This is a genomic window from Kribbella rubisoli (assembly GCF_004217145.1).
In the GTDB taxonomy this organism is placed as follows: domain Bacteria; phylum Actinomycetota; class Actinomycetes; order Propionibacteriales; family Kribbellaceae; genus Kribbella; species Kribbella rubisoli.
Window position 1 is genome coordinate 1468388 of sequence record NZ_SHKR01000011.1, and the last position, 112233, is coordinate 1580620.

Genomic DNA, 112233 nt, shown 5'->3' on the forward strand with positions numbered 1-112233 from the left:
CGCGCGGCGTCAGGACCGCGAGCGGGTCGTCGCCGCGCCGGCGCTTCAGCAGCGTGGAGACGATCTTCGGATCGACCGCCGAGCCGCCGCCGGCCACCCGCCGTACCGCCGCGACGAAGTCGTCGACGTCGCTGATCCGGTCCTTCAGCAGGTAGCCGACTCCTTCGGCCGACTCCGACAGCAGTTGCATCGCCAGACCCAGCTCGAGGTACTGCGAAAGCACGAGTACGCCGACCCCCGGATGCTGCTCGCGGATCCGCAACGCGGCGCGCATCCCCTCGTCGTTGTGGGTCGGCGGCAACCGGATGTCGAGGATCGCGACCTCCGGCGGGAAGCTCCGGACGTACCGCAGCAGGTCGTCGGCATTGTCGTACGCCGCGACCACGTCCAGCCCGGCGTCGCTGAGGATCCGGGTGACTCCCTCGCGCAGCAACACACTGTCCTCGGCGATCGCTACTCGCATGGCAGCTCCGCTTCGAGCCGGGTACCGCGTCCGGCCGGACTCCAGATCCGCAGCCGGCCACCCACGGCCTCGACCCGATCGGCCAGACCGCGGAGGCCGGTGCCACGCTCGGTGTCCGCACCGCCGATGCCGTCGTCGACGACCTCCACGACGACGGCATCCTCCGATCGCGTGACGCGTACGGAGGCCGCGGTCGCCTTCGCGTGCTTGCCGATGTTCGTGAGGCTCTCGCTGACCACGTAGTACGCCGCGACCTCGATCCGCTCGGGCAGCCGCCCGTCGACCGCGACATCCAGCTCGACCGGTACTGCGGCCTGGACGGCCAACGTTTCCAGCGCGACCGACAGGCCGTGGCCCGTGAGCACCGCTGGGTGGATGCCGCGCGCGACGTCTCGTAGCTCGTCGAGCGAGGCCGTCACCTCGTGCTTGGCCTTCAGCAGTCGTGCGGTCGTCTCGGGATCCTTCGAGGAGCTCCGTGCGATCAGTTGCAGCTCGAGTGCCAGGGCGACCAGGCGTTGCTGGGCGCCGTCGTGCAGGTTGCGTTCGAGGCGTTGCCGTTCCTTCTGGCCCGCGTCGACGACGCGGGCGCGTGAGCCTTGCAGCTCGAGCAGGCGGGCACGGAGCTCCACCTGAAGCCGGTTGTTCTCGAGGGCGATCCCGGCCGCCGCGACGACGGCGTCCAGTAACTCCCGCTCGTCCTGGAGCGATCGGTCGAACTCCAGGGCGATCACCGGCTCGTTGTCGCGACGGATGAGGCGGGTCGCCCGGCCGTCCTCGGGACCCCGCAGGGAGACGGCGTGACCGTCCGGATCGGCCCAGGTCCCGTAGTCGGGCAGCCAGTAGGCAAGGATCAGGGACGGATCGTGCAGAGCCCGGGCCAATGGTTCGCGCAGATCGCTGGTCGGGTGGGCGCGCAGTTCCATCAGCAGCGCGCCGACATCGGTGCGCGCCAGCCGGGAATCCAGCAGGCCGAGCAGGAACGCGACCGGGGCGAGTCCGACGGCAGCGAAGGTGACGTGCCGGACGACCTCGATCTGCGGCCAGCCGCGCAGGCCCGCGATGTACAGGATCGCGAGCATGACCAGGGCCAGACCGAACGTGTCTACCAGCAGGGTCACCGGTCGTCTCCGGCCGGCCGGTCGCCGTACCAGTAGCAGTACGACGCCCGCCAGGAGCAGAACGCTCATGGCGATCAGTTGCATCTGCTCGATCCGGGCCGCCAGCGCCGGCTGGGAGGTGATCGCGAGCAGGCTGTCCGGATTTCCGCCGAGCAGGATCTTCGCCAATTGCAGGATCACGACGTTCGTATAGGCGGCGGCGACCAGAATCCGACGCGGCCGGGTCTCCAGCTGCCCGGTCGGATAGGCGAGGAACACGTGCAGGAACATCGCGGACGGCACCATGTCGAGCAGGTGGCCGAGCGTGTGCAGCGCGGGCACCGACGACCATTGCAGCGCGGTCAGCGCCATCACGAAGGCGGTGGCGATCATCAGCGGACCGAGGCGGCTGTCCGGCCGGCGCCACCAGGCGAGGGTGCCGCTGATCAGGTACGGGATCGTGATCCAGTTGAACAGGAACGCCTGCAGGCCGGGCCGAACCAGCTCGTCACCCGCCAGTGCGAGACCGATCGAGCCGAGGAGCGTTCCGAAGCCCAGGGCGACCGTCCCCCACAACGCCCAGGCGCCCGGCCCCCGGGCAACTGCGGGCACCGCCGCCGATCCCCCCACCACAGCCACCGCCTCACGCCTTGGAAACGGTCGTCGAGTTGGCGATCGCCGAGTCGGTCCCCCTAGTCAGCGTGCCCCCGCAGGCGGCACCAGGCAATGCCGAACCACCGGCCCGGCGCCGTACACAACCGCTTAGGCAGCGCTAGCGCGGATCCCCAGGACATCACAATCGCGTCTTCCCAGCCTCGCCCCGAGGGCGCTGACGCCGAGGGACCGATTGTGATGGCCTGGGGATCCGGTGCTCAGCTCGTCCGGCCCTTGCCTTGCGGGGCGAGGATCGTGCCGTTGGTGAAGGCACGTCGTCCGCGCCAGAACAACCCGCCGTACCCGGCGTTCGGCCAGCCGGCCGTGGTCGGGCTGCCGATCTGGATGTTCGCGCCGGACACGTTGGTCATCGCGGTCTCGTACACCAGCATCCAGCCATCGTCGGCGAGCCGCGTGGTGATCGTGCGCGTCTCGTCGACGACATGCTTGCCGCCCTCGGTATGCCAGGACAGATGGTGCGCGAACCGGACCTCGTCGTCGGACACGTCCAGCGCGTCGACCCGGTCGTGGTCCTGCGACCCGTTGTTGCCGAGCGGCTTGTACCCGTTCTCCTTCGTATACGTCGGTCCGCCCCAGAAGTTGTCGTGCCCGAAGTGCGGCAACGACCACGACTCCCCTTGTGCCACAGGTGATCCCACGGCCGGTACACGCTGACCAGGTCGCCGGTCAGCGTCCGTATCGGGTGGATGTACGGTCGCGGCGACTCGTACTGCGGATCGTCCGCGTTTTAGACATACGTGAACAGCTCGCCGCCGCCTGCCGTCACCTGGATCGATTCGTTGACAGCGTGATTGCAGCCGAGAATCATCAGCTCTCCCGTGGTGATTGCGCGGTCCATGGGGCCCCGAGTTCGCTGAACAGCGCGAACTCGTTCGAGGCGCGGTCGATCCAGTTCTCGACGTCGAGAACTATCGGCCGGCGTTCCAGGGCTTCGCCTTCCCAGCGGATGAACTCGGCCGGGATCTCGCGTGGTGGGTCCGCGACCCGAACGGCCTCGACGACCGTCGTGAAGCCGCCGGTCGCCGAGAGCGGGACGTACAGCGGTACGGAAGGATCCGCGCGATGGTCGAGCAGGTTCTCCAGGAGGTCGGCCCGCTCGCGCTTCTTGACGGTCATGCAGCCGTCCTGGTGGATCTCCAGCGTGTCCGAGGCGTAGCGCAGTACGGCGCGACCCGTCGAGCCGTGCACGATGACCGAGGGCTCGAGGTGCTCGTCCGCGCACAACGTGACGGCGACGAGGATCGTCGTACCGCGGGCTGTGACGATCCGAACCGTCGACGTGTCGTCGGACTCGATCGGATTCGCGCGGTACAGCTCCGTCTCGACCGACCGTACGTCGTCCACGCCGGTCGACCGGTCCAGCAGCAACGCCGCCGCGGTCGCGTGGGCGAGCGGATTCGTCACCGCGCCGTCGACGACATCGACGCCGTCGAGCCGCCGCTTGCCGGCCCAGCGCGCCCGCTGGAAGTACTTCGCCGTCCGCACCCATTTGCCGACCGCACTGATCCCACGGATCTCACCGAGCTCCCCCGCGGCCATCATCTCCGCGAGCTTGAGCGTCGCCTCGGACGCCTGTGCCTGGAAACCGACCTGACAGGCGCGCCCGGTCTCCGCGACCACAGCAGACAGTTCCTCGAACTCCGCAAGCGATGCAGTCGGCGGCTTCTCAAGCAGTACGTCGGCGCCCGCCCGCATCGCCAGCGCCGCCAGCGGGACGTGCGTCTGGATCGGCGTACTGATGATCACGACATCGACTTCGGTTGCCGCGAGCAACGCCTCGAGGCTGTCGAAGGCGCGCACACCGTCGGTGGGACGGGGATCCGCGACCCCCACCAGTTCGGCCCGGCCGGCCTCGGCCAGCCGGGCGACGTTACGAACATGGGAGGCGCCGTGGCCGTGGACTCCCGCCACGGCCACGCGCGGCCCCGTCATCGACAATCAGTTGCTGTCAGCAACACTATTTGAGCTCCCCGTTGACCTCGTCCAGGAACGCCTTCGCAGCCGCATCGGGCGCCTGCCGGCCGAACAGTACCTCGGTCGTGTACCGCTGGATGATCTTCTCCACCTGGCCGCCACCGACCGGCGGCGCCGGTGACGGGTCACCGAGGTCCTTGCCGATGTCCTGGATGAACTTCGCGGACGCGGCGTCGGCCGGCTGCAGCTTCGGCGTCACCTCGGTGCGGATGTCGGTGTTCGGCGGCACGCCCCGCTCGGCGAGCAGGACGTTCCCGGCCGCGGCGCTGTTGGCCAGGTAGTTGACGAACTCCGCGGCCGCCTTCTGCTGCTTCGACCGCGACGAGATCGACCAGAACATCGAGCCCTTGTAGTACGAGCCGTTGTCGGCGGCCTTGCCGTCGGCGCTCGGGATCCGCAGCAGCTTCAACTGCTGGCCGCTCGCCTTGCTGAACGCGACCAACTGGTTGCTCCAGATGAAGCTCATCGCGAGTTTCCCGGTCGCGAACGCGGACTGGTCGAGGGCCGCGTTCATGTCCTGCGACACGGCCTCGGCCGACGGGATCGCCTTCTGGTCCCGGAGCTTCAGGATGTACTTGAAGAAGTCGGTGGTCTTCTCCGGCGAGACACCGAGCTTGCCGTCCTTGGTCCAGAGCGACTCACCGTTCTGCCGGGCCCAGAGGTTCAGGCCGGCCTCGTTGGCACCGAGCGTGCCTGTCCCGGTGATCTTGCCGCCGGTCTTCGTGGTGACCTCCGCGGCGATCCGGGCGAAGTCGTCCCAGGTCCAGGTGGTGTCGTCCGGAATCGCCACGCCGGCGGTCTTGAAGGCGGCCGGGTTCACCACGACGGCGAACGAGTTGATGCCGGCGTTCAGCCCGTAGAGGCCGCCGTCGAACTCGCCGGCGCCCAACGTGTCCGGCTCGAACTTGCCGGTGTCCAGGCCCTGCGCCTTCTTCAGGTCGAGCAGTGCGCCGCGGTCGGCGTACTCCCGCAGGTACTTCTCGTCCATCTGGATGATGTCCGGGGCGTCGTTCGCGGCAACGGTCGTGGCGAGCTTGTCCCAGTAGCCGGACCACTCGCCGAACTCACCCTTGATCGTGACGTTCGGGTGGTCCTTCTGGTACGCGTCGATCACCTGCTGGGTGAGCTTGGTCCGGGTGTCCGAGCCCCACCAGGTGAATCGGAGCGTGACCTTGCCGCCGGCATCGTCCGACGACCCGCCCGGACCGCCGGAGTCGCCGCCGCAGGCGCTTGCCGCGAGCAACGTCGTGGCCAGCGCCAGCGCCGTCAAAGCGCGTGGGATGTGCCTCATGATGTGCACCTTTCAGGGGTTACTTGATGCCGGTGGTCGCGATGCCCTTGATCAGGTATCGCTGGCCGAACAGGAAGGCGAGGAAGACCGGGACGAGAGAGACGACCGACATCGCGAACATCGATCCCCAGGAGCTGCTGGAGGTCGAGTCGACGAAGCCCCGCAACGCGACCGGGACGGTGTACATGTGCGGGTCGGTCAGGTAGATCAGCTGGCTGAAGAAGTCGTTCCAGGTCCAGATGAACGTGAAGATCGTCGTGGTGGCGAGCGCCGGCACCATCAGCGGCAGGATCACCCGCAGGAAGATGCCGCCCCGGCCGCAGCCGTCGATCCGGGCGGCCTCGTCCAGCTCGCGCGGGATGCCGCGGATGAACTGCACCATCAGGAACACGAAGAACGCATCCGTGGCGAGCAGCTTCGGCACGATCAGCGGGAGGAACGTGTTGATCCAGCCCGCGTGCGAGAACAGGATGTACTGCGGCACGATCACCACGTGGATCGGCAGCATGATGCTCAGCAGCATGATCGCGAACCAGAACTTCTTGCCCGCGAACTCCAGCCGGGCGAAGGCGTACGCCGCCATCGAGCACGAGACCAGGTTGCCGAGGATCGAGCCGAGCACCACCACCGCCGAGTTCAGCAGGTAGCGGGTGAACGGCTCGCTCAGCGCGTTCCAGCCGACCCGGTAGTTGTCGATCCGCAGGTCCTTCACCAGGATCCCGGGGTCGCGGAAGATCTCGTTGCCCGGCCGCAGCGAGCTGACCACCATCCAGATCACCGGGTAGAGCATCACCAGCGCGGATGCCGCGAGTACGACGTGGATCACCAGCGGCCGGGCCCGCGCCCAGGTAACGACGCCGGTCCGCCGGGCGGCGACCGTGGTGCGGAGCGTTTCAGTCGTCATAGAACACCCAGTACTTCGAGAGGAGGAAGTTCGCCGCGGTGAAGATCCCGATGATCACGAGCAGGAACCAGGCCATCGCCGACGCGTAGCCCATGTCGAAGTTCCCGAAGCCCCGGTCGTAGAGGTACAGCGTGAAGAACATCGTCGAGTCCGACGGACCGCCGCTGCCCCCGGAGACGACGAACGCCTGCGTGAACGCCTGGAACGCGTGGATGATCTGCAGCACCAGGTTGAAGAAGATGATCGGCGTCAGCAGCGGCAGCGTGATGCTGAAGAACCGGCGCAGCGTCCCGGCGCCGTCGACCGACGCGGCCTCGTAGTACATCGACGGGATCTGTCTCAGCCCGGCCAGGAAGATCACCATCGGCGAGCCGAACGTCCACACGTTCAGTACGACGAGCGTGCCCAGCGCCGTACTCGGGTCGGAGATCCAGCCCTTGCCGTCGATGCCGACGACGTCGAGCAGCTGGTTCAGCAGACCCGTCGTGCCGAAGACCTGCCGCCAGAGGATCGCGATCGCGACACTCGAGCCGAGCAGCGACGGCAGGTAGAAGACCGATCGGTAGAAGGCCATCCCGCGGACGCCACGATCGAGTACAACGGCCAGCAGCAGGGCGATCGCCAGCTGCAGCGGGACCGACACGAACACGTAGGTGAACGTCACTCGGAGTGAGTTGTGCAGCCGCTCGTCGGACAGCATCCGGGTGAAATTGTCGAGGCCGATCCACTTCGGGGCCTGGATCAGGTTGTAGTCCGTGAAGGACAGGTACAGCGAGGCCAGCATCGGGCCGATCGTGATGAGAAACAGCCCTAGCAGCCAGGGGGCCAGAAACAGGTACCCGGCCAGGTTGTCCTTCTTCTGACCTGCGGTTTTCTTTCCCCGGAGGCTGCCGAGCTCACCCAGCGCACTCATCGTTTTGATACCTCCGGACACTGATGGAAAGCGCTTGCCTTGGCCGGTCAAACTAGTACAAGAAACCGGTTCCCGCAAGGGTTCATCGGTGCAGGAAACGGTCCGGATCCGGCCGCTGTGCGAGGTATTGACAGGACAAAGTTCCGGGGCGACAGTTCTGAGCCTTTGGCAACCGCTTACCGCCCAGGAGATGCCGATGCTGCGACGTACCTTCCTCACCGGTTCGCTGACCACAGTCGCGGTCGGCGCACTGCAAACGACCACGGCACGTGCTGAGGTAGCTGCTGTGGACGAGGACTTCCTGACCCTGCTGACCAACGCCAATCAGGCGCAGATCCCGCTGGTGCTGGCGAACTACCAGAACGCCGGCGACAGCATCCGCACGGTCGCGCGAAAAGCCAGGCGACTGATCTCCGGGTACGTCTGGGGCAGGTCGTCCTACCACCATGACCCCGCCCTGCTCGGCCGGCTGGGCTGGCTGGTCGATCAGCTCGCGGCGCGGCAGCACGACGACGGTCTGTACGACGTCGGCAACTTGCACTCGCCGCCGGACAGCTCGTTCGCGATCCAGGACGTGTGCGTGCTGTACGCGCTGCTCGACGCGGATGACTCGGCGGAGACAGCGTCGCTGCGTACGACGCTTGCCGCCGTGATTCGCAAGGCGGCGCCTGCGCTGGCCGTCGGCGGCGTACACACGCCGAACCACCGCTGGGAGGTGTCGGCTGCGCTGGCCCGCGCGCACCACCTGTTCCCGGACCGGCGGTACGCGGCGCGGATCGACGACTGGCTCGACGAGGGCATCGACGCGACCCCGGACGGGATCTACAGCGAACGCAGCTCGACGTACGCCGCCGAGGTGACGAATCCGTGCCTGCTGACGATCGCCTGGCTGCGCGACAAGCCGGCCCTGGTGGACTACGTACGACGGAACCTCGAGGCGACGCTGTACTTCTTGGAGCCGAACGGCGAGGTCGACACGACGGCCTCCCGGCGCCAGGACCAGAAGGGTCTGCGCGAGGTCTGGTGGTATCTGACGCAGTTCCGCGAGCTCGCGCTGCACACGAACGACGGCCGGTTCACGACTGTTGCCAAGAGCATCGAAACGCGCGGCACGGGCGAGCTCGGCGACTTCCTGGCCGAGGTGCTCGAGCGGCCCGAACTGGCAGCCGCTCTGCCGGCCGCGGCGGCGGTGCCGACCGATTTCGTCCAGCACTTTCCGTCGCAGGCGTCGGCACGCGTACGCCGCGGTGCGCGGACTGCGACCGTGTTCGGTGGGACCGACTTCCATGACATTGCGGTGATCTCGTCGGGGCTGTCCACCAATCCGACGTTCTTCAAGCTCCGCAACGGCGCGGCGATCCTGGACTCGGTCCGGCTGTCCCCGCAGTTCTTCAGTACCGGTCACTTTCGCAGCGACGGTCTGCAGGTATCGGGGAAGACGTTCAAGCTGTCGTCTGAGGTGAAGGTCCCGTATCACCTGCCGCTTCCGAAGCGATACCGCCGGGCGGATGGGCGCTATGCGTTGACGCCGGACGGTCGCTTCTACGCGTCGATGGACTTCGGCCACCGGCCTAAGCAGTATCGGACGTTGCGGACCGAGATCGCTGTGACGGAGGTTGCGAACGGGTTCGACCTGGTCTTCGATTTTGACGGCGACGAGACGGCGTACGCGATCGAACTCTGCTTCCGGCCTGGTGGGACGCTGGCCGGCGTTGAGGTTTTGGATGCCTCGGGCAACTATCAACTGGCCGCCGGCACTGGAAGCTACACCGTCGGTTCGGATCGGATCGAGTTCGGTCCGGGGAACGGCGCTGCGCGGGTGGCGATGGATCCGGGCGAGCGGTACACGTACCTCGGTGGCAGCCTGACCCCGGACGGTCTGCGCGTCTACCTCACCGGCCGGATTCCCGGGCGTCAGGTGCTCAGGTTGCAGATGTCTTAGTAATTCGAATTATCACTGTCTTTTTCTTGACGACGGACCGTCGTCGGGCTACTGTCGGGCGATGCCACAGAAGGCGACCCGGCTGACCCAGCGCGATATCGCGCGACTGGCGAACGTCAGCCAGACGACGGTCTCACTGGTGCTGAACAATCGCAGTGACGCGACCGCCCGGATCCCGGCCGAAACCCGGGACCGGGTGCTCAAGGTGATCCGGGACACCGGGTACCAGGCGGATCCGTTGGCCCGGCGGATGCTCAAGCAACGCAACCAGATCCTCGGCGTGTTCACCTACGAGTCGGTGTTCCCGAGCACGAGCGGTGACTTCTACTACCCGTTCCTGGCCGGCATCGAGGACCGCGCCGAGCGCCTCGGGTGGGACCTGCTGCTGTTCACCAGCGCCCCGGTCGCGGACGGCCACCGCCGGATCTTCCACGAGAACAACCGCCTCCGCATCGCCGACGGCTGCCTACTCCTCGGCCGAGACGTCCCCTCCGACGAGCTCGCCCGCCTGATCGCCGAGGACTACCCCTTCGTCTCGGTCGGCCGCCGCAACGACGCCGGCGCCCCCGTCCCCTCCGTGGGCGCCGACTACACCACCGCGACCCGTCTCCTGGCCGACCGAGCCCTCAAACTCGGCCACCGCCACCTCGCCTACCTCGGCCCCGCCACAGGCCCCGCCCCCATCCCCGAATCCTCCGCAGACCGCCTCCAAGGCTTCCACCAAACCGCCGGCCCCAAAGCCCTGGTCCTCCAAACCTCGCCGCAGATGCAGTGGGTTGGGGAGGCGGTCGATGTGTTGGTGGAGCGGCGGATCACCGCGGTGTTTGTGGAGGAGCGGGCTGATGCGATTGCGCTGCTTGCCGCGGCTTCCGCGCGCGGGATCGACGTACCTGGGGATCTGTCTGTCGTTGCGCTTGGTGATTCGACTCGGCCTGTGGCGAGTGACGTGGACTTCAGCGGGTTTCATGTGCCGCGGCGGGCGATTGGGGTGCGGGCGGTCGAGCTGCTCGAGGCGATCCTGGCCGGCGCCGCGACCTCGCAGCAGATCCTGCTCCCGTGCGAGCTGACCGAAGGAACCACTCTCACTCCACCCAAAGGTGTCTGAATGCATACAGAGGTACTTGTGGTCGGCGGCGGACTCGGCGGCGTGGCGGCGGCCTTGGCTGCGCTGCGTGCCGGTCGATCGGTCGTGCTGACCGAGGAGTTCGACTGGCTCGGCGGACAGCTGACCAGCCAGGCCGTCCCGCCGGACGAGCACAGCTGGGTCGAGCAGTTCGGCGTCACAGCGTCGTACCGCGCTCTCCGCGACGGCATCCGCGAGTACTACCGTCGGCACTACCCACTGACCGCAGCCTCCCGCGCAATGCCTCAGCTGAACCCTGGCGCTGGATACGTATCCAAGCTCTGCCATGAGCCGCGAGTCGCACTCGCAGTGCTGGAAGCCATGCTCGCGCCGTACAGAGCGAGTCATCGTCTGCAGGTGCTCCAGCCGTACCGTCCTGTCGCCGCGGAGACCGACGGCGATCGCGTGACCGCGGTGACTGTGCAGCATCGTGATTCCGACGAGCAGGTGACTGTCACCGCGCCGTACATCCTCGATGCGACCGAGACCGGGGAACTGCTGCCGCTGACCGGGACGGAGTACGTGACCGGGTTCGAGGCGCAGAGCGAGACCGGCGAGCCGAGCGCGCCCGCGGAAGCGCAGCCGATGAACATGCAGGCGGTCTCGTACTGCTTCGCGGTCGATCACGTCGACGGCGACCAGGTCGGTGACAAGCCGCCGAACTACGCCTTCTGGCGGAACTACCAGCCGTCGTTCTGGGGCGACCGCCTGCTGTCCTGGACCGCTCCGAACCCCCGGACGCTGGAGACGTCACACCGCTCCTTCACGCCGAACCCCGACGACGATCCGCTTGCGGTGGTTGCCGATCAGCGCCTGACCGGCGGCGACACGAACCTGTGGACGTTCCGCCGGATCGCGGCGCGCCGGCACTTCGTCCCGGGCGCGTACGAGAGCGACATCTGCCTGGTGAACTGGCCGATGATCGACTACTTCGAGGGCGCCGTCATCGACGTACCGGACGCTTCGAAGCATCTCGCCGCGGCGCGTGAGCTGTCGCAGTCCGTCTTCTACTGGCTGCAGACCGAGGCACCTCGGCCCGACGGCGGGAGCGGCTTCCCCGGGCTCCGGCTGCGTGGGGATCTGCTTGGTTCGGCGGACGGGCTGGCGCAGGCGCCGTACATCCGGGAATCGCGGCGGATCAGGGCGGAGTACACGATCGTCGAGCAGGACCTCTCGGTCGCGGTCCGCGGCGACCGAGGCGCGGTCGAGTACGACGACACCGTCGGCGTCGGGATGTACCGCATCGACCTGCATCCGTCGACCGGCGGCGACAATTACATCGATGTCGCGAGCAGCCCGTTCCGGATCCCGCTCGGTGCGCTCATCCCGCAGCGGGTCGAGAATCTCCTTCCTGCCAACAAGAATCTCGGCACGACGCATATCACCAACGGCTGCTACCGGCTCCACCCGGTCGAATGGAACATCGGCGAATCCGCTGGTGCGCTGGCCGCCTTCTGCCTGGACCGCGGTGCGACGCCGCGAGCGGTCCGCAGTACGCCGGCCCTCCTCGCGGAGTACCAGTCCCGTCTGGCCGCCGACGGGGTGGAGCTGAGCTGGCCGGAGGTGTCGGGCTACTAAAATGTCGGCGTGAGCTTCCACGCCGCTGCCTTCATCGCCACCAGCCTCGACGGCTACATCGCCCGCCCCGACGGCTCCATCGACTGGCTCACCACCCGAGCCGAACACGCCGGCGAGACCGGGTACGACGAGTTCATGTCCTCGATCGACACCGTCGTACTCGGCCGGAACACCTATGAGCTGGCGCTGACGTACGACCTCTGGCCGTACGAAGGCAAGCAGGTGGAGGTCCTCAGCTCGACCCTCGACCCGAACACCGACGACCGCATCCTCGTCCACCGCACCCTGGACGCCCTGGTCGAAACCCTCACCGACCGAGGCGCCCAACGCATCTACACCGACGGCGCCCGAACCATCCAGACCTTCCTGACCGCCGGCCTCCTCAACGAGCTGACCATCACCACCGCCCCGGTCCTCCTAGGCACCGGCATCCCCCTCTTCGGCCCCCTGACCTCCGACATCCCCCTGACCCACAACGCCACCCGCACCCTCAACGCCGGCTTCACCCAATCCGACTACACAATCCAGCACGTCGGCGCATGATGGAGACATGGACACGTTGCCCGGACTAACAGTTCAGCGAGACGATCCGCCGGTCGCGATGCAAGCGCAACTGATGGGAACGCTGGACCTCGACCCCTCGACGAACTGCCTGGTACTCCGCCCCTCCAACATCGACAACGTGCAGTTCGTCGACATCGCCTGGCCCCGAGGCTGGAGCGTCACAATCCCCGACGGCAACCCCACCCTGACCGACCGCGCAGGAATACCAGTCGCCCAGGTCGGCGACGAGGTCTCCGTCGGAGGAGGTTTCGTAGACACAACCCGAGCCAAAGTCACCGCCTGCACAGGCCAACAGGCCGTCTTCATAGCCTCGGCCCTAACCCGCCTTTGACGACCACCCGCGCCAGAAGGCGGCCTCCGCGGTGACCTTGGCATACTTGCCGTGCGGCCCTTGAAGCTGTGGACAAGTAGCGCATCTGTCGACAACTCGATTGCTCAGAATCCCTCGAAAATAAGGGGTTCTGAAGTTGGAAAACTGTCGGTGGCCGTGTCTAGGGTTGTCGGTATGGAGGTCCTCGGCGAACGGCCCGTCTGGTCGATGAGCGAGAGCGAGAAGGTGTCGGCTCTCGACGCAGTCGTCGCGGAGAAGGCCCGCCTGGAGACCCTCGAGCTCCACCTCATCGCAGCCATCGACCAGTCCGGCGCCCGACGCCAGGTCCGTATCGCCACCCACCTGACCAAGTAGGCCGCTACCGCCGCCCTCCCCGACCCAGCCACGCCCTTCGCCAATCCCGCCACCGCCCAGCCGGCTCCGATCGACACCGTCGAGACGGTGGCCGGAGTGGACGATGCAGGTACGCCGGAATCGGGGGCGTGGCGCGTCTCCGGCTGGATCGCACACGAGACAGGCTAGGTCAGCCTCGTGCTCGCCAACCACATCTAGGTGACGTCACGCGTATGGGGGTCGCCATCTCCAGCATTCGTTGATTTGGTCGAGTTGAGACTGGAGGCGGCGGGAGTCCCGGCGAGGGAGGTTGTGTACGACGATGTGCAGGATCGCCTGGACCTCGAGCATCGGCGGGCAGCACTCCCAGATGCCGCATCCCGTGTAGCGCGGGTCGTATAGGCGATGAGCGGGATCACGGACGAACCGCTCCCAGTACCGGGTCGCCTCCAGCACCTGCCCGGGCTCCAGGAGGGTGTTCTCCAGGCGAGCGATCACACGCCGGCCGTGCGGAGACAGGCCGGGAAGGTTGGAGATTCGGGTGATTGTGGAGAGACCATTGGTCTTCGTCATCCGCAGTCGTGCAGCAGAGTCCGCACGAAGTTGAGCCGGGCGCTTACGCGGCATCGGCCTTTCTGTTGATCTGCATGCCTTCATGGTGCCACGACACGGACGAGGAGTTCGATCGCGTTTTAGTCGTTTCTTGTGAGCACGCGGACCGAGGTGTCGACAGCGCGCGACAAGCCCACACGACGCAGGCTCGTGGGCACGCAATCAGCTTTCTCCCAGGCACCAGCCAGGCCGTCGATCGCGCAGCAGCGCGCAGTACGCCGGCGGCAGCCGGCAAGTCCGGCAGTAGCCGGAGGGTGGGTGGGCGACGGGCGTAGCAGCCGCTGCCGAGGAGCGCAGCGACGAGAGAGCGGGTGCGTAGCGCGCGGGGGCAGTTTTCCCGCTCTGGCTCACCTGGGGTTCAGGAGGTGGACTGCTTCGGCGGCCCAGTAGGTGAGGATGGTGTCGGCGCCGGCTCGGCGGATTGAGGTTAGGGTTTCGAGGATGGCGGCGTCGCGGTTGATCCAGCCGTTGGCGGCGGCGGCTTCTACCATGGCGTATTCGCCGGAGATGTTGTACGCGGCAACGGGGACGTTCACGTGGTCGCGGACCTGGCGGATGATGTCGAGGTAGGCGAGGGCCGGCTTGACCATGACGATGTCGGCGCCTTCGGCGATGTCGAGGTCGACCTCGCGGATGGCGTCGCGGGCGTTGGCGTTGTCCTGCTGGTACGTCTTCCGGTCGCCGGTGAGCGACGAGTCGACCGCCTCGCGGAACGGGCCGAAGAATGCCGACGCGTACTTCACGGCGTACGCGAGGATGACGGTGTCGATGAAGCCGGCCGCGTCGAGCGCGCTGCGTACGACGCCGACCTGGCCGTCCATCATCCCGGACGGACCGACGACATGGGCGCCCGCCGAAGCCTGCGCGACACCCATCTCGGCGTAGATCGACAGCGTGGCGTCGTTGTCCACCCGGCCAGAAGCATCGAGTACGCCGCAATGTCCGTGCGACGTGAACTCGTCCAGGCAAAGGTCCGACATCACCAGCAGCGAGTCACCGGCCTCGGAAACAGCATCGGCGATCGCGACATTCAGGATCCCTGCCGGATCCAGGGCGCCAGAGCCAACGGGGTCCTTCACCGAAGGTACGCCGAACAACATCACCCCGCCGAGACCGAGCGACGCAGCCTCCGCGACAGCCTTCCGCGCCGTGTCCCGGGTGTGCTGGACGACGCCGGGCATCGACCGGATCGGGATCGGCTCCCGGGCGTCTTCCCGGATGAACATCGGCAGGATCAACTGCCGCGGCTCGATGACGGTCTCCGCGACCAGTCGACGTACCGCCGCCGACGACCGAAGCCGCCGCGGCCTGACCTCCGGGAAACCACCAGGCATGGAACTCAGCTCTTCCGACGAGATCCCGAGCGACGCTCGGACGGACGGGTGACCGGTTCACCGGCCTCCACCATGGTGTCACGCCGGTCGGCTCCGAAGCGGGCGAGGGCGTCGGCCAGCTCCTCGACCGACGGCGACTCGGCCATCGCGTCGACGCGCAGGCCGTGCTCCTCGGCGGTCTTCAGCGTGGCCGGGCCGATCACCGCGATCACAGTCGACGCGTGCGGCTTGCCGGCGATGCCGACCAGGTTCCGCACGGTCGAGGACGACGTGAACACGACCGCGTCGAACTTGCCCGACTTGATCGCCTCGCGGGTCGGCGCCGGCGGCGGAGCGGCGCGCACGGTCCGGTACGCCGTGACGTCGTCGACCTCCCAGCCGAGATCGGTGAGTCCGGCAACGAGTGTCTCGGTGGCGATGTCCGCGCGCGGCAGGAAGACCCGGTTGATCGGGTCGAGCACCTCGTCGAACGGCGGCCAGTCCTCGACCAGCCCGGCGGCCGACTGCTCACCGGACGGGACCAGGTCCGGACGGATGCCCCAGGCACCGATCGCCTCGGCGGTCTTGTCGCCGACCGCCGCGATCTTCAGCCCGGAGAACGCGCGCGCGTCCAGCCCGTACTCGTCGAACTTCTCCCGGACCGCCTTCACCGCGTTGACCGAGGTGAACGCGACCCACTCGTAGCGTCCCTCGACCAGACCGCGGATCGCCTTGTCCATCTGCTGCGGATTGCGCGGCGGTTCGACCGAGATGGTCGGGACCTCTTCCGGCATCGCGCCGTACCGACGGAGCCGGTCCATCAGCGGGCCGGCCTGGTCCTTGGTCCGCGGGACCAGGATCCGCCAGCCGAACAGCGGCTTGGTCTCGAACCAGGACAGCGCCTCGCGTTGCTCGACCACGCTGCCGACGACGATGACGGGCTCGCCGGTCACCTTCGCGGCGCGCAGGTCGGTGACGATCGTCTCCAGCGTGCCGACGACGCTCGTCTGCGCGGTCGTCGTACCACCGACCGTCGCCGCGACCGGGGTCGAAGCGTCGAAGCCGGCCTCGACGAGCGCGGCAGCGGTCTCCTTCAGCGTCTCCGACGCGTTCAGCAGGACCAGCGTCTGCTTCGGCTGCAGCCGGGTCAGGTCGAGCTTGTTCTCGGCCAGGTCGACGACGGTGACCTCGCGGTCGCCCTTCATCGTCAGCGGGATCCCGGCGTACGTCGGGACCGCGCTCACCTCGCTCACACCCGGGACGACGTTGAACCCGATCCCCGCCTTCTTGCAGGCAGCTGCCTCCTCGGCGCCACTGGAGAAGGTGAACGGGTCGCCGGTCAGCAGGCGTACGACGTTCGCCGCGGTCTTGGCCGTCTTCACGACGAGCCGCGCCCGGGCTGCGATCCGCAGCGCCCGGCTGCCCTCGGCGCCGGAGCCGTCGATAACCTCGACGCCTGGCCTGCAATAGGTCAGGAACGCGTCGTGTTCGGGGCCCTCGACAACGACTGCGTCGGCGTTGGCGAGCACATCACGGCCGGCCAGCGTCAGCAGTGCGGGGTCGCCGGGGCCGACGCCGACGAATGTCACGTGGCCGAGTGGTCTGGTCTGCTTGACGGTACTGGTCGCAGCCTTCTGAGGTGCTGCGGTGGCCGCTGTCTTCGCGCTCACGTCTGCCTTCGCCCTCGTCGTTTTCCTGCTGGTCTTGTGGGCCGTCTTGTGGGCCGCGGTCGTAGTGCCCTGTGCCGGTGTCATGTTTGCTCCAGCAGTTCGTGCGCCAGTGCCTTGCCGACCGACTCCGGGTCGTCGACCGACCCGTTCGCGGACAGGCGTCGTACGCCGTCCTCCTGGCCGAGCGCGCCGCGCAGCCAGAGCTCCGGGCCGTCCTCGCCCTCGACCACCTCGGCCAGCGCGCCGACCGGAGCCGTGCACCCCGCCTCGAGCGTGGCCAGCAACTGCCGCTCTGCTGTCACTGCCGCGCGGGTGGCAGGATCCTCGAGGTGCGCCAGCGCGGCCAGCACCTCGGTGTTGTCCGACCGGCACTCGATCGCCAGCGCACCCTGCCCAGGCGCGGGCAGCATCTGGATCGGATCCAGCGTCTCGGTGACCTCGGACAACCGTCCCAGCCGCGACACCCCGGCACGCGCGACGATCACCGCGTCGACCTTGCCGTCGGTGACGAGTGAGATCCGGGTGTCGACGTTGCCGCGGACTCCGGTGCACTCGACGCCCAGGCCGAGCGCGTCGATCTGCGCGACGCGACGCGCGGCCCCGGTGCCGATGACAGAGCCGCGCGGCAGCTCGCCGAGCGTCAGGCCGTCACGGGCAATGAGCACGTCGCGCGGGTCCTCGCGGAGCGGGATGGCGCCGATCACCAGACCGTCGACCGGCGCGGTCGGCAGGTCCTTGAGCGAGTGCACCGCGATGTCGATCTCGTCGGCCAGCAAGGCGTCGCGCAGTGCGCTGACGAAGATGCCGGTGCCGCCGATCTGCTCGACCGGGGCGCGGTTCACGTCGCCGGTGGTCGTGATCAGCACGAGCTCGACCTCGTGGCCGAGCGCGCGCAACTCGTCCGCGACGAGGGTCGACTGCGCGGTCGCGAGCGCGGAGCGACGGGTACCGAGCCGGATCATGCCTGCTCACCTCCACCGTGGCGGGCATCCGCGGGTGTCTTGCTGGTGTCCTCGGGAGACTTGACCGCTGTCACCGCGTCCACCGTTGCCTGGTCGAGCGCGAACAGCTCGCGCAGCGCATCGGCGTACGTCGGTCCGCCCGGGTCTCCGCCGAGCTCCTTCACGCGGACCGTCGGGTTGTGCAGCAACTTGTCGACGACGCGGCGGATGGTCCGCGCGACCTCGTGCCGCTGCTGCTCGTCGAGGCCGGGCAGCCGGCGGTCCAGCCGGGCCAGCTCGGAGTCGACCAGCTCGGTCGCCATCGTCCGCAGCGCGACCACGGTCGGCGCGACCGACGCGGCCCGCCGGGTCGCCTCGAACGCACCGGTCTCCTCGCCGACGATCCGCCGTACCTCGTCGATGTCGGCTTCGCTGCCTCCCGCCGTACCAGCGAGGTCGGCGAGCGTGACCAGCGTGACGCCGGGGATCCGTGCGGCCTCCGGCGCGACGTCGCGCGGCAGGGCGACGTCGAGCACGCCGAGCGGCCGTCCGTCCGACGCGTTCCGGATCATCTCTTCGGTCAGTACGACGCCGCGGGCGCCGGTGCACGACACGATCAGGTCGGCGTCGCGCAGCGCATCCGGCACGTCGGCGAGCGGGACCGGCGTACCGCCGATGCGATCGGTCAGCGCGACCGCGCGGTCATAGTTGCGGTTGGCAATGGTCACGCTCTTGGCGCCACCGTTGATCAAGGTCTGTGCCGCCAGCGAGGCCATCGAGCCGGCTCCGACGATCAGCGCGCGGCGGCCTTCGAAGCCGCCGACAGCTTCCAGGCCGGCCGACACGACCGAGCGGCCTGCGGAGTCGATGCCGGTCTCGGTCCGGGCCCGCTTGCCGACCCGCAACGCGTGCTGGAACAGGGCATTCAGGTCGGAGCCGATCGTCTCCAGGTCCTGGCCGACGCGCAGCGTCTCCTTCACCTGGCCGAGGATCTGGCTCTCGCCGACGACCATCGAGTCGAGCCCGACAGCGACTTGGAACAGGTGCGCGACCGAACCCTCTTCGAAGTGCACGTAGAGGTGTTCGGCCAGATCCAGCAGCGGCACGCCGGTGACGTCGGACAGGATCGCGGTGACCTCGTCCATCCCCGCGTGGAACCGGTCGACGGTCGCGTAGACCTCGGTTCGGTTGCAGGTGGCAATGACTGCGGACTCGGCAACGGCCGGGGTGTGCTTGACGGCCAGAGCCAGCTTGGTCGCCGCATCCGCGTCGAGCGCCACACGCTCGAGGACGTTGATGTCCGCGGAACGGTGACTGATGCCGACGACCAGGTAGCTCACGCGCCGACACCTCCCCCAACACTCGGAAGATCGCTCAGACCGTTCATCGCTGGTAGCTCGGGCACCTGGGGGAGCGCCGCCTCTCCGGACTTTCGTTGTTCGTGGTACGCCAGGATCTGCAACTCGATCGAGAGGTCCACCTTGCGGATGTCGACGCCGTCGGGCACGGACAGCACCACGGGCGCGAAGTTCAGGATGCTGGTCACGCCGGCGGCGACCAGCCGGTCGCAGACCTCCTGGGCCGGACCGGCGGGCGTGGTGATCACGCCGATCGAGACCCGGTCGCGCTCGACGATGTCCTCGAGCTCGGCGAAGTCGCGGACCTCCATGTCGCCGATCCGCTCGCCGACCAGCTTCGGGTCGGCGTCGAGCAGGGCGACGATCCGGAAGCCGCGGGTGCCGAAGCCGGAGTAGTTCGCCAGCGCGTGGCCCAGGTTTCCGATCCCGACGATGACCACGGCCCAGTCCTGGGTGACGCCGATCTCGCGGGCGATCTGGTAGCGCAGGTACTCGACGTCGTACCCGACGCCGCGGGTGCCGTAGGAGCCCAGGTAGGACAGGTCCTTGCGGAGCTTGGCGGAGTTGACCCCGGCCGCCGTCGCCAGATCCTCGCTCGACGCGGTCGCGATGCCGTTGTCCGAGAGCGCGGTCAGGGCCCGCAGGTAGACCGGCAAGCGCGCGACAGTCGCCTCGGGGATGCCGCGTTCGGTTCTCGTCGGCGGGCCGGGGCGACGGCTGCTGGCACGCGTCACAATTCTCCTGGGAGCGGTTGGTTCACCGCGGTCTGACGGCCGGCGGCAGCTCTTACTCTAGGAGCTTGTGAACGTGAGAACAAAATCGGCGAGGGTGACCTGCAAGACACGCCCTAGCTTGTCAAGGCCTTCCTGAGCCTCGCGGGGTCCACCCGCCAGAAGTCGTGCTGCTTCCCGTCGACGAACGTGACCGGGATCTGTTCGCCGTACTGCGTGAACAGCTGGTCATCCTGGGTGATGTCGACCTCGGTCCACTCCACGCCGAGCTCGCCGCAGACCGCGCGGATGATCTCCCGGGCGTCGTCACAGAGGTGGCAGCCGGGTTTCCCGTACATCGTGACCCGGCTCATCGACCGCTCTCCCGCAGCCGTCCCTTGGCAACCTTGCCTGTGACCGAGTGCGGGAGTTGGTCCACGACCTCGATCTCGACCGGGGACTTGAACCGCGCGAGCCGGCCCTCGGCGTACTCACGGACCGCCGCAACATCCACCGTGGTGTCTGCCTGCGGTACGACGAACGCCTTGACCGCCTCGCCCGTCTCCTCGGACGGCATACCGATGACAGCCGCCTCGCGTACGCCGGGAGCAGCGACCAGCACTTCCTCGACCTCGCTCGGGAACACGTTGAAGCCGGACACGATGATCAGCTCGCGGAGCCGATCGACCAGGAACAGGTCGCCGTCGGAGTCCAGGAACCCGACGTCACCGGTCCGGTACCAGCCCTTCGCGTCCGGACCGTCCACGCCGTCCGGCCAGTACCCGGAGAAGAGGTTGCCGCCGCGGATCAGGATCTCGCCGGGATCGTCGCCCTCGACGTCCTCGCCCTGCTCGTCGGCGATCCTGAGCTCGACGTTCGGCAGCGGGCGGCCGACGGAGCCGAGCTTCGGCTCGGACTCGCCCAGTGTTGTCGTGACGCCCGGGGAAGCCTCGGTCAGGCCGTACCCCTGGTGCACGAAGTGGCCGCTCACCTGCTCGAAGCGATCCGCGAGCGTGCGGTCGAGCGTGGACGCGCCGGTCAGCACCACCTTGACCGGCTGCAGCGCAGCACGCAGATCGGCTCGACCCAGGAGGGTGTGCAGCGCCGGCGGGGCCAGCGGCAGGCGGGTCACGCCGTGCTTGCCGACCAGCTCGAGAGTCTCCTCGGGGTCGAATCGCTGCTCGACGATCAGCGCCGCGCCGGTGGCGACGGCCCAGCCCAGGACGGCGTTCAAGCCGAACGCGTGGAACATCGGCAGCACGCCGAGAACCACGTCCTCGGGCCCCATCCGGTCTTCTCCGAGCTCGGTGAGGTTCTGCACATTCGCGGAAAGTGCCCGATGGGTGAGCATCGCGGCACGCGGATCTCCACTGGTCCCGGACGTGTACAGCAGGACCGCGAGCGCCTCGGGATCGATCGGCAACGGTAACGGAGCGTCACCTTCGAGCTGCCCCGGCGCCACCGTCCGGATGCCCTCGAGCCGGTCCGCGAGGCCCGGTCCAGCGATCGCCAGCCGGGCTCCGGAGTGCGCCGTGACGGTCGCGATCTCGGGCTTGGTGAGCCCGGTGTTCAGCGGCACTGCGACCAGTCCGGCCCGGAGAATGCCCAGGTAGGACGCGACGAAGTCGATGCTGTTGGCAACCAGGAGAAGGACCCGGGCCCCGGGCACCAAACCGGCCGCGGCAAGCCCCTTCGCGGTCTGGTCGACGGCGGCGTCGACCTCGCTCCAGGTCAGTCGGCGGTCCCCGTCGACCAGCGCCGGACGCTCGCCGTGCCGTCGCGCTGTGTCACGAAGAATGTCCGCGAAATTCACGTTCACCAGGTGAGTCTGTCACGGCCACGGGGGCCACGGACTTTCAACCGGCTTGCCCAGAACGGTTGCAGCAGAGCGTGACCACCGATATACAGGTGACTTCGCGGGCGCGCTTCTGTCGAACCTCACACTGCAGAAACCCGGCCGCGCGGGGAACCTCATGCGCGATGCTCCACCCTCCCCACAGCAGGCTGCTCCGACTGACGGACGCAGTCCGCTGGCGCATTCGTGACGACCAGACCGGACGGAAGGCGGCACGCCTCAGGCTGTTGACAGTATGTGTCCGAGCGACGACGCTCGGTGCTGCCTCAGCCACTGTGGCCATTCGCGGATGTGTCAGAAGACGTGTCAGTTGAACGGGGAGAAAACTTGACCACGCCGGAGCCAAGCCCGGACGGGATGAGACGTGCAGAGCTCGTCGATCGCGCCCAGGCCGGGGACGTCGGTGCCTTCGGTGAGCTGTACGACGAGTACTCGCTCACCGTCTATCGCTACATCTATGCGCGGGTGTCCTCGTCGGCACTCGCAGAGGATCTCACCAGTGAGACCTTCGTCCGGGCGCTCCGCGCGCTGGACTCGTTCCGCTGGCAGGGCCGGGACTTCGGCGCCTGGCTGGTGACGATCGCCCGGAACCTGATCACCGACCACTACAAGTCCGGGCGGGTCCGGCTGGAAGTGGTCACCGACGAGATCGAGACCCACGACCGGCAGACCGAGGGTCCCGAGATCGATGTGCTCGCCGCCGCGACCGCCGAAGTACTGCGGGACGCGGTCGCGGGTCTGCCGGACGAGCAGCGCGACTGCCTGACGATGCGGTTCTTCGCCGGCCTGTCGATCGCGGAAACGGCCAAGGCGCTCGAGAAGTCAGAGGGCGCCGTCAAGCAACTGCAACTGAGGGCCGTGAGGCACTTGGCGAAGGTTATCCCCAAGGACTTGAGGTGAGGCGGATGACAACGAATGTCTTTCGTAACCCGTCAGCGAGTTTCCTCGTTCCTCTTCATGAGGACCTGTCGGTGACCCCGACTGGCCATTGAGGAGAACGAACATCATGAGTGACCTACACAGGGCTCGAGCGCGCGCGGAGTCATTCGCGCACGCCGTCGATCACGGGCCCCGTCACTCCGCGCGACTGAGCGAAGACCCCGAGTTGCTGGAAGCTGTGGAGCTGGTCGGACGGCTGAGGACCGCCGGCGCAGTTGCACCGCGACCGGAGTTCAGCGCCGAGTTGCGGCACCGTCTGCTGGAGCAGGCGGCGGCGCGCGCGGCAACCACTGCGACTCCGACGATGGTGCGCAGCGCACCGGACAGCTCGGACGACCCGCCGGGTCGCGAGGACGTTGGCGCGTCCGTGACAGATATCCGCCGCCGACAGGGCCGGAGGATCCGGCTCGTGGCCAGTACCGCCGCGCTCGTCCTGCTCGGAGGTGGCATCGGTTCTGCCGCCGCCGCTCAGCAGGCCATGCCCGGCGACACGTTGTACGGGATGAAGCGCAGCATCGAGAACGTGTCGACCAATGTGAGCGTCGGAGACGACTCACGCGGCCGGCGCGACCTCGAGCACGCGATGACCCGACTGTCCGAAGTCCGCCAGCTCGCCGCCAACGGCGGTTCGGTGGGCACGATCAATGCGACCCTGGACGACTTCTCGGTGCAGTCCCGCAAGGGCGTGTCCCGACTGGTCGCGTCGTACCAGCAGAACGGCGACGAGAGTTCGATCAGCGCGATCACGGCCTTCATCACCAGCGCCCGCCAGGCTCTTGTGGGGCTCGCGCCCAAACTCCCGCCGGAGTCGCTGAAGTCCGGAGTGGAGGCGCTGGCGACGATCGAGCAGCTGGCGCAGCACACGTCGGCGGCCTGCCCGAAATGCGCGGCGCCGAAGTCGGCCACCACCGGCGGCACCACCACCAGCAAGCCGAACCGGACGACGCCCGGTAACGGCGAGCCGAGTGACCCGGCCAAGCCGGGGACGAGCACCAAGGCGTCCTCGACCATCCCGACACCCGGTGCGTCGACCACGCTCCAACCGAGCACGTCACCGACCAACATTCCGAACACCACGATCGTCGAGGAGTCCACGGACCCGCCTGCGACGGTCCTGAAGACGCCACCGAAGCCGTCGCCGTCGAACTCGCCGATTGCGACGCCCACCGTGCTGCCTTCGCTGACCCCGACCACGCCGTCCTGGCCGTGGCCGTTCCCGACCACACCGCTGATCGATCTCCCAGGGATCATCAACACCCTGCTCCCACCCTGGAAGTAAGCCACACCAAACTGAGGCCCCCGGCACAAGCACCACGCGCCGGGGGCCTCAGTGTGCAGCCGGTCCGGCACACGCATCATGTGCCGGGGGCCTCAGTGTGCTGCCGGTCCGGCACACGCATCATGTGCCGGGGCCTCGCAGTACTGCCGGTCCGGCATCGCCCAGGCCCGACACTTTCTCCCGGCACCCCTGCCGAACGCTGCTGCTCTTCGGCGGCGAGATGCTCCGCGCCGGTCTGCAGGGTGGCGATCGCGGAACATTTCTGCCACCACCAGCAAACTTGTTACCGCAAACCCCCGGCCCGCGGTTCACCCCACCCCACCCCGCTGGACGTCTCAGGGGTCAACCCCTCAGTTGGTCGGTTCACCCACCCCGGCCCCCGACTGGACGTCTCAGGGGTCAACCCTTCAGTTGGTCGGTTCGCGCCACCAAATCTGCGGGGTCAAGCGGCCGTCTCATGGGTTGACCCCTGAGACGTCCACGCCGGGCGGGTGCCGGGCGGGCGGGTGCCGGGCGGGCGGGTGCCGGGCGGGTGCCGGGCGGGTGCTCGGCAAGCGCTCGGGGGGCGGGCGGTGCGGTGTTAGAAGAAGACGCTGCGGCGTTGCATCAGCAGGGTGTAGAGGGTCTGCTGGATGGTCTCGCGGACCTGGTCGGTGACGTTGAAGACCAGCATCGGGTCGTCGGCGGCGCCGTCGGGGAACTCGTCGGTGCGGATCGGCTCGCCGAACTCGATCAGCCACTTCGACGGCAGCGGGATCAACCCGAGCGGTCCGAGCAGCGGGAAGAACGGCGTGATCGGGATGTACGGGACGCCGAGCAGCCGAGCCAGCGAGGCGATGTTGCCGACCAGCGGATAGATCTCCTCGGCGCCCACGATCGAGCAGGGGACGATCGGTACGCCGGTCCGCATCGCGGCGCTGACGAATCCGCCGCGCCCGAAGCGCTGCAGCTTGTACCGCTCGGCGAACGGCTTGCCGAGGCCCTTGAATCCTTCGGGCCAGACGCCGACCAGGTTGCCCTGGCGGAGCAGCCGCTCGGCATCGTCGTTGTTCGCCAGGGTCGCGCCGCCCTTGCGCGACAGCTCGCCGACGAACGGCGTCTGGAACACGAGGTCCGCTGCCAGCGTGCGGAGCGGCCGGCCGGTGTGGTCCGCGACGACGACCTGGGTCACCAGTCCGTCGATCGGCATCGTGCCGGAGTGGTTCGCGACGATCAGCGCGCTGCCGTCGGCGGGGATGTTCTCGATACCGCGCACCTCGACGCGGAACCACTTCTCCACCATCGGGCGCAGCATCGGCAGCAGCACCTGGTCGGTCAGGTCGGAGTCGTACCCGAACTCGTCGAGCTCGTAGTCACCGCTCAGTCGCCGGCGCAGGAACGCCAGCCACTCGGCGACCCGGCGCTCGCCGTCGTCACCGAACAGCTCCCGCACCACCCGCTCCAACCGCCCGAAGTCCAGCCCGCCGAGGTCCAGCCCGGACAGGTCAGGCCCGTCGACGTCCGGCACGGCACCGACCGGCTCGACCGTCGGGTCTGCCCCACCGAGGTCTTCACCGCTTGTTTTGGTCCGGCTGTTCTTCTTGGTGCGGTTGCCTGGTCCGACGAGCGCGCGGGCGGCGGCGGATGGCGTCGTACGGCGTCCGCTCCCGCGCCCGGGCCGGCCGCCGGAACCGATCGGGATCACGTCCGCGTCAGCCACGCAACGCTCCCAGCCCCGCGCCGAGCAGGCCGGTGACCCGCGTCATCGCGCCGGCCCCGAGTGAGGAGCGGAAGTCGTCGAACGCCTCCGCGGTCGTGTACTTCGGCTCGAACCCGAACTCTGTCCGCATCCGGGTCGTGTCCACGCCCCGCCCGTACGTGAGGAAGGTGATCTGGTCCGGCGAGAAGTCCGCGAGCCGGGCCCGCCGTACTGCGGCGGCCGTGCTGGACGCGGTGAACGAAGGCAGCCGCAGGGTGGGCCGGCCGAGCCGGCGGATCGCCTGGGACAGCGAGATCATGCCGTCGCCGGCCAGGTTGAAGGTCCCGGGAAGGTCGTTGACGGTCGCGCGCTGGATCGCTTCGACGCCGTCGTCCTCGTGCAGGAACTGCAGGCGCGCGTCGTACCCGAAGACGGTCGGGACGACGGGGAGAGCGAAGTACCGCGTCATCGGGGAATTGGTTTTGGGGCCGATCCAGTTCGCCATCCGGAGTGTGGTGACGCAGACGTCGGGGCGGCGCCGCGCGAAGCCGCGCACGTACCCCTCGACCTCGACCGCGTCCTTGCTCAGCCCGTGGTGATGGATCGCCCGCGGCGCCATCTCCTCGGTGAACATGGCCGGATCGCGCGGACCCGCGCCGTACACCGTGGTCGAGGACTTGACCACCAGCTTGGCCACGCCGGACGCCTTCTGGCAGGCGGCGAGCAGCTGCATGGTGCCGATGACGTTGATCTCCTTCATCGACGAACGACCACCGGCGCTGCCGGGGGTCGCCACGACGCCCGTGTGGACGACCGTATCCACGCCTTCGGCCGCGATCACCTTGGCGATCACGGGGTTACGGATATCGGCCCGGACGAACCGGACCCGCCCGAGCTCGGCCCGTGGCGGGACCACATCGACACCGAGCACGGTGCCGATCGCCGGGTCATCGGCCAGCCTGCGGGCACAGCGAGCACCGGCGTCTCGCGAGACGCCGGTCACCATCACTACCTGTGCCACGAGCTACCCCCAGCCGGACCGGGCGCGGCGGAACAGTACCTGCCGGCTACTTGCCGAGCTTGCGGCGCTGCACCCGCGTCTTCTTCAGCAGCTTGCGGTGCTTCTTCTTCGCCATACGCTTACGGCGCTTCTTGATTACGGAACCCACGTCGGACCATCCAAACTCAAAGAGAACGTCGGCAAAGCTTACCTGTAGGTCACTCCCCCGACCTAAAGCAGCCTCCTCCACTAAACTTGAGGACGACCTGGGGAGGTTCTTTGAGGGCTCGATACGACGGTTTGGCGGAGTGGTACGACGAGCGGTTCGTGGTCGGCGCGGAGACCCATCAGCCCGGGATACTCGAGCTACTAGGGACCGGTTCAGGCCCCTGTCTGGACATCGGCTGTGGCACCGGCCGGAACTTCGAGACCATCCGTGCGAGCGGCCGCCTACCGGTCGGTATCGACTACTCGACGGATCAGCTGCAGCGCGCCCGGACCCGCACCGACGGTCCGCTGGTGCACGGCGACGCCGCCGCGCTTCCGTTCGCCGACGCGTCCTTCGACACCGCGATCTCCCTGTGGATCTCGACGGACGTCGACGACTTCGGCGCGGTCCTGCTCGAGGCGGCGCGGGTGCTGCGCCCGGGCGGCGTGCTGGTCGCGTACGGCGTGCACCCCTGCTTCAACGGACCGCATGTCCTCTACGAGGAGGATGGCCGGCGGACCGCCTACCCGACGTACCGCCAGTCCGGCTGGCACCACGAGTCCCCGTGGTGGAGCGCGGAAGGCATCCGGCGCCGGATCGGGATGCGCCATGTCCCGCTGGCCGAGTATCTGAACGCGATCATCAGCTCCGGCCTGACGGTCGAGCGGTTCGAGGAGCCCACCGGGCCAGACATCCCGCACGCGCTGGCGTTCCGCGCGCGGCGCACCAGCTAAGCGGCTTTGCGGACGGCGACCTCGGTGACCGGATTGGTGAGGACGGCCAGGTGTGGGGTGGCGGTGGTCTTGGTGGTGCTCGCGTAGGCGGCGGGAGTGAAAGCGACGGCGGCCAGGCCCAGGGTGGCGATGGTGCCTACGGCAACGGTTTTGACGATTCGGATCGGCATCGGGAGCCTCCTTCTGGTTGGTGGTTCCATCCTGGTGCCGCGGGCTGCGACGATCCTGGAAGGAACCTGGGAGCCCGCTGGGAATGGCGCAGTACGGTGGTCGCATGGCGTACGTCGTCTTCATCGGTGGCCTCGTGGTGGTGCTCGCGGGGCTGACCTGGTTCGCCTCGTGGGCGAAGCGGCGCGGGCACGGGTCCGGGGTGGCCGGCGCGCTCGCGGCGTACGACGAGGCGTATCGGACGACCGCGCATCAGTCGCACCACGAGCTGCGGCAGCAGGCTGACCGGAAGTCCGAGAGCGGTTCGCCGGACGATCTCTAGCGCAGGAAGTTCGCTACCGGGCCGAGCGTGAGTAGACCGCTGCCGGCCGCGTGCTCGTCTGCTGCTGGCACCAAGGCTGCCCGCGCCTTCTCCAGCAGCTGGCCGTCGCCTGACTGCCGGGCCGCGTGTGCGGTCAGCGCCCAGTAGGTCTCGAGGAGGAGCCCGGGCGGCGGGTTCGGCGATCCCTTCACCCACGGGGTGTGCGGTCCGTAGTCCGCCTCGGGGATCGGCTGGTCGTGACGGATTGCGTGCGCCGCCAAGGCGAGCGGGAGCAGGCCGTCGCTCAGCCCGGGCATGCCGGCGCTGTCCAACAGGGCAGCGGCTTCGCGGTAGGACTCGGGAGTGTCGTCGCGGAGGGCGGCGTACCAGCGGGTAAAGACGCCGACTAGCGGAAGTTCGTGACGAGCGGCCAACGCGTCGGCGGCCTCGGCGTGTTGGTCGGCGGTTGCGTTGTCGGCCCGCGCGCAGGCGGACTGGAGCCGGATCAGGTGGCCGAGAACCTCATAGGTAAAGAGGTTGTGGCGTTGCGAGACGGTGACGAGTTCGGCGCCGATGGCGTCGCGTTCTGGAGCGAGACCGGCTCGGTAGCAGGTCTGCATGAAGACGCCGTTCAGCGTGAACGCCAGCAGTGCGGGATCGTCCAGCCCGCGCGCGAGCTGCTCGGCCTCGAGCGCTGCCTCGCGAGCACGCGTTGACCGCGAACCGCGCGACTCGAGGGCGATGGTCGCAAGCAGCCGAGCGCGGATGCTGGGGTGGTCCTGTGTCGGCAGGACCCGTTCGGCCGCAGCGACGATCGCCGCGGCCTGGGCCTCGTCGTCCGAGCGCGTCCAGATCGCCGGTACGTCGTACGCGCCGATCACTCGCGCCGTCAGATCCGGGTCGCCCAGCTCCTCGGCGGCCGTGATCGCAGCGAGGCGATGCCCACGAGCGGCCTCCAAGCCGCCGCCTCCTGTGACCGCGAGATTGCGCAGTAGGCCGACCGTCGACTCGATCCGGGCGCGTGTCCCGCCGACGACGCGGTCGTACGCCGCGGCCGTCTCCGCCCACACGCTTCCGGCCGGCGTGAGATGCGCGGCCCGGTTGAGGATGTCGGTCTCCAGCCGACCGAGCGCCGGACCGGGATCGACGCCGAGCTGACCGACCAGAGTCTGCCGGGCGCGACGCAGTACGGCGAGAGCGTCGCCTTGCCGCTCGCTCCGATACAACGCCAACGCCAGCAACCGCCAGGCGTCCTCGCGCCACGGGTGCTCGGTCACATGCGCATCCAGGTCCGGCACCGCCTCCGCGGCACGCCCCAACGCCAGGCGCGCCTCCCCGACCCGCTCCACTGCCCGCAACCGCAGCTCGTTCAACCGCGAACGCTCGGCCAGCGCCCACCCTTCCTCCGCAAACTCCGCGTATGCCGGACCGCGCCACAACGCCAACCCTGCAAGCAGTTCCGTCAACAACTCCCCCGGCGGCAACGACGCCTGCACAGCCGCCTCGAACCGCCACGCATCCACTGCCTCGGTCCGCAACGCATAACCAGGACCTTCCGTCACCAGCAACCTCGCAGGTGCCCGCGGTTCCCGATCCGGCTCGATCGCCCGCCGAAGCGCAGCCACAAACGTCCGCAACGCACTCAAGGCTCCCGCCGGCGGATCCACCCACAGGTCATCCACCAGCACCCCCGCCGGCACAACCCGCCCCCGCGCCACAACCAACCGCCCCAACACCGCCCGATGCCGAGGCCCCTTCAAATCAACCGGCTCCCCGTCCCAGGCCGCCACCGACCCAAGCACCCCGAACTCCACTCAGCCACCGTAGCGTGCTCATCGAACGCTCATCGGCTTCCATCAGGCTGATCGGCGTGAACGTATTCGACTATCAACAGGTCCACGCGAACGGCGTGACCTTGAACGTTGCCGTCGCCGGGTCCGGTACGCCGGTTGTCCTGCTCCACGGCTTCCCGCAGACGCACCTGATGTGGCGGCACGTGGCGGCGCAGTTGGCTGGCGACCACACCGTGATCTGTCCGGATCTGCGGGGGTACGGCGAGAGTGACAAGCCGTTGGGGGACTATTCGAAGCGGGTGATGGCGGCTGATGTTGTCGCGATGGCCCGGGAACTCGGGTATTCGCGGTTCGGGTTGGTGGGGCATGACCGGGGCGCGTTGGTGGCGTTTCGGGCTGGGCTTGATCATCCGGAGGCGGTCTCGCACCTGATGTGTCTGGACGTGTTGCCGACGCTCGACATGTGGGAGGTGATGCACGGGACGAGTGCGGCGGTGGGGTTTCATCTGTATCTGATGGCTCAGCCGGTCGGGTTGCCGGAGAAGATGATCGCGGCGGCGTCCGACGAGTTCTTCGGGTACTTCCTGGATCTCTGGGCGAAGGATCCCGCGGCGATCCCGCCCGAGGTGCGATCCGTCTATCTGGAGGCGTCGCGGCGGGCGGTGCCGTCGATCGTCGCGGACTATCGGGCCTCGGCGACGATCGACGTCACGCACGATGCGGAAGACTTTGCTCAGGGCAACAAGCTGGGGATGCCGGTGACGGTGATCCAGCAGGACTGGGGCGCCGCGCTCGGCTTCGACGCGGCCGCCCGCTGGAAGGCCTGGGCGACCGACCTCCACCACCAGACCACGACCGCCGGCCACTTCATGGCGGAGGAAGCGCCGGACGAGATCAGTACTGCGATCCGCGCACTCCTCAACCGGTGAGGTACGCCGTCGAGCCAAGGCGCTCCGACCGCTCTTCAGACCCAGCCATGACGAAGGGGCCGGCCCGCAGTGGGATCCGGCCCCTTCGACTCTCGTTGTTATCCGGCCTGGAAGAAGGCGCCTTTGAGGTAGTCGTGCACGGCGTCCTCCGAGACCCGGAACGAACGACCTACCCGCACCGCGGGGAGCTCTCCGGAGTGCACCAAGCGGTACACAGTCATCTTGGACACGCGCATGGCCGTGGCGACCTCCGCCACGGTCAGGAACTTCACCTCGGCGAGCGGCTGCTCACCACCGGACTTCTTTGATGCCATTGCGCACCGCACTTCCAGCACGGATCGTGCGCCGGCTTCCCCTCCGGCACCTCCGTCCGTGCATACAAAGAGCGTAGTGGCTGTTGGTACGAATGGGAAAGAGGGGGACTCCTGTGACTCAATAGGTTGAATCAAGACCTAACAAAGGGAAGCTGGCGTCGCGTGTCGCCTTGATTGAGCGGTCCAGCCAGGTGTTGGGGTTGTAGCCGGTCGACCAGTCGACGTACTTCGCGTCCTGGCCGTCGGTCATCCGCATCGGGGCGACCCGGCCGAAGCGGATCTGGACCTCCTCGCGCCACCCCTCCGGCACCGGCGTCAGCGGGTCGATCGGGTCGCCCGCGACGATCGCCAGCAGGTGCGTCCAGGCCCGCGGTACGACGTCGATGATCGCGTAACCACCGCCGCCGGTGGCGACCCACTTCCCGTCCGTCACCTCATGCGCGAGGTCGTGCAAGGCCGCGTACGCCGCCCGCTGCCCGTCGATCGTCTTCGTCAGGTGCGCCAGCGGATCCTCGACGTGCGAGTCGCACCCGTGCTGTGTGACGAGCACCTGAGGCCGGAAGGCCCTCACCACATCCGGGACGACCGCATGGAACGCCCGCAACCAACCCGCATCGCCAGTGCCCGGTGGCAGCGCGACGTTGACCGCCGTACCCTCGGCACCCGGTCCACCCGTCTCGCCGGCGCTCCCAGTCCCCGGAAAGAGCGTCGTCGGCGACTCGTGCAGGCTGACGGTCAGCACGCGCGGATCGTTGTAGAACACGGTCTGTACGCCGTCCCCGTGATGCACGTCCACGTCGACGTACGCGACCCGCTCGGCGCCGTGGTCGAGCAGCCACTGGATCGCGATCGCCGGATCGTTGTACACGCAGAAACCGCTGGCCTGGTTGGGCATCGCGTGGTGCAGACCGCCGGCGATGTTCGCGGCGTGCAGTACGTCGCCCTCCCAGACCGCGCGCGCCGCCTCGACCGAAGCGCCGACGATCTGCGCCGAGACCTCGTGCATCCGCGGGAAGCAGTACGTGTCGGAGGTGCCGAGGCCGTGCACGGGATCGGCCTCGTCAGGGTGCTCCCCCGCGCTCTTCACCGCGGCGACGTACTCGGGGGTGTGCACGGTCTCGAGCAGCGCATCGTCCGCCGTCGGCGCGGGCACGACCTTCAACTGATCGAGTACGCCGAGCGCCCGCGCGAGCTTGATCGTCAACTCCACGCGGATCGGACTCATCGGGTGCCCACGACCGAAGTCGTACGCCGTCAATCCGTCGTCGAAGACCAGCAAAGCCTCACCGCTCATGCGCACCCTCCGCTTCGCTCCGGGCCCGCATGAGCAAAGCTGCTCTGCTTGTTGATGAACTCGCTCCGCTCGTTCATGACCCGACCTTAACCTTCAAGCGCCAGGAAGTGGTTTCCCGAACCTGGCGCTCATCCAGTAAGCGCCTCGCCGGGCATGGAACACGGTCATCACCACAGCACCGACAGCCCCGGCAATGAGCGAAGCCCACACGTGGTCAGCGACGTGAGCCAACGTGAGCAAAGCGCCGGCGATCGCAAAGGCAGCCAAGCCGCCGACCGCGTTGTTGATGGCCGAGTTGCCGGTCAGGTTCGGGAACTCGTGGCCGGTGATGCCCTGCACGAAGTGCGGTACGCCGTTGAAGCCCATCAGTCCGGCCAGGAAGGCCAGCACGATCGCCTGGATCATCGCAACATCCTCGATTCAGTCTACGAGTGTTGACTGAACGGTAGACCCGGCAACGCCATTGAGTCAACATGCGTAGACTGAAGCCCATGGCGACGAGGGTGGAACAGCGGCAGCGGACCGAGGCGCGAATCCTGACCGCCGCACGCCGGCTGTTCGGCGAGCACGGCTTCGACCGGACGACGATCCGCGCGATCGCCACCGAAGCCGGCAGCGATCCGGGCCTGGTGATGCGGTACTTCGGATCCAAGGAGAAGCTGTTCGCGCAGGCAGCCGCGATCCCCGCGGACCGGCCGATCGAAGGTTCGCCGGAGCAGATCGCCCGGCTGCTCACCGCCGCACTCACCGACAAGCTCGCAGACGAGCCCACGGCCGCCCTCGCCGCTCTACGCGCGATGTTCAGCCATCCCGAGGCCGCCGAGGAGGTCCGCGCAGCCATGACCTCCCAGCAGCGGCAGGTCGCGGCGCAGCTGCCAGGGGACGACGCCGTACTGCGGTCCGGGGTGATCGGAGCGTTGACGCTCGGGCTGGTGGTAAGTCGCCACCTGGTCCGGCTGGACGGACTGGACGCGTCGCCGGAGGAATTGATCGCGGTCGTCGGCCCGATCATCGAAGAGCTGGCCACGGGTGCGTGACGAAGAGCGACGGGGCGGCGCGACACCCCTCCCTGGTCGCGCCGTCCCGTCGGTGGTCCAACAGTCGATTCATCGCTGACGCGCTGCAAAGCGTTACAGAATTTTGCAACTTCCTGCAGGACTGACTGCAGACAGTGAGATTCAGACTTGCGGGAGTGACCGTCGAACCCGCACAGTACTTTCCGTGAGGCAACTGAAACCCAACCGGCGGCAGATCTTCACAGTCGGAGCGGCAGCCGCCGTGACTGTGGCCGTCTCGACCGAAACCGCATCCGCCACCCCGGCGCCCATCTTTGCAACCACTTCTACGACCACCGGTCCGTACGGCTCGGGCGTGCTCGGCTCCTGGGCGAACGGCACCCGGGCCATCTCGACCACCGAGCAGATCCACCGCGTCCTCGATACCGACGGCGTGTACATGTTCGGCGACAGCATCTCGGTCCAGGACGGCAAGTCGCTCGCGACCCGGCTGCTCGGTCGCGACGGCAGCCAGATGGCCGTGAACAACTGGTCCAGCCGACCCACCTCCGGCGCGGTCGACGCGCTGCAGCAGTGGGCGACGGCGTACGGGCTGCCGCGCCGGATCCTGATGGCGAGCGGATCGAACGACATCTTCGATCCGCCGAAGTTCGCCGCCCAGCTGGATCGCGCGATGAGCATCGCCGGCCGCAACCGGATCGTGTACTGGGTCAACATCCAGGCCGTCCGCAAGAGCGTCGGCGCGACCATGCAGCTCGCGGACCAGCGCAACAGCTCGTGGCTCAACATGCAGATGTACGACGCGCAGGAGAAGTACTCGAACCTGCGGATCATCCGCTGGGCCGAGTGGCTCTGGGTCAAGCCGTACCGGCTGCTCAACTACCTACGCGACGGCGTACACCCGTCGGTGCCGTTGGGTCAGGACGCCCGCAACGAGTTGATCGTCCAGTCGCTCACGGCTCGATGAGGTACGCTCGTCCCGTGAACACAAACTTGCAGCTGTGGTGGGCCGCCTAGGGCGGTCCACCCGGCGTGTTCGCACGCAGCCACCAAGGCCGCCTCACCGAGGCGGCCTTTTTCTATGCCCGGCTCGGTGAGGCCCACACACCGAAAGGGCACGATCATGACTTCGCTTTCCGGCATCACCCCGTCCGGCCGACTGACGCTCGGCAACCACCTCGGCGCGCTGCGCCGGTTCACCGACCCGGACGGTTTCTACTTCGTCGCGAACCTGCACGCGATGACGACCAAGCACGATCCCCGAAGACTCGCCGCGCTGACCCGCGAGTTCGCCACGCTGATGCTCGCGGCCGGCGTACCCGAAGGCACGGTCTTCATCCAGTCCGACGTGCCCACGCATGCCCAGCTCGCGTATCTGCTCGAGTGCACGTCGTACGTCGGGGAGCTGTCGCGGATGATCCAGTACAAGGAGAAAGGCAATCGCCCGATGACGCGGGCGTCGCTGTTCACGTATCCGTGCCTGATGGCCGCGGACATCCTGCTGTACGGCGCTGAGCGGGTCCCGGTCGGCGGGGACCAGGACCAGCATGTCGAGCTCGCCCGGGATATCGCGATCCGCTTCAACCGCGAGTACGGCGAGACGTTCGTCGTACCGCAGCTGAACAAGGCGGCGCTGGCGACGCGGGTGAAGGACCTGGCCAACCCGACCGCGAAGATGAGCAAGTCGGCCGCCGACGACGCGATCGGCACGATCCGGCTGCTGGACCCGCCGGACGTGATCCGCCGGCAGATCATGCGCGCGGTGACGGACTCCGAGAACGAGGTCCGCCACGACGAGGCGAACAAGCCGGGCGTCACCAACCTGCTGGACATCCTGGCCGCGTGCACCGACGGCGATCCGGTCGAGCTGGCCAAGTCCTACGCGTCGTACGGCGCTCTCAAGCAGGATGTGGCGGACGCCGTGCTCGCGGTGATCGACCCGCTGCAGAAGGAGTATGCGCGGCTGACGACCGACCCGGGAGCGATCGACCACCTGCTCGCGCAGGGGCGGGACCGGGCGCTCGACGCGAGCACTCCCTGCCTCCAGGCTGCGACCCGAGCTATGGGTTTGGCAGGATCGACTCCATGAAGCTCCGTGCCGCCACCTTCAACATCCGCAACTCCTCCGCACCCGACGGCGACAACGCCTGGCCGGTACGGCGGAAAGCGACCGTGGCGGCGATCGAGCACCTGGACGCGGACGTAGTCGGGCTGCAGGAAGTGCTGCCCGACCAGCTCGAGTACCTGGCCTGGCGGTTCCCGAAGTACGAGATCGTCGGCGCCGGCCGGGACGACGGAATGAGCGCGGGTGAGCACTCCGTCGTCCTGGTCCGGCCCGGTGACTGGCGGATCGAGAAGCACGAGACCCGCTGGCTGTCCGACGACCCGGGCACGCCGGGATCGGTCGGCTGGGACGCGGACCTGACCCGGATCGCGACCCTGGTCTGGCTGCGGCATCGCAACGGTACGACGGTCGGCGTTGTGAACACGCACTACGACCATGCCGGCGAGGTCGCGCAACTGCAGTCGTCGCGGCTGATCGCCCGCTGGATCAGCGGTTCGCTGCCGTGGATCGTGATGGGTGACCTCAACGCGACGCCCGACTCTCCCCCGCTGAAGTCGCTCGTCGAGTCCGGCCTGTCCCTCGCCGTACCGCCGGAAGCCGGCGGCAGCTGGCACAACTTCACCGGCGCATTGGACGACGACCGCATCGACCATATCCTCGTCACGTCGACGTGGACGGTGACCGACGCGGCCGTCTCGCACTACCGCCCGGACGGACGCGTACCCAGCGACCACTGGCCCGTGGTCGCGACGCTAGAGCTTCTGTAGTACTTCCTCGCGCAGGCGCTCAAGCGCGTCGAAGCGCCGGTTGCCGTCGCCGAGGAACGAATCCGGCACGAGCAGCTCGTCGATCCCGGCCGCCGGGTACTGCGCGACCACGTCGAGCACCTCCTGCGCGGAGCCCATGATCACGTGCGCGCCGTTACCCTCCAGCCGCGCCTTCCGCTCGATCGCCTCGGTGTCGCCCGGCTGGATCACCTCGAGGAACGTCTGCGCCGACCGCCGTACCGTCTTCGGATCGCGGCCGATTCGCTCACAGTGCTCGGCGAAAACCTCACCCTTGTGGGTCGCGAGGTCCGGCCGGCCCCAGTGGTTCCACTCGTCCGCGTACTTCGCAACGATGCCCAGGGCAACCTTCTCGCCGGAGGCGCCGATCAGGATCGGCAGGTTGGCGGGCTTCGGTTCGCAGGGTGCGTTCTGCAGCTGGTAATAGGTGCCGTCGAACGTCGTCCGCTCCTGCGTCAGCAGGCCCTTGATCACCTGACACGCTTCTTCGAACCGCTTCAGCCGCGGACCGACCGCCGGCAGCTCGATCCCGTACACCTCGTGCTCGTTGACCTGCCACCCCGCGCCGATCCCGAGCACGAACCGCCCGTTCGCCATCTGGTCGATCGTCGCGGCCGCGTTCGCGACCACCGCCGGATGCCGGTACGTGTTGCCGAGCACCATCGAGCCGACCCGCACCCGCGAGGTGCGCGCGGCGATGCCGGCCAGCAGCGCGAGAGCCTCGTTGACCGGGACGGTCAGGTCGTCGCTGTTCTGCATGAAGTGATCAGCTATCCACACGCCGTGCCACCCGGTGCGTTCGGCGTACTCCGCTCCTTCGAGTACGTCGTTCCAGGTCCGGGAGGCCGCAGGCCACAAAGAGAAGTCCATGCGGTCATCCTGCCTCTTGGGCCGCGAGGACTGCGTCTCCGTTCTGTTCTGCCCACTCTGTGAGCATCCGGATCGGGCCCATCAGCGTGCGGCCGAGGGCGGTCAGCTCGTACTCGACGCGGGGCGGGACGCCGCCGTGATCGGTGCGGGTGACCAGGCCGTTCGTCTGCAGACGCCGAAGCGTCTGGGTGAGCACCTTCTTCGAGATGCCGCCGATGAGATCGATCAACTCCGAGTGGCGTCGGGCGTGATCGTTGAGTCCCCAGAGGACGACGACCGCCCACTTGTCCGCGATCACCTCGACCGCTAGGCGGGCAGGGCAATCGGCCAGGAAGATGTCGCCGGGTTCCACTCCGTACACAGCGCTCAGGGTACCCAGAGGTTCCCACGGGGCTGGCTAGCGTCGACGTCATGATTCCCGAATCCAGCTACCGGCTCTTCGAGGAGCCGAAGGACGTCACGATCATCACCATCGATCCGGACGGGTCGCCGCAGGCCTCGCTGGTCTGGGTCGAACGCGACGGCGACGACCTCCTGTTCGGTCTCCAGGCGCCACACCGCAAGACCCGCAACCTGTTCCGCGATCCGCGCGTGACCCTGCTGATCCAGGACGATCAGGTCAGCGCGCGCGGCATCACGCAGTACCTGGTCCTCCGCGGTACGGCGAAACTCGAGGGGCCTGGGATCCCGGCCGAGTACAAGGCGCTGATGGATCGTGAGACGCAGCGCTACCTCGGCCTGCCCGAATTTCCTTTCGGCGAAGGGATCTGGGACACCGGCGTGATCGCCCGGATCACCGTCGACCGCGTCGCCGGCGAAGGACCCTGGGCCCGCTAGTCACTGCTCCTTCACCCCACCACTATCCAGCCGGGCCCAGGCAATTGGCGACCTGCTTGAACGCCATGGGTTGACCCCTCAGATGGACGGTTGCGCACTGAGAATCTGGGTCTGCAAGCGGCCAGCTCCGGGGTTGACCCCTGAGACGGCGGTGAACCGGGCTGGGCGGACCGGACCGGACCGGACCGGGCGGGCCGGGCTGGGCGGGCCGGGCTGGGCTGGCCGGCGTAGGGGCGGGGGACTTGTCAGATGACGATGTGCCAGCGGAGCAGGAAGGCGCCGATCGACAGCACGAGGTACAGCAGGACGAGCGCGGCGCCGATGCCGGGGCGCGGGCGGTGGCGGCGTACGGGCGTGTCCGCGGCCTGAGCCCGGATCGCCTCCATCACGGCGCCGACCTCGGCCGTGCGGTCCTTGGGGATGCCGTTGATCTCGCTCTCGTCCTGGCCGCGGGTGAGTACGACGTTGTCGTCGCCGATCTCGATCGAGTCGACGTCCTGCCAGGCCAGGCTGCGGATCAGCATGCTGGTACGGGCCTTCAGTGCGGTCCCGGTCAGCTCGACCCGGTACAGCACGACGCCGCCGGCGACGCGGACGACCGACGCGCCGATGATCGTCAGCAGGCCGACCGCGAGCATGTCGCGGGCGCCCATCCAGAGCCACGAGTTCAGCCCCGGCACGACGATGAACGGCAGGATGAACAGCGCCCAGGCCCACCACGGCGCCGGATCCAGTGGCACACGCCACGGGAGTTGGGGCACGTCAGCCTGCTGCGCCGGCGCGGTGTCGGGCTCGACCGACCGATTACCCATGGGCGGGACCATAGCGACTCAACCCTTGAACAAGGAAGGAACTGCGGCGCACAACCATAACGCCAGCAGTGCGAGAGGTGTTATTCGGCGGCCTATTCTGCCGCCAGGTCGCGGGAACGGTTGCGGGCGGCCTCGATCGCCGAGAGGAACGCGGCGCGGACCTTGTGGTCCTCGAGTTCGCGGACCGCGGCTGCCGTCGTACCGCCCGGGGACGTCACGCGCTCCCGCAGTACCGTCGGGTGCTCGCCGGTCTCGCGGAGCAGCTTCGCGGAACCGACAACGGTCTGCACGACGAGGTCGGTCGCCGTGCCGCGTGGGAGACCCATGTGGACGCCGGCCTCGATCATCGCCTCGACCACGAAGAAGATGTACGCCGGGCCTGAGCCGGAGATCGCGGTCACCGCGTCCTGCTGCTTCTCCGGCACCCGGACGACCCGACCGGTCGCGGCCAGCAGGCTCTCGGCGAGCTCGAGATGGCTCTCGTCGCAGTGCGCGCCGCGGGAGATGGCGGCCATGCCCTCGTCTACCAGCGCCGGCGTGTTCGGCATGACGCGGACGACGGCGACGCCCTCGGGCAGGCGGGACTCGACGAACTTGGTAGTGATGCCCGCGGCCAGCGAGACCACGGTCTGGCTCGGCTGGACCGCCGGGGCGATCTCGGCCAGCAGGTCAGGCATGTCCTGCGGCTTCACGACCAGGACCAGCGTCTCCGCCTGCTTCGCGGCGTCCAGGTTGGAGACGACATCAACGCCGTACCGCTCCCGCAGCTCGGCGGCGCGCTCCTCCCGGCGCTCGGTGATCAGGAGGTCCTCCGGTCGCCGTCCGGCCCGAATCAGCCCGGACAGCAACGTCTCCCCCATCACACCGGCCCCGAGAACGGCCACCTTTGCACTCATGGGCACAGGTTACTGCTGAGCGCTCCGGCTACTTCTTGCTGATCAAGGAGCGGGCGAAGAACTGCAGGTTGGCGGGGCGCTCGGCGAGGCGGCGGACCAGGTAGCCGTACCAGTCCTCGCCGTACGGGATGTAGACGCGCATGGTGTGGCCGAGGCCGGCCAGGCGGAGCTGCTCCTCGGGGCGGATGCCGAAGAGCATCTGGTACTCGTAGCTGCCCGGCTGGCGGTTCGCGCGGTCCGCCAGTGCGCCGGCGATCGAGATCAGCCGCGGGTCGTGCGACGCGATCATCGGGTAGCCGGTGCCGTTCATGAGGATCTTCATCGCCCGGACGTACGCCTTGTCGACCTGGCGCTTCTCCTGGAACGCGACCGACTCCGGCTCCTTGTACGCACCCTTGCAGAGGCGGACGCGGGAGCCGGCGTGGGCGAGGTCGCGGCAGTCGGCCTCGGTACGGCGGAGGTACGCCTGCAGGACCGCTCCGGTCTCGGGGAAGTCCTGGCGCAGCTCGCGCAGGATGCCCAGCGTGGAGTCGGTGGTGGTGTGGTCCTCCATGTCGAGGGTCACCGTCGTGCCGGCGTTGCGCGCGGCGAGGCAGATGGTCCGGGCGTTCTCCAGCGCGATCTTCTCGCCGTCACCGGGCAGCGCCTGGCCGACCGCGGACAGCTTGACCGAGACCTCGGCGTTCTTGGTCAGGCCCGCGGCGGCGAGCTTCTTCAGCAGGTCGAGGTACGCGTCGGCGGTGGCCTGCGCGGCGGCCAGGTCGGTGACGTCCTCGCCGAGGTGGTCGAGGGTGACGTTCAGCCCGTTGCTGACCAGCTTCTCGGTGGCCAGCACGGCCTCCGGAGAAGTCTCACCGGCCACGAACCGCGCCACGATGCCGCTGGACACCGGGAGCGACGACACCGCTTTCTTGATCTGGGGGCTGCGGGACATGCCCAGCAGGACTCGCCGAAGCACTACGTGTTCCTCCTCATCAACCCACCCATCTGCCAGTGGTGTCAGCAGGTTACGCGCCTGAACCTGGCTTTGCGGAATCCTGTGGCCCGGGCCACACCACTGGGCCTACTGGTTCGATGGTCGCACCCCACCTTGTTAGAAGATGCGCTCATGCCCATCTTCAAGCGTCGCCGTCGCAACGCCGCGGAGGCCGATCCGATCGGCGCGTTCTGGTCCTGGTGGTCGGGCTCCGGCGCTACGGCCGTCGCCGACGCGATCACCCGCCGGCAGCCGACGGACGTGAACGTGGAGCTGAACGAGCGGATCGCCCGGATCAACCCCGACCTGGAGTGGGAGCTCGGCCCGGGACTGCACGCGACGCACGTCCTGATTGTCACCGCCGCCGGCAACCCCGCCCAGCGCGCGGTCGCCCGCCGCTGGCTCCGCGCCGCTCCGCCGTCGGACCAGACCTGGGAGTACGCCGACCTGCGCCGGCCGGGGCCCGCGGTGACGATCCAGTTCGACGGGCTCCCCCCGGTCGCGACGGACGAGTCCGTGGTGTCGATCGAGCCGGACACCGCGTCCGTGCACGTCGGCGTACATCATCCTGTCTTCGCGTCTCTGTCGGTGGATGCGCAGCGGCGGGTGACGTTCCTGATCCTGGACCTGGTGCTCGGCGAGGAGATGGTGGAGACGTGGGTCGGCGCGATCGACACGCTGCCCGCGCCGCCGGATGACGCCGTACCGATCGATTCGCTGTTGCCTGCGGTAGCTGGGTTTGCTGCGGAGCACACGCTGGAGGACGGCAGCCCGGCGTGGAAGATGCTGGAGGGTACGCGCGACGGCCAGCGGGTCATCGCGACCGCGGAGTACCCACTGCGCTCGATCCGGCGGCCGCACCTGGACACGCATGTTGCCGTCTCGATCCACTACCCGGTGGTCCGGGAGGACGGGCTGCCCGAGTCGGAGATGCTCGACGAACTACGAGCCTTCGAGGACCACCTGACCGATCGCTTGGGCGGCTCCGGCAACCTCCTTGCCCACGAGACGTCTGCCGGCACCCGCATCCTCCACTACTACACCGACGGCACCACCCCCGCCGACGCCCAGCTCCACGCCGCCACCACCGGCTGGCCCCACGGCAAAGTAACCCTGACCACAGAGCCCGACCCCGCCTGGCACAACGTCGCCCACCTGTCCGGGTAGCTGTATTACCTGGCTTCCACGCGGAGGGTGGTCGGGCGGGCCGTGGGGTTGACGATTGCGTCCGTGTCTGGGCCGTCGCCGTACTTCTTGTAGTAGGCCGCGTCGAGTTGGTCGTCGGCTGTGGCGTCGGGGATGTAGGTGACTTCGCGGGTGTTGTCATCCCAGGAGATCGCGCCCTCGTGGTGCCGGATGACGCCCTTGTACCAGCTGCCTTCGGCGCCGCGCACCGAGCGTACGTAAAGGCTTCCGTCGACGACGACGTGCCACACGATGGTGAGCGTACGCAGCGATCCGTCCTGGCGGCGCCCGGCGACGCGGATCTCATCGATCCGGTCCAGGGCCTGCAGCTCTTCCGCAGTCCAACTACTCATCGGCTCCTGCTCCTTCGACTAGGAACGTCAGGCTTCGGGAATTGGTCTTCCGAACTGTGCCAGGGTGATGCTTTCGGGTTCCGGTCCGCCGCGCTTGCCGGTGTCGAGCTCGTCGATCGCTGCGAGCTCGTCGGCGGCGAGTTCGAAGTCGAACACGTCGAGGTTCTGGGCGATCCGCTCGGGCTTGGTCGACTTGGGGATCACGGAGCGCCCCTGCTGCAGACCCCAGCGGAGCATCACCTGGGCGGGCGACTTCCCGTGCGCTCGGGAAATCTCGCCGATGACGGGATCATCCAGGGCGCTGGTGTGGCCGCTGTCGCGGTAGAAGGTGATGCCGCCGATCGGCGACCAGGCCTGGTTGAGAATGCCGTGCCGGCTGTCGAGGGCCTGGACCTCGCGCTGCTGGAAGTACGGGTGGATCTCGAGTTGATTGACCGCCGGAACCACGGTCGCGGCGTCGAGGAGCGCGCTGAGGTGGTCGACCATGAAGTTGCTGACGCCGATGGCGCGGACCTTGCCGTCGGCCAGGAGGGTTTCGAGGGCGCGATAGGCGTCGAGCGTCTTGCCGAAGTCGCTCGGCAGCGGCTGGTGCAGGATGAGCAGGTCGAGGTGGTCCACGCCGAGCTTGCCGGCGCTCTTGCCGAAGGCGTGCAGCGTCTCGTCGTACCCGTAGTCGCTGATCCAGACCTTGGTCTCGATGAACAGCTCGTCGCGGGGCACGCCGGAATCGTGAATGGCTTGACCGACCTCGCGTTCGTTGCCGTACGCCGCCGCGGTGTCGACGTGCCGGTAGCCGAGGTCGAGGGCCGCGGCGACGGCGGCCCGTGTCTCCTCGGGCGGCGTCTGGAAGACGCCGAGGCCGAGGGCAGGCATCTGGACGCCGTTGTTCAGTGTGAGGGTCTGCATGAGGAAGTCCTTGGGCCAGGTGTGGTTCACGGTCAGCGGCGGCGTTGGTCGGGACGGAGTTCGTGGTCGCCGTAGCTGTTGTCGGCGGGGTTGAGGGTCACGCCCGGCGCGACGATCTCGTCGATGCGGTCGAGCACGTCCGGGGTCAGTACCACGTCGGCCGCGGGCAGGAATGCATCGAGCTGTTCCATCGTGCGAGGGCCGATGATCGCCGAGGTGACGCCGGGGTGGTTGATGACGAACGCGACCGCCAGCTCGATAAGGCTCAGACCTGACTGCTCGGCGAGCAGTGCCAGCTCCTCGACGATCTCGAGTTTGCGCCGGTTGGCCGGGGCGGACATGTCGAACCGGGCCGGCGGGCGTGCGGACGAGGTCTGTGCCCCGGCAGAGTCTTTGCGCCAGCGGCCGGAGAGCCAGCCACCCGCAAGAGGGCTGTAGGTGAGGGTGCCCATGCCATGCCGAATCACAGTAGGAAGAACGTCTTCCTCGATGCCGCGCACGAGCAGCGAGTACGGCGGCTGCTCGGTCACGAACCGCTGCAGGTTCCGTTCCCGGGCGGCCCACTGGGCTTCGACGATCTGGGAGCCGGAGTACGACGACGAGCCGATATAGCGAACCTTGCCTTGATGTACCAGGTCGGAGAGCGCGCCGAGGGTCTCCTCGACGTCGGTGCCGGGGCTGGGGCGGTGGACCTGGTAGAGGTCGATGTAGTCGGTGTTGAGCCGCCGCAGTGAGTTCTCGACCGCCTGGATGATCCAGCGGCGCGAGCCGCCCCGCAGGTTGGGGTCGTCCTGGCTCATCGGCATGAAGAACTTGGTCGCGAGGAACACCCCGTCACGCCGGCCGTCGAGTGCCTTGCCGACGATTTCCTCGGACACGCCGGCGGAGTACACATCGGCGGTGTCGACGAAATTGATGCCGGCGTCGAGCGCGCGGTGGATGATGCGGGTCGAGTCGGCGCGGTCGTCGTTGCCCCACGGGCCGAACATCATCGCGCCGAGGCACAGCGGGCTGACCTGGACGCCGGTACGGCCCAGCGGTCGGAACTCCATGTTCAGTCTTCCTTGTCGTGCGCGGCGGCCGTCGGCACGCCTGGCGCGGGTTCGCGGGCAGTCCAGCTGGCGAGGAGTTCCAGCGCTTCCTCGGAAGCCGAGTCGGGTGGTGCGGTGTAGACGTTGATGCGCTGGCCCGGGTCTCCGGCGAGTTCGAAGGCTTCGTAGTCGAGTTCGAGGTCGCCGACCAAGGGGTGATGTAACCGTTTGCGGCCGGTGCGGTGGTAGCGCACGTCGTGGGCGGCCCAGCGGCGGCGGAAGTCGTCACTACGGGTGGACAGCTCACCTACGAGCTCGGAAAGGTCCTTGTCGTACGGGTCACGACCGGCCTCGGCGCGCAGGTACGCGACGCAGTCGTTCGCGACCTTGTCGTAGTCGACGAAATACTCGGTCGCGACGGGGTCGAGGAAGCAGAAGCGGGCGCTGTTGGGCGGCTGGCCCGGCGTATGGGCGGCGGCCTGGTCGTACAGCGGGCTGTACAGGGCGCGGCCGAGGTCGTTGGCGGCGAGGATGTCGAAGCGGCTGTTGCGCAGGTACGCCGGCATCGGCATCTGGTCGACGATGCGCTGCACAGTCGGTCGCACACGCTTCTTCACCGGAGTACGTCGTGGCGCGCGGCCGGCCGGCGTACCGGCGGCGCGGACCAGGCGGTACAGGTGGTCGCGCTCGGCCTCGTCGAGCTGGAGGGCGTGGACGAGCCCGTCCAGGACGCCGTCGGAGACGCTGCCGACGCTGCCGCGCTCCAGGCGGGTGTAGTACTCGACGCTGATACCGGCAAGCAGCGCGACTTCTTCGCGGCGCATGCCGGTAACGCGGCGGTTGGCGCCGTACACGGGCAGCCCGGCCTGTTCGGGGGTGATCCTCGCCCGGCGGGTGGTGAGGAACTCCCGCAGATCGTTCCTGCTGGAGTCCTGCTTCGCGGCCATAACTTCACGCTACGTCGTCATCCTCCGCGCGCCAGACCCTGCCAGTACCCCTCTCGACAGTGCCTGCCACGGCTGCGGCGTTCGGAGTGGACCCGGGTGGGGTGCAACCTGGGGGTTCTGGGGTTCCGTCTTGAGGGGGAGATGGAGAGTGGAGGACCGGATGGCGGAGCGGGACCGGGAGTTTGTGGAGTTCGTGGAGGGGGCGGGAGCTTCCTTACGGCGGACGGCGTTTCTGGTGGTGGGGGATCGGCATCGGGCTGATGACGTCGTCCAGGAGGCGTTCTACAAGCTGTACCTTGCCTGGCCGAAAGTGCGGCGGGTGGGGAATCCGCTCGCCTATGCCCGCCGGATGGTGGTCAACGCCGCGCATGACGGCGGGCGGCGGCCGTGGCGGCGGGAGGTTGCGATCGGCGACCTACCGGAGCGGGTCGATCACGAGGACTTCGCCGCCGGGCATGCGGACCGCGACGAAGTACTCGAGGCACTGCGATCGCTCGGGCCGCGGCAGCGGGCGTGCGTCGTACTGCGGTACTACGAGGACCTGTCCGTCGAGCAGACCGCGGAGATCCTCGGCTGTACGACGGGCACCGTGAAAAGCCAGGCGGCACGTGGTCTCGACACTCTCCGACGAGCCATCGACCGGCGGCGGACGAGCCGGGCGCTGTGAAGGAGAACGAGATGGAAGACGTACGTGAGGTCAGCGCCGAGCTCCACCGGCTCGCCGATTCAGAACCACTGGACCCCTTCGACACCAACGCGCTGCTGACCCGCGGTCAGCGCGGACGACGCCGGCGCAAGGCCCTCGCCATCAGCGGAGCGGTTGCCGGCGTCGCAGTCATCGCACTGGCCGCGGCTCTGTTGCCGGGGCTCCCCCAGGCCGGCAAGAAACCACCGGTGGCCGGTGATCAGAGCCAGACCGCGCTGTTCGAGTCCGTTCAGGGTGTTCCGCGCGGGGAAGCGGCCGTCGGGCAACGGCTGACGATGGCCGAGGCCCAGCGGCGGTGCGCCCTGCGGTTCCCGGACGAGAAGCGCGGGTTCGAGAAGCCGTACGACGGACCGTTCGTCGGGCAACGGCTGTCGTACAAGATCGAGATCGGCGCCCGGATGCTGATGTGCACCGTGCCCGGCGGCGACAAGCCGACCGCAGCCTTGCTGGCCCAGGTCGCCAAGGATCCGTTGCCCACCACAACTGCCGGCCAGTTGCGGCACTGCTCCGTGCAGACCTGGGTGGACGTCACCGGGTGGCGCGTGACGGCGACGGCCCGGTCGACCCAGACCGGGGCCTCGTTGATAACCGCCGTCTCGCCGAGCGGCAAGACCGCGATCGCCTGCGAGATCGACAAGAGCACGCTGGACGGCGGCATGATCACCCAAGGTACGTCGGTGCTCTCGCTCGACCACCTGCGCTACGACAGCAACCAGTACACGCATGCGACGTCGACCCAGCCCGCACAGCTGTGGACAGGGAACAACATCGGCGGCAACGGCAACGGGTACACGACGCTGGCCTGGGGCAAGCTCAACGGCAACCCGACCAGGATCCATCTGCAGATGGACGCGAAAACCCAGACCGACGTACCGGTCACGGACGGCTGGTTCGCCTACTACTGGACGACGCCGCCGACGAAAGCGAAGATCTCGGACCTCCGCATCACGGCGTACGACAAGGACGGAAAGGTCGTCAAGGTCCTCCTCCGGTGACCTGAATCGTTATCAACCAAAGGGAATCGTGGATGGTCTCACCCTTCGCAGACCGATGAAGGGGGAGCTATGAGGAAACTGCAGACGATCCTGACAATGGTGGCGGCGGCGGCCGGGATGGTCGCCGCCGGTACCACGACCGCGACCGCGAGCCCGGCCATCACGTCCACGACGACCGCGGCGTGCGGGCTGAACCTCGGTTCGGTGACGGCGGGCGGTGACCAGGCGTTCCAGCGGCTGACCACGACGCCGTCGGCCGGCACGAAGAGCGTCGTACCTAATCTGTACTCCGATGGCGCGGTGCGAATGAGCGCGTCGTTCGTGAACGAACCAACGGCGACAGGGAGCACGCGGCACGGGCGTGTCGTGCTCGGGGACGCGATGTACCAGCACTGGATCGAGCTCGACAAGAGCGGCAAGGTGACGTCGTCGCAGCTGGCCAGGATCGGCGGCGGGTGGAGCAAGTTCGTCGACCACGAGACGTCGACGTTCAACGACGACCCGACCCACCCGCGGACCTACGAGTACGCGCTGCGGTCCGACGGCACGCTGTTCCGGTGGGTCGTCGGCGACACCGGCGTCTGGAAGGCGTACGGATCGGCGCCCGGTTTCGCGTCGGTGAAGTCGATGACGCTGATCAGCAAGGCCGCGGCGTACGACACGTTCCTCGCGAACACCCGCGGCGGCGCGCTGTACACCATCCACATCCCGGTCAACAACGCGATGAAGCCGGTCGTCACCAAGGTCCGTGCCGCCACCTGGCAGGGCTTCGAGACGCTCGTCGCCGGCCAGTGCGGCAACTACGGAACAGTTGTCGCAGGCATCGACAAGGACACCAAGTCCGCCTTCATCTACACCTTCGGCCACGCAAACGGCCTGAAGACCTCAATCACCGGCCACGGCAAACTCCCCGGCACCTTCGCCGACCCCACCTACTTCCGCTTCACCCCACCGGTCAAGTCCGACTGGCTCTTCGGCGAGTAACCCAAGCCCCACACGCTCACCGCGCTCACCGCGCTCACGGCGCTTCGGAGGGATATCCCTTCGTGTTGCCGGTTCTCCGGCCTTGTAACCAGGGGAGAACCGGCAACACAAGCGGATAACCCACCGGGTGTCCGGGGTGGTGGCGGGGTGGTGGCGGGGTCAGGCGGTGCGGCGTTTTAGGGTGGCGGCGCCTAGGCCCAGGGCTGCTAGGACGAAGGCGAGTACGACGAGGGCGTCGCCGCCGGCGCCGGTGGTCAGGCCGTTGCCTTGGGCAACTCCGAGGACGGCGTCTACGGCGTAGGACAACGGCAGTACGTCGCTGACCGCGCGCAGCACCGACGGCAACTGGTCGCGCGGGACGAGCAGGCCGCACAGGAGGATCTGCGGGATCATCACCGCCGGCATCATCTGCACGGCCTGGAACTCGGTGGCCGCGAACGCGCTGGCGAACAAGCCCAACGCAGCACCGAGTACGCCGTCGAGTACCGCGACCACGCCCAACTGCCACGCATCTCCCTGGATGTTCAGATCCAAGAGATACAAGGCGATCGAGACAACCACGAGCGCTTGTACGACGGCGATCAGCGCGAACGCGAGTGCGTACCCGAGCAGGAAATCGAGCTTCGCCATCGGCATCGTGAACAGCCGCGACAGCGTCCCGCTCGACCGCTCCCGCAGCGTCGCGACCGACGTGACGACGAACATGATGATCGCCGGGAACACCGCAAGCAGCGGCCCACCGATCCGGTCGAACGTTCCCGGTGAGTCATGGAACATCCACCACATCAGACTGACCAGCAACGCCGGCAGCACGATCAGCATCGCCACCGTCCGGTGGTCCCGCCGCAACTGGGCGAGCACCCGAGCCGCAACCGCGAACGTCACCCGCGGAGTCATCGCGCACCTGCCTTCCGGTCGATGAGGGTGAGGAACGCCTGCTCGATATCCGACGTACCGGCAGAGGCGAGCAGGTTGTCGGGAGTGTCGTCGGCGAGCAGCTCGCCGTCGCGCATCAGCAGGAGCCGGTCGCAGCGCGAGGCCTCGTCCATAACGTGGCTCGAGACCAGCAGCGTCGCGCCGTCGTCGGCCAGCTTGTGGAACAGCTCCCAGAGATCGCGACGCAGCACAGGGTCGAGCCCGACCGTTGGTTCGTCCAGCACCAGCAGCTCCGGGCTGCCAAGGAGCGCGGCGGCCAGGGATGCGCGAGAGCGTTGACCGCCGGACAGCCGGTCGACGCGAGCCTGAGCGTGACTCGTCAGATCGACGGCCTCGATCACCCGCTCCACGTCGGAGGACGCGACACCGAGGACCGCGGCGAAGAAGCGGAGGTTCTCCGTGACGGTCAGATCGCCGTACACACTCGGCTCCTGGGTCACGTACCCGATCCGGCCACGCAGCTTGGCCGCGCCCGCGGGCAGCCCGAGAACGGACACATCACCTGTCACGCGAGCCTGCAGGCCGACGATCGCGCGGATCAGCGTCGTCTTGCCGCAGCCGGACGGCCCCAGCAGCCCGGTCACGGTCCCGGCCCGGAGGTCGAACCCGACCCCGTGCAGCACCTCACGGTCGCCGCGGACCACGACCACCTCACGGCAACTCACCGCGTTTTTCATCATATGATGAATTTAGCGCGCACATCGACCCTTGGCAACAGCGTGGTCAGATGACGGCGTACCCCGTGGCGGCGCTCAACGGACCGAGCTGCGGCTCGCCGTACTGCGCTCGCAACGCACCGAACCGCTCCACCTTGTCCGGACCGAATCGCGCGACCTCCGTGGCGTAGGTGTCACCCGAGACGAACACCGGCGGCCTGCGCTTGCTGTGGAACTTGTCCGCGTACAGGACCAGCTCCTCCTCCGGCGTCCGCGGCAGGTAGTCGTCGACCGGGATCGGCAGCGCCTGGCGGACGACGTCGTCCCGCGTGATCCCGACTCCGGTGTGACACGAAGCGAACCGGCAGATCTCGACAGGAAACCCCAACGACGCAAGGAGTTCATGCCCGAGGACGCCGTGCCGGACATAGGCGGACGACTCGAGCCGATAGACCCCGATGTCATGCAGCAGCGCGCCCGCCCGCACCAGATCGGTGTCCACAGCAAGCCCGGCGAAGAACTGCGAGGCAACCGAACACACGAGCCGGCAATGCTCGAACACGACCTCGAACGCATCCCGGGTCGGCGCGTACTCCCGATGCAGCGCGCGGATCTCGGCGTCGGTCGGGATCTGCATCAGCCGTCGACGTACGACTGAATCGCGGGACCCATCCGGTCGACGAGCGTGCTCAGGTCCGCACTCGCCACCGGTTCGAGCTCGACCACGTAGCGGGTCAGCGCCATGCCGATCAGGTGCCCGGCGATCAGACTGACGCGAAGCATGGCATCCGGTACGTCGAGGAGCTGCGACACCGGCTGCAGGATCATGCTCGTCATGCCCTCACGCATCAACCGCGCGACGTCGTCGCTGGTGACGACACTGCGGAGCATAGCCTTCATCCGCTGCTGTCCCTCGTCGGATTCCCAGACGCCGAGGAAGACCGTCACGATCCGCCGGCCGAGCTCCTCGCGCGGGCCGTCCAGGATCCGGGCGGCCACCTGCCGCGGGTCGAGCGGCAGCGACATCGCCTGGACGAACAGCTCTTCCTTGCTGTCGAAGTAGTGGTGCACCAACGCCGCGTCGACCTCGGCCTGCCGCGCGACCGCGCGGATCGAGGTGGCCGCGAATCCCTTGTCCGCAAAGGATTCCCGGGCGGCTAGCAGGATCTCTCCCCTGGTGTCCGGTCCGCCGGGGCGGCGTCCCGGCGTACGTCGGGAAGCGGTCACGGCGTCAGCTCCGAGATCTCGCCTTCCGGCGTGACCGCGAACGACGTACGGCGGGAGGTGCTGCGGACGAAGTGCTTGCGGGTGAACTCGAGCGACTCGACCAGGTCGACCTCGCGCTCGGAGCGACTGATCGCGCGGCGGGTGTTGATCTCGATGATGATGTGCCCGCGGAAGTCCTGGTTGGCCAACGTGCCCAGCAGGTCCGCCGCACGCTGCGTCCCGCGCCCCGGCACCAGGTGCTCGTCCTTCGCGGAGCCCGTCCCGTCGGTCAGGTGGACATGGGTGAGGCTCTCGCCCATCGTCGCGGCGAGCTCGACGCAGTCCTGCTCGGCCGTCGACGCGTGCGACAGGTCGAGGGTGGTGTGCGCGTACGTCTGCTCGGTCGGGTCCCAGCTCGGCGCGTACGCCTGCAGGTCCCGGCCCGGTGCACGCCACGGGTACATGTTCTCGACCGCGAGCGTCACGCCGGTCTCGGCCTCGAGCCGGGCGATCCCCTCGACGAACCCGCGCGCGTAGTCCCGCTGCCAGCGGAACGGCGGATGTACGACGACCACGTCCGCGCCGAGCTCCTGCGCGGCCTCGGCGCTGCGCTCGAGCTTGCTCCACGGGTCGGTCCCCCAGACCCGCTGCATGATCAGCAGCGTCGGCGCATGCAGCGCGAGCACGGGGAGCTGGTGATAGTCGATGAGCCGCTTGATCGCGTCGATCTGGGTGCTCAGCGGATCGATCCCGATCATCACCTCGACACCGTCGTACCCGAGCCGGGCGGCGAGCTCGAAGCCGCTCGCGGTCGACTCGGGGTAGACGGAGGCTGTGGACAGACCGATCTTCGCGGTTGTGCGGGGGTTCATCGGTTCACCGGGGTTGCAGCTGGTCGAGCCGGGACAAGATGACGCCCTCGCGGAGCGCCCACGGGCAGATCTCGAGCGCAGGCAGGTCGAACAGGTCCATCACGGCGTCCGCGACGAGTGCGCCGGCGACCAGCTGCGACGAGCGGCCGGCCGATACTCCCGGCAGCGCTGCGCGCTCCGCGGCGCTCATCTTGGTCAGCTTCGGGATCCAGTCGTTCAGGTCGTCCCGGTTCAGCGTGCGGGCCACGTACGGGCCGTCGGCGGACGGAGCCGCTCCGGCCAGCCGGGCCAGTGAGCGGAACGTCTTGCTGGTGGCCACCGAACGCTGCGGCTTGCCGGCCCGCAGCACCGGACCTGCGACGGCCGCCATCTCCAACCGGATCCGCCGCCGCAGCTCACGGACCTGGTCCTTGTCCGGCGGGTCAGCGGTCAGGGCCTCGCGGGTCAGCCGGCCGGCGCCGAGCTGGACCGAGACCGCCACGGTCGGCTGCTCGTCCGATCCGGCCGCGATCTCCAGCGACCCGCCGCCGATGTCGAACACCGCCAGCCGGCCGGAGGACCAGCCGAACCAACGCCGTACGGCGAGGAACGTCAGCCGGGCCTCGTCGTCGCCGCTCAGCACCTCGAGATCCACGCCGGTCTCGGACCGGACGCGGTCCAGCACCTTCTCGCCGTTCGGCGCCTCGCGCAGCGCGGAGGTGGCGAACGCGAGCACCGACTCGCAGCCCTTGTCCTCGGCCAGCACGACAGCTTCCTTGGTGAACGCGATCAGCCCGTCGGCCCCGGACTCGTCGATCTTGCCGTCCTTGTCGAGGTGCTCGGCCAGCCGCAGCTCGGTCTTGTGCGAGTACGCCGGAAGCGGCGCGGCACCGCGATGCGCGTCCACCACGAGCAGGTGGACGGTGTTTGATCCCACGTCGAGTACGCCGAGCCGCATTCCCCCACGCTACTGGACGAGCAGAGTAACGGCGGGTCGGGAGTCGGGGTTCACGGTTGGGGACCGATCGCGCGTACGCTTTCTGAGTGCCTGAGGTTTCTCTTGATTTCCCCCGTGCCTGGGTCGAGTTCATCGACCCCGACGACTCCGACCAGGTGTTCCGCTGCGACCTGACCTGGCTGACGTCCAACTGGACCTGCATCTTCGGCGGTGGCTGCCAGGGGATCTACAAGGGCCGGCCGAACGACGGCTGTTGCACGCTCGGCGCGCACTTCTCCGACGCCGACGACGAGAAGCGGGTGAAGAAGTGGGCCAAGGAGCTCGGCAAGGAGGACTGGCAGTTCCGTAAGGAGGGCCGGGCCAACGGCTGGGTCGAGACCGACGACGAGGGTGAGCGCAAGACCCGGGTCTGGGACGGCGCCTGCATCTTCCTGAACCGTCCGGGTTTCGAAGGCGGCGCGGGCTGTGCGCTGCACGGGCTGGCGCTCAAGCGCGACATCCACTTCGTCGAGACCAAGCCCGACGTCTGCTGGCAGTTGCCGATCCGGCGGACCTTCCGCGAGGTCGAGCGGCCCGACGGTACGACGTACACCGAGGTCGGCATCGCGGAGTACGACCGGCGCGGCTGGGGCCCGGGCGGGCACGACCTCGACTGGTACTGCACCGGAAACACCGAGGCGCATGTCGGCGTCGAGGCGGTCTTCGAGTCGAGCAAGGTCGAACTGCAGACCCTGATGGGCCACAAGGCGTACGACGTACTCGCCGACCTGTGCCGCCAGCACCTGGAGGCAGCCCGACCGCTGCTGCCCCACCCGGCGTCTAAGTAACCTTGCCGTTCTCGACAAGCCAGTCGATGCCGGCCATCGCGGCCTCGATCGCGGAGTAACGCGGCCGGAAGCCGAGCAGGCGTTCGGCTTTCGCCATCGAGCAGTTGGGGCTGTGCAGGACGTGGTCCCACGTCGCCTGGCCGTCCTGCTGGGACAGCTCCTCGCGGAGCCGGTCGATCGGCACGAAGCTGAGCTGCGCGTCCTGGCCGAACCGCTCGGCGACCGCCTCGGCGTAGCCGCGGAGGGTGACGGCATCGGTCGCGACCGCGTGGAAGCTCTCACCGATCGCGGTCGCCCGGCTGGCGATCGCGCCGAGGAAGACACCGGCCACGTCGTCGGCGTGCACGGGGTTGAGGGTTTCGAGCCCGAGGTTCGGAAGCTGTACGGCGGCGCCCTTGGCGAGGCTCTGGTAGACGTCGAGATTGAAATTGCCGGCCGGATTGACCGGCGTCCAGCCGGGACCGCAGATGTGACCGGGGTGGACGATCGTGACCGGGAACTGGTCGCGGCGGGCCTTGGCGAGCAGGTAGTCCTCGATCGCGGCCTTCTGGATGCCGTAGTCGCCGAACGGGCGCCGCGGCGCGTCCTCCCGGGTCGGGACGACGGCGCTCGGGCCGTGCACCCAGATCGTGCCGCAGTGCAGCAGGTGCTGGACCTTGCCCTCGAGCGCCTCGACCAGCTGGCGCGCGCTGTCCTCGGTGAAGCAGATCAGATCGATGACGATGTCGGGGTCCAGCCCGGCGACGCGGCTGCCGAAGGTGCCCGCGGCATCTTCCGCGGCCCGATCGGCCTGGAGGAACGTGACGTTCCTCCAAGTGCCGTCGGAGTGGTACGGCGTCCGTTCGCCGCGGCTGAGCACCGTGACCTGATGACCCAGGCGGATCAGCGCCGGGACCAGGTACGTGCCGATATGACCGGTTCCTCCGATGACGACAGTGCGCATGCCGTAGAGCCTAGGGCCTGACGACACACCCAGTACGACGGTTGTGGGTGGGGGACGCAACAATGGCTGGCATGCGTCTGGATCATCTGTCGTACGCGTGCGGGCCCGAGGGGTGCCGTGCGACCGTCGAGCGGTTGTCCACGCTGCTCGGAGCGGAGTTCGTCGACGGTGGGGTGCACCCGCGCTTCGGCACGGTGAACCACATCCTCCCGTTGGAGAACGACCGCTACATCGAGGTGGTCGACGTGCTGGACCACCCGGCCTCCGACAAGGCTCCGTTCGGTCAGGCGGTGCGCGCCCGCAAGGAGCTCGGCGGCGGCTGGCTGGGCTGGGTGGTTGCCGTCCGCGACATGGAGCGGATGGAGCAGCGCCTCGGCCGGCAGGCGGTTCCGGGCAACCGGCACCGGCCCGACGGGGTCAACCTGACCTGGCGGCAGATCGGCGTGAAGGGTCTGATCGCCGACCCGCAACTGCCGTTCTTCATCCACTGGGACGACCTCGGCGAGCACCCGTCGGTCGGCGGCAAGGGCGTCAGGCTGACCGCCCTCGAGATCGCCGGCGACCCGGGCCGCGTCACCGACTGGATCGGCCACCCGGCCGACCACCTGCTCAACGACCTCGACGTCGCGTGGGTCGGTCCCAACGGCCAGCCCGGCCTCAACGCCGCCCTCTTCGACACCCCGAACGGCATCGTTCGCCTTTAACTCAAACCCCGGTCGCTCTTGACCGGGGGTTTTCTCCGGCCTAACGTACAACCAAATGGTTGTAGATGAGGTTCTGACAGATCGGTTGCTGCACGCGTTGGCGGATGCGACGCGGCGCGACATCGTGCGGCGGTGTCTGGGCGAGGCGGCATCGGTGTCCCGGTTGGCCGACGTGTATCCGATGAGTTTCGCCGCGGTGCAGAAGCACGTCGCGGTCCTGGAGCGGGCCGGCCTGGTGAGCAAGGAACGACGCGGGAGGGAGCAGCTCGTGCGCAGTGAGATCGACGCCGTACGGCGGGCCCGGCAGGCGCTGGACCAGCTCGAGGCGACCTGGCGCGGACGGATCGAGCGGATGTCCGACCTGTTGGCCGAAGACGAAGGAGATGGAACACATGGGCGTGACCAGCATTGACAAGGATTTCGAGGCGTTGACCCTGACCCTGGTGGCCGACTTCGACGCGTCCACCGACAAGGTCTGGGAGCTGTGGGCCGACCCGCGCAAGCTCGAGCGGTGGTGGGGGCCTCCGACGCATCCGGCGACGATGGTCGATCACGACCTGACGCCGGGCGGCCGGGTGTTCTACTACATGACCGGCCCGGAGGGCGAGAAGTTCCACGGCCTGTGGCAGTTCCTCGCGGTGGATCCGCCGAAGTCGCTCGAGTTCGTCGACGCGTTCGCGAACGCCGACGGGGAGATCGACGACGCCCTCCCGCCGTACATCGCGCATCTGGAGCTGACGGCGTCAGACGGCGGCACCCGGATGGAGCTGCGCGCTTCGTTCGACACCCGCGAGCAGATGGATCAGCTGCTCGGCATCCAGATGGACGTCGGCATGCAGCAGGCCATGTCGCAGATCGACGCCCTGCTCGCCGCCTAGTGGATGTTCTCGAGGTCTGCCAATGAGGTCTCGAGGTGGCCGAGCAGGCGTTGCAGGTGCGGGACGGTGCGGCGGTCACCGATCAGGCCGAAGTGGAGCTGGTGGTCGTAGCTGGTGACGCTGATGTTCAACGCCTGGCCGTTGAGCACGATGCTCGCCGGGTACATCCCGAGCAGCCGCGAGCGGTTCCAGTACAGCGGGCTCTCGGTGGGTCCCGGCACATTCGAGATCACCACGTTGTACGGCGGCGTCGTACGGCCGGCCACACCGGGGAGGACTGCGGCCGGGCCTGCGACGCCGAAGCCGAGCGCGCCGACGATCAGGTTCTGCAGCGGGCTGAGCTCGGACAGCACGCCCTTGCCGTGGGCGGTCGAGGACATGATCCGACGGATCCGGCGCTCGGCATCGGGCAGGTCGGTGGCGAGGTCCGCGATCAACGTGGCGAGCGAGTTGCCACCACCGGGCGCGCCGTCGCGGTCCCGCAAGGAAACCGGGACCATCGCCGTCAACGCCTTGTCCGGAAGGGCATCCAGCTCGAGCAAGTAGTTGCGCAAGGCCCCTGAACACATCGCGAGCAGTACGTCGTTCAACGTCGCACCGGTGATCGCCCGGACCTTCTCCAACCGCTCGAGAGGCCAGGACTGCGCCGCGAACCTCCGAGCCCCGGTCACCCCCTGATTGAAGATCGTCTTCGGCGCCTGGAACGGCATCGTCGACTGCAGCAGGCCCTTGACCCCGGCCAACGGGAGACCCGCCAGATCGGCGAACGTCTTGACCGCGCCGACCGGCATTCGTGCGAGCGACGGCAGCCAGCCGGCACTCGCAGCCTGCTCGTGCTGCTGCGGCAGCGCGTAGGTGGGTGGCATGCCGGTACTACAAGGGTCGGTGGTGAGGGTGTCCTGCATCCAGCGGAGAGCGGTGACGCCGTCGATCATCGAGTGGTGGATCTTGCTGTAGATCGCGAAGCGGCGGCCCTCGACGCCTTCGATCAGATGCATCTCCCATAGCGGGCGGTGACGGTCCAGGAGCGTTCCGTGCAGTCGGCTGGTGAGTTCGAACAGCTCCCGGTAGCGCCCCGGGCGAGGTAGCGCGGACAGCCGGACGTGGTACTCGAGGTCGATGTCCGGATCCTGCTCCCAGGACCAGTAGCCGAGGTCCTGCGGCCGGTTCCGCACCCGCCGTTCGAACAAGGGATTGACCGACGGCGCCGCAACCATGTCCTGGTACAGCCGGGAGACGAAGTCCCGCGAGCTCTCCGGGAACACATTGTCCCGGCCCGCGCCCTCCGGAAGCTCGAACAGCATCAACCCACCGACATGCATCGGCTGCTCCCGGGTCTCGCCACCCAAGAACATCGCGTCCAGCGGCCCCACCCTCGTCACGGGGCCTCCCGGTCTGGACTGAGGAGCGGAGGGAGCGAAGCGACCGGAGCGACGAGGGAAGGCCGGGAGTTACTGCCCCGTGACCGCCGCGCCGGAGGCGCGGCATTCAATAGCGTCATGCGTCCTCCGCTCCCCGACCCGACCCGGCCCGGCCCGGCCCTCCGACGCTTCATCGTTCGCCAGAGACGGCCGGGTCGTCTACCCCTGCTAACAGGGATTACGGAGATTTAGTTATCCCCTCAGCTATCGAGTGGGCGGTAGTTCACGCCGAGCCGCTCGATCCGCGCCAGGTGCGGGCGGAGCCGGCCGAGGAACTCGTCGTACGAGACCTTCTCCGAGCCCCAGGCGCGCTCGGCGAACGCGGACAGCCGCGGTAGCAGCATGTAACCGACCTGCTCCGGGTTGGGCATGTACTCGGTCCAGATCTGGCACTGCGTGCCGACAATCAGCGCCTTCTCGTCGTCGGTCAGCGACTCCGGGATCACCTCGAAGTCGTACACCTTCTCCAGCGGGATGAAGTTGCCGATGGCAAGCGGTTCGGTGGCCGGGTCGCCCTGGTAGTAGTCGAAGTACACCGACTCGCACGGCGCCATCACCGTCTCGTGACCGGCCTTCACCGAGATCTCGCCGCGCTCGGCGCTCCGCCACGCCATGATCACCGCGTCGTCCGGGCAGTCGGTGTCGACCATCTCGTCCCAGCCGACCAGCCGTCGGTCCCGCTCGGCCAGCACCTCCGCGACCTGCGCGGTGAACCAGCCCTGCAGCTGCCCGGGCTCGTCCAGCCCCAGCTCGGCCTGCCGCTTCTGCGCCGCCTCGGACTCGCCCCACTGCACCGACGGGCACTCGTCACCGCCGAGGTGGATGTACGGCGAGGGGAAGATGTCCAGCACCTCACGCAGCACGGTCTTCACGAACTCGACCGTCGCGTCGTTGACGTTCAGCACGTCCTCGCTGATGCCCCAGTACTGGCGGACCGTCAACTGCTGGTCCGGGTGGTTCCCCAGCTCCGGGTACGCCGTGATCGCGGCCTGCATGTGCCCCGGCAGGTCGATCTCCGGTACGACGGTGATCCCGCGCTCGGCGGCGTACGCGACGATCTCTCGGAGGTCGTCCTTGGTGTAGAACCCGCCGTGCCGCTCACCGTCGTACTCGAACTCCTTCTGGCCGCGGGTCATCTTGCCGACCATCGTCTCGGCCCGCCACGCGCCGATCTCGGTGAGCTTCGGGTACGCCTCGATCTCGACCCGCCAGCCCTGGTCGTCGGTGAGGTGGAAATGCAGCACGTTCAGGCGGTGCAGGGCGAGTACGTCGATGACCTTGAGGACGAACTCCTTCGGCATGAAATGCCGCGCGACGTCGAGCATCATCCCGCGCCAGGCGAACCGCGGCGCGTCGGCGATCCGCGCCAGCGGGACCGCGACCTTGCCGAACTCGTCGGTCGGCTCGGCCGCCTCGATCAGCTGCGCGTACGTCGTCTCCGCGTGCCGGAGCGCGTCCTCGGAGCCGGCCGTCAGGCGGGCGCCGTCGAGGCTGACGTCGATGCGGTATTCGTTCGGTTCGAGGTTCTCGACCACGTCCCGGACGGCCTCCCCGAGCGGATCGGCGGTGATCCACCGGCCCTCGTCGACGGCGAGTTCTCGCGGGGCAGGGACGATCGCAATATCGGACATCCGGACTCCAAAGCTGAGCACACAAGAACGTGCCTCGAATTATGTCGGGACCATCCTATAATCAGCTTCCCCGTCAGGTTCCATGAGAGGGTTTGCCCGTGACCAGCGAGCAGCAGCGGACGACCCTACGCGTGCTGGTCGCCAGCAACGCACTCGGCGGAGTCGCGACCGCCAGCGGCTTCGCGGTGGCCGCCCTCCTCGCCGAGAACGTCTCCGGCTCGACGTCCCTGGCCGGCCTGGTCGCCACCTCGACCACGCTGGGCGCCGCCGCTCTCGCCGTACCTCTGGCAGGCCTTGCCCGCTCCCATGGTCGACGGGTCTCACTGAGCCTCGGCTACCTGATCGCGTTCGTCGGAGCCGCTCTGACGATCGTCGCTGCACAGCTCGGCTCGCTCACCCTGCTGCTCGCAGCCGGCTGCCTCTTCGGCAGCGGCTCGGCCTCCAATCTCCAGTCGCGGTACGCCGCCACCGACGCCGCCGAACCCAGCCGCGTCGCCCGCTCGCTCGGACTGGTCGTCTGGGCCACCACGATCGGCGTGATCGTCGGACCGAACCTGACCGGCGTGGGCGGTTCGGTCGGATCGTCGCTCGGCATCCTGGCGCTGGCCGGGCCGTACACCTTCTCGGTCGTCGCCTTCGGACTCAGTGCAGCCACCGTCTGGGTGGGCATGCGGAGCCAGGTGCGACCGACCAGGGTGGAGCGCCAGCCGCTGGCCGCGACGTTCCGGCAGGTGATCGCGATTCCCCATGCACGCCTGGGGTTGCTGGCCATCGCGACTGCACACGCGGTGATGGTCGGGGTCATGTCGATGACGTCGGTTCACCTGCGACACCACGGCGCTTCCCTGACCATCGTCGGCTTCGTCATCAGCGGACACGTCGCCGGCATGTACGCGCTGTCCCCGGTGACCGGCTGGCTGGCCGACCGGCTCGGCCGCATCCCCACGATCGGCATCGGCCTCGGCATCCTCGCGATCGCGATGACGCTTGCCGCTGTCGCGCCGGATGACGCGCATGCTCTGACCGGACTCGCCCTGTTCACGCTGGGCCTGGGCTGGTCCGCCTGTCTGGTCGCCGGGTCGACTCTGCTGTCCCGGTCCGTCCCGGACGGCATTCGCACGTCGGCTCAGGGCCTGTCCGACCTGACCATGGGCGTGCTGGCTTCCCTTTCGGGCACGGCTGCCGGCCCGGTCCTCGCCTACCTCGGCTTCCACTGGCTGGCGGTCTTCTGCGGGCTGCTCCTGATCCCGGCCGGCCTGACTGCTGCACTAACCAAGCAGCAGATGCAGCGTGCGTGAACCCGGCCGAAAGCCGAAGCTCTGGTACAGCGCCCGCGCTTGCGGGTATCCGTCATCACCTCGAGGACAGACGACCGCCTTGGTCCCACCTGCTTCTCGCAGCGCATGCAGTGCGGCCAGGTTGACCGCCGCGCCGAGTCCACGCCGCCGGTACTCCGGAGCGCACCCGACGGGCTCAACCAACCCGACCTGGTGTTGCTCATCCAGCCAGATCAACGCCGAGGCGACGAAGTCCCCGGCCTCGTTCTCCACCACCCAATCCAGCTCCGGTCGGTAGGGCCAGGTCGACATCACCTCGGCCATGTCGTCGTCGGTCACCTTCGACGGTGCCAGGTCGGACCAGGCCGCCCGGTGCGCAGCAGCCCGCTTCGCCACCTCGTCCTGCTGTACGTGCCGCAGTGTCAGCCCCTCGGGCACGACAGGTTCGGCCAGTGCGTCCAGCGAGATCCAGTGGTGGGTGTAGTACGGCGCATCGTCGACAAGCTGGAAGCCGGCCGACTCCAGTGCGGCCAGCAAGTGCCTCTCGGTCTCCAGCACACCGGCGGCCAACTGCGGACCGTCTGCTGTGGCCTGGAACCACTCGACGACCGTAGCTGCGAGCTCCGGCCGACCCGGGTCCACGGTCATCAGGAGATGACCCGGCTGCGCCAGCCACCCCCAAGCCACCACGTCGTCGCCGTCACGCCAGACCGCCGTACGCCAATTCGCAGACGAGCGGCGAGCGTTCACGCTGCGCTCCCAGGCGACGTCCCCGAGGTGCAGCCGGGACACCGGACTCCAGGTCCGCTGGACGAGCTCCTGCATGTCGCTGAGGCCGTCAGGGCCGGCGTACTCGGTCATCTGCACGGATCGCAGCATCGCAGTGCCGGAGGGCCGACTCAACTGCATTAGGCTCAAACGTCGTGAGTATCGCGGAGGGTGGGATCCCGAGTCCCAACATCTGGCACCACCCGAAGGTGTACGAGATCGAGAACCGGGCAGTGGACCCGGACGGCGTGATCGAGCCGGCGATGCGGGCGATCCGGGACTGGGCCGGCGCGACGGTGCTCGACATCGGCTGCGGTACCGGCTTCCACCTGCCGAAGTTCGCCGCGACCGCCGGGCGAGTGATCGGCGTGGAGCCGCACGGCGCACTGGCCGACGCCGCCCGTCGACGTACGCAGGCGTTGCCGAACGTCGAAGTACGGCAGGGTACGGCGCAGCGCCTGCCGGTGCCGGACTCGTCGATCGACGTGATGCATGCGCGCTGGGCCTACTTCTTCGGACCGGGCTGTGAACCCGGGCTGGCCGAGCTGGACCGGGTGATGCGCCACGGCGGGACCGCGTTCGTGATCGACAACGACGGCAGCCGGTCGACGTTCGGCGGCTGGTTCAGTACGTCGTACCCGATGATCAAGCCGGCCGAGGTGGAGCGGTTCTGGACCGACCGCGGCTGGCACCGGACGGCGCTCGACATGGGCTGGCGGTTCGAGAGCCGGGCGGACTTCGAGGCGGTGGTGAAGATCGAGTTCACGCCGAAGGACGCGCAGCGGATCATCGCCTCGCACGTCGGCGCCGAGGTCGACTACGCCGTCAACCTGTGGAGCAAGAGCTTCTAGCCGACACTCTCTGTGGTCTGCGGACCGACCTTCAGTACTCATAGGGTTAACGAGATGGATGGTCTGCTGCTCGAACGCGTACCGGGGCTGCCGGAGCGGCTCCGGATCGACGTAGGTGAGCAGCGCGCGGTCGTCGTACCGCAGGCCGCCGACCGTCGCCGGCTCGCCGACGTACTGACCGGACTGGATGACCCACCGCCCGGTGCGGTCGTACTGAAGGGCGGTCCGGTCCGGCTGGTGCCGGCTGAAGGCGGACTGCTCCCCCACCTGACAGTCCTCGGCAACGTGATGCACGGCCACCGGACGACGCATCAGGTCACCACACAGGCTGCCCGGGACGAGAGCCTGGTCAAGGTCATCGGCTGTGGTCTCGAGGACGTCCAGGACCGCTACCCGCACGAGATCACCCCAGGTCGCCGTCGGCTGGCCGGAGTGGCTCGCGCACTCGGCGCGTACCCGCGAGCGATCGTGCTCGAGGACGCGACGGGCCTGCCTACCTGGGGATCGCTTCTGTCGATCCGTCCCAACCCTGACCTCGCCTCGGTCGCACTGCTGCTCATCACCACCAGCACGACACGCATCACAGGGTTTGACGATGCCGAGTAGCCGCAGAGCGTTCCTCGGCGCCGCCGGAGCGCTTCTGCTCACCGGGTGTTCGAGTGACGTGCTGGGACTGCGGCGTGCCGTCCGGGTGGCCGTCAGCTGGAGTGGGCAGGAACTGCGCGCGTTCCACAAGGTCCTCGACGGTCTGGGAACGCTCGACTACCCGGTCGAAGTCGTGCCGCTCGGCGACGACATCTCCACCGCGTTCGGCGCTCGCTCCACGCGACGCCCGGACATCGTCATGCTCCCGCAGCCCGGACTGGTCCCACGTCATCTCAGCGACTTGGAGCCGATGCCCGACGACCTGGCTCCGCTCGGGCAGGCTCGTTTGTGGAACGAGCTCCTGACGCACAACGGGACGACGTACGGCGTGCCGTTCAAGACTGCGCACAAGTCAGCGGTTTGGTATCGGCCGTCGGTGTTCGAGCAGGCCGGCGTACAACCGCCTCGGCTGTGGTCGGAGTGGCTGACGCTGAACCGGACGCTGACGCAAGCGGGCATCACACCGTTGTCGCTGGCGGCAGGTGACGGCTGGGTGCTCACCGACTTCCTGGAGAACGTGCTGCTCGGTATAGCGCCCAGCGTCTATGTCGGACTCGCAGCGGCAACCGATCCACGTCCGTCGCAGCAGCCGCAGTTCGGTGCGGCACTGCGGTTGCTGGGGACCATGTGGTCGGCGCCTGGAGTGCTGGCGGGCGGAGTGAAGGAGTCGCTCGTCCAGCAGTTCCCGGATGCGCTGATCGAGGTGTTCGGCCATCGTAGAGCGGCCATGGTGCTGGCATCCGACTTCGCCGAGCCGGTTGTCCGCTCGTTTGCCGCAGACCCCGATGACATCGGTCTCTTCACGTTCCCGCCGATGGGTCCGGGAGCTGCCGCACCTGTGGTGGTCGGTGGCGACGTGATGGTGCTACCGAAGCCGACCAGGGACGACGCCCTCGATCTCGTACGCCGCCTGTCCAAGCCGACGGCTGCTGACCCGTGGATCAAGGAGGGCGGGTTCCTGGTCGACGGACGGGTCTCTGGGTACACGCCTGAGCTCACTCGACTTGCCGTGCAGCTGACCAAGCCCGGTGAGCAGCTCCAGTTCGACCTGTCCGACCAGCTCGGCCGGCTCGGTGACATCAACGGGCTGTGGCGTGTGCTGACCGACTTCCTGATCCAGGTCGGCGGTCGCGGCGCCGCCGTCGTACCAGGGGCTGTGGACGACGCGATCGACCAGATGCGCAAGGTGGAGGAGAGCTGATGGGGCTGCACACCAACGGCTTGTCCCTCGAGATCGTCGGCCGTGAGATCACCGGTCGCCCGGTGCCCGGCAAACCGCGTCGGCCGGCCGGACCGTACCTGCTGGGGTTGCCGGCGCTGCTGCTCAGCTGTCTGCTGCTGGTGCCGATCGGAGTGACCGTGGTAGCGGCGTTCCGGACGCCGGGCGGGTTCGGGCTCGGCAACTTCGCGGTGATGACCGACCAGGGCGCATTGCGTGCCGTCGGCAACAGTCTGCTCTGGGTGCTGGTTGCGTTCGGGATCGTCGTGGTCGGGTTCTTCCTTGCCCTGTTGAGTTATCGGCTGCCCGCGGTGACGACGTTCCTGCAGCCTGCACTGGTCATTCCGTTCGCGGTGTCGGTGCTGGTGTCCGGTGCGACGTTCCGGCTGCTCTTCGACCCGACGCCGGAGCGTGGGACAGTCACGGCGGTCTGGACACGACTGTTCGGGTCAAGTCCGGTGTGGCTCGGGCCTGGTCTGTTCTGGCTCGTGCTGGTGTCCGCGTTCGGCTGGACCTGGCTGGGGTACGTCGTGTCGCTCTTCCGCGCTGGTCTGGACGCAATACCCGACGATGTGACCAGAACCCTCACTGCAGAAGGCGTTCGGGGCTGGCGGCGCCTACGCGCGTTGGAGATCCCGTTGCTACGGCCGATCGCCGGAGTGGTCACGCTGACAGTGGTGATCGCTGCGGTGCGGGTCTTCGATCTCATCTTGATCGTCGTGCCAGGGTCGATGCAGCGGTCCGCCGACGTACTCGGACTGAACTGGTGGCGAGAGACAACCAGTGGTGACGACACCGGACGTACGGCGGCGCTCGGCGTCGTACTGTTCGCGATCGTCGCTGCGGTGGCGCTGATCGGCGTACGGGGCTTGCGTCGGCGGCGATGGGCGATGCCGGTGACCGTCGTACGGCCGGATCCGTCACTGGGGCGACCGAAGCCTCGACGTTCCGTACGGCGGTTCGGCTGGCTCATCGGGCTCGCAGTAGCGCTGGTGTGGATCTTCCCGGCCGTCGTACTCGTCATCACCGCTTTGCACTCCCCTGCGGAAGCCGGTGTGCGTGGCTGGTGGTCTGCGTCAGGACTCGGGTTCTCGTCCTTCGCTGCAGCGGCGAATGTCGGGTTGTTCCGGGCCTTGCTGTCCACACTGATCATCGCGAGCGCTGCCACCGCTGTGCTGCTCGTGATCGCCGTACCGACGGCCTATTTGGTCGCGTGGGGCGGTCTACCCGTGCACGTCGGCCGGACCGTGATGGCAGTGTTCGTCGTACTCGCGGTGACGCCTGTGCAGATGTACGCCGCTCCGCTGCGCGACGCGATCGACGCAGCCGGACTGGCCGGCTCCCGGATCGCGCTGGCCTTAGTACATGCGGCAGCGGGCCTCCCGTTTGCTGTGCTGCTGCTGCGGTCCGCCTTCGCGTCCGCCCCACCTGCGTTGGTGTCTGAGGCGCTGCAAGGCCCGGTGCGGCAGAGCGCCGTACTGGCTACTGTGCAGCGGACGTACCGTCCCGCGCTGATCGCTGTGGCGGTGCTCGAGTTCGCACTGGTGTGGAACGACTTCATCGTCGGATTCCTGATCAGCGGGCCCGGTACGACGCCATTGTCGCTCGTGCTCTGGGGTGAGGCGCGACAGTTCTCCGCCTCGAGCGGACCGGTCGCCGCTGCGGCCGTCGTCGCGTCGATCGTGCCTGCGGTCCTGATGCTCTCGTTCTGGCGGACCGTGGTGCGCGGGCTGACGACAGGCAGCCGGCCATGAGCGAGGAGGAAGAGAAGGCGCCGGAGAAACCGGAGTCGCCGTACCAGACGCGCGGATTCCGCTTCGTCATCGGCACTGTGGCGTCCGCGCTGCTCACCGGGCTCGCGTCGGAGATGCTCAACCAGAGCCTCGACAGCGGCGGCTGGGTGCAGTTGATCGGCCTCGGAGTGACCGTGCTGCTCGGAGCGATCACGATCATCCAGTACGGCCCGGCGATCCGGCGCTCCTGGCAGCACAGCGGCGACAGCGCTCCTGAACTGCACGCGACCGCCGAGGAGGCCGAGCAGTGGATGATCGCGCTCGGGTCCCACGCCGGCGGTATGGCAGCCGCCGAGTGGTACGCCTTGCACGAGGAGTGGCTCCGAGAACTGCTGATGGCCGAGAAGCCGCACGTCGACACCATCGACGACTTCGCCCGCATCTGCGACGCGCTCGAGGCCTGGTACGTACGACGTGCTGATCCGGATGCGCTGCTCCAGCTCAGCGACCTGTTGAGTGCCGCAGCCGAGGTATGCGGTCGCCGTGATCTGGCCGAGCTCGCTGCGGCGCGCGCGGCAACGGCGTACCGGATGCTGGGCGACCTGGACACGGCCACCACCCGGCTGGGCATATCCGACAACATCGCGACCCACACCCGGACCGCGGCCGCGATGACCACGCGACGGCAGGTCGAACGGGCGCTGCTATCCCTTGCCCGCGCGGACCGCTCACCGGCCGGGAACGACCGCGACGAAGCAGTTCTGAACGCACGCGAGCGGCTGGACGAGGCACGGCTCAAGCGGCCCGGTCCGGACCTCGCGGCCGACGTGGCGATCGCCGTCAACCTCGCCGTCGTACACCTGTACCAGCAGGACGCCGAGGGTGCGCTGGACCATCTGCGACCCGCCGTCGCTCGAGCAACAGCCGCAGGCGATCTGAGCGGCCAAGCCCATGCACTCGAGCTCATGGGCGTGGCCGCGTGGATGCAAGACAACAAGCACGAGGCCGTCAGTCGCTGGGATCACGCCGCCCACCTGTACGCCGAGGTCGACGAACGCGAAGGCCACGCCCGCTGCCTGCAACACCTCGGCTCCGCGGAGGTCACCGCCGGTCGCCTCAGCGCCGGACTCGAGCTGCTCGAACAAAGCGCGATGCTCCGAACGTCGGAGAGCCAGATCCTGACGAAGTACCTCGAAGCTGCACGACAGACCGCGCAGCTGCCGGTCGTCGCCGACGATGCGCCGCGCCGTACGGTCGGCTGGCTGAAGCGGGTCCTCCGGTCGTTGAGGGGATTTGTCGGACGCTCCGTCTAGGTTGGTGCCATGGCGAAGGCAGCGACACAGGCGAAGGGGAAGCCCGCGTACGCGTGCTCGGAGTGTGGGTGGACCTCGGCGCGCTGGATCGGGCGGTGTGGCGAGTGCCAGGCCTGGGGCACGGTCGCCGAGGTCGGTGCGCCGAAGGCCGCGCGGATCACGGCGGGTCCGGTGTCATCGCCCGCGATGCCGATCGCCAAGGTGTCCGCGATCGAGGCCGAGTCGCGACCGACCGGCATCGGCGAGCTCGACCGCGTGCTCGGCGGCGGCGTCGTGCCGGGCGCGGTGATCCTGCTGGCTGGTGAGCCGGGTGTCGGCAAGTCCACCCTGCTGCTGGAGGTCGCGGCGCAATCGGCACGCGGCGGCCAGCGCACTCTGTACGTTTCCGGCGAAGAGTCGGCTGCTCAGGTGCGGCTGCGCGCCGGCCGGACGGACGCTCTCGTCGACGAACTGTTTCTTGCCGCGGAGACCGACCTGTCCGCAGTGGTCGGGCAGATCGACGCGGTCGAGCCGTCGTTCCTGGTGATCGACTCGGTGCAGACGATGGCCCATCCCGAGGTCGACGGCGCACCGGGTGGCGTGACACAGGTTCGCGAGGTGACCGGCGCGTTGGTCCGGCTCGCGAAGGAGCGGCACATCGCGGTCGTCCTGGTCGGCCACGTGACCAAGGACGGCGCGATCGCCGGTCCGCGAATGCTCGAGCACCTCGTCGACGTCGTGCTCGCGTTCGACGGCGACCGGCATTCGGGATTCCGGATGGTTCGCGCGACCAAGAACCGGTTCGGTCCGTCGGACGAGGTCGGCTGCTTCGACATGGTCGACACCGGGATCGTCGAGGTCACCGACCCGACCGGCCTGTTCGTGTCCGAGCACGCCGAGCCCGTCGCCGGGACGTGCGTGACGGTGATGATGGAGGGCCGCCGCCCGCTGCTGGCCGAAGTACAGGCGCTGGTCGGGCCGTCCGCGGCACCACAACCGCGCCGGACCACGTCCGGGTTGGAGTCGTCGCGCGTCGCGATGGTCCTCGCCGTCCTCGGGAATCGAGCCGGGCTCAAGCTGACCGACAAAGAGGTGTACGTCGCGACCGTCGGCGGCGTGAAGATCACCGAACCGGTCGCGGACCTGTCCGTCGCGATCGCGGTCGCGTCCTCGGTGATGGACAAGCCGATCCACCCCGGGCTGATCGCGATCGGCGAGGTCGGCCTGGCCGGCGAGGTCCGGCGGGTCGGCGGTCTGGAGAAGCGGCTTGCGGAGGCGGCCCGGCTCGGATTCACCAAGGCGATCGTCCCGGCCGATATCCCGAACCGGAGCAAGGACCTCAAGCCGATGGACATCCAGAAGAAGTACGGCCTGCGTACCTTCGCGGCCCCGGATCTGCCCTCCGCATTGATGGCCGCGGGTCTCGCCTGACGGCTGTGTTCCCTGCCACAGGGTGGACAGGGGGATCAACAGACCCGCAATCGGGAACGTACTCTGGGGGCGCCCCCACGCCGGGTTCGTCGCCGAACCCGGGTAGCCCCCGGATGACTTGCAGGAGCACCTGATGACCGGATCAAGAGTTGTCGCGCTCGGCCACTACCAGCCGGAACGGGTGCTCACCAACGACGAGCTCGCCACCATGGTCGAGACCAACGACGAGTGGATCCAGAGCCGGGTCGGCATCCGCGAACGCCGGATCGCGGCCCCGGACGAGTCCGTCGACGAGATGGCCTGGCGCGCCGCCGACAAGGCGATCGCGAACGCCGGCCTGGACATCGCCGAGATCGACTACGTGGTCGTCGCCACCTGTACGGCGATCGACCGCTCGCCGAACATCGCTGCCCGCGTCGCCGCCCGGCTCGGCCTCGGCAACCCGGCAGCGATCGACCTGAACACCGCATGCTCCGGGTTCGCGTACGCGCTGGCCACCGCCGACCAGGCGATCCGGGCCGGCGCCGCGACGAAGGCCATCGTGATCGGCGTCGAGAAACTCAGCGACTGGACCGACTGGACCGACCGCACCACCTGCGTGCTGATCGGTGACGGCGCCGGCGCTGCCGTGGTGGTCGCCGACGACACCGATGACACAGCCGGGATCAGCCCGGTGGTCTGGGGATCGGTGCCGGAGATGTCGGACGCGGTCCGGATCGAGGGGCGCGAGGGCCCGTTCCAGCAGGAGGGCCTGAGCGTCTTCCGCTGGGCCACCACGCAGCTGCCCGAGATCGCCCAGCAGGTCTGCGAGAAGGCCGGGCTGAAGCCCGAGGACCTCGGCGGCGTCGTCCTGCACCAGGCCAACCTGCGCATCATCGAGCCGCTCGCGAAGCGGCTCGGCGCGACCAACGCGGTCGTCGCGAAGGACGTCGTGGAGTCCGGCAACACCTCGGCCGCGAGCATCCCGATCGCGCTGTCGAAACTGGTCGAGAAGCGCGAGATCCCGTCCGGCGCGCCGGTGCTGCTGTTCGGATTCGGCGGCGGCCTCTCGTACGCCGGTCAGGTCATCCGCTGCCCCTGACGCGACAACCGTCGTACCGCCGTCCCGCGTGATCACGCGGGAATCCAGTACTGCACGGTCCGGATGCACGGGCGGGTGCACGCGCAACCGCAACTGCGGACCTCGCTGCACCGCGTGCGTCCGGCCGAGCGGCAGATATCGGCACAACTGCATCCGCGTAACCGCATAGACTCAGGTTCCGTGGCACCGAACTCGGACAAGAACAGCACCGGCGCCCGCCTGCGCTCGACACTCGCGGCGGTCGCGCCCGGCACCGAACTGCGCGAAGGCCTGGAACGGATCCTGCGCGGCCGGACCGGCGCACTGATCGTGCTCGGTCACGACAAGGCCGTCGACGCGATCTCCACCGGCGGCTTCGAGATCGACGTCGAGTTCACCGCGACCGGATTGCGCGAACTCAGCAAGATGGACGGCGCGATCGTCCTCGACCGCGACGCGACCCGGCTGATCCAGGCCGCCGTACACCTGATGCCGGACCCGGCGATCGTCACCCAGGAGACCGGCACCCGGCACCGGACCGCCGACCGGGTCGCGCGGCAGACCGGGTTCCCGGTGATCTCGGTCTCGCAGTCGATGCACATCATCGCGCTGTACGTCGACGACCAGCGGTACGTGCTGGAGGACTCCGGCGCGATCCTGTCCCGCGCGAACCAGGCACTGGCCACCCTCGAGCGGTACAAGCTGCGTCTGGACGAGGTGTCCGGCACGCTGTCCGCCCTCGAGATCGAGGACCTGGTCACGGTCCGGGACGTGGCCGCGGTCGCGCAGCGGCTGGAGATGGTCCGCCGGATCGCCACCGAGATCGACGGGTACGTCGTCGAGCTCGGCACCGACGGCCGGCTGCTCACGCTCCAGCTCAACGAGCTCGTCGCCGGAGTCGCCGGTGAACGCGAGCTGGTCGTCCGCGACTACCTCCCGCCGGCCACGGGGCGCAAGCCCAAGACGGCCGACGACGTACTGCTCGAGCTCGACGCGGTCAGCCCGACGGACCTGCTCGACATCGGCCAGGTCGCGCGTGCCCTGCAGCTCGGCGGCGCCGAGCAGCTCGACGCCGCGGTCACCCCGCGCGGCTACCGGCTGCTGGCCAAGGTGCCGCGCCTCCCGGGTGCGGTCATCGACCGGCTGATCGACCACTTCGGTCACCTGCAGAAGTTGCTCGCGGCAAGCATCGACGACCTGCAGACGGTCGAGGGCGTCGGCGAGAACCGCGCCCGCACGGTCCGCGAGGGCCTGTCCCGACTGGCCGAGTCCAGCATCCTGGAACGCTACGTCTGACCACTGAACGTCACTCGACGCCTCCGGTTCGTGAACGAACCGGAGGCGTGTTGCATTTCGGCGCGGATCGGCTAATACTCCACATGGAACATTTGGCGCGGAACAATCCACCTGGAGGATCATGGCCGACCTCACCCCGCTGGCGATCTCGGTGCTGGCGTTGCTCGAGGAGAAGCCGATGCACGCCTACGAGATGTACCAACTGCTCGTCAGCCGGCATAACCACCGGATCGTGAAGGTCCGGCCCGGCTCGCTCTACCACACGGTCGAGCGGCTGGCCGGGCAGGAGTACGTCCGGGCGATCGGCACCGAGCGGGCCGGGAACCGCCCCGAGCGGACGACGTACGAGCTCACCCCGGCCGGCCGCGAGGCGATGGTCCGGCGGGTCGAGAGCGGTATCGAGACCTTCGTCTACGAGTACCCGGTCTTCCCGGTGTTCCTGGCCGAGGCGCACAACCTCGAGGCCGAGGACGCCGTACTGCGGTTCCGCCGCCGGATCGAGGAGATGGACTTCTGGCTGGCCGACGTGGACAAGGCGATGGCCGGCGCCAAGGCCCGGGACGTCCCGGAGCCGTACTGGCTGGCCGGCACCTATGTCCGAGCCCAGGTCGCGGCGGAACGCGACTGGCTCACCACCATCATCGAACGTATCGAGAGCAAGGACCTGGAATGGCAACCGGACAAGACGCAGTGAGGCCCGAGGTGCGGCCCTGGCCCGCACTGTGGGCGTTGGTGCTCGGCTTCTTCATGATCCTGGTCGACTCGACCATCGTCTCGGTCGCGACACCCGCGATCCTCGAGGACCTCGGGTCGGACGTCGGCACCGTGGTCTGGGTGACGAGCGCCTACCTGCTGGCGTACGCCGTACCGCTGCTGATCACCGGACGCCTGGGCGACCGGGTCGGCCCGAAGAAGCTCTACCTGACCGGACTGGCGTTGTTCACGCTCGCGTCGGTCTGGTGCGGGCTCACCAACTCGATCGAGATGCTGATCGTGGCCCGGGTCTTCCAGGGTCTCGGCGCCTCGATGATGACGCCGCAGACGATGGCCGTCATCACCCGGATCTTCCCGCCGGACCAGCGCGGCCGGGCGATGAGCCTGTGGGGCGCGACCGCCGGCGTGGCGACGCTGGTCGGCCCGATCCTCGGCGGTGTGCTCGTCGACGGGCTCGGCTGGCAGTGGATCTTCTTCATCAACGCGCCGGTCGGCGTGATCGGCTTCTTCCTGGCGCTGCGGCTGGTGCCGGACCTGCCGACGCACAAGCACAAGTTCGACCTGATCGGCGTCGTGCTGAGCGCGGTCGGCCTGTTCCTGCTGGTGTTCGGCATCCAGGAGGGGCAGAAGTACGACTGGGGTCAGATCAAGGGCCCGATCTCGGTCTGGTCGCTGATCATCACCGGCCTGGTCGTGCTGGCGATCTTCGTCTTCTGGCAGTCCCGCAACCGCGGCGAGCCGTTGCTGCCGCTGAGCCTGTTCAAGGACCGCAACTTCTCGCTGGCGAACGTCTCGATCACCACGGTCGGGTTCGCGATCACCGCGATGGCGTTCCCGCTGATGCTGTACGCACAGGCGGTCCGCGGGCTGTCGCCGACCAGGTCGGCGCTGCTGCTCGTGCCGATGGCGGTCATCTCCGGTGCGCTCGCGCCGTTCGTCGGCCGGCTGGTCGACCGTACGCCGCCGCGGTTCATCGCCGGGTTCGGGCTGCTGTGCTGCTCGGTGTCGATGTTCTGGATGAGCCAGGTGATCGAGCCCGACGTCGCGATCTGGAAACTGCTCCTGCCGATCGCACTGCTTGGTGTGGCCAACGGCTTCATGTGGGCACCGCTCGGCACGACCGCGACGCGGAACCTGCCGATGCACCAGGCCGGTGCCGGTGCGGGCGTCTACAACACGACTCGCCAGGTCGGCGCGGTGCTGGGCAGTGCGAGCATCGCCGCACTGATGGAGTCGCGGCTGGCGCACAACCTGCCGGGGATGGGTGGCGGCGCATCCGAAGGTTTCACCGGCAAGTTGCCGGAGGCCGTGCGGCAGGGCTTCAGCGACTCGATGGCGCAGTCGCTCATCCTGCCGGCCGCAGTACTGCTGATCGGGTTGGTTGCGGCGCTGCTGTTCGAGGCTCCGTCGCACCTGCAGAAGAAGACCGGCGACGCGGCCCAGGAGGCCAAGGCCGCCTGATCAGACGACCTGGAAGGCCTGTGCGCTCGACAGGTGGCCGTCGTACTCGGCTTTGACGACGTACGTTCCGGGCTTGGCGACCGGTTGACCCGGTAGACAGCCAGGCCCGGAACGGTGGCCGTTCCACGGCACCGTGACGGCCGCCTGCTTGCCCTTGGCAACAACCAGCGTGGCGTTCTGGATCACCTTGCTGCATTGGCTGGTGCTCCAGATCAGGTCGTTGCCCGACGTCACGGTCACGGTCAGCTTGTCGTTGCTGATCGCGGCCTTGCACTCGTCGTCGATCGGGGCCAGCTGGACCACGAAGTTCAGCACCGAGCCGGAGACGATCTTCCGGTTGCCCGGCAGCGCGTCGATCCGTACGTCGGAGCCCTTGCAGGCCAGGTCCGCGGGTGGCGTCGTCTTGGTCGGCTTCGGAGTCGGTGTCCGCGTCGGCGTCGTACTCGATGAGGTGCTCGGAGCCGAGGCCGGCGGGGCGCCGGACGGGTTCGGCTGCGGGTCGGTGGCGGCGGTGTTCTGCGCGTCGCCGTTGCCCGAGAAGAGCCGGGAGACCAGAAAGATCAGCACAACTACGACCGCGAGCACCAGTCCCCGGCGGAACCAGTACACGCTGGCGGGCAGGTGCCCGACCGGACGGAGCAGGCTGCTCATGAAGCGCACTCTAATATCGGCACTGTGCTGGACCACTCAGGCTCGCCGCTGGCCTCTTCTCTCCACGAGCCGGTGCTGCGTTGGTACGACGCCAACGCTCGCGTGCTCCCGTGGCGGGAGCCGGGGGCGGGAGCCTGGGCAGTGATGGTGAGTGAGTTCATGCTGCAGCAGACACCGGTGAACCGGGTGCTGCCGGCGTACCGGAGCTGGTTGGAGCGGTGGCCGAAGCCGGTGGACCTGGCCGCTGCGGCCCCTGGTGAGGCTGTAAGGGCCTGGGACCGGCTCGGGTACCCCAGGCGCGCCCTGCGGCTGCACGCGGCGGCTCAGGCGATTGTGGAGCGTCACGGCGGCGAAGTACCGGACGACCACGCCGCACTGCTCGCACTGCCGGGCGTCGGGACGTACACGGCCGCCGCGATCGCATCGTTTGCCTTCGGCCAACGTCATGCCGTCGTCGACACCAACGTCCGCCGGGTCCTCGCCCGGGCCCTGACCGGCGTCGCCCAGCCGAGCATCTCCCCCACCGCCGCGGATCAGCGCCTGGCAACCAGTGCGCTCCCTGCTGACGAACCGACAGCCGCCCGCTGGGCTGTCGCCTCGATGGAACTCGGTGCACTCATCTGCACCGCCCGTACGCCGCGATGCGCCGACTGCCCGATCCGCTCGCGCTGCGCATGGGTCCGCGCCGGCAGCCCGCCGTACGACGGTCCCCCGCGACGCGGTCAGACGTACGAAGGCACCGACCGCCAAGCCCGCGGCCGGCTCCTCGCCGTACTGCGTGCTGCGTCGGCGCCGGTGTCCAAGGACATGCTGGACGCGTCCTGGCCGGATGCAGTGCAACGCGAACGTGCACTGGACGGATTAGTTGCCGACGGCCTCGTAGAACCGCTCGCCCGCAAGCGTTACCGGCTCCCCGAATAGCAAGAGGCCGGCTCGACGACTCGAGCCGGCCTCTTAGGTGCTTCAGTTCTTCTTGCTGCCGGCTGCTTCTTCTTCGTCGTCGGCCAGCAGGTCGAGCGGCATCGCCGGGCTGCCGGACAGCGTCGCCAGCATCTGGCGGACGTTGGTCAGCTGCGCGTTGATGCTGTCACGACGCTGCGTCGCGGCGGCGAGTTCACGCTCGGACTCGGCGCGGATCCGCTCGGACTTGTCCTTCGCGGCGGCGACGATCTCCTGGGCCTGCCGGTTGGCGTCGGCCAGCTGCTGCTGCGACAACCGCTCGGCCTCGGAACGCGACCGGTCGGCCTCCCGCTGCACCTGGGCGGCGCGGTCGGTGACGGCGGCCAGCTGCTGCTCGGCCAGCGCGGTGCGGGCAGCGAACTCCTGCTCGACCTTGCCCCGGCGCTCGGCCAGGGTGGTCTCGAAGGCGGCCGCGGCCTGAGCGGACTTGGCCCGCTCCTGCTCGTACAGCGCCTGGGCCTCGCTGCGGCGCGCGGTGGCGTCGCGCTCGGCCTCGTCGCGCATGTCGTCGGCCTGGGTCCGGGCCTCTTCGAGGATCCGGGCGGCCTCGGCGTCGACCTCGCTCTTCCAGTCCAGGGAGTACTGCTCGGCCTCCTTGCGGACCTTCTTCGCGTGCGACTCACCGTCGGCGACGATCGCCTCCGCGTCGGTGCGGGCGCGGGTCACCAGATCACGGGCCTCGTCGTCGGCCAGCGACAGGATCTTCGCGACGCGCTCACCGAACTCGGTGAACGTCGGCGTCCGGTCCTTGGAGTCCTCCTGGGCGGAGATGACGGCCGCTTCCGCCGCGTCCGTGCGGGACTGCAGCTCCTGCACATGACGCTGCAGCTGCTCGGACTGCTGCTGCAGCGCAGTCAGAGAGGTGGTCAGCTCACGGATGTGCTGGTCCACCTGGGCAGGCTCGTAGCCACGCAGAACGGTACGGAACGGGGTTGGGCTTTCACTGCTCATGTTTTCCGATGCTCACTTCGATGGGTGGGTGGATCACACATTGTCACTGACAAGGATCTGACTGTCACGTCCTCATCCTGATTCCCCCGTGGAACCCTCACTGGACGACATTCCACCACCTGGACGGAACCCCGGTACAGCGAGTGCCTCGATCACACCCGAAAGCTGGGTGAGCTCCTTGGTGATCTCATCACGGCGCTGGTTCAACGCCGCGACCCTCGCCTCGGCTTCGGCGAGAAGTTTTCGTGCCTGTGCGCGAAGACTATCGGCGTGGTCGCGCGCCTGCGCCTCCAACTGCTGGGCTTCGCCCCGCGACCTGCGGATCAGCTCGTGCGACTGACGCTGTGCTTCGGCCAGGTCGTTGGCCGCGCGCTCGCGCAGATGCTGGGTCGCGGACTCCGCTTCGGCCTCACGGCGGTTGGCCCGCTCGATGATCTCGCGGGCGTCGTTAGCGGCCGAGCCCTTCAGCCGGTCGGCCCTGGCCTGCGCCTGGGCGGTGACCTTCTCGGCCTCCTGCTTCGCAGCGGCCAGGGTCGCCTCGGCCTGCTCGCCGGCGGCGTACAGCGTCGTCTCGGCGAGCGCGGTCAGCTCGGCGTTCTCCTTGGCGATGGCGTCCTGGGTCTGCTTCAGGCGGCTGGTCGAGCGGCCGACGACGCGGCGCAGGTGCGCACGCTTGCGACGCATCAGCTCGGTGGCCTCCGCGGCGGCCGCGTCGCGGATCGCTTGCGCCTCGTTCTCGGCGGCGCCGATCAGGTCGTCGACGGTCTTCTTGCTCCACAGCGTCTGCTTCTCGGCCTCGGCCATCGCCAGCTCGGCCGCCCTGTTCGCGTCCTCGACGATCCGCTGCGCCTCGGCGGACGCGGTCCGCCGGTCCGCCTCGATCGAGTCGACGACGAGCTTGGCCTGGGCCCGTGCGTCGGCCATCAGCCGCTCGTTGCCGGCTTCGGCCTCGGCCTTGCGCTCGGCGATCTCGGCGACGGCCTCGGCCCGCAGCTTGTCGATCTCCAGCGAGATCGATGCCAGCTTGGCCCGTTCGGTCTCCTCCAGCTCCGCCGTACGGCGCTCGAGCTCGGTGCGGTTCTCGCCGCGCAGTCGCTCGATCTCGGCGTGCGCCTCGCCGATCTCGCGACGGGACTTCTCCCTCGCTACTTCGACCTCGCGGTCGACCGCGGCCCGCAGCTCGCTGGCCTCGGCCTCGGAGCGGGCGATCAGGTCGGCCTCGTTGCGTACGGCGGCCTGTGACACGAGCGCAGCCTGCTCGCCTGCATCGGAGACGAGCTGCTGCGCTTCCTTGCCGGCCCGCTCGACAGTGGCCTGCGCCGACTCGCGGGCGAGCTGGGCCTCCTCGAGCAGCTCATCGGCCTCGTCCTTCAGGCGAGCCGCTTCGCTCTCGGCGGCCGCGATCCGGCGCTGTGCCGCGGCCTGCGACTCGGCCCGGAGCTGGTCCGCGGTCGCCTGGCTCTCGATCTGCAGCTGCTCGGCCGCTGCCTCCGACTCCGCCCGGCGCTTCGCGACCTCCTCGGCGACAGTGGCGCGCAGCTGCTCGGCGGCAGACTCCGACTCGGCCTTCAGCCGCTCCGCGATCGCGGTGGCCTCGGAACGGACCCGGTCGGCTTCCGCGTTCGCATCGCTGGTCAGCTTGTCGGCCGCGGCGGCAGCATCCCGCCGTACCCGATCGGCGTCGGCGGTTGACTCGGCGCGCAGCCGGTCCGCGGCCTCCTCGGCCTCGGAGCGGACTCGCTCGGCCTCGGCCTCGGAGTCGGTGCGGAGTTGCTCGGCGGCGCGCTCCGCGTCGTTCAGGACCCGCTGGGCGGCCGCCATCGCGTCGGTCCGGAGCTTGCGGGCGGCGGCCTCGGCCTCGGCCTTCAGCTGCTCGCTCTCCGCGCGGATCCGGCCGGCCTCGTCGCGCGCCAGATCGTTCTCGTGCTCGGCCTGCTCGCGCAACGTGTCCGCGATCCGCTGGGCCCGCTCGAGCACGCCGCCGGCCTGCCGCACGCCAAAGGAACCGGTGTCAGCGACCGGTTCCTGGGTCAGGGGCAGACGCGGAGCGTCCATGCGACGAGATGATTCCATCCCCGGCCCCCTTTCCGACAGTCCGGGTCCGAACAGCGTGCTCACAGGGTTAACAACGCAGTGGACAGGCGGTAGGTAACTGCTTCATCAGCAGTTGCGCGATCTTCCCATCGATGCGTTGGCGGGCGCGACCCACTCCCGTATCGAAGTGGTCACGCTCCGCAGGACGATACGACCAGTCAGTAGCCTTCGCGCAAATCAGGCGTGTCGCACCGATACTCGGAGCCGGAACGCAGTACTCCGAACGTGCAGAAGGCCCCGCCGGAGCGGGGCCTTCTGGGTTGGCGTTGGTTACGTGTCCTGTACGCCGGAAGCCGGACCGGCGGTGCCGCCGCCGGCGGTCAGGTCGGTCAGCTCCAGGTCGGACGTCGAGGACTTCTCGTTGCCCTTGAAGGTGAAGAACTCGGTCACGCCGTCGTCGTTGACCTTACCCTCGGGGATCGCGTCGACCAGGACGATCTGGCCGGGACGCAGCTCCCCGAACAGGATCTTCTCGGCCAGCACGTCCTCGATGTCACGCTGCAGCGCACGGCGCAACGGACGGGCACCGAGCACCGGGTCGAAGCCACGCTCGGCGGCCAGCTTCTTCGCCGCCGGGGTGAGCTCGATCCCCATGTCCTTGTCCTTCAGCCGCTGCTCGATCTGGGCCACCATCAGGTCCACGATCCGGACGATGTCCTCCATCGTGTGCTGGTGGAAGACCACGATCTCGTCGACACGGTTCAGGAACTCGGGCCGGAAGTGCTGCTTGAGCTCCTCGGTGACCTTCGCCTTCATCTTCTCGTACGTACCGCCGACATCGTTCGCCTGGGAGAAGCCGAGGCTCACCGACTTGGCGATGTCCTTGGTGCCCAGGTTCGTGGTCATGATGATGACGGTGTTCTTGAAGTCGACCACGCGGCCCTGGGCGTCGGTCAGACGACCCTCGTCCAGGATCTGCAGCAACGAGTTGAAGATGTCCGGGTGGGCCTTCTCCACCTCGTCGAACAGCACCACGGAGAACGGCTTGCGGCGGACCTTCTCGGTCAGCTGGCCACCCTCTTCGTATCCGACGTACCCAGGAGGCGAGCCGAACAGCCGCGAGGCCGTGTGCTTCTCCGAGTACTCCGACATGTCGAGGCTGATCAGCGCGTTCTCGTCGCCGAACAGGAACTCGGTCAGCGCCTTCGACAGCTCGGTCTTACCGACACCGGACGGGCCGGCGAAGATGAACGAGCCGCTCGGGCGACGCGGGTCCTTCAGCCCGGCGCGAGTACGCCGGATCGAACGGGACAGCGCCTTGACCGCGTCCTCCTGGCCGATGTAGCGCTTGTGGAGTTCCTTCTCCATGTCGAGCAGCCGGGACGACTCTTCCTCGGTCAGCTTGAACACGGGGATGCCCGTCGCGGTGCTCAGCACCTCGGCGATCAACTCCTCGTCGACCTCGGCGACGACATCCATGTCGCCGGCCTTCCACTGCTTCTCCCGCTCGGACTTCGCGTTGATGAGCTTCTTCTCGTCGTCACGCAGCCGCGCGGCGCGCTCGAAGTCCTGCGCGTCGATCGCCGACTCCTTCTCCCGGCGAACGGTCGCGATCTTCTCGTCGAACTCGCGCAGGTCCGGCGGAGCCGTCATCCGGCGGATCCGCAACCGGGCCCCGGCCTCGTCGATCAGGTCGATCGCCTTGTCCGGCAGGAACCGGTCCGAGATGTACCGGTCGGCCATCTGCGCGGCGTTCACCAGCGCGGCATCGGTGATCGTCACCCGGTGGTGCGCCTCGTACCGGTCGCGGAGGCCCTTGAGGATCTCGATCGTGTGAGCGATCGAGGGCTCGGCCACCTGGATCGGCTGGAACCGGCGCTCCAGCGCGGCGTCCTTCTCGACGTACTTGCGGTACTCGTCGAGGGTGGTCGCGCCGATGGTCTGCAGCTCACCACGGGCCAGCATCGGCTTCAGGATGCTCGCGGCGTCGATCGCGCCCTCGGCCGCACCGGCCCCGACGAGGGTGTGGATCTCGTCGATGAACAGCACGATGTCGCCGCGGGTGCGGATCTCCTTGAGCACCTTCTTCAGGCGTTCCTCGAAGTCACCGCGGTAGCGCGAACCGGCTACCAGGGCGCCCAGGTCGAGGGAGTAGATCTGCTTGTCCTTCAGCGTCTCCGGGACGTCACCACGGACGATCTGCTGGGCCAGACCTTCCACGATGGCGGTCTTGCCGACGCCCGGCTCACCGATCAGGACAGGGTTGTTCTTGGTCCGCCGGGACAGCACCTGCATGACCCGCTCGATCTCCATCTCGCGCCCGATCACCGGGTCGAGCTTCGCCTCACGAGCGGACTGGGTGTAGTTCCGGCCGAACTGGTCGAGCACCAGGGAGCTACTGGGGGCGCCCTCGGCGGGCGCACCGGCAGAGGTCGTCTCCTTGCCCTGGTAACCGCTCAGCAGCTGGATGACCTGCTGCCGGACCTTGTTCAGGTCCGCACCGAGCTTGACCAGGACCTGCGCGGCGACACCTTCACCCTCGCGGATGAGGCCGAGCAGGATGTGCTCGGTGCCGATGTAGTTGTGGCCCAGTTGCAGGGCCTCGCGCAGGGAGAGCTCCAGCACCTTCTTGGCGCGGGGGGTGAACGGGATGTGCCCGCTCGGGGCCTGCTGCCCCTGGCCGATGATCTCCTCGACCTGGGAACGAACGGCCTCGAGCGAGATACCCAGGCTCTCGAGAGCCTTGGCGGCGACCCCTTCACCCTCGTGGATCAGGCCGAGCAGGATGTGCTCGGTCCCGATGTAGTTGTGACTGAGCATCCTGGCCTCTTCCTGAGCCAGGACGACTACCCGACGGGCGCGGTCCGTAAATCGTTCAAACATCGCCAAAGCGCTCCTTGCCTCAGAGGAGTCGGACGTGCCGTGGTGGCCGACCCCCGTACATGCATGCTAGTCCCCGGTGCCGACAGGCTCGCTCTCGGCGAACACCCGATCACGCTCCTACCGACTGCCCGGATGGCATCACAAGGGAACAACCGCACTGATCACCAGCGTGTTCCCGCGTGGACCCGATCAGACAGCATGTTCGCCACCAGCGAATTTCCCCAACTACCTGTCCGGTCAGTCACCAGATCCGACACGCCGTGTCCCACTCTGTGAAACAACCGGAATGCGGACGGTCCCGGCACCCTTTGCAGGGGCCGGGACCGGTGGTCCGAAAAAGTTACTTGGCTTCGTTGTACGCCGCGCGCACCTCGGCGGAGATCCGGCCCCGCTCGCTGACCTCGTAGCCGTTCTCCTTGGCCCAGGCCCGGATGTCCGCGGAGTCCGATGCCGACCGGCCACGACCCCGCGCCCGGCCCGCGCTGCCGCGGCGCCCGGAGACCCGGCGCCCGGAGCCGACATAAGCGGCCAGTGCGTCACGCAGTTTTGCGGCGTTCTTCTTGGACAGGTCGATCTCGTACGTCGTTCCGTCCAGCCCGAAGGTGACGGTCTCGTCGGCCTTACCGCCGTCGAGATCGTCCTCGAGAACCACCTGAACCCTTTGCGCCATCGATGACAACCTTTCCGCGCCCGCCATCGGGCACAATCCCCCTGCCGAATTGTTAGCACCTGATTTGTACCGCACAAACCGGGTTCGTGTCATTCATCGACGCCGCGCAGCGATCGTAACTTTGAGTATTCATCCCCGTTCGAATCCGGCTGGACCGGAATGCATTGACCCCGGATTTGCCGAACGAGTCCGTTGTGCTATGCAACGATCTGCGGAGGGATTCGGAGCATCATTCCGGCCGCAGCAACGGGAAGAGAATCGTCTCCCGGATACCGGTCCCGGTGAGAAGCATCACCAACCGGTCCAGGCCCATCCCCATGCCACCGGCCGGCGGCATCCCGAATTCCATCGCCCGGAGGAAGTCCTCGTCCAGCTCCATCGCTTCCGGATCGCCGGCCGCGGCCAGCAACGACTGCGACACCAGGCGATCGCGCTGGATCACCGGGTCGTTCAGCTCGGAGTACGCGACCCCGAGTTCGACCCCGTTGAAGAACAGGTCCCAGGCCTCGACCAGGCCCGGAATTTCGCGGTGCGGCTTGGCCAACGGCCGCGCCGACTCCGGATAGTCGCGGACAAAGGTGGGCTGGATCAGCGTGTGCTCGCAGAGCTTCTCGAACAAGTCGACCGCGATCTCACCGGCATTCCGGCCCGGCTGCAGCTCGACGTCGTGCTGCTCGGCCAACTTGGTCAGAGTGGCCAGGTCGGTGGTCACGTCGACGCTCTCGCCGACCGCTTCGGAGAGCAACCCGAAAAGCGTCGCGTGCTGGAACGGCTGCTCGATGTCGACGGTCGACCCGTCGCGCCCAGTGATCGTCGTACGACCGATCGCACGGCCCGCGTTCCGGATCAGCTCCTGGATCAGTTCGGCCATCGAGTCGTAATCGCCGTAGGCCTGATAGGCCTCGATCATCGAGAATTCCGCCGAGTGGGTGGAGTCCAGCCCCTCGTTGCGGAACGTACGGCCGATCTCGTAGACCCGGTCGACGCCGCCGATCATCGCGCGCTTGAGGTCGAGCTCGAGCGCGATCCGCAGCTTCATCTCCTGGTCGAACGCGTTCAGGTGCGTGCTGAACGGCCGCGCCGCGGCGCCGCCGTTGGTCAGCTGCAGCACCGGCGTCTCGACCTCGACGAAGCCGTGCTCGTCGTACGTCGCGCGTAGCGACTTCAGCACGGCCGCCTTCGCGCGGACCATCTCACGGGCCTCGGGCCGGACGATCAGGTCGACGTACCGCATCCGGACGCGGGCCTCTTCGCTGAGCGGCTTGTGCTCGTTGGGCAGCGGGCGCAGCGTCTTGGCGGCCATCTGCCACCCGGTCACCTGCACCGACAGCTCACCGCGGCGGCTGGTGATCACCTCGCCGTGAACAGCCAGCAGGTCGCCGATGTCGACGAGCTGCTTGAACCGGGCCAGCTCCTCCTCGCCCAGATCGGCCAGCGACAGCATCACCTGCAGCTCGGTCCCGTCGCCCTCCCGGAGCCGGACGAAGCACAGCTTTCCGGTGTTGCGCAGGAAGATCACCCGGCCGACCACCGAGACCTGCTCACCGGTCCGGGTGTCGGGCTCCAGGTCCTGGCTGTCGTACTTCGCCCGCAGGTCCTTCAGCAGGTGCGTCCGCGGCACCGAGATCGGGTACGGCGGGACGCCTTCGGCCACCAAACGGTCACGCTTCTCCCGGCGAACCCGCATCTGCTCGGGCAGGTCGTCCTGCCCGTTGTCGGGGTTCACCGGGTCCACGTGCGTATCAGTCATGGCTCAAGGCTAGTGACTGACCGCCTCCAGCTCCGAATCCTTTGTTCCGTCCTTGACCCTGGCGAGGAGCACGCCGACGACCGCGGAGGCCACCGCGCACGCCACGCCGCCGGTCACGAACGTCCCGCGGGGTCCGAGCAGCGAACCCGCCAGACCGCCCAGCAACATCGCCAGGATGCTGAAGGACCGGACCGTCCCGTTCAGGGCGGCGAGCACCGAGCCACGGACCGCCTCGGCCGAGCGCATCACGATGAGGGCGCTGGTCGCCGCGTTCAGCAGTCCGCTGCCGACGCCGATCGTGGTGGCCCCGATCATCAGTGTCACGAAGTTCCCGGCCAGACCCATCAGCACGCTGGATCCGCCGATCGCGGCCATCCCGGCGACGACCGCCATCGACCGCGCCCGGTCGCCGCGCAGCCGGCCGCTGTACCAGGCGCCGAGGATCGCGCCGGCGCCGGTCGCCGCGCCCGCGGCGCCGTACAGGCCGGGTCCGAGGCCGAGCTCGCCGGTGATCAGGAAGACCTCCACGACGTTCACCGCTTCACCGGCGACCACAAACACCCAGAGCGCCGGCACCAGGATCCGCAGTACGTCGTCCCCGAAGATGGCTCGCAGCCCGGCCGACACACCACCGCGCTTGCGGTCGGCCGTCGACTCCGGCCGACGGCGGGTCTGGACCAGTTGCGCGACCAGTACAAGCACCAGAAACGTCGCCGCGTCGACGAGCAGTGCGCCACGCGTACCGGCTGCACTGACCAACACACCGCCGGCCGCAGAGCCGGCCAGCGTCGCAACGCCGATCAGGGCCTGGCTCGTCCCGGTGGTCCGGCCGATGAGCTCCTCGCCGACGATCCGCGGGATCAGCGCTCCCCACGCGGGACCGGCGACAGCCTGTCCTACTTGGAGGACGCAGACCAGGAGCAGCGTGTTCACCAGGTCGTGCACGAAGGCGAGGCCGACGCCGGCCACGACCTGCAGCAAACCCGACCAGACCAGGACCGTGCGGGAATCGAACCCGTCCACGATCCGCCCGGCGAACGGGATCATCGCGACGGTCGGTACGGCGAACGCGAGCAGCAGGGCGGTGACCGCAGCCGGACCGTGGCCGTCGGACACGCGCAGCATCAACGCGATCAGCGCGATCGAGTCACCTGCATAGGAGAGCGCACGGGCGGGCAGCACCAGGCGGATGTCGCGGTGCGACCAGATCGAAGTCTGAAGGGTTTGCTTCATAGATGTGAAGTTAATGCTTCATATTCCGATCCGTCAAGGGTTTCGCTACGCTGACGTCGTGGCCAAGCAGAAGCCCGTCGTGGTGATCTCCGATCCGAAGGCGATCCGTGCCCTGGCCCACCCGGCCCGGCAGCGGGTGATCGACGAGCTCTACAACGGCAAGGTGCTGACCGCGACCGAGTGCGCGGAGATCGCCGGGCTCACGCCGTCCGCGATGAGCTACCACCTGCGGGCGCTGGAGAAGTGGGGCATCATCGAGCGGGCCGAGGAGTCTGCCGACGGCCGCGAGCGACCGTGGCGGGCGCGGGCGGCGAGCCTCCGGATCGACTCCACCAGCGCGGGAGCCGGGCGGCTGGCAGGCCACGCGATCATGCGCACCGCGATGAACGGCGTACTCGAGCAGTTCCAGGACCTGTCCGACAAGGACCCGTGGGACGACGTCAGCACGCTGAGCCGGTCGCGGTTGTGGCTGACACATGAAGAGGCCGTCCGGTTCAGCAACGAGCTGAACGACCTGGTCGACCGGTTCAAGAAGAAGCGCACGCAGAGCGACCACCCGGCCGACGCCCGTCAGATCAGCTCGCTCTACGCCGTCGTACCGATCGGGAAGGCGCCCGAAGAGAGCTGAACCGTTAGCAACACAACGACGTATCCAGGAGTACCTTCGAAGTAGAGGTACATGTCATGCAGTCCTGGGTGCTTTGGGTGATCGTCGCCGCCGTCCTCGGCACGGCTGAGTTGATGGCAGCGACCTTCGACCTGCTCCTGCTCGCCATCGCGGCGCTCTCCGCGGGTGCGATCGCCGGGATCGGACTCGGTATCGGCTTCCAGGTCCTCGCCTTCGCGGTCACCGCCGCCACGCTGGCCGTCCTGGTCCGGCCGGTCGCGCGCAGGCATCTGACCGGGCACCCCCATCTGCGCACCGGGGTCGCCGCCCTGATCGGACGAGAGGCCGTGGTGCTCGCTGCCTGTGACCGGGACGACGGCCGCGTCCGGATCGGCGGCGAGGAGTGGAGCGCACGTTCGTACGACCCCCACCTGCACATCCCCGCGGGCACCCGGGTCGACGTCTTCGCCATCGAGGGGGCCACCGCCCTCGTCCATCCCCAGGAGGAGCCATGGCCGAACTGATCATCGGAATCGTCGTCGCACTGCTCGCGGTCGTGCTGGTACTGCGGACCGTCCGCATCGTCCCGCAGGCCCGAGCGAGCAACGTCGAGCGCCTCGGCCGGTACCTTCGCACGCTGGAGCCCGGACTGAACATCGTGATCCCGTTCATCGACCGGCCCCGGCAACTGATCGACCTGCGCGAGCAGGTGGTCTCGTTCCAGCCGAACTCCGTCATCACCGAGGACAACCTGGTCGTCCACATCGACACGGTGCTGTACTTCCAGGTCACCGATCCGCGCGCGGCGGCGTACGAGATCCAGAACTACATCCAGGCGATCGAGCAGCTGACCGTGACCACGCTGCGGAACGTGATCGGCGCGCTGGACCTCGAGAAGACGCTGACCTCGCGCGAGCACATCAACTCGATCCTGCGCGGCGTACTCGACGAGGCGTCCGGCAAGTGGGGTATCCGGGTGAACCGGGTCGAGCTGAAGGCGATCGAGCCGCCGGCGTCGATCAAGGAGTCGATGGAGAAGCAGATGCGGGCCGAGCGGGAGAAGCGGGCCGCGATCCTGAACGCCGAAGGTCAGCGGCAGTCGCGGATCCTGACCGCGGAGGGCGACCGGCAGGCCGCGATCCTGCGGGCCGAGGGCCAGGCGAAGGCGATCGACACCGTGTTCGAGGCGATCCACCGCAACGACCCGGACCCGAAGCTGCTCGCCTACCAGTACCTGCAGATGCTGCCCGAACTGGCGAAGGGCCCCGGCAACACGTTCTGGGTCATCCCGTCCGAGGTCACCAGCGCATTGCAGAACGTCACCAAGGCGTTCAGCGGTGACACGGCGCCCGCCACCCCACCGACCCCGTCGATCCCTTCTGGGAACGGGCACAACCCTGAAATCTCCCGGGGTTAGTTGCCCCGTCACCAAATCGGTTGTCGCTCGATGTCACTATGGGTGCATGGGGGAACCTCTGTTGCTCGCGCAGGCGATCGCCATCCCGACCGGAGTGGCGATCCTCGCGTACCTGGTGGTCGGACTCGTCATCGGCGTCGAGAGCATGGGCGTGCCGCTGCCGGGTGAGACCACCCTGGTCGCGGCCGCGCTGCTCGCCTCGCAGCACCATCTGAAGATCGAGTTCGTGATCCTCGCGGCGGCCGCCGGCGCGATCATCGGCGACTCGATCGGGTACTTCGTCGGCCGCAAGGCGGGCCGCCGATTGTTCGAGCGACTCGGCAAGCGGTTCCATCACTTCTCCGAGGACCGGATCGTCCGCGCCGAGAAGTACTTCCACAAGTACGGCGTCTGGACGGTGTTCTTCGGCCGGTTCGTCGCGCTGCTGCGGATCTTCGCGGGCCCGATGGCCGGCATGCTGCGGATGCACTACCCGCGCTTCCTGGCCGCCAACGCCGCCGGCGGTATCGCCTGGTCGGCCACCATCGGCATCGTCGCCTACAAGATCGGCGACAACGCCGACAAGATCTTCGGCCGGGTGTCGCTGTGGGCGCTGGCTGGGATCGCGGTCGTCGTTGTCACGCTGTACGTCGTCCACAAGGTCCGGAAGCGGAAGCACACAGCCCAACCTGAATCGACGCCGAAGCCGGCCGAGTCAGCGGACGTGTAGCTGCAGACCCGCCGTCGTGATGCCCTGCATCGGACGGCCGAACATCATCGCGCCCGGGATCACGAACCGGTAGACGAAGTCGCCCGGCTGCCCGGCCTTGAACGCCAGCGCGGTCTGCCCCTGCCGCATCGCCATCGCCTTGAGGTTCGCCCAGGTGCGGGTCTGCCGGTTCCAGGCCTGCAGCATCACGATCGTGTTCATGGCCGGCTTGACCGTCGCCGAGATCGTCACCATCGAGCCGGCCTTCTTCGCCGTGTCGCCACCGGCGAACCCGGCCGACGCGACCCGGACGACACTCTTCGTGTACCCCGGTCTGCTGGTCGAGGTCCCGGTGATCATGCCGGCCTTCGAATACACCGGCACGGTGATCTTGTACGGCCGGCTCCCCGTGGTCGCTACGCCGACGTCGTAGTACCCGCCCGCCGTCGTGGTGCCGCGTCCCGCCGGGGTCCACCGCGCGCCCGGCGTGACCTGCGTGAGGACGACGACCGGCACTCCGGCCGGCGTCGCCCGCTGGCTCGTGCACGGGTTCTCCAGGTCGCAGCCGACCTGGTGCAGGATGACCCGCCCGCGGACCCGGATCGGCACGCTGTACTGCGCCAGCGGCGGCACCACGCCGCTGATCGAGCTGGTCAGACCGAGGACCTGCCCACCGATCTGCGTACTCCACTCGTTCGTCGTCCGGAGCTGGAAGGCGTACGGCGGTTTGATGCTCTTGATCACCTGCCGGTTCGACGTGGTCGCCGGGCCGATCGCCTTCAGCATCTGACCCGGCCGCCCGACCATCGGCACGTACCGCTGGGTCTTCTTGCCCTTGATGTCCAGCGGATCGTTCGGGGTGAAGTCCTGCGGCGCAACCGGCACCGACCATCTGATCAGCACGCCGCGTCCCTGCGGAGCCACCGCAGCCGCACTCGGGCGCACCGGCCCGTCGGTATCGAACACCGCCGACTTGGTGAGCTTGCTGGTCACGCCGCCCTGCGACGTCCCGGTCGCCACCGCGACCTTGTAGTTCCCGTCCGGCGGGAACGCCGAGGTCGGGATCTCCCAGTGGTTCGGGTCACCGGCCGGGATGTACTTCACGTACGACGGGCTCTCGCTCAGCACACCCTCGATCGTGATCCGGTTCGGCAGGTTGGTGTCCTTCCAGGTCACCAGCACCGCCGCCCGGCCCTTGGGCGCCCAGGCCACCGCCACATCGCTCGGCGCCGGATCCGAGGCGCACGCGGTCAGCAAGGTCGCACCCACGACCACTGCCAGCGCCACGGCAAGCACGCGCCGCACTCGAACCACCACCTCGTTCTCAGCTGCCTCACAACCGAACCTCGTGAACCATACCCAGTCCGGCGTACCGGATCCCTATCACCGTTGCCGGATCGGTATCACGCTCCTACCGTGAGAGGAGCCACAAAGGGGGGAACAAACGATGGCGTTCATCGACACACCCAAGGAACCGGAGTTCTTCGAGGCGAACCGGGCACCGGCCGGTCACGTGCCGAACTTCGTCCAGACGTTCGCGGCCCGGCCGGCCGTCTACGACGCGTGGAAACAGCTGAACGGCGCGATCAAGGAGTCCATGGACCTGCGCCGCTACGAGCTGGCCACGCTCGCCGCCGCGACCGCGCTGAAGTCCAGCTACTGCAGCCTCGCCCACGGGCAGGTGCTGGCCGACAAGTTCTACACAGCCGAGGAGGTAGCGGCGCTCGTCGACGAGCCGCCGAACAACCCGGTCGACGAGGCAGTGATGGCCTTCGCGAGGAAGGTCGCGCTAGGAGCCGACAAGGTCACCCAGACAGACGTCGACGGACTGAAAGCGGTCGGCCTGACCGATGCCGACGTACTCGACGTTGCGCTGGCGGCCGCGGCCCGCGCGTTCTTCTCCAAGACCTTGGACGCCACGGGAACCCAGCCCGACTCGGTCTTCAACAACCTGCCCGACACCCTCCGTACGGCGCTGACCGTCGGCCGCCCGATCTACTCGGGGTGATTGTTCGGCCCGCCGCCGAGGTGGAACTTCGTGCTGACGCCGTTGTACATCAGGTGCGTGATCAGGCCCTGTGACGCGTGCGGCAGGTTGTGGCAGTGGTCCATCCAGATGCCCGGGTTGTTCGCGACGAAGGCCACCTCGTAGGTCTCCTTGTCCTCGACGTTGAGGGAGTCCGTCCACCACGGGCTCCCGGTTGCCTTCACGCCGTTCCGGCTGAGGACGACGAGGTGATGGCCGTGCAGGTGCATCGGATGGACCTGACCCGAGGTGTTCTTGATCGTCATCCGGACGATGTCGCCCTCGGTCACCACGAACATCGGCACGTCCGGGTACTGGTGCCCGTTGATCGTCCACCACCGCAGGCCGGGCTTCCCGTCGAAGAAGCCGATCCGCCGCCCGATGTCGTACCGGAACACCCGCGTCGCCTTCGCCGGATCGAACCCGATCGGCTTCGGTGACCCGTAGGTCAGCAGATCGACCTGATCCTTGGGCTCGGTCCCGGTCGGCGCGTCCCCGTCCCCGATCACCAGCGTCGTCGGACCGCCGCCGAGCCCGATCCGCACGGGCTTGTCCGTGCGGATCTCCAGATCGACCCGCCCGCCGGCCGTCACGAGCACCTTCTTCCCGCTCACCTCGGTCGGCGCGTTCACGTCGGTCCCGTCGACCGCGACCACCTTGTACGGCGCGCCGTCGACCCACACCGACATCGGTCCGTTGTCGGTGTTGATCAACCGCACGCGGGCCGTCGGACCTGGCGCCTTCACCCGGCGTTCGCCGTACTCGCCGTTGACCGTGCGGATCTTGTCGTAGGTGTGTACGGCGGCGATCACGTCATCGGCTGCGGGCTGGACGATCAGTACGCCGTACAGGCCCTTCTGCACCTGCTCGTGCGCGATCTGGTGCGAGTGGTACCAGTACGTGCCGACGTCCTTCGCGACGAAGCGGTACACGTACGACTGACCCGGTTGGACCGCGTCCTGGGTGACACCCGCGACACCGTCCTCGGCATTCGGTACGTCGACACCGTGCCAGTGCAGGGTGACTCCGTCGGCCACGTTGTCGTTGTGCAGCGTAACCTGGATCAGATCGCCTTGTTTTGCGACGATCCGCGGCCCCGGCGAGGTGTGGTTCAGCGTGTAACCGTCGAACGAACCACGGCCGGAGATGTCGAACCGCTCCTTGCGGGCGACCAGGTCCACCGCGACATCGGGCTTCTGGTCGGGCGGTCCGGTCAGCTCGCTGACATCGACGCCGTGGTGCTCATGCTCCGACACCGGGCCGCCGCCGTAGTCGGCATATCCCATCGACATCGGCGAGAGGTCGTTCGGGACCAGGCTGCGCGTCCAGAAGAACACGATCGGCGTCAGTACGACGATCGTCGCGAGCAACGCGACCAGCACCCGGCGAGGCGGCAACCGCACCTTCACGGCCGCCGCCTGTCAGTTGCCAAAGGCATCTAAGCGGTCGCCTCGGTCGACTCCGCCGCCGGCGCCGGAGCACCGGCAGCATGTCTGGCCGCGATCCCGGCGACCGCGAGCAGCGCCAGCGCGTTCGCACCGTGCAGCGCGCCGACCACCGGTGCGGCGAACGCCGCGAAGGCGAAGGCGATCTGCAGCACGACCAGGCCGAACACGTACAACGCCCATCTGACGCCGCGCTCGACATGGGCGAAGAACGAGACGATCAGCAACAGCAACGCGAGCAACGGGATGATCATCGATCCGACGATGCTGTGCAGGCTGTGGCCCCAGTTGCCGTCGTAGTTCTTGTCGATCACCAGACCGTCGTCCATGTCCTTCAGCGCGGTGAACCAGCCGACCGCGATGGCCATCGCCTGAACCACGACGCCGATGGCGATCAGACCTGCGAGTACCCGATAGACAGCTCTCATGGTTTCCCCCCATTGTGGCTGTCCTCATGGTGATGCAGATCACCTCAAGGGCACAAGAGGTTAAACGTCAGCCGTGGTTGCGGGCGTACGCCTGGTACAGACCGTGCAACGTCAGCAACGGTTCGTCGCGGATCGGAGTCGTCAACTGGCCGATCAGGAGCGGAGCCAGCGCGCCGGTGATGACGACCGGACTCTCCGCGTTCAGAGACTGCTCGGTCCGGATCCGTTCGACCAGGCCGTCGACCAGCGCGGCGAAGCCGTGGATCGCGCCGGACTGCAGGGCTTCGACCGTGTTCTTCGCGACCACCGACCGCGGCCGGACCAGCTCGACGCGACGCAACTGCGCGGCGGCGTACCCGAGGGCGTCGGTCGCCGTTTCGATGCCTGGGGCAATCACCCCGCCGATGAACGCGCCGGCCGGGTTGACCACGTCGATCGTGATCGCCGTACCGACGTCGACGATCAGGCAGGGCGCGCCGTACCTGTGCACCGCGGCGAGCGCGTTCGCGATCCGGTCCGTGCCGACCTCGCGCGGGTTGTCGACGAGCACCGGCAGCCCGGTCTTCACACCCGGCTCGACGACGACGCTCGGCACGTCGTGGTAGTACCGCGAGACGACGTCCCGCAGCTCGTGCAGCACATGCGGTACGGCGGAACACACGGCGATCCCGGACACCGGCGACTCACCCGCGAGCAGGCCCTGCAGGAGCACGGCCCACTCGTCCGCCGTACGCCGTGGGTCCGTGCCGACCCACCAATGCCGCTTGACCGTGCCTTCGAACACCAGGCCGACCAGCGTCCTGGTGTTCTCGACGGCGACGGCCAGCAACATCAGGACTCCCTCAGGTCCAGGGCGATGTCGAGGACCGGCGCCGAGTGGGTCAGGGCGCCGACCGCGAGGAAGTCGACCCCGGTCTCGGCGACCGCCCGGGCCTTGTCCAGCGTCAGTCCGCCCGAGGCCTCGAGTCGCGCCCGGCCGCCGACCTTCTCGACGGCCTCGCGCAGCAGCGGAACGTCCATGTTGTCGAGCAGGATCAGCTCGGCGCCGGACTCGACCGCGATCAGCGCGTCGTCGACCGAATCAACCTCGACCTCGATCGAGATGTCCGGGTACGCCTTGCGGACCAGCCGGTACGCCTCCGCGACGCCGCCGGCCGCGATCACGTGGTTGTCCTTGATCAGAGCGGCGTCGGACAACGCCATCCGGTGGTTCTTGCCGCCGCCGCAGCGGACGGCGTACTTCTCCAGGGACCGCAGCAGGGGCATCGTCTTGCGGGTGTCGCGGATGACCGCGCCGGTGCCCGCGACCGCGTCAACCCAGCGCCGTGTCAGCGTGGCGACACCGCTCAGGTGGCACAGCAGGTTCAGGGTGGTCCGCTCGGCGGTGAGCAGTTGCCGGGTCTTGCCGCGGATCGTCATCAGGATCGCGCCGGCCTTCACGGACGCCCCGTCACGAACGGAGTGCTCGATCTCGAGCTCGTCCGGGGCGGCGACCAGTCGCAGTACGAGCTCCGCGATCTCCAGCCCGGCCACCACGCCGTCAGTGCGCGCGACCAGCTCGGCAACCGAGATCTGGTCGGGGTCGATGGTGGCCGTCGTGGTCACGTCGACGCCCCCGGCGAGATCCTCTTCGATGGTTGCCTGCACGAGGTCAACGACCCACTGCCGGTCGACTGTCTCATCCATGCCGGTGATTCTCCTCGGTGTGGGGAACGAACGTGGCCTGCGGCACAGCCCGCTCGGCCACGGCAGGCAGCGTCAGGTCCAGACTGCCGGACCAGTGCAGATCATCGCGATCCGGGTGGTCCTCGCGCCAGTGCGCACCACGACTTTCCTCGCGGGCGGTCGCGGCGGCCAGCAGTGCGGATGCGACCGTGACCAGGTTCGTCGCCTCCCATCCCGGCGTACCGGGCTCGTCGGCCGGCTGCTCGATCAGCTTGCCGATCGTCGCACCCGCCTCGGACAGACCGGCCGCGCTGCGGATCACGCCGGCGCCGGCGGTCATCGCCCGCTGCAGCTCGGGTACGACGTCCGCGTCGACCAGGCCCGGCGTACGGACGTCGACGATCGGCTCCTTCCGCTCGGGGAGACCGTCGGCGAGGTGCGCGGCGATCCGGCGGGCGAACACGAGCCCTTCGAGCAACGAGTTCGACGCGAGCCGGTTGGCTCCGTGTACGCCGGTGCACGCGACCTCACCGCAGGCGTACAGGCCGGGCACCGAGGTCTGACCGTTGAGGTCGGTCCGCACTCCGCCGGACGAGTAGTGGCAGGCCGGCGCGACCGGGATCAGCTCACGGACCGGGTCGATACCGTGCGAGCGGCAGGACGCGAGGATGGTCGGGAACCGCACCCGCCACTTCTCGTCGCCGAAGTGCCGGGCATCGAGGTAGACGTGATCCTTGCCGGTGGCAAGCATTTGGCGCATGATCGCCTTCGCCACGATGTCGCGCGGAGCGAGGTCCGCGAGCTCGTGCTGTCCCTGCATGAATCGCTTGCCGGTGTGGTCGACCAGGAACGCACCCTCGCCCCGGACGGCCTCGGAAACCAACGGCTGCTGGCCTTTCGCGCTCTTGCCCAGCCAGAGCACGGTCGGGTGGAACTGGATGAACTCGAGGTCGCGCACCTTCGCCCCGGCCCGCAACGCCAGCGCCATCCCGTCACCGGTCGACACGCTCGGGTTGGTCGTTGCCGCATACAACTGTCCGAGACCGCCGGAGGCCAGGATGACGGCGCGCGTGCGGATCGCTCCGACGCCGTCCAGTTGCCCCTCGCCCATCACGTGCAGCGTGACGCCGGCGACCGCGCCGTCCTCGGCGGTGAGCAGATCGAGGACGAGCGCGTGCTCGATCAGCCGGATGTCCTTGGCCCGCTTGACCGCGGCGACCAGCGCACGCTCGATCTCCGCACCGGTCGCGTCGCCGCCGGCGTGCGCGATGCGGTTGCGGTGGTGTCCGCCCTCACGGCCGAGCGAGATCTCGCCGTCGGCCAGCGTGTCGAAACGCGCGCCCAGCTCGATCAGATCGCGCACCGCGTCGGGTCCTTCGGTGACGAGCACGCGGACGGCTTCCGGGTCGCTGAGCCCGGCACCCGCGACCAGCGTGTCCTGCAGGTGATCCTCGGGCGAGTCCTCCGGGTCGAGCGCGGCGGCGATGCCACCCTGCGCCCACTGCGTGGAGCCGGACGCAACGACATCCTTCGTCACCACGAGCACGGATCCCAGCTCCCGCGCCTTCAACGCAGCGCTCAGCCCCGCAACCCCGGAGCCGATCACCACCACGTCGACAGAGTCGGTCCAGCCAGGTCCAGGCGCGGCCAACCGTTGTGGGACTGCTGGTGCGGTCATTCAGGGACCGTATCAACGGATTTCATCGCAGGGTGATGGAAATGTTGTCAATGAGACGGGTCAGGCCTACCCGGGCGGCGATCAGCATCCGCGCCTCTCCAGGCCCGATGACCGGACCCAGATCGGGCGCGCGAAGGGCCAGATAGTCGATCTTCACCGACGGAACGGCTTCCAACTCGGCCTGGGCTGCGGACATCACCGCATCCGGGCCGTTCATCCCCGCCTTCGCGCCGGCGCTCAGCGCGCGATACAGCACCAGCGCCTCGTCACGCTCGGTCTCGCTCAGGTAGCGGTTGCGTGAGGACATCGCGAGCCCGTCCGGCTCCCGCACGGTCGGCACCGGCACGATGTCGGTGTCCATGTCCAGGTCGCACACCATCTCGCGGATCAGCGTCAGCTGCTGGTAGTCCTTCTCACCGAACAGCGCCAGATCAGGCGCGGTCAGGTGCAGCAGCTTCGACACCACGGTCAGTACGCCGGAGAAGTGCCCGGGCCGGAAGACGCCTTCCAGCTCGTCGGCCAACGGCCCCGGATGCACGGTGATCGACGGCTCGTTCGGGTACAGCTCGTCGCGCGACGGGTTGAAGACCAGGTCGACACCCTCGTTCTTCGCGATCGCGAGGTCGCTGGCCAGGGTCCGCGGGTACCGGTCGAAGTCCTCCGAGGGCCCGAACTGCAACGGGTTCACGAAGATCGTCAGCACCACGCTGCCGTCCGGTCCGACCCGCTCGCGAGCCTCGGCCAGCAACGCCGCGTGGCCCTCGTGCAGGGCGCCCATCGTCATCACGACCGCCCGGGGCCGGATCGCGGCCGCTGCTCGGAGCTCGGCCTTGGTCTGGGTGAGTCTCATCGCGGTGTCTCCCCTGTCCGATCCTGCCCTGGGACCCCTGCCCGGTGCCCGTCCAGCACCTCGAAGAACCGGCGGGCCGTCGCCGCGTCCAGCCGCCCGTCCGCCTCCACCATCTCCACCGTCGCGCGGGCCAGCTCGGCGTACGTCGTCGCCGTGCGGTCCCGCAGTACCTGTAGTGCTGTCAGATGTGCTGCCACCGTGTCGACATCGCCGCGGGCGATCGGCCCGGTGAGCGCATGATGACCGGATCGCAGCGTGTTGTCGAGGGTTGCGGCCAGCAACGGCTGCAGCGTCGCCACCGGATCCGCGACGCCGGCCTCCCGCAGTACGCCGATCGCCTGGCAGACCAATGTGGTCAGGTGGTTCGCACCGTGCGCGAGACCGGCGTGGTACCGCGCTCGCTGCTCGTCGGCTACCCACTGCACCTGCGCACCCAGCGACTTGACCAGTCCCTCGACAACCGGCCTGGCCGCGTCGGGAGCGGTCGCGGTGAACATGACGTCGTCCAGCGGCACCAGACCGCCGGGGAAGGTCATCGAGGGGTGCAACGCGACCGGTATCGCCTGCAGCCCCTTGAACGGATTCAGCCCGTGCGCTCCGGACAGGTGTACGACGTACTGCGCGCTGGTCAGCGGGAGCGTCTGCGCCACGTCGTGGATCAGGTCATCCGGTACGGCGACCAGTACGACGTCAGCGCGCTGGGTGACCTCGTCGGCGGTCAGCACCGGCACACCGGGCAGTAGCTGGGCAACGCGGTCCCGGGACGCGTCAGAACGCGCCGTCACACCGACCAACCGATGCCCGGCTGCCGCCAAGGCTGCTCCCACGGCGGTCCCGGCCCGGCCGGCTCCGATCAAGCCGATCCGTTCCATCACTCACTCTCTTCTCGTTCCAGTCCCACGGCGGGGTACCAGACGATCTACTTGCCAGGGTAGGTGATGAGAGCATGTGGCGGTGAGCGATGCGTGGGCAGCACGGACCGAATTGACCGCGATCCTGATCACAGTCCCCGAGCTGATGGCGTGCACGGACCGTTGGCGTTCGGTGTCACGGTCGACTGCCAGACCGCAGGTCCCGTTGACCGAGCTGATCCCACCGCATGTGACCGTGCTGGTCCCCTGGGTTGCAGAGCCCACAGACGCCGACATTGCTCGACTGCGGTCCGCTGTCTCGTCTGTGGAGCCCTTTGAGCTCAGCTTCCCTACAGCGGGTCAGTTCCCGAACGGCACGGCCTGGCTGAAGCCGGAGCCGTTCGACACCGTCCGCTCACTGCTCCACAGCGTGTTCGCGGCCTTCCCGGAGTGCCCGCCGTACGGCGGTGAGTTCCCGGACGTGCATCCGCATCTGACTATCTCCTCGTCCACCCAGGGCGGTCCGGCCGTCGTCGCCGAGGCGCAGGCTGCCCTGGCCGCGACACCAGCCCCGACAGTCCAGCTGACCGAGCTGGGCCTGTGGCGCGAGGACACGTCCGGCACCTGGCACCAGTTCGGCGCCGTACCGCTCGGATGACCTTCCGAGCAGCTTGGCAGCGGGCTCTCTACGGCCCCGACGGCTTCTACCGGCGGGAGCGGCCGGCCGCCCATTTCCGTACGTCGGTGCACGCGTCGGCGCTCTTCGGGCAGGCCATTGCACACCTCGCTCGGTTGGTCGAGCTGGACGAGGTCGTGGACATCGGCGCCGGCTCCGGCGAACTGGGCAAGGTACTCCGCGCCGAAGGCCTCACCGTCCTGGACATCGAGCTGGACGACGAACTCCCCGAGCGCTTGTCCGGGTTGGTGATCGCCAATGAGTGGCTCGACAACATCCCGTGCGAGGTCGTCGAGTGGGACGACGAAGGCATTCCGCATTACCTGCTCGCCGACGTCACCCCGGGACCCGTTGTCGAAGGCAACGATCTGGCCTGGCTCGACCGGTGGTGGCCCGGTGTGCCGGGTGATCGGGCCGAGATCGGAACCACTCGCGATGAGTCCTGGGCCGGCGTGATCGACCGCCTGGCGCCCAGGAGCCTTGCCATTGCGATCGACTATGGTCACCTGAAGGCGGGCAGGCCGCCCTACGGGACGCTGACCGGGTTCCGCGACGGCCGCGAGTGCGACCCGACACCCGACGGCACCTGCGACATCACCGCCCATGTAGCCCTCGACTCCCTCGGCGGCACCATCGTGAGCCAGCGCGACGCACTGAAAGCCCTAGGCGTCAGCGCAACCAGACCACCGCTCGACCTGGCGCAAACAGACCCGATGCGCTACCTGTCCGAGCTGTCCTCAGCCGGTGAAGCCGCCGAGCTGCTGGACCCGTCCGGCCTGGGCGGGTTCGGCTGGGTCTGGACCGCGAGAGGCGCCGACACCGTACGCCGTGCCTCACGCGCCCTGTCCGCCTGAGCCTGCACCAGCGCCGCAGCCTCCGCCTGGTCGCGGTGCAACGCAATCGCGTCCGTCGGCCCGAGCGGGGTGTCCACATGCACGTTGGCCAGACCCAGGCGCCGCTGCAGCGGTCCCTGCTCCATCCGCACGGACTGCGTCTTGTGGTGCAGCACAATCGACGTACGGCGGCTCACCCAGCCTCGCGTGGTCACCATGACCTGGTCGTCCACGCCGTACGTCAGGTAGCGCCAGCCGATCGGGCGGAGCCACTTGGCCCGCTCCGGTGCGACATGCATCTGGATGGCAGCCAGATCGAACCCCGGCAACACACGGGAGAGCACGTAGGCCACCTCGGTACGCTCACCGACCGGCAGCAGCTGCGCGCCCTCGTTCCCGTTGTCACCGTCTTCCTTCTGACCGGCCACCCCCGCGATGTCCAGCTCGACGCGTGACCAGCCGATCAGCCGCCAGATCACCGGTTCCGTGATCAGCAGGCCCTGCACACGGCCAGGCGGGACCGTCTGCCGCTGTACGTCGAACAGCCCGCGCTTGGTCCGCAGACCGTGACTGGTGTCGGACAGGGTGAATCCGTGGTTGCCGACGACCTGCTTCCAGATCGGCTGCACCACACCGAGCAGGAGCGGCAGACCGGCGAACAGACCGATGTGGAAGTTCAGCACCATGGTGGCGACGATCAACCAGATCAGTGCGCCGGCACTACCGACGACGGTGGACGACAGCAGGGTCGCACCGAGCAGGCGGGTGGTCGGGACAGTCAGCAGCGGCGGAGCCTCGGCCTCGGCCAGTTGCTCGCTCTCCTGCTGCTCGGCGGCCTGCTGGCCCTTCGCGCGGACCAGCAGCGTCGTACGGAGCTCCTGCGCCTCGGCATAGCTGAAGTAGCTCAGCTTGCCGTCGCTCTTGCCGCCACCGGCCACATCCATCCGCAGCTCGGCCATGCCGAACAGCCGCGCGACGAACGGCTGCGCGACGTCGATCGCCTGGATGCGGTCGAAGCGGATGATCCTGGTACGCCGGAACAGGAATCCGCTGTCCACGCGGATCGCGTCGCCGGTCAGCTGCCACTTGGTGAACCACCAGGACAGTGCGCCGAGCAGGATGCCTCCGACGAGGACCGCGGCCAGGCCGATGCCGGCGAAGGTCAGGTTCTGCCGCAGACCCTCGTTGTTGACCAGCGCGACGGCCGCGACGACGAAGTACCCCCAGCCCTTGACGAAGGGGGTCAGTGGGTGGAGCCGCTGCCCCACCACCTCAGCGGTTTGTTCGGTCACAGGCCCCACGCCTGCGCCTGACCGAGGGCGGACAGCCGGTCACGCAGCCGACCGGCCTCATCCGGGTGCAGCCCCGGGATCTTGGCGTCGGTCGCCGGGGTGGCCGTGTGCAGCTCCACAGTGGCCATCCCGTACGCGCGCTCCAGCGGCCCGGCGGTCACGTCGACGAACTGCATCCGGCCGTACGGTACGACGACCAGCTCGCGGAACATGATCCCGTGGCTGACCAGCAGCTCGTCCTCGCGCTCGGCGTACTTCCAGGACCGCTGGTTGCGCCCGATCAGGATCCAGGCCCAGGCGAGTACGAGCGCGATCACAACCACCGCGAGTACGCCGTACAGCCAGCCCAGCGTCAGTCCGAGCGCGAGCAGCGCCGCGATCGCAGCCAGCCCCGCCACGATCGACGCGTTCAGCCGGCGCAGTGTCGCCAGCTTGGGCGAGACCGGCGTCCAACTGACATCCGAGGGTGCGAAGAGGTCATCCACGGACCCAGCCTGTCACGATAGGGGGCATGAGCACGGAAAGAGTCCTCGGAGTCGGGGCCGGAGCTGCCGGATTCGACCCTGCTTATGAGCGCGGTGGAGCCGGATCGGACCTGCCGACCACCGACATGGTGCTCAACATCGGTCCGCAGCACCCGGCGACCCACGGCGTACTGCGGCTGCGGCTCACGCTCGACGGCGAGCGGATCGTCAGCTGCGAGCCGATCATCGGCTACATGCACCGCGGCGCCGAGAAGCTCTTCGAGGTCCGCGACTACCGGCAGATCATCGTGCTCGCGAACCGGCACGACTGGCTGTCGGCGTTCGCGAACGAGCTCGGCGTCGTCCTCGCAGTCGAGCGGATGATGGGACTCGAAGTACCTGATCGAGCCGTCTGGCTGCGGACCCTGCTGGCCGAGCTGAACCGGGTGCTGAACCACCTGATGTTCCTCGGCTCGTACCCGCTCGAGCTGGGCGCGATCACGCCGGTGTTCTACGCGTTCCGCGAGCGCGAGACGATCCAGGCGGTGATGGAGGAGCTGTCCGGCGGCCGGATGCACTACATGTTCAACCGGGTCGGCGGGCTCAAGGAGGACCTCCCGTACGGCTGGCTCGGTCGCGCGTCCGCCGCCTCTGCAGCGGTCCGCAAGCGCCTGCCCGATATCGAGGAGATCATCCTCGGCAACGAGATCTTCCGCGCCCGCACGATCGGCATCGGCAAGCTCGCCCCCGAGCTCATCGCGCAGTACGGCGTCTCCGGCCCGATCGCCCGCGCTTCAGGTGTGGATGCCGACCTCCGCCGCGACGAGCCCTACCTCGCGTACGGCGACCTGCAGGACGTACTCCGCGTGGTCACCCGCCCCGAAGGGGACTGCTATGCCCGCTTCTCCGTCCTGCTCGAGCAGGTGAAGGTCTCACTCGACCTGGTCGACGCCTGCCTCGAAAAGCTGTCCGCGCTGCCGGCCGGACCGGTGAACGTGCGGCTGCCGAAGATCCTCAAGGTCCCCGAGGGCCAGACGTACGCCTGGACCGAGAGCCCACTCGGCATCAACGGCTACTACCTGGTCTCACGCGGCGACAAGACGCCCTGGCGGCTGAAGCTCCGCTCGGCCAGCTTCAACAACATCTCCGCGCTGCCGGCGCTGCTGCCCGGCACGATGATCCCCGACATGATCGCGATCCTCGGCAGCATGTTCTTCGTCGTCGGCGACATCGACAAGTAGCGCGGTCAGAACTCGCGGCCGGCCACCGGCGGACGGTGTGCGGCCGCGATCAGCTGCACGAGGTTGGCCACGGGCAGCGGTTTGCCCGGATCGGCGTGCCCGGCGGCGCGCTGTTTCGCCGTACTCGCCTTCGACAGGTACGGCGTCACGTACGCCGCCGTCTCCGGCTCGAACCGCCAACTCTCGCTCAGCGGACCGACGTCGACCACGTCGAAGCCCAGCGTCTGGATCAGCGTCGTGGCTGCGGCCTTCGCGTCCGCGTCGTCGCCGGCGATCGGCAACGCGCTGCGATCCGTCGCGTCGTCCGGTCGCGCGAGCGTGACGATATTGCGCGCGCTGATGTTGTTGAACGCCTTCACGGTGTGGGCCTCGGGCAAGTGTTCCTGCAGCAGTTGCGCCGTCGTCACCACCTCGCGGTCGAGCCGATCGATCCGGCCGTCGCGATGCGGATAGTAGTTCATCGTGTCCAGCACGACCTTGCCCGCGAACGGTTCGACCGGCAGTTCGGCGTACCGCCCGAGCGGGATGGTGACGAGGACCCAGTCCCCGGCGCGCACGGCCTCGTCGACGGTCCCGGCGCGGACCCCGAGGTCGCGGACCTTGTCGGCAAGGCTCTCCGGGCCGCGGGAGTTCGCCATCACCACGTCGAGGCCCGCGTCGACCGCGAGCCACGCGACCACCGACCCGAGGTTCCCGCTGCCGATGATTCCGAGAGTCGACATCTACAGCCCCTGGCCGAGCAGTTCCTGGAGCGGTTCGCGGATGCCGTCGGCCACCGCGAAGACGCCGCGGGACTCGGGCGCGTGGCCGGTGCCGTCGAGATCGAGAACGGTCACGCCGGCCTCGCGGCAGATCGCCACGCCGGCCATCGTGTCCCACGGCTTGTTGGAGAACATGATCAGCGCGTCGAAGTACCCGTTCGCCGTCCAGGTGAGCGCGGTCGCCGCCGTACCGATCATCCTCAAGCGCTGCACGCGCGGGTACAGGCGCTGGGTCAGGGCGAGTCGGTCGGCGTTGACCGCTTCGGCGTCCGGCCCGACCGCATAGTCGCCCACGGCAACCAATGCGTCGGTCAGGTCGGTGCACTCACTGCCCCGGATCGCGTTCCCGTTGCAGGTCGCACCGAGACCTTCGGCGGCGACGTACGTCGTGTTCAGCGCCGGGTGGTCGATCACGCCGGCGACGGCGCGGCCTTCGTGGATCAGGCCGAGCGAGATCGCCCAGAGCGGTACGCCGTGGATGAAGTTGACCGTCCCGTCGACCGGGTCGAGCACCCAGCGCGTCCCGTCGGTCGCACCGCCCTCTTCCTCGCCCAGCACCCCGATCTCCGGCGTCTCCCGCTCGAGAAACGCCCGCACCTCCCGCTCCACGGCAAAGTCCACCTCGGAGGCCATGTCCCGATCCCCCTTGGCCGTCAACTCCCCCACCGCCCGCGTCTGCGTCACCACCCGCCCACGCGCAACCGCAGCCTCAGCAACCTTCAGCAACTTGGCAAGATCCACACCTCGAACCTACGCGATCCCCACCTCCCCCACCCTGCACGTCTCAGGGGCCAACCCCTCAGTTGATCGGTTGACCCCCGAGATTCTGACGGCCGAACCGATCACCTCCGGGGTTGGCCCCTGAGACGTCCAGGGTGGGGGTGGTGCGGGATCAGGCGGTGCCTAGGGCTCGGCGGCGGCGCCAGGCGGCGGCTGCGGCCAGTCCGCCGATCGCCAGCGCGCCGACGGCCGCGGCCTGACCGATCTTGATCGGGCAGCCTGAGGCGCAGTCGGGGATTGCGTACGGTTGGCCGGGGTTCAGTTCGTGGGTCTCGTCGGCGGATACGTACGCCTCCGTGGCCGGGAACGGGAAGCCCTCGGGGTTCAGCAGGCGGTACCAGTACAGGTCGTCCCACGCCTTGCGCCGGCAGGTCACGTTCACCGACGGCGACTCGTACGGCGTCGGACCCAGCTGCCCGATCGGCAGATGATCCTCGTTGTAGACCGTGACATGGCCGTTCGGATCGTTCATCGTCACAGCCGGGTAATTCGCATCCAGCCCCATTACCGCAGTATGGGGCCCGGCTCAGGAGGCGGCCAGACCTCGGAGCTTCAGGTCTACGACGGTCGGCGCGTCGGCCTGCGAGTGCTTGTCGCCGGCGGCAACGACCGTGGCGACCTCTTCGTCGATCTTGTCGAGGCGCTGGTCGATCTTGTCCAGCCGGCGCTCCATCAGGTCGACGAACTCCGCGTTCTCGACCACCCGGGCGCTGGTGATCCGCGAGTACTCCTGCGCGACCTGCGCACGCTCGTCCGAATGGGCCAGTCGCTCAACCAGCAACTGGTGGCGGAACAGGATGGAGCCGGCGATCGCGACCAGAGCCGCACCGACCGCGGCAGCCCGGAGAATCCAGGCATTCTGTGAGAACAGCGCGACACTCACACCCACGCAGACAACGATCAGAGACGCGTTGGCAACGGTGAGAACGGTGGTCCTGGTTCGACGGCGGCTACCCCTTGACCCCATGGACCGACATGTTAGGGGGTCTCGTCGGGGTCCTCGGGAATGCGACACGCGCGTTCGAGCAACAATCCGGCCGTGACGACCAGCACAGAGATCACCGCCGCCGCAGCGGCCATGATCACACGGTTACGAGGGCCGGAAGAGCCCATCGCCTGCAGGAAGCTTAACGCGAACCCTGCGTAAACACCGGTACATAACGCGCCGACGAAAGCGCTCGCCTTCCCGATCATCAACAGGAAGACCGCACGGGAGGGCTCCATCCGCTCCCGGCGTACCTGGATCCGCTGGTTGGTGTTGCGGGCGGCGGCGAACAGCAACGCGGCCAGGAACGCCCAGGCGATCAACGTCAGCCACGACACCGCCGGCGCGACCCCGCCGCCGGACTCGATCGCCTTCACCATCGTGACGCCGATCGCGACCCCGAGTACGGCGATCGCGACCAGCAGCCGGCGTGACGTCGGCCGCACCGAGCCCGGACGCGGCGGCTCCTTCTTGTCCCGGGGTGCCTGCCCCGGCTCGGTACCGCCGGACACCGCTACTGCAACTCGATGTCGAGCTTGGTCACGCCGTCGGTCCCGACCTTGGCCAGCAGCTCAGAGACCGGGCCGTGGCCCGGCAGGACGGCGTCCCGCTCGATGTCGAGCCAGGGCGCCAGCACGAACGCACGCTCGTGCGCCCGCGGGTGCGGGATCGTCAGCTCCTCGGTCTCGATCGTCTTCTGCCCGTAGGTGATCAGGTCGACGTCGAGGGTCCGCGGCGCGCCCGGCACGCTGCGCTCCCGGCCGAACGCCTGCTCGATCGCCTGGGCCCGCTCGAGCAGCAGGTCGACGTTCAGCGTCGTGTCGGCGAGCAGGACGATGTTCAGGTACGGGCCGGACTCCTCCGGACCGCCGACCGGTTGGGTCTCGTACACCGGCGAGACCTCGACCACCACGACGTCCGGGGTGTCCCGCAGCGCATCGACCGCGCCCTGCAGGTTCGCCTCACGGTCGCCGAGATTGCTGCCGAGCGACAGGATCAGCTGACGGATCGGCTTCAGACCACCGCTCAGGGTGTCCGCGTCGATGACGTGGGGACTAGGGGTCTCAGTCACGAGGATTCTCCGGCTCTGCGCTGCACGGTCAGGACAACGTCGTCGAACGGCACCGAGATCGGCGCCGAGGGTTTGTGGATGGTGACCGCCGTCGCTGTCACCCGCTTGTCGGCGAGGCAGAGATCGGCGATGCGCTGGGCGAGGGTCTCGATCAGGTCCACCGGGTCGGTCTCGATCGCAGTGTGCACCTGCTCGGCCACCACCCCGTAGTTCACGGTGTCGGCCAGGTCGTCGGAGGCCGCGGCGGTCCGGGTGTCCAGCTCCAGCCGGACGTCCACGACGAACTCCTGTCCGTCGGCCCGCTCGTGCTCGAACACCCCGTGGCGCCCGAAACCGCGGATGCCCCGGATCTCGATCACGTCAGAAGGGGGTACGGGACCGCTCATTCCGCCTCCTCCTGTCGGCCCCCAGACGACGACAGTACCGGTGAGGCATGGTGGATCCACAACCGCCAGCCGCTAGAAGTTCGACGGAAAACGTTCGTGGCGAGCGCTTTGCCGCCCGCGAAGCCGTCCTCGGGGGCACCTTCACCCGAGGACAGGACATTCTCCGTACACGTGACGTATGCCACGTCTTCATCTACCCGGACCTGCACATCGGTGAGGAAGAACTGGATGTACGGCGTGTTCGCGAAGATCATCGCCCAGGCCCGCATCATCTCGGCGTACCCGGAGATCGCCGCGTTGCCGGGGTGGATGCAGACCGGATCCGGCTCCGGCAGCCAGACGGCCGCCATCAGGTCCAGGTCACCGGCCTCGAACGCGTTATAGAACGCGGTGTTCGCATTCAGTACGACGTCCTCGACGGTGGCACCGCGCGCACCATCGCCACCGGTGCCCTGCCGCGGTCCGTCCGTCATACGGTTCCCCATCTCTTCGCCACTCTGACCGCGTCCGCGTTCGGTGCCACCGCGTGCGCCCTGACACACCAGGCACCCGCTGCGGCGGCCAGGGCGGTCACGGCCACGCTCGCGTCGTCTCGTCGTACGGCCGGTCTGGGTTCGCCGGTCTGCTCGTCGGCGAGCAGCCTACCGAGGAACGTCTTCCGGGACGCACCGATCAGCAACGGTCTTTCCAGTACGGCGAATTCCCGCAACCGGCGCAGGATCTCCCAGTTGTGCTGCGCGTTCTTCGCGAAACCGAGCCCGGGGTCGAGCGCCACCCGGTTCAGGTCGATACCCGCCTGCCGCAGTACGTCGAGCCGCTCGCCCAGCTCGGCGATGACCTCGGCAACGACGTCGGCGTACTCGGCCCGGTTCTGCATGTCGATCGAGTGGCCGCGCCAATGCATGCACAGGTACGGCGTCTTCCGCTCGGCCACCAGCGGGAGCATGTCCGGATCGGCCTGCCCGCCGGACACGTCGTTGATCATCGTGGCCCCGGCGTCGAGCATCAGCTCCGCGACACCGGCCCGCATCGTGTCGACGGAGATGATCGCGCCTTCGGCCGCGAGGGTCTCGATCACCGGGAGAACACGGCGGATCTCTTCCTCGGGTGTCGGCCGTACTGCGCCGGGCCGCGTCGACTCGCCGCCGACGTCCAGAAGGTCGGCGCCTTCGGCCAGCAACTCCCGCCCGTGCTTGATCGCCGCGGCCGGCTCGAACCACTCACCGCCGTCCGAGAACGAGTCCGGCGTCACGTTCACAACGCCCATGACCAGACACCGGTCGACCACCGGCAGCCCGTCCACGTGAACCCGCTCGACATCCTTCACCAGACCACCGTAGTGGCCCGCACCCCCAGACTCTCGCCTGGGCTCAGTTGGCGAGGATCAGCCTGGACTCGGTGGACTGCAGAACCTCGGCGATGGGCTGCGAGTAGGACTCGTTGGTCTGGCCGGACTTCTCCAGGCATTGGCCGTTGATCAGGGCCGCGCCGCTGGTGATCCCCTGGGCGTAGTTGCCGGTCATGTTGGCGCCGCCGGAGTCGCCGGCCTCCACGCACGCGGTGTGCTGGAACAGGCCGCGGACGATGCGGTTGTTGCCGTAGTTGACAGTGACATTGCGCGCGACGATCCGCCCGCAGGTCCAGCCGGTGCTCTTCCCGGACTTGCAGAGCGTCGATCCGACGGTGGCGTCCGCGAGCCCCTTGACCGCGATGTTGCCGGCGCCCCAGCCCTCGACGTACCCCTGCTGGTCCCAGCCCTCGATCACGCCGACAGAACCGAAGTCGTTGCCGGGAAAGCTCGAGGTGTACGTGTTGCCGAGGACGTAGCCGTTCCGGGAGAACGACGGCTTGCCCGCCGTACAGTGCCCGGCGGTCAGGAAGATCCGGTTGCCCTTGCGGGTCCGGGCGTTGAAGCCGAGCGAGCAGACGTACCCGGTGTTCTTGTCGACCTGTACGCCGCCGCGCAGGCTGAAGTCGTCAGCGGTCAGGCGAATCGTCCCCGTCACCTGGCGGATCGTCACCCGCTCGCCGTTCGCCACGGCGCGGGACAGGAACCGGTTGGTGATCGAATCGTGCGCGCCCTTCGGCACCGAGACGACCACGGTGCCCGTGACGGGATCGATGTACCACGACCGCACCTTGCCGGCGCTGGACGCCATCGCCACCTTGTTCAGCTCGCTCTGCACGGCGTTCAGCTGGCGGGCGGTGAACCGGACCAGGCGAGGGATCGCACCGATCTGGCGGACCAACTCGGCCGTTGCGGCATCCGACACGGCGACGATCAGCTTGCCGGAGTCGTCGTAGTAGCTGCCCACCACACCTGAGTCGGACCCGAGCTGCGACTCCAGGGTCTCCGCCACCAGCGGGTCCTCGGTCTGCTTCTGCGAGCCCTTCTGAGCGGTCTTCTGGGCGGTCTTCTGGGTGGTCTTGGTCCGCGTGTCCGCGGTTGCCCAGTTCGCTGCCGCCAGCCCGCCGGCCGTCAGGACGACGACCCCGGCAAGTGCGGCGCCGACCCGGAAACGCCCCGACATCCTGTCCTCCTCACACCGGCACTCTGGTCCCCGTTGGCCGAGTGCCACTACGGAAAGTAAACGCTCAGCGACAGAATGTCCATAGCCACGGACTCTCAAACGTCAACGAGGGCAGCAGGCCGCGGGCTACGGCTCAGCCCACAATCAGGCTCATCGCCTCCGCGCGGGTGACCGGATTGCGCAGCTGACCGCGGACCGCGGACGTGATCGTCTTGGCGCCCGGTTTCCGGACACCGCGCATCGTCATGCACAGGTGCTCGCACTCGATCACCACGATCACGCCGCGCGGCTCGAGGATCTCGACCAGCGATTCGGCGACCTGAGTGGTCAGCCGTTCCTGGATCTGCGGTCGTTTCGCGTACACGTCGACCAGTCTCGCCAGCTTCGACAGCCCGGTGATGCGCCCGTCCCGGCTCGGGATGTACCCGACGTGCGCGACGCCGGTGAACGGGACCAGGTGGTGTTCACAGATGCTCCAGACCTCGATGTCCTTCACCAGGATCATCTCGTCGTGCTCGAGCGCGAACGTGGTCGTCAGGACGTCCCCGGCGCTCTGACCGAGCCCGGCGGTGATCTCGGCGTACGAGCGCGCGACCCGGTCCGGCGTGTCCCGCAGCCCCTCGCGGTCCGGGTCCTCCCCGATCGCGAACAGCAACTCCCGTACGGCGTTCGCCGCCCGCTCGTGGTCGAAATTCGGTGACGTCATCCGGCCACTGTAAATTTCCACGCCGCAAACAGCGACGCCGCCACCCAGTGGGTGGCGACGTCGCAGTTGTCACTGCTTGTTCGGCGGAGTCGGCCCGCTGCCGTAGTCCGTCGGCCGGATGGCCTCGTCCGGACCGACGGAGCCGCCCGGCAGCACGTCGTGCAGCGAACCGTTCTGCTCGGCGCGGCCGTTGCCTCCGGTCGGCATCACCGGCGGCTGGTCCGACGGCACCCGGGTGGACGAGCCGGTCCAGGCCGGCCGCCGCTCCCGCATGATCACCGGCTCGAAGATCCGGGCGATCTGGTGCTTGTCCAGCGTCTCCTTCTCGAGCAGCTCCTCGACCAGGTGGTCCAGCACCGAGCGGTTCTCGACCAGGATGTCGAAGGCCTCCTGGTGCGCGTTCAGGATCAGCTTGCCGACCTCTTCGTCGACCGCGGCCGCGATCTCCTCGGAGTAGTTCCGCTGGCTGCCGAAGTCGCGGCCCAGGAACGGCTCGCTGCCGTCCTGGCCGAACTTGATCGCGCCGAGCCGCTCGGTCATGCCGTACTGCGTGACCATCGCCCGGGCCAGCGCCGACGCCTTCTCGATGTCGTTGCTCGCCCCGGTGGTCGGGTCGTGGAAGACCATCTCCTCCGCGGCGCGGCCACCGAGCATGTAGGCCAGCTTGTCGAGCATCTCCGACCGGGTGGTGGAGTACTTGTCCTCGTCCGGCATCACCATCGTGTAGCCGAGCGCGCGGCCACGCGGCAGGATCGTCACCTTCTGCACCGGGTCGGAGTGCGGCAGCGCCGCGGCGACCAGGGCGTGCCCGCCCTCGTGGTACGCCGTGAGCACCTTCTCCTTGTCCGACATCAGCCGGGTCCGGCGCTGCGGACCGGCGATGACGCGGTCGATCGCCTCGTCCAGCGCGCGGTTGTCGATGATCTGCGCGTTCGACCGGGCGGTCAGCAGGGCCGCCTCGTTCAGCACGTTGGCCAGGTCGGCACCGGTCATACCCGGCGTCCGGCGGGCGACGGCGACCAGGTCGACGTCGGGCGCCATCGGCTTGCCGCGGGAGTGGACCTTGAGGATCTGCGTACGACCGGGCAGGTCCGGCGCGTCGACGGCGATCTGCCGGTCGAACCGCCCCGGGCGCAGCAGCGCCGGGTCGAGCACGTCGGGCCGGTTGGTGGCCGCGATCAGGATCACACCGCCGCGGACGTCGAAGCCGTCCATCTCGACCAGCAGCTGGTTCAGCGTCTGCTCGCGCTCGTCGTGGCCACCGCCGAGGCCCGCGCCACGGTGCCGGCCGACGGCGTCGATCTCGTCGATGAACACGATCGCCGGGGCGTTCGTCTTGGCCTGCTCGAACAGGTCGCGGACACGGGAGGCGCCGACGCCGACGAACATCTCGACGAAGTCCGAACCCGAGATCGAGTAGAACGGAACACCGGCCTCACCGGCGACCGCACGGGCCAGCAGGGTCTTACCGGTACCGGGCGGGCCGTAGAGCAGGACGCCCTTCGGGATCTTCGCGCCGACCGCCTGGAACTTGCCGGGCTCCTGCAGGAACTCCTTGATCTCACCGAGCTCCTCGACCGCCTCGTCGACACCGGCCACATCGGCGAACGTCGTCTTCGGGGTGTCCTTGGTGATCAGCTTGGCCTTCGACTTGGCGAAGCTCATCACCCGGGAGCCGCCGCCCTGCATCGAGTTCATCAAGAAGATGAACACGACCGCGATCAGCAGGAACGGGATCAGCGTGGAGAACACCTGGCCGATGAAGCTCGGCTTCGGGTTCTCGACGTCGTACCGCTCGATCTTGCCGTCCTGGAACAGGGACTGCAGGTCGGTGCCGAGGCTCTCGGCCTGGCCGTCGACCCAATGCGCCCGGAGCTTGGTGCCGTCGGTCTTCTCGACCCGGATCTCCTGGTCCGGATCGATCAGCGTCACCGACTTGATCGTCTTGTCGCTCGACGACTTGGCCTGCTGGATCAGCTGCACGACCTGGCCGGTGGCCTCGGTCTTGTACCCGGTCGAGCCGGTCAGGAGCTGCCCGATCACCAGTACGCCCAGGAAGGCGACGACGATCCAGAACAGGGGTCCGCGGAAGATGCGCTTCACGTCCATGATCGAGGCCTAAGCCCCGTCCCTCCTAGCTCGGCAGGCCCGGGTATGGCGGGCTTGTGACGGTAATACCAGTCCAAGTGTCTCGTGTCGCACAAGACAACACAGCACGAGGGTCACCAAAGGACAGTACGACCCGTTGTACAGGCCGTCACCAAGTCTGCCTTGTCGGAGCGGGTCAGGAGTAGACGTGCGGGGCCAGCGTGGCCACGCAGCGCAGGTTCCGGTACTTCTCGGCGTAGTCCAGACCGTAGCCGACGACGAACTCGTCCGGCAGCTCCAGGCCGACGTATTTCACCGGGACCCGCATCTTGGCGGCATCCGGCTTCACGAAGGCGGTGCACAGCTCCAGCGAGGCCGGCTTACGTGACTCGAGGTTGCTGACCAGCCAGCTCAGCGTGAGCCCGGTGTCGATGATGTCCTCGACGATCAGCACGTGCCGGTTGGTGATGTCGGTGTCCAGGTCCTTCTGGATCCGCACCACACCCGACGACTTGGTCCCCGAGCCGTACGACGAGATGGCCATCCAGTCCATCTCCACGTGCCGGCTGAACGACCTGGCCAGGTCGGCCATCACCATCACCGCACCGCGCAGGACGCCGACGAGCAGCAGGTCCTTGCCCTCGTAGTCGGCCTCGATCCGCGCTGCCAGCTCCCGCAGCTTCGCGAGGATCTGGTCCTCGGTGTAATGGATCTTGGTCAGGTCCTTCTCGATGTCCGCCGCATCCACGGCCATCAGCCTGTCACATCCGGGCCGAGGATGATGAATCCGCCCTTGCGGATCGCGCGAACGCCCTGTGGCAGGTCGATCCAGCGCTGTCCGCGCCAGTCGGTCACCAGCGCCTCGACCGACGCGATGTGTCCCGCGGTCAGGTCCGTGGCCCGGCAGCCGGCTTCCAGCGCGGCCTGCCGCAGTACCCGCGTGCGGATCGCAGCGGGCTCGTCAGTCAGTACGCCGACTTCTGCGCGCACCTCACTCTCGGCGCGACTCAGTGCGGTCTCGGCAACGTCCGCAGCCAGCAGGTCGAGCGCATCGGCGTCCGCCCGCAGCAGTCCCGCCGTACGAGCCAGCGCCTCGACCACACCAGGCCCGAGCGCCTCCTCCAGCACCGGCAGCACCTCGTGCCGCACCCGCACCCGCGTGTACTGCGGGTCGTCGTTGTGCGGGTCATGCCACGGCCGAAGCCCCGACGCGATACACGCCGCCGCCGTAGTGGCCCGCGGTACCTCTAGAAACGGCCGCCGGAGCAGTCCGACCGCCGGAGCCATCCCAGCGAGCGACCGCGCCCCTGACCCACGCCCCAGCCCGAGCAGGACAGTCTCCGCCTGATCATCGCGGGTGTGCGCCAGCAGTACGACGTCCGCTGCCAGCTCGTCCGCCGCGTCCCGCAGAGCGTCGTACCGCGCAGCCCGGGCCGCAGCCTCCGGACCGCCGTCGCTGCCGACCTCCACCGCACGCACCAGCACAGGCTCGAGCCCTAGCGTCCTGCACTGCTCAGCTGCGGTCGCCGCGATGTGCGCGGAGTCCGGCTGCAGACCGTGATCGACGACAACCGCTCCGGCCCGCAGACCGAGCTTGGGCGCCTCGAAGGCGGTCACGGCCGCAAGCGCGAGTGAATCCGTGCCGCCGGAGCAGGCGACCAGCACAGTGGTCCCGTGAGGCAGCTCGGCGAGCGTCGCCCGGACCGCCTCCCGGGCGCGAGCTATCGCCGGGTGCAGCTTCCCCCGTCTGCGCTCGACCAGCTCTTCCATGGCCGACTCAGCCGTGGAGTCGGGTGACCCAGGCATCGGGGTTCGCGATCTCGGTCTTGGTCGGCAGCGTGTTGGGGCCGGTCCAGACCCGGTTGAAGCCCTCCATCCCGACCTGATCGACCACGCGACGTACGAACGCCGCACCGTCCTTGTACTGACGCAGCTTCGCGTCCAGCCCGAGGAGCCGCTTCAGCAGCTGGTCCACCGGGTTGCCGCTCTGCCGGCGCGACGTGAACTTGGACCGGATGTGCTCGACGGTCGGAATGACCGACGGCCCGACCCCGTCCATCACGAAGTCCGCATGGCCCTCCAGCAACGACATGACCGCGGTCAGCCGATCCAGCACCGCACGCTGCTCCGGCGACTGCATCAGGTCCACCAGGCTCAGCTCAGCCTCACCACGCACCGACCGTCCCAGTCGCTGCACAGCCTCCCGGAACATCGCGGCGTACGCCGACGCGTCCAGCTCGGCCTGGTCGAGGAACAGCGCGATCTCGGACCGCAGGTGGTCCCGCAGCCACGGAACGGCGGTGAACTGCACCCGGTGCGTCTCCTCGTGCAGACACACCCACAGCCGGAAGTCACGCGGTACGACGTCGAGCTCGGACTCCACGTGCATGACGTTGGGAGCCACGAGAAGCAGCCGGCCGGTCAGGTGAGGCCGATCCGGGTCGGGCTCAGCCGGGTAGAACGGGTCGAACTGTCCGAGCACCCGGGACGACAGGAAAGCCAGCAGCGCCCCGGCCTCGATGCCCGTCACCCGTGAGCCGACCGCGGACGACAGACCGGCTGTCCGGTCCGCCTTCTCACGCAGCTTGTCGGCCAGCGGCTGCAGCACGGTCCGGAAGCCGTCCGCGTTCGCCTGCACCCAGCCGGGCCGGTCCACGATCACTACGGGCGCGGTGGCCGAGGTGGCCTGCAGCCCGGTGAACTCTCGGACGTGGCCCTCGGACTCGGCCGCGAACTGACGCAGCTCCGCGACCACCTGGTCCGCCTCCGCGCGGCTGACCGCCGGGCCGGGGCGCAGCAGCTTCCGCGCAACACCGGTCGCCAGCTGCCAGTCGACCATCTCGGTCGTGGTCTCGCCTTCAGCCGTACTCATACAACGACCCTAGTGCTATGTCCCAACATGCGCCCGTGGTCAGCAGCCGCAGTTGGCCAATGCTGCCGTGGTCCGGTCGAGGGCGGCGCGAGCGTCCAGCGTCTTCGGGACCGGGACGCTGTCACTGGCGACTGCGAACACCAGGAGCGTGCCGGAGCGGTCACGGGCGTACCCAGCCAGGCTGTGGACACCGGTCAGCGTTCCCGTCTTCGCATGGACCAGTCCGGTCCCCGTGCCGGTACCGGCGGTAGTGAATCGCTCCCTGAGGCTCCCGTTGAAGCCGGCGATCGGGAGGCCGGTCAGAAGATGCCGCAGCTCCGGGTGGTCCTTGGAGATCGCCACCCGGACCGCAC

117 protein-coding genes and 2 pseudogenes (2 of these 119 only partly in view) are annotated in these 112233 nt (G+C 68.3%); 44 read left to right on the plus strand and 75 right to left on the minus strand.

Annotated features, from left to right (window positions below; translation table 11 throughout):
• The 7 genes and pseudogenes from EV645_RS09960 to EV645_RS09990 all read right to left on the minus strand — a co-directional run.
• Positions 1 to 463, minus strand: partial view of a response regulator transcription factor gene (locus tag EV645_RS09960; protein WP_130441926.1) — the 5' portion only. It extends 182 nt beyond the left edge of the window; only the first 463 of its 645 coding nucleotides appear in the window; its start codon is at positions 461 to 463; its stop codon lies beyond the left edge, outside the window.
• On the minus strand, positions 454 to 2172 hold the full coding sequence (locus EV645_RS09965) for a histidine kinase (protein ID WP_206751446.1): 1719 nt from the start codon (positions 2170 to 2172) through the stop codon (positions 454 to 456). Before EV645_RS09965 ends, EV645_RS09960 begins: the two co-directional genes overlap by 10 nt.
• Positions 2173 to 2432: 260 nt before the next feature.
• A pseudogene (locus tag EV645_RS09970) lies at positions 2433 to 2923 on the minus strand (DUF6807 family protein).
• A gap of 119 nt (positions 2924 to 3042) precedes the next feature.
• Complete coding sequence (locus tag EV645_RS09975; RefSeq protein WP_130441932.1) at positions 3043 to 4167, minus strand: Gfo/Idh/MocA family protein; 1125 nt, start codon at positions 4165 to 4167, stop codon at positions 3043 to 3045.
• Between the two features lie 25 nt (positions 4168 to 4192).
• Complete coding sequence (locus EV645_RS09980; protein WP_242000304.1) at positions 4193 to 5500, minus strand: ABC transporter substrate-binding protein; 1308 nt, start codon at positions 5498 to 5500, stop codon at positions 4193 to 4195.
• A gap of 19 nt (positions 5501 to 5519) precedes the next feature.
• Entirely contained in the window at positions 5520 to 6404 is an 885-nt protein-coding gene (locus EV645_RS09985; protein WP_130441934.1) for a carbohydrate ABC transporter permease, read from the minus strand.
• Positions 6394 to 7317, minus strand: coding sequence for a carbohydrate ABC transporter permease (locus tag EV645_RS09990; RefSeq protein ID WP_130441936.1), 924 nt, complete (start codon positions 7315 to 7317; stop codon positions 6394 to 6396). Before EV645_RS09990 ends, EV645_RS09985 begins: the two co-directional genes overlap by 11 nt.
• 196 nt (positions 7318 to 7513) lie before the next feature.
• Between EV645_RS09990 and EV645_RS09995 the strand changes: the two genes are divergently transcribed.
• The 6 genes from EV645_RS09995 to EV645_RS10020 all read left to right on the plus strand — a co-directional run bounded on the left by EV645_RS09995 (position 7514) and on the right by EV645_RS10020 (position 13209).
• Positions 7514 to 9259 (plus strand): hypothetical protein, encoded by a 1746-nt coding sequence (locus EV645_RS09995; RefSeq protein WP_198681535.1) that lies wholly within the window; start codon positions 7514 to 7516, stop codon positions 9257 to 9259.
• Between the two features lie 61 nt (positions 9260 to 9320).
• Positions 9321 to 10364, plus strand: coding sequence for a LacI family DNA-binding transcriptional regulator (locus EV645_RS10000; protein WP_130441940.1), 1044 nt, complete (start codon positions 9321 to 9323; stop codon positions 10362 to 10364).
• Positions 10365 to 11960 (plus strand): FAD-dependent oxidoreductase, encoded by a 1596-nt coding sequence (locus EV645_RS10005; RefSeq protein WP_130441942.1) that lies wholly within the window; start codon positions 10365 to 10367, stop codon positions 11958 to 11960.
• A gap of 9 nt (positions 11961 to 11969) precedes the next feature.
• A complete protein-coding gene (locus EV645_RS10010) occupies positions 11970 to 12503 on the plus strand; it encodes a dihydrofolate reductase family protein (RefSeq protein WP_130441944.1) in 534 nt (177 codons plus the stop codon).
• 7 nt (positions 12504 to 12510) lie between these two features.
• Complete coding sequence (locus EV645_RS10015; RefSeq protein ID WP_130441946.1) at positions 12511 to 12855, plus strand: hypothetical protein; 345 nt, start codon at positions 12511 to 12513, stop codon at positions 12853 to 12855.
• Positions 12856 to 13029: 174 nt separating this feature from the next.
• Entirely contained in the window at positions 13030 to 13209 is a 180-nt protein-coding gene (locus EV645_RS10020) for a hypothetical protein (RefSeq protein ID WP_130441948.1), read from the plus strand.
• Positions 13210 to 13413: 204 nt separating this feature from the next.
• Here EV645_RS10020 and EV645_RS10025 read toward each other — a convergent pair whose 3' ends face one another.
• The 8 genes from EV645_RS10025 to EV645_RS10060 all read right to left on the minus strand — a co-directional run bounded on the left by EV645_RS10025 (position 13414) and on the right by EV645_RS10060 (position 21611).
• Positions 13414 to 13761: a hypothetical protein gene (locus EV645_RS10025; RefSeq protein WP_130441950.1), complete on the minus strand. Its 348-nt coding sequence runs from the start codon at positions 13759 to 13761 to the stop codon at positions 13414 to 13416.
• A 386-nt stretch (positions 13762 to 14147) separates the two neighbouring features.
• A complete protein-coding gene (gene hemB / locus EV645_RS10030; protein WP_130441952.1) occupies positions 14148 to 15134 on the minus strand; it encodes a porphobilinogen synthase in 987 nt (328 codons plus the stop codon).
• 5 nt (positions 15135 to 15139) lie between these two features.
• The gene (locus EV645_RS10035; protein WP_130441954.1) at positions 15140 to 16867 is read right to left on the minus strand and encodes a bifunctional uroporphyrinogen-III C-methyltransferase/uroporphyrinogen-III synthase; all 1728 of its coding nucleotides are present in this window, start codon (positions 16865 to 16867) and stop codon (positions 15140 to 15142) included.
• Entirely contained in the window at positions 16864 to 17745 is an 882-nt protein-coding gene (gene hemC, locus EV645_RS10040) for a hydroxymethylbilane synthase (RefSeq protein WP_130441956.1), read from the minus strand. Before hemC ends, EV645_RS10035 begins: the two co-directional genes overlap by 4 nt.
• Positions 17742 to 19064, minus strand: a complete 1323-nt coding sequence (locus EV645_RS10045) for a glutamyl-tRNA reductase (RefSeq protein WP_130441958.1) — start codon at positions 19062 to 19064, stop codon at positions 17742 to 17744. Before EV645_RS10045 ends, hemC begins: the two co-directional genes overlap by 4 nt.
• Positions 19061 to 19816: a redox-sensing transcriptional repressor Rex gene (locus EV645_RS10050; RefSeq protein WP_130441960.1), complete on the minus strand. Its 756-nt coding sequence runs from the start codon at positions 19814 to 19816 to the stop codon at positions 19061 to 19063. The genes EV645_RS10045 and EV645_RS10050 overlap by 4 nt, the downstream gene beginning before the upstream one ends.
• A 113-nt stretch (positions 19817 to 19929) precedes the next feature.
• Complete coding sequence (locus EV645_RS10055; protein WP_130441962.1) at positions 19930 to 20166, minus strand: glutaredoxin family protein; 237 nt, start codon at positions 20164 to 20166, stop codon at positions 19930 to 19932.
• The gene (locus EV645_RS10060) at positions 20163 to 21611 is read right to left on the minus strand and encodes a class I adenylate-forming enzyme family protein (RefSeq protein WP_130441964.1); all 1449 of its coding nucleotides are present in this window, start codon (positions 21609 to 21611) and stop codon (positions 20163 to 20165) included. The genes EV645_RS10055 and EV645_RS10060 overlap by 4 nt, the downstream gene beginning before the upstream one ends.
• A gap of 393 nt (positions 21612 to 22004) precedes the next feature.
• Here EV645_RS10060 and EV645_RS10065 point away from each other — a divergent pair, with 393 nt between their 5' ends.
• Both EV645_RS10065 and EV645_RS10070 read left to right on the plus strand, forming a co-directional pair.
• Positions 22005 to 22547 carry a sigma-70 family RNA polymerase sigma factor gene (locus EV645_RS10065; RefSeq protein WP_130384882.1) on the plus strand — a complete coding sequence of 181 codons (543 nt, stop codon included), beginning with the start codon at positions 22005 to 22007 and terminating at the stop codon, positions 22545 to 22547.
• A 106-nt stretch (positions 22548 to 22653) separates the two neighbouring features.
• On the plus strand, positions 22654 to 23865 hold the full coding sequence (locus tag EV645_RS10070; protein WP_130441966.1) for a DUF5667 domain-containing protein: 1212 nt from the start codon (positions 22654 to 22656) through the stop codon (positions 23863 to 23865).
• 580 nt (positions 23866 to 24445) lie between these two features.
• On the opposite strand, the gene EV645_RS10075 is transcribed toward EV645_RS10070, so the two are convergent.
• From EV645_RS10075 to EV645_RS10085, 3 genes are read right to left on the minus strand one after another with little or no spacing between them, the layout of a single operon-like run.
• Positions 24446 to 25564, minus strand: coding sequence for a lysophospholipid acyltransferase family protein (locus EV645_RS10075; protein WP_130441968.1), 1119 nt, complete (start codon positions 25562 to 25564; stop codon positions 24446 to 24448).
• Positions 25557 to 26564, minus strand: a complete 1008-nt coding sequence (locus tag EV645_RS10080) for an NAD-dependent epimerase/dehydratase family protein (RefSeq protein ID WP_242000305.1) — start codon at positions 26562 to 26564, stop codon at positions 25557 to 25559. Before EV645_RS10080 ends, EV645_RS10075 begins: the two co-directional genes overlap by 8 nt.
• 46 nt (positions 26565 to 26610) lie before the next feature.
• A complete protein-coding gene (locus EV645_RS10085) occupies positions 26611 to 26712 on the minus strand; it encodes a 30S ribosomal protein bS22 (RefSeq protein ID WP_008356322.1) in 102 nt (33 codons plus the stop codon).
• Positions 26713 to 26822: 110 nt separating this feature from the next.
• On the opposite strand from EV645_RS10085, the gene EV645_RS10090 reads away from it, so the two are divergent.
• Positions 26823 to 27485, plus strand: coding sequence for a class I SAM-dependent methyltransferase (locus tag EV645_RS10090; protein WP_130441970.1), 663 nt, complete (start codon positions 26823 to 26825; stop codon positions 27483 to 27485).
• Here the strand turns inward: EV645_RS10090 and EV645_RS41805 are convergent.
• Positions 27482 to 27655 (minus strand): hypothetical protein, encoded by a 174-nt coding sequence (locus EV645_RS41805; RefSeq protein ID WP_157997040.1) that lies wholly within the window; start codon positions 27653 to 27655, stop codon positions 27482 to 27484. The two genes, EV645_RS10090 and EV645_RS41805, sit on opposite strands and share 4 nt — an antisense overlap.
• A 104-nt stretch (positions 27656 to 27759) precedes the next feature.
• On the opposite strand from EV645_RS41805, the gene EV645_RS10095 reads away from it, so the two are divergent.
• Positions 27760 to 27975, plus strand: a complete 216-nt coding sequence (locus tag EV645_RS10095) for a hypothetical protein (protein WP_130441972.1) — start codon at positions 27760 to 27762, stop codon at positions 27973 to 27975.
• Here EV645_RS10095 and EV645_RS10100 read toward each other — a convergent pair.
• A complete protein-coding gene (locus EV645_RS10100) occupies positions 27972 to 29768 on the minus strand; it encodes an AfsR/SARP family transcriptional regulator (RefSeq protein ID WP_130441975.1) in 1797 nt (598 codons plus the stop codon). The genes EV645_RS10095 and EV645_RS10100 overlap by 4 nt on opposite strands.
• A 56-nt stretch (positions 29769 to 29824) precedes the next feature.
• On the opposite strand from EV645_RS10100, the gene EV645_RS10105 reads away from it, so the two are divergent.
• Positions 29825 to 30676 (plus strand): alpha/beta fold hydrolase, encoded by an 852-nt coding sequence (locus tag EV645_RS10105; protein WP_242000393.1) that lies wholly within the window; start codon positions 29825 to 29827, stop codon positions 30674 to 30676.
• A 98-nt stretch (positions 30677 to 30774) separates the two neighbouring features.
• On the opposite strand, the gene EV645_RS10110 is transcribed toward EV645_RS10105, so the two are convergent.
• The 3 genes from EV645_RS10110 to EV645_RS10120 all read right to left on the minus strand — a co-directional run bounded on the left by EV645_RS10110 (position 30775) and on the right by EV645_RS10120 (position 32689).
• Positions 30775 to 30990 carry a helix-turn-helix domain-containing protein gene (locus EV645_RS10110; RefSeq protein ID WP_012923942.1) on the minus strand — a complete coding sequence of 72 codons (216 nt, stop codon included), beginning with the start codon at positions 30988 to 30990 and terminating at the stop codon, positions 30775 to 30777.
• A gap of 118 nt (positions 30991 to 31108) precedes the next feature.
• Positions 31109 to 32284, minus strand: a complete 1176-nt coding sequence (locus EV645_RS10115) for an acetoin utilization protein AcuC (protein ID WP_130441977.1) — start codon at positions 32282 to 32284, stop codon at positions 31109 to 31111.
• Between the two features lie 93 nt (positions 32285 to 32377).
• Positions 32378 to 32689, minus strand: a complete 312-nt coding sequence (locus EV645_RS10120) for a hypothetical protein (RefSeq protein ID WP_130441979.1) — start codon at positions 32687 to 32689, stop codon at positions 32378 to 32380.
• An 86-nt stretch (positions 32690 to 32775) separates the two neighbouring features.
• On the opposite strand from EV645_RS10120, the gene EV645_RS10125 reads away from it, so the two are divergent.
• The 4 genes from EV645_RS10125 to EV645_RS10140 all read left to right on the plus strand — a co-directional run bounded on the left by EV645_RS10125 (position 32776) and on the right by EV645_RS10140 (position 36132).
• Entirely contained in the window at positions 32776 to 33321 is a 546-nt protein-coding gene (locus tag EV645_RS10125) for a TetR/AcrR family transcriptional regulator (RefSeq protein ID WP_130441981.1), read from the plus strand.
• A 184-nt stretch (positions 33322 to 33505) separates the two neighbouring features.
• Positions 33506 to 34267 carry an SGNH/GDSL hydrolase family protein gene (locus EV645_RS10130; protein ID WP_242000307.1) on the plus strand — a complete coding sequence of 254 codons (762 nt, stop codon included), beginning with the start codon at positions 33506 to 33508 and terminating at the stop codon, positions 34265 to 34267.
• A gap of 156 nt (positions 34268 to 34423) precedes the next feature.
• Entirely contained in the window at positions 34424 to 35389 is a 966-nt protein-coding gene (trpS, locus tag EV645_RS10135) for a tryptophan--tRNA ligase (RefSeq protein WP_130441983.1), read from the plus strand.
• The gene (locus tag EV645_RS10140) at positions 35386 to 36132 is read left to right on the plus strand and encodes an endonuclease/exonuclease/phosphatase family protein (protein ID WP_130441985.1); all 747 of its coding nucleotides are present in this window, start codon (positions 35386 to 35388) and stop codon (positions 36130 to 36132) included. The genes trpS and EV645_RS10140 overlap by 4 nt, the downstream gene beginning before the upstream one ends.
• Here the strand turns inward: EV645_RS10140 and EV645_RS10145 are convergent.
• Complete coding sequence (locus EV645_RS10145; RefSeq protein WP_130441987.1) at positions 36118 to 37020, minus strand: TIGR03560 family F420-dependent LLM class oxidoreductase; 903 nt, start codon at positions 37018 to 37020, stop codon at positions 36118 to 36120. The two genes, EV645_RS10140 and EV645_RS10145, sit on opposite strands and share 15 nt — an antisense overlap.
• 4 nt (positions 37021 to 37024) lie before the next feature.
• Positions 37025 to 37381, minus strand: a complete 357-nt coding sequence (locus EV645_RS10150) for a winged helix-turn-helix transcriptional regulator (RefSeq protein WP_130441989.1) — start codon at positions 37379 to 37381, stop codon at positions 37025 to 37027.
• 50 nt (positions 37382 to 37431) lie between these two features.
• Here EV645_RS10150 and EV645_RS10155 point away from each other — a divergent pair, with 50 nt between their 5' ends.
• On the plus strand, positions 37432 to 37857 hold the full coding sequence (locus EV645_RS10155) for a TIGR03618 family F420-dependent PPOX class oxidoreductase (RefSeq protein WP_130441991.1): 426 nt from the start codon (positions 37432 to 37434) through the stop codon (positions 37855 to 37857).
• A gap of 245 nt (positions 37858 to 38102) precedes the next feature.
• Here EV645_RS10155 and EV645_RS10160 read toward each other — a convergent pair whose 3' ends face one another.
• The 3 genes from EV645_RS10160 to EV645_RS10170 form a co-directional block, all read right to left on the minus strand.
• Complete coding sequence (locus tag EV645_RS10160) at positions 38103 to 38669, minus strand: hypothetical protein (protein WP_242000308.1); 567 nt, start codon at positions 38667 to 38669, stop codon at positions 38103 to 38105.
• Positions 38670 to 38761: 92 nt separating this feature from the next.
• Complete coding sequence (gene proC, locus EV645_RS10165) at positions 38762 to 39565, minus strand: pyrroline-5-carboxylate reductase (RefSeq protein WP_130441995.1); 804 nt, start codon at positions 39563 to 39565, stop codon at positions 38762 to 38764.
• Between the two features lie 28 nt (positions 39566 to 39593).
• Complete coding sequence (locus EV645_RS10170) at positions 39594 to 40523, minus strand: proline dehydrogenase family protein (protein WP_130441997.1); 930 nt, start codon at positions 40521 to 40523, stop codon at positions 39594 to 39596.
• Between the two features lie 150 nt (positions 40524 to 40673).
• Here EV645_RS10170 and EV645_RS10175 point away from each other — a divergent pair, with 150 nt between their 5' ends.
• Complete coding sequence (locus EV645_RS10175) at positions 40674 to 41708, plus strand: DUF695 domain-containing protein (protein WP_130441999.1); 1035 nt, start codon at positions 40674 to 40676, stop codon at positions 41706 to 41708.
• Positions 41709 to 41713: 5 nt separating this feature from the next.
• Here EV645_RS10175 and EV645_RS10180 read toward each other — a convergent pair whose 3' ends face one another.
• From EV645_RS10180 to EV645_RS10195, 4 genes are read right to left on the minus strand one after another with little or no spacing between them, the layout of a single operon-like run.
• Entirely contained in the window at positions 41714 to 42079 is a 366-nt protein-coding gene (locus tag EV645_RS10180) for a DUF2255 family protein (protein WP_130442001.1), read from the minus strand.
• Positions 42080 to 42106: 27 nt separating this feature from the next.
• Positions 42107 to 42985 (minus strand): aldo/keto reductase, encoded by an 879-nt coding sequence (locus EV645_RS10185; RefSeq protein WP_130442003.1) that lies wholly within the window; start codon positions 42983 to 42985, stop codon positions 42107 to 42109.
• 32 nt (positions 42986 to 43017) lie between these two features.
• Complete coding sequence (locus EV645_RS10190) at positions 43018 to 44037, minus strand: aldo/keto reductase (RefSeq protein ID WP_130442005.1); 1020 nt, start codon at positions 44035 to 44037, stop codon at positions 43018 to 43020.
• A 2-nt stretch (positions 44038 to 44039) separates the two neighbouring features.
• Positions 44040 to 44963, minus strand: coding sequence for a helix-turn-helix transcriptional regulator (locus tag EV645_RS10195; protein ID WP_130442007.1), 924 nt, complete (start codon positions 44961 to 44963; stop codon positions 44040 to 44042).
• A 160-nt stretch (positions 44964 to 45123) separates the two neighbouring features.
• On the opposite strand from EV645_RS10195, the gene EV645_RS10200 reads away from it, so the two are divergent.
• The 3 genes from EV645_RS10200 to EV645_RS10210 all read left to right on the plus strand — a co-directional run bounded on the left by EV645_RS10200 (position 45124) and on the right by EV645_RS10210 (position 47648).
• A complete protein-coding gene (locus tag EV645_RS10200) occupies positions 45124 to 45630 on the plus strand; it encodes a SigE family RNA polymerase sigma factor (protein ID WP_130442009.1) in 507 nt (168 codons plus the stop codon).
• An 11-nt stretch (positions 45631 to 45641) separates the two neighbouring features.
• Positions 45642 to 46664, plus strand: a complete 1023-nt coding sequence (locus EV645_RS10205; RefSeq protein ID WP_130442011.1) for a hypothetical protein — start codon at positions 45642 to 45644, stop codon at positions 46662 to 46664.
• Between the two features lie 69 nt (positions 46665 to 46733).
• Positions 46734 to 47648, plus strand: a complete 915-nt coding sequence (locus EV645_RS10210) for a hypothetical protein (RefSeq protein WP_242000309.1) — start codon at positions 46734 to 46736, stop codon at positions 47646 to 47648.
• A 159-nt stretch (positions 47649 to 47807) separates the two neighbouring features.
• Here EV645_RS10210 and EV645_RS10215 read toward each other — a convergent pair whose 3' ends face one another.
• From EV645_RS10215 to EV645_RS10240, 6 genes are read right to left on the minus strand one after another with little or no spacing between them, the layout of a single operon-like run.
• Complete coding sequence (locus EV645_RS10215) at positions 47808 to 48545, minus strand: ABC transporter permease (protein WP_130442013.1); 738 nt, start codon at positions 48543 to 48545, stop codon at positions 47808 to 47810.
• A complete protein-coding gene (locus EV645_RS10220) occupies positions 48542 to 49264 on the minus strand; it encodes an ABC transporter ATP-binding protein (protein ID WP_130442015.1) in 723 nt (240 codons plus the stop codon). The genes EV645_RS10215 and EV645_RS10220 overlap by 4 nt, the downstream gene beginning before the upstream one ends.
• 43 nt (positions 49265 to 49307) lie before the next feature.
• Positions 49308 to 49877, minus strand: coding sequence for an HDIG domain-containing metalloprotein (locus EV645_RS10225; protein ID WP_130442017.1), 570 nt, complete (start codon positions 49875 to 49877; stop codon positions 49308 to 49310).
• A complete protein-coding gene (locus EV645_RS10230; RefSeq protein WP_130442019.1) occupies positions 49877 to 50467 on the minus strand; it encodes a TetR/AcrR family transcriptional regulator in 591 nt (196 codons plus the stop codon). The genes EV645_RS10225 and EV645_RS10230 overlap by 1 nt, the downstream gene beginning before the upstream one ends.
• Positions 50464 to 51318: a sugar phosphate isomerase/epimerase family protein gene (locus tag EV645_RS10235; protein WP_130442021.1), complete on the minus strand. Its 855-nt coding sequence runs from the start codon at positions 51316 to 51318 to the stop codon at positions 50464 to 50466. The genes EV645_RS10230 and EV645_RS10235 overlap by 4 nt, the downstream gene beginning before the upstream one ends.
• A gap of 4 nt (positions 51319 to 51322) precedes the next feature.
• On the minus strand, positions 51323 to 52255 hold the full coding sequence (locus tag EV645_RS10240; protein WP_130442023.1) for a Ppx/GppA family phosphatase: 933 nt from the start codon (positions 52253 to 52255) through the stop codon (positions 51323 to 51325).
• 86 nt (positions 52256 to 52341) lie between these two features.
• Between EV645_RS10240 and EV645_RS10245 the strand changes: the two genes are divergently transcribed.
• Complete coding sequence (locus tag EV645_RS10245; RefSeq protein ID WP_130442025.1) at positions 52342 to 53082, plus strand: DUF3109 family protein; 741 nt, start codon at positions 52342 to 52344, stop codon at positions 53080 to 53082.
• On the opposite strand, the gene EV645_RS10250 is transcribed toward EV645_RS10245, so the two are convergent.
• Positions 53075 to 54025, minus strand: a complete 951-nt coding sequence (locus EV645_RS10250) for an NAD-dependent epimerase/dehydratase family protein (protein ID WP_130442027.1) — start codon at positions 54023 to 54025, stop codon at positions 53075 to 53077. The genes EV645_RS10245 and EV645_RS10250 overlap by 8 nt on opposite strands.
• Positions 54026 to 54096: 71 nt before the next feature.
• Here EV645_RS10250 and EV645_RS10255 point away from each other — a divergent pair, with 71 nt between their 5' ends.
• From EV645_RS10255 to EV645_RS10265, 3 genes are read left to right on the plus strand one after another with little or no spacing between them, the layout of a single operon-like run.
• Positions 54097 to 54729 (plus strand): VOC family protein, encoded by a 633-nt coding sequence (locus EV645_RS10255; protein ID WP_130442029.1) that lies wholly within the window; start codon positions 54097 to 54099, stop codon positions 54727 to 54729.
• Between the two features lie 55 nt (positions 54730 to 54784).
• Complete coding sequence (locus tag EV645_RS10260) at positions 54785 to 55141, plus strand: ArsR/SmtB family transcription factor (protein ID WP_130442031.1); 357 nt, start codon at positions 54785 to 54787, stop codon at positions 55139 to 55141.
• On the plus strand, positions 55128 to 55607 hold the full coding sequence (locus tag EV645_RS10265) for an SRPBCC family protein (protein WP_198681536.1): 480 nt from the start codon (positions 55128 to 55130) through the stop codon (positions 55605 to 55607). The genes EV645_RS10260 and EV645_RS10265 overlap by 14 nt, the downstream gene beginning before the upstream one ends.
• Here the strand turns inward: EV645_RS10265 and EV645_RS10270 are convergent.
• Together EV645_RS10270 and EV645_RS10275 are read right to left on the minus strand one after the other, a co-directional pair.
• Complete coding sequence (locus tag EV645_RS10270) at positions 55604 to 56989, minus strand: WS/DGAT/MGAT family O-acyltransferase (RefSeq protein WP_130442035.1); 1386 nt, start codon at positions 56987 to 56989, stop codon at positions 55604 to 55606. The two genes, EV645_RS10265 and EV645_RS10270, sit on opposite strands and share 4 nt — an antisense overlap.
• Positions 56990 to 57228: 239 nt before the next feature.
• On the minus strand, positions 57229 to 58659 hold the full coding sequence (locus tag EV645_RS10275; RefSeq protein ID WP_130442037.1) for a beta-N-acetylhexosaminidase: 1431 nt from the start codon (positions 58657 to 58659) through the stop codon (positions 57229 to 57231).
• 98 nt (positions 58660 to 58757) lie between these two features.
• Between EV645_RS10275 and EV645_RS10280 the strand changes: the two genes are divergently transcribed.
• The gene (locus EV645_RS10280) at positions 58758 to 59957 is read left to right on the plus strand and encodes an MFS transporter (RefSeq protein ID WP_242000310.1); all 1200 of its coding nucleotides are present in this window, start codon (positions 58758 to 58760) and stop codon (positions 59955 to 59957) included.
• On the opposite strand, the gene EV645_RS10285 is transcribed toward EV645_RS10280, so the two are convergent.
• Complete coding sequence (locus EV645_RS10285; protein WP_242000394.1) at positions 59928 to 60797, minus strand: GNAT family N-acetyltransferase; 870 nt, start codon at positions 60795 to 60797, stop codon at positions 59928 to 59930. The two genes, EV645_RS10280 and EV645_RS10285, sit on opposite strands and share 30 nt — an antisense overlap.
• A gap of 62 nt (positions 60798 to 60859) precedes the next feature.
• Here EV645_RS10285 and EV645_RS10290 point away from each other — a divergent pair, with 62 nt between their 5' ends.
• The 10 genes from EV645_RS10290 (at position 60860) to EV645_RS10335 (ending at position 72406) form a co-directional block, all read left to right on the plus strand.
• The gene (locus EV645_RS10290; protein WP_130442043.1) at positions 60860 to 61555 is read left to right on the plus strand and encodes a class I SAM-dependent methyltransferase; all 696 of its coding nucleotides are present in this window, start codon (positions 60860 to 60862) and stop codon (positions 61553 to 61555) included.
• A gap of 54 nt (positions 61556 to 61609) precedes the next feature.
• Positions 61610 to 62161 carry a P-loop NTPase family protein gene (locus tag EV645_RS10295; RefSeq protein WP_130442045.1) on the plus strand — a complete coding sequence of 184 codons (552 nt, stop codon included), beginning with the start codon at positions 61610 to 61612 and terminating at the stop codon, positions 62159 to 62161.
• Positions 62151 to 63401, plus strand: coding sequence for an ABC transporter substrate-binding protein (locus tag EV645_RS10300; RefSeq protein WP_130442047.1), 1251 nt, complete (start codon positions 62151 to 62153; stop codon positions 63399 to 63401). The genes EV645_RS10295 and EV645_RS10300 overlap by 11 nt, the downstream gene beginning before the upstream one ends.
• On the plus strand, positions 63401 to 65173 hold the full coding sequence (locus EV645_RS10305) for an ABC transporter permease subunit (protein WP_130442049.1): 1773 nt from the start codon (positions 63401 to 63403) through the stop codon (positions 65171 to 65173). Before EV645_RS10300 ends, EV645_RS10305 begins: the two co-directional genes overlap by 1 nt.
• Complete coding sequence (locus EV645_RS10310) at positions 65170 to 66465, plus strand: tetratricopeptide repeat protein (RefSeq protein ID WP_130442051.1); 1296 nt, start codon at positions 65170 to 65172, stop codon at positions 66463 to 66465. Before EV645_RS10305 ends, EV645_RS10310 begins: the two co-directional genes overlap by 4 nt.
• Positions 66466 to 66474: 9 nt before the next feature.
• Positions 66475 to 67875: a DNA repair protein RadA gene (gene radA, locus EV645_RS10315; RefSeq protein WP_130442053.1), complete on the plus strand. Its 1401-nt coding sequence runs from the start codon at positions 66475 to 66477 to the stop codon at positions 67873 to 67875.
• A gap of 133 nt (positions 67876 to 68008) precedes the next feature.
• On the plus strand, positions 68009 to 68956 hold the full coding sequence (locus tag EV645_RS10320; RefSeq protein ID WP_130442055.1) for a beta-ketoacyl-ACP synthase III: 948 nt from the start codon (positions 68009 to 68011) through the stop codon (positions 68954 to 68956).
• Between the two features lie 180 nt (positions 68957 to 69136).
• Positions 69137 to 70231 (plus strand): DNA integrity scanning diadenylate cyclase DisA, encoded by a 1095-nt coding sequence (gene disA, locus EV645_RS10325; protein ID WP_130442057.1) that lies wholly within the window; start codon positions 69137 to 69139, stop codon positions 70229 to 70231.
• Between the two features lie 121 nt (positions 70232 to 70352).
• Complete coding sequence (locus EV645_RS10330) at positions 70353 to 70925, plus strand: PadR family transcriptional regulator (protein WP_130442059.1); 573 nt, start codon at positions 70353 to 70355, stop codon at positions 70923 to 70925.
• Positions 70901 to 72406: a DHA2 family efflux MFS transporter permease subunit gene (locus EV645_RS10335; protein ID WP_130442061.1), complete on the plus strand. Its 1506-nt coding sequence runs from the start codon at positions 70901 to 70903 to the stop codon at positions 72404 to 72406. The genes EV645_RS10330 and EV645_RS10335 overlap by 25 nt, the downstream gene beginning before the upstream one ends.
• Here the strand turns inward: EV645_RS10335 and EV645_RS10340 are convergent, their stop codons facing one another.
• The gene (locus EV645_RS10340) at positions 72407 to 73057 is read right to left on the minus strand and encodes a hypothetical protein (RefSeq protein WP_130442063.1); all 651 of its coding nucleotides are present in this window, start codon (positions 73055 to 73057) and stop codon (positions 72407 to 72409) included.
• Positions 73058 to 73081: 24 nt separating this feature from the next.
• On the opposite strand from EV645_RS10340, the gene EV645_RS10345 reads away from it, so the two are divergent.
• Positions 73082 to 73978 (plus strand): HhH-GPD family protein, encoded by an 897-nt coding sequence (locus EV645_RS10345; RefSeq protein WP_277877000.1) that lies wholly within the window; start codon positions 73082 to 73084, stop codon positions 73976 to 73978.
• Positions 73979 to 74020: 42 nt separating this feature from the next.
• Here the strand turns inward: EV645_RS10345 and EV645_RS10350 are convergent, their stop codons facing one another.
• From EV645_RS10350 to EV645_RS10375, 6 genes are all read right to left on the minus strand, one after another.
• Positions 74021 to 74968: a DivIVA domain-containing protein gene (locus EV645_RS10350; protein ID WP_130442067.1), complete on the minus strand. Its 948-nt coding sequence runs from the start codon at positions 74966 to 74968 to the stop codon at positions 74021 to 74023.
• 72 nt (positions 74969 to 75040) lie between these two features.
• Positions 75041 to 77023, minus strand: coding sequence for a kinetoplast-associated-like protein (locus EV645_RS10355; protein ID WP_130442069.1), 1983 nt, complete (start codon positions 77021 to 77023; stop codon positions 75041 to 75043).
• Positions 77024 to 77332: 309 nt separating this feature from the next.
• Positions 77333 to 79885 (minus strand): ATP-dependent Clp protease ATP-binding subunit, encoded by a 2553-nt coding sequence (locus tag EV645_RS10360; protein WP_130442071.1) that lies wholly within the window; start codon positions 79883 to 79885, stop codon positions 77333 to 77335.
• A gap of 340 nt (positions 79886 to 80225) precedes the next feature.
• The gene (locus EV645_RS10365; protein WP_130442073.1) at positions 80226 to 80555 is read right to left on the minus strand and encodes a histone-like nucleoid-structuring protein Lsr2; all 330 of its coding nucleotides are present in this window, start codon (positions 80553 to 80555) and stop codon (positions 80226 to 80228) included.
• Positions 80556 to 80784: 229 nt separating this feature from the next.
• On the minus strand, positions 80785 to 82305 hold the full coding sequence (gene lysS / locus EV645_RS10370; RefSeq protein ID WP_130442075.1) for a lysine--tRNA ligase: 1521 nt from the start codon (positions 82303 to 82305) through the stop codon (positions 80785 to 80787).
• 9 nt (positions 82306 to 82314) lie between these two features.
• Entirely contained in the window at positions 82315 to 83538 is a 1224-nt protein-coding gene (locus EV645_RS10375) for an MFS transporter (protein ID WP_130442077.1), read from the minus strand.
• A gap of 58 nt (positions 83539 to 83596) precedes the next feature.
• Here EV645_RS10375 and EV645_RS10380 point away from each other — a divergent pair, with 58 nt between their 5' ends.
• The 4 genes from EV645_RS10380 to EV645_RS10395 are packed head-to-tail and all read left to right on the plus strand — an operon-like array spanning position 83597 to position 86271.
• A complete protein-coding gene (locus EV645_RS10380) occupies positions 83597 to 84166 on the plus strand; it encodes an ArsR/SmtB family transcription factor (RefSeq protein ID WP_198681537.1) in 570 nt (189 codons plus the stop codon).
• Between the two features lie 56 nt (positions 84167 to 84222).
• Positions 84223 to 84669 carry an NfeD family protein gene (locus tag EV645_RS10385; RefSeq protein ID WP_130442081.1) on the plus strand — a complete coding sequence of 149 codons (447 nt, stop codon included), beginning with the start codon at positions 84223 to 84225 and terminating at the stop codon, positions 84667 to 84669.
• Complete coding sequence (locus EV645_RS10390) at positions 84657 to 85562, plus strand: SPFH domain-containing protein (RefSeq protein WP_242000311.1); 906 nt, start codon at positions 84657 to 84659, stop codon at positions 85560 to 85562. Before EV645_RS10385 ends, EV645_RS10390 begins: the two co-directional genes overlap by 13 nt.
• Positions 85563 to 85608: 46 nt before the next feature.
• Entirely contained in the window at positions 85609 to 86271 is a 663-nt protein-coding gene (locus EV645_RS10395; protein WP_130442083.1) for a DedA family protein, read from the plus strand.
• On the opposite strand, the gene EV645_RS10400 is transcribed toward EV645_RS10395, so the two are convergent.
• Entirely contained in the window at positions 86257 to 87555 is a 1299-nt protein-coding gene (locus EV645_RS10400) for a hypothetical protein (protein WP_242000312.1), read from the minus strand. The genes EV645_RS10395 and EV645_RS10400 overlap by 15 nt on opposite strands.
• A gap of 142 nt (positions 87556 to 87697) precedes the next feature.
• On the opposite strand from EV645_RS10400, the gene EV645_RS10405 reads away from it, so the two are divergent.
• Entirely contained in the window at positions 87698 to 88258 is a 561-nt protein-coding gene (locus EV645_RS10405) for a carboxymuconolactone decarboxylase family protein (RefSeq protein WP_130442087.1), read from the plus strand.
• Here EV645_RS10405 and EV645_RS10410 read toward each other — a convergent pair.
• From EV645_RS10410 to EV645_RS10440, 7 genes are all read right to left on the minus strand, one after another.
• Positions 88246 to 89685 (minus strand): multicopper oxidase family protein, encoded by a 1440-nt coding sequence (locus tag EV645_RS10410; RefSeq protein WP_242000313.1) that lies wholly within the window; start codon positions 89683 to 89685, stop codon positions 88246 to 88248. The two genes, EV645_RS10405 and EV645_RS10410, sit on opposite strands and share 13 nt — an antisense overlap.
• 29 nt (positions 89686 to 89714) lie before the next feature.
• On the minus strand, positions 89715 to 90149 hold the full coding sequence (locus EV645_RS10415; RefSeq protein WP_130442089.1) for a hypothetical protein: 435 nt from the start codon (positions 90147 to 90149) through the stop codon (positions 89715 to 89717).
• A 67-nt stretch (positions 90150 to 90216) separates the two neighbouring features.
• On the minus strand, positions 90217 to 90981 hold the full coding sequence (locus tag EV645_RS10420; RefSeq protein ID WP_130442091.1) for a type III pantothenate kinase: 765 nt from the start codon (positions 90979 to 90981) through the stop codon (positions 90217 to 90219).
• Positions 90981 to 91835, minus strand: a complete 855-nt coding sequence (gene nadC / locus EV645_RS10425; protein WP_130442093.1) for a carboxylating nicotinate-nucleotide diphosphorylase — start codon at positions 91833 to 91835, stop codon at positions 90981 to 90983. The genes EV645_RS10420 and nadC overlap by 1 nt, the downstream gene beginning before the upstream one ends.
• Positions 91828 to 93492, minus strand: coding sequence for an L-aspartate oxidase (locus tag EV645_RS10430; RefSeq protein ID WP_130442095.1), 1665 nt, complete (start codon positions 93490 to 93492; stop codon positions 91828 to 91830). The genes nadC and EV645_RS10430 overlap by 8 nt, the downstream gene beginning before the upstream one ends.
• Positions 93493 to 93514: 22 nt before the next feature.
• Complete coding sequence (gene panC / locus EV645_RS10435) at positions 93515 to 94342, minus strand: pantoate--beta-alanine ligase (protein ID WP_130442097.1); 828 nt, start codon at positions 94340 to 94342, stop codon at positions 93515 to 93517.
• Positions 94339 to 95214 (minus strand): Rossmann-like and DUF2520 domain-containing protein, encoded by an 876-nt coding sequence (locus tag EV645_RS10440; RefSeq protein WP_130442099.1) that lies wholly within the window; start codon positions 95212 to 95214, stop codon positions 94339 to 94341. The genes panC and EV645_RS10440 overlap by 4 nt, the downstream gene beginning before the upstream one ends.
• Before the next feature lie 82 nt (positions 95215 to 95296).
• On the opposite strand from EV645_RS10440, the gene EV645_RS10445 reads away from it, so the two are divergent.
• Entirely contained in the window at positions 95297 to 95851 is a 555-nt protein-coding gene (locus EV645_RS10445) for a 2'-5' RNA ligase family protein (protein WP_242000314.1), read from the plus strand.
• A pseudogene (locus tag EV645_RS10450) lies at positions 95848 to 96483 on the plus strand (SAM-dependent methyltransferase); the annotation flags it as partial. The gene EV645_RS10445 and the pseudogene EV645_RS10450, both read left to right, overlap by 4 nt.
• 104 nt (positions 96484 to 96587) lie before the next feature.
• Here the strand turns inward: EV645_RS10450 and EV645_RS10455 are convergent.
• Together EV645_RS10455 and EV645_RS10460 are read right to left on the minus strand one after the other, a co-directional pair.
• Positions 96588 to 97994 carry a PH domain-containing protein gene (locus tag EV645_RS10455; RefSeq protein ID WP_242000315.1) on the minus strand — a complete coding sequence of 469 codons (1407 nt, stop codon included), beginning with the start codon at positions 97992 to 97994 and terminating at the stop codon, positions 96588 to 96590.
• Positions 97991 to 98479, minus strand: a complete 489-nt coding sequence (locus EV645_RS10460) for a PH domain-containing protein (RefSeq protein ID WP_130442104.1) — start codon at positions 98477 to 98479, stop codon at positions 97991 to 97993. Before EV645_RS10460 ends, EV645_RS10455 begins: the two co-directional genes overlap by 4 nt.
• 26 nt (positions 98480 to 98505) lie before the next feature.
• Between EV645_RS10460 and EV645_RS10465 the strand changes: the two genes are divergently transcribed.
• Positions 98506 to 99699 carry an NADH-quinone oxidoreductase subunit D gene (locus tag EV645_RS10465; RefSeq protein WP_130442106.1) on the plus strand — a complete coding sequence of 398 codons (1194 nt, stop codon included), beginning with the start codon at positions 98506 to 98508 and terminating at the stop codon, positions 99697 to 99699.
• A 5-nt stretch (positions 99700 to 99704) separates the two neighbouring features.
• Here EV645_RS10465 and EV645_RS10470 read toward each other — a convergent pair whose 3' ends face one another.
• The 16 genes from EV645_RS10470 to dacB form a co-directional block, all read right to left on the minus strand.
• Complete coding sequence (locus EV645_RS10470) at positions 99705 to 100421, minus strand: NADPH-dependent F420 reductase (protein ID WP_130442108.1); 717 nt, start codon at positions 100419 to 100421, stop codon at positions 99705 to 99707.
• Positions 100422 to 101201: an inositol monophosphatase family protein gene (locus EV645_RS10475; protein ID WP_130442110.1), complete on the minus strand. Its 780-nt coding sequence runs from the start codon at positions 101199 to 101201 to the stop codon at positions 100422 to 100424.
• Between the two features lie 151 nt (positions 101202 to 101352).
• Entirely contained in the window at positions 101353 to 101745 is a 393-nt protein-coding gene (locus EV645_RS10480) for a hypothetical protein (RefSeq protein WP_130442112.1), read from the minus strand.
• 21 nt (positions 101746 to 101766) lie between these two features.
• Entirely contained in the window at positions 101767 to 102129 is a 363-nt protein-coding gene (locus EV645_RS10485; RefSeq protein WP_242000316.1) for a hypothetical protein, read from the minus strand.
• 89 nt (positions 102130 to 102218) lie between these two features.
• Positions 102219 to 102737 carry a DUF3180 domain-containing protein gene (locus EV645_RS10490; protein WP_130442115.1) on the minus strand — a complete coding sequence of 173 codons (519 nt, stop codon included), beginning with the start codon at positions 102735 to 102737 and terminating at the stop codon, positions 102219 to 102221.
• Between the two features lie 2 nt (positions 102738 to 102739).
• Positions 102740 to 103297 (minus strand): 2-amino-4-hydroxy-6-hydroxymethyldihydropteridine diphosphokinase, encoded by a 558-nt coding sequence (gene folK, locus EV645_RS10495; RefSeq protein WP_130442117.1) that lies wholly within the window; start codon positions 103295 to 103297, stop codon positions 102740 to 102742.
• Entirely contained in the window at positions 103294 to 103683 is a 390-nt protein-coding gene (gene folB / locus EV645_RS10500; protein WP_130442119.1) for a dihydroneopterin aldolase, read from the minus strand. Before folB ends, folK begins: the two co-directional genes overlap by 4 nt.
• Positions 103680 to 104156 (minus strand): nuclear transport factor 2 family protein, encoded by a 477-nt coding sequence (locus EV645_RS10505; protein WP_233714907.1) that lies wholly within the window; start codon positions 104154 to 104156, stop codon positions 103680 to 103682. The genes folB and EV645_RS10505 overlap by 4 nt, the downstream gene beginning before the upstream one ends.
• Positions 104153 to 104950, minus strand: a complete 798-nt coding sequence (gene folP, locus EV645_RS10510; protein WP_130443707.1) for a dihydropteroate synthase — start codon at positions 104948 to 104950, stop codon at positions 104153 to 104155. Before folP ends, EV645_RS10505 begins: the two co-directional genes overlap by 4 nt.
• Positions 104951 to 105053: 103 nt before the next feature.
• Positions 105054 to 106214, minus strand: a complete 1161-nt coding sequence (locus EV645_RS10515) for a S1 family peptidase (RefSeq protein WP_130442121.1) — start codon at positions 106212 to 106214, stop codon at positions 105054 to 105056.
• Positions 106215 to 106347: 133 nt separating this feature from the next.
• Complete coding sequence (gene folE / locus EV645_RS10520) at positions 106348 to 106920, minus strand: GTP cyclohydrolase I FolE (protein WP_130442123.1); 573 nt, start codon at positions 106918 to 106920, stop codon at positions 106348 to 106350.
• Between the two features lie 69 nt (positions 106921 to 106989).
• Entirely contained in the window at positions 106990 to 109029 is a 2040-nt protein-coding gene (gene ftsH, locus EV645_RS10525; protein WP_130442125.1) for an ATP-dependent zinc metalloprotease FtsH, read from the minus strand.
• A 175-nt stretch (positions 109030 to 109204) separates the two neighbouring features.
• The gene (gene hpt, locus EV645_RS10530) at positions 109205 to 109756 is read right to left on the minus strand and encodes a hypoxanthine phosphoribosyltransferase (RefSeq protein WP_130443709.1); all 552 of its coding nucleotides are present in this window, start codon (positions 109754 to 109756) and stop codon (positions 109205 to 109207) included.
• A 5-nt stretch (positions 109757 to 109761) separates the two neighbouring features.
• Entirely contained in the window at positions 109762 to 110778 is a 1017-nt protein-coding gene (gene tilS / locus EV645_RS10535; protein WP_242000317.1) for a tRNA lysidine(34) synthetase TilS, read from the minus strand.
• 7 nt (positions 110779 to 110785) lie between these two features.
• Positions 110786 to 111880: a zinc-dependent metalloprotease gene (locus tag EV645_RS10540; RefSeq protein WP_130442129.1), complete on the minus strand. Its 1095-nt coding sequence runs from the start codon at positions 111878 to 111880 to the stop codon at positions 110786 to 110788.
• Between the two features lie 39 nt (positions 111881 to 111919).
• A protein-coding gene (gene dacB / locus EV645_RS10545; protein ID WP_130442131.1) for a D-alanyl-D-alanine carboxypeptidase/D-alanyl-D-alanine endopeptidase crosses the window boundary here: on the minus strand, positions 111920 to 112233 show its 3' portion. 1045 nt of this gene lie beyond the right edge of the window; 314 of the gene's 1359 nt are visible here — the last part of the coding sequence; its start codon lies beyond the right edge, outside the window; it ends in the stop codon at positions 111920 to 111922.

Excerpts from the sequence above, each read along its gene's own strand:
- EV645_RS10250 (WP_130442027.1), bottom strand. The coding sequence starts at position 54,025 with ATGCGCACTGTCGTCATCGGAGGAACCGGTCATATCGGCACGTACCTG.
- EV645_RS10335 (WP_130442061.1), top strand. The coding sequence starts at position 70,901 with ATGGCAACCGGACAAGACGCAGTGAGGCCCGAGGTGCGGCCCTGGCCC.
- EV645_RS10505 (WP_233714907.1), bottom strand. The coding sequence starts at position 104,156 with ATGACGGACGGACCGCGGCAGGGCACCGGTGGCGATGGTGCGCGCGGT.
- hemC (WP_130441956.1), bottom strand. The coding sequence starts at position 17,745 with ATGATCCGGCTCGGTACCCGTCGCTCCGCGCTCGCGACCGCGCAGTCG.
- EV645_RS10330 (WP_130442059.1), top strand. The coding sequence starts at position 70,353 with ATGGCCGACCTCACCCCGCTGGCGATCTCGGTGCTGGCGTTGCTCGAG.
- EV645_RS10365 (WP_130442073.1), bottom strand. The coding sequence starts at position 80,555 with ATGGCGCAAAGGGTTCAGGTGGTTCTCGAGGACGATCTCGACGGCGGT.
- EV645_RS10310 (WP_130442051.1), top strand. The coding sequence starts at position 65,170 with ATGAGCGAGGAGGAAGAGAAGGCGCCGGAGAAACCGGAGTCGCCGTAC.
- EV645_RS10220 (WP_130442015.1), bottom strand. The coding sequence starts at position 49,264 with ATGATGAAAAACGCGGTGAGTTGCCGTGAGGTGGTCGTGGTCCGCGGC.
- EV645_RS10000 (WP_130441940.1), top strand. The coding sequence starts at position 9,321 with ATGCCACAGAAGGCGACCCGGCTGACCCAGCGCGATATCGCGCGACTG.
- EV645_RS10420 (WP_130442091.1), bottom strand. The coding sequence starts at position 90,981 with ATGTTGCTGGCCGTCGCCGTCGAGAACACCAGGACGCTGGTCGGCCTG.
- EV645_RS10255 (WP_130442029.1), top strand. The coding sequence starts at position 54,097 with ATGCGTCTGGATCATCTGTCGTACGCGTGCGGGCCCGAGGGGTGCCGT.
- EV645_RS10260 (WP_130442031.1), top strand. The coding sequence starts at position 54,785 with ATGGTTGTAGATGAGGTTCTGACAGATCGGTTGCTGCACGCGTTGGCG.
- EV645_RS10065 (WP_130384882.1), top strand. The coding sequence starts at position 22,005 with ATGAGACGTGCAGAGCTCGTCGATCGCGCCCAGGCCGGGGACGTCGGT.
- EV645_RS10340 (WP_130442063.1), bottom strand. The coding sequence starts at position 73,057 with ATGAGCAGCCTGCTCCGTCCGGTCGGGCACCTGCCCGCCAGCGTGTAC.
- EV645_RS10465 (WP_130442106.1), top strand. The coding sequence starts at position 98,506 with ATGAGCACGGAAAGAGTCCTCGGAGTCGGGGCCGGAGCTGCCGGATTC.
- EV645_RS10020 (WP_130441948.1), top strand. The coding sequence starts at position 13,030 with ATGGAGGTCCTCGGCGAACGGCCCGTCTGGTCGATGAGCGAGAGCGAG.
- panC (WP_130442097.1), bottom strand. The coding sequence starts at position 94,342 with ATGAGACTCACCCAGACCAAGGCCGAGCTCCGAGCAGCGGCCGCGATC.
- EV645_RS10405 (WP_130442087.1), top strand. The coding sequence starts at position 87,698 with ATGGCGTTCATCGACACACCCAAGGAACCGGAGTTCTTCGAGGCGAAC.
- EV645_RS10185 (WP_130442003.1), bottom strand. The coding sequence starts at position 42,985 with ATGCAGACCCTCACACTGAACAACGGCGTCCAGATGCCTGCCCTCGGC.
- EV645_RS10055 (WP_130441962.1), bottom strand. The coding sequence starts at position 20,166 with ATGAGCCGGGTCACGATGTACGGGAAACCCGGCTGCCACCTCTGTGAC.
- EV645_RS10200 (WP_130442009.1), top strand. The coding sequence starts at position 45,124 with ATGGCGGAGCGGGACCGGGAGTTTGTGGAGTTCGTGGAGGGGGCGGGA.
- EV645_RS10470 (WP_130442108.1), bottom strand. The coding sequence starts at position 100,421 with ATGTCGACTCTCGGAATCATCGGCAGCGGGAACCTCGGGTCGGTGGTC.
- EV645_RS10175 (WP_130441999.1), top strand. The coding sequence starts at position 40,674 with ATGCCCATCTTCAAGCGTCGCCGTCGCAACGCCGCGGAGGCCGATCCG.
- trpS (WP_130441983.1), top strand. The coding sequence starts at position 34,424 with ATGACTTCGCTTTCCGGCATCACCCCGTCCGGCCGACTGACGCTCGGC.
- EV645_RS41805 (WP_157997040.1), bottom strand. The coding sequence starts at position 27,655 with ATGCCGATCCGAATCGTCAAAACCGTTGCCGTAGGCACCATCGCCACC.
- EV645_RS10320 (WP_130442055.1), top strand. The coding sequence starts at position 68,009 with ATGACCGGATCAAGAGTTGTCGCGCTCGGCCACTACCAGCCGGAACGG.
- EV645_RS10160 (WP_242000308.1), bottom strand. The coding sequence starts at position 38,669 with ATGGGTAATCGGTCGGTCGAGCCCGACACCGCGCCGGCGCAGCAGGCT.
- EV645_RS10240 (WP_130442023.1), bottom strand. The coding sequence starts at position 52,255 with ATGCGGCTCGGCGTACTCGACGTGGGATCAAACACCGTCCACCTGCTC.
- EV645_RS10215 (WP_130442013.1), bottom strand. The coding sequence starts at position 48,545 with ATGACTCCGCGGGTGACGTTCGCGGTTGCGGCTCGGGTGCTCGCCCAG.
- EV645_RS10275 (WP_130442037.1), bottom strand. The coding sequence starts at position 58,659 with ATGTCCGATATTGCGATCGTCCCTGCCCCGCGAGAACTCGCCGTCGAC.
- EV645_RS10145 (WP_130441987.1), bottom strand. The coding sequence starts at position 37,020 with ATGGACTTCTCTTTGTGGCCTGCGGCCTCCCGGACCTGGAACGACGTA.
- EV645_RS10140 (WP_130441985.1), top strand. The coding sequence starts at position 35,386 with ATGAAGCTCCGTGCCGCCACCTTCAACATCCGCAACTCCTCCGCACCC.
- EV645_RS10025 (WP_130441950.1), bottom strand. The coding sequence starts at position 13,761 with ATGACGAAGACCAATGGTCTCTCCACAATCACCCGAATCTCCAACCTT.
- folE (WP_130442123.1), bottom strand. The coding sequence starts at position 106,920 with ATGACGTCACCGAATTTCGACCACGAGCGGGCGGCGAACGCCGTACGG.
- tilS (WP_242000317.1), bottom strand. The coding sequence starts at position 110,778 with ATGGAAGAGCTGGTCGAGCGCAGACGGGGGAAGCTGCACCCGGCGATA.
- EV645_RS10015 (WP_130441946.1), top strand. The coding sequence starts at position 12,511 with ATGGACACGTTGCCCGGACTAACAGTTCAGCGAGACGATCCGCCGGTC.
- EV645_RS10070 (WP_130441966.1), top strand. The coding sequence starts at position 22,654 with ATGAGTGACCTACACAGGGCTCGAGCGCGCGCGGAGTCATTCGCGCAC.
- EV645_RS10440 (WP_130442099.1), bottom strand. The coding sequence starts at position 95,214 with ATGGAACGGATCGGCTTGATCGGAGCCGGCCGGGCCGGGACCGCCGTG.
- EV645_RS10125 (WP_130441981.1), top strand. The coding sequence starts at position 32,776 with ATGGCGACGAGGGTGGAACAGCGGCAGCGGACCGAGGCGCGAATCCTG.
- folP (WP_130443707.1), bottom strand. The coding sequence starts at position 104,950 with ATGGGCGTTGTGAACGTGACGCCGGACTCGTTCTCGGACGGCGGTGAG.
- EV645_RS10430 (WP_130442095.1), bottom strand. The coding sequence starts at position 93,492 with ATGACCGCACCAGCAGTCCCACAACGGTTGGCCGCGCCTGGACCTGGC.
- EV645_RS10415 (WP_130442089.1), bottom strand. The coding sequence starts at position 90,149 with ATGAGAGCTGTCTATCGGGTACTCGCAGGTCTGATCGCCATCGGCGTC.
- EV645_RS10360 (WP_130442071.1), bottom strand. The coding sequence starts at position 79,885 with ATGTTTGAACGATTTACGGACCGCGCCCGTCGGGTAGTCGTCCTGGCT.
- EV645_RS10480 (WP_130442112.1), bottom strand. The coding sequence starts at position 101,745 with ATGGGGCTGGATGCGAATTACCCGGCTGTGACGATGAACGATCCGAAC.
- EV645_RS10155 (WP_130441991.1), top strand. The coding sequence starts at position 37,432 with ATGATTCCCGAATCCAGCTACCGGCTCTTCGAGGAGCCGAAGGACGTC.
- EV645_RS10035 (WP_130441954.1), bottom strand. The coding sequence starts at position 16,867 with ATGACACCGGCACAGGGCACTACGACCGCGGCCCACAAGACGGCCCAC.
- EV645_RS10390 (WP_242000311.1), top strand. The coding sequence starts at position 84,657 with ATGGCCGAACTGATCATCGGAATCGTCGTCGCACTGCTCGCGGTCGTG.
- EV645_RS10395 (WP_130442083.1), top strand. The coding sequence starts at position 85,609 with ATGGGGGAACCTCTGTTGCTCGCGCAGGCGATCGCCATCCCGACCGGA.
- EV645_RS10115 (WP_130441977.1), bottom strand. The coding sequence starts at position 32,284 with ATGAGCGGTGAGGCTTTGCTGGTCTTCGACGACGGATTGACGGCGTAC.
- EV645_RS09975 (WP_130441932.1), bottom strand. The coding sequence starts at position 4,167 with ATGACGGGGCCGCGCGTGGCCGTGGCGGGAGTCCACGGCCACGGCGCC.
- EV645_RS10300 (WP_130442047.1), top strand. The coding sequence starts at position 62,151 with ATGCCGAGTAGCCGCAGAGCGTTCCTCGGCGCCGCCGGAGCGCTTCTG.
- EV645_RS10235 (WP_130442021.1), bottom strand. The coding sequence starts at position 51,318 with ATGAACCCCCGCACAACCGCGAAGATCGGTCTGTCCACAGCCTCCGTC.
- EV645_RS10120 (WP_130441979.1), bottom strand. The coding sequence starts at position 32,689 with ATGATCCAGGCGATCGTGCTGGCCTTCCTGGCCGGACTGATGGGCTTC.
- ftsH (WP_130442125.1), bottom strand. The coding sequence starts at position 109,029 with ATGGACGTGAAGCGCATCTTCCGCGGACCCCTGTTCTGGATCGTCGTC.
- radA (WP_130442053.1), top strand. The coding sequence starts at position 66,475 with ATGGCGAAGGCAGCGACACAGGCGAAGGGGAAGCCCGCGTACGCGTGC.
- lysS (WP_130442075.1), bottom strand. The coding sequence starts at position 82,305 with ATGACTGATACGCACGTGGACCCGGTGAACCCCGACAACGGGCAGGAC.
- EV645_RS10540 (WP_130442129.1), bottom strand. The coding sequence starts at position 111,880 with ATGAGTACGGCTGAAGGCGAGACCACGACCGAGATGGTCGACTGGCAG.
- EV645_RS10110 (WP_012923942.1), bottom strand. The coding sequence starts at position 30,990 with ATGGCATCAAAGAAGTCCGGTGGTGAGCAGCCGCTCGCCGAGGTGAAG.
- EV645_RS10285 (WP_242000394.1), bottom strand. The coding sequence starts at position 60,797 with ATGACCGAGTACGCCGGCCCTGACGGCCTCAGCGACATGCAGGAGCTC.
- EV645_RS09990 (WP_130441936.1), bottom strand. The coding sequence starts at position 7,317 with ATGAGTGCGCTGGGTGAGCTCGGCAGCCTCCGGGGAAAGAAAACCGCA.
- EV645_RS10375 (WP_130442077.1), bottom strand. The coding sequence starts at position 83,538 with ATGAAGCAAACCCTTCAGACTTCGATCTGGTCGCACCGCGACATCCGC.
- EV645_RS09980 (WP_242000304.1), bottom strand. The coding sequence starts at position 5,500 with ATGAGGCACATCCCACGCGCTTTGACGGCGCTGGCGCTGGCCACGACG.
- EV645_RS10190 (WP_130442005.1), bottom strand. The coding sequence starts at position 44,037 with ATGGAGTTCCGACCGCTGGGCCGTACCGGCGTCCAGGTCAGCCCGCTG.
- EV645_RS10210 (WP_242000309.1), top strand. The coding sequence starts at position 46,734 with ATGAGGAAACTGCAGACGATCCTGACAATGGTGGCGGCGGCGGCCGGG.
- proC (WP_130441995.1), bottom strand. The coding sequence starts at position 39,565 with ATGAGTGCAAAGGTGGCCGTTCTCGGGGCCGGTGTGATGGGGGAGACG.
- EV645_RS10295 (WP_130442045.1), top strand. The coding sequence starts at position 61,610 with ATGGATGGTCTGCTGCTCGAACGCGTACCGGGGCTGCCGGAGCGGCTC.
- EV645_RS10350 (WP_130442067.1), bottom strand. The coding sequence starts at position 74,968 with ATGAGCAGTGAAAGCCCAACCCCGTTCCGTACCGTTCTGCGTGGCTAC.
- EV645_RS09985 (WP_130441934.1), bottom strand. The coding sequence starts at position 6,404 with ATGACGACTGAAACGCTCCGCACCACGGTCGCCGCCCGGCGGACCGGC.
- EV645_RS09995 (WP_198681535.1), top strand. The coding sequence starts at position 7,514 with ATGCTGCGACGTACCTTCCTCACCGGTTCGCTGACCACAGTCGCGGTC.
- EV645_RS10195 (WP_130442007.1), bottom strand. The coding sequence starts at position 44,963 with ATGGCCGCGAAGCAGGACTCCAGCAGGAACGATCTGCGGGAGTTCCTC.
- nadC (WP_130442093.1), bottom strand. The coding sequence starts at position 91,835 with ATGGATGAGACAGTCGACCGGCAGTGGGTCGTTGACCTCGTGCAGGCA.
- EV645_RS10205 (WP_130442011.1), top strand. The coding sequence starts at position 45,642 with ATGGAAGACGTACGTGAGGTCAGCGCCGAGCTCCACCGGCTCGCCGAT.
- EV645_RS10305 (WP_130442049.1), top strand. The coding sequence starts at position 63,401 with ATGGGGCTGCACACCAACGGCTTGTCCCTCGAGATCGTCGGCCGTGAG.
- EV645_RS10095 (WP_130441972.1), top strand. The coding sequence starts at position 27,760 with ATGGCGTACGTCGTCTTCATCGGTGGCCTCGTGGTGGTGCTCGCGGGG.
- folB (WP_130442119.1), bottom strand. The coding sequence starts at position 103,683 with ATGAGCGGTCCCGTACCCCCTTCTGACGTGATCGAGATCCGGGGCATC.
- EV645_RS10005 (WP_130441942.1), top strand. The coding sequence starts at position 10,365 with ATGCATACAGAGGTACTTGTGGTCGGCGGCGGACTCGGCGGCGTGGCG.
- EV645_RS10385 (WP_130442081.1), top strand. The coding sequence starts at position 84,223 with ATGCAGTCCTGGGTGCTTTGGGTGATCGTCGCCGCCGTCCTCGGCACG.
- hemB (WP_130441952.1), bottom strand. The coding sequence starts at position 15,134 with ATGCCTGGTGGTTTCCCGGAGGTCAGGCCGCGGCGGCTTCGGTCGTCG.
- EV645_RS10515 (WP_130442121.1), bottom strand. The coding sequence starts at position 106,214 with ATGTCGGGGCGTTTCCGGGTCGGCGCCGCACTTGCCGGGGTCGTCGTC.
- EV645_RS10355 (WP_130442069.1), bottom strand. The coding sequence starts at position 77,023 with ATGGACGCTCCGCGTCTGCCCCTGACCCAGGAACCGGTCGCTGACACC.
- EV645_RS10225 (WP_130442017.1), bottom strand. The coding sequence starts at position 49,877 with ATGCAGATCCCGACCGACGCCGAGATCCGCGCGCTGCATCGGGAGTAC.
- EV645_RS10180 (WP_130442001.1), bottom strand. The coding sequence starts at position 42,079 with ATGAGTAGTTGGACTGCGGAAGAGCTGCAGGCCCTGGACCGGATCGAT.